This is a genomic window from Prosthecobacter sp. SYSU 5D2 (assembly GCF_039655865.1).
Lineage (GTDB): Bacteria > Verrucomicrobiota > Verrucomicrobiia > Verrucomicrobiales > Verrucomicrobiaceae > Prosthecobacter.
Genome location: NZ_JBBYXL010000005.1, coordinates 115,343 through 230,685, shown reverse-complemented (window position 1 = coordinate 230,685; position 115,343 = coordinate 115,343). Strand labels below are relative to the sequence as shown.

The following is a 115,343-nucleotide window of genomic DNA, read 5'->3' as shown; positions in this document are numbered from 1 at the left end:
GGTAGCTGTTGGCATTGTTGCCGGAGATTTCAGGCGTGGGTCTTTTGGGTTCAAACGCGCCACCATACCAGGGGAAATCGCGGAAGCGCTCCGCACCAAAGTGCTTTTGAAAAAGGGAGGAATCTCCGCTGCCCTTCATGTCATGATTACCCACCACAATGCTGTAAGGCACCTCGCCATGAAGCTGGTCCATGCACTGCCGGGCCACCGTCCATTGATCCTCGTTGTTCTTGTCCACAATGTCTCCGACATGGGAGACAAAGACCACCTTTTGGCTTTTCAGATTCTCCTTGATCCAGCGGACGTGATTTTGGAAAACGGGGTTGGTCATGGGGGCAGTGCTCTCGGGTGAGTGCTTGGCCCCTTTTCCCAAATACTGCTGCGTATCTGGAATGACGACGATGGTGAAACTGCCCTCTGGAGCCGCATCCAACCCGGCGGCCTGGGCCATCGGCACCCCCGCCAGTAGCAGCAGCGTCACATAAAATAGATGAAGGATAGCGGTGGGAGATAATCGGGTCATTGGCAGAATCACTAAACGGACCTGAGCCGATGATCTTTTGGTTTCCGCATCTCATTTCATCTGCAACCATACTCACTATGAACACCCGCATCGAAAAAGACAGCCTGGGTGAGATGCCCGTGCCTGCGGACGCCCTGTATGGAGCCTCCACCCAGCGTGCCGTGTTAAACTTTCCCGTCAGCGGCAGACCGGTGCCCTACCCCATCATCCATGCTTATGGTCTGATCAAATGGGCCTCAGCGCAGGTGCATCATGACCTCGGGCTTCTCTCCCAAGAACGCATCACCCTCATCCAACAGGCCGCGCTGGAAGTGGCCGAGGGCAAGCTGGACGCTCACTTCATCCTGGACGTCTATCAGACGGGCTCCGGCACCAGCACCAACATGAATGTTAACGAGGTCATCGCCAACCGTGCTTGCCAGCTCGCGGGTCGGCCCATCGGTGCCAGGGATCCGGTGCATCCGAATGACCATGTCAACATGGGCCAGTCCTCCAACGACACCTTCCCCACTGCCATCCACCTGGCCGTGGCGCAGGAGCTGCAAAACAGCCTGCTGCCTGTTTTGCAGAACCTCCAGTTAGGCCTGGCCCGGAAAGGCGAGGAATTTTGGGACGTTCTCAAAATCGGCCGCACGCATCTCATGGATGCCACACCCGTGCGGCTGGGCCAGGAGTTCAAAGGTTATGCCCGCCAGATGGAGCATGGCGTGGACCGCGTGCATAAGGCGATAAAAACCCTGGCCGAGCTTCCCCTGGGCGGCACCGCTGTGGGCACCGGGCTGAACTGCCACCCGGAATTTCCCGCGCGCGCCATCGCCCTGTTGGCGGAAAAAACCGGCCTGCCTTTCCGCGAGGCGGAGGACCACTTCGAAGCCCAGGCGGCCAAGGATGCCCTGGTGGAAGTAAGCGGCCAGTTGAAGGTCATCGCGACCAGTCTTTTCAAAATTGCCAACGACATCCGCTGGCTCGGCTCCGGGCCCCAGTGCGCCATTGGTGAGATCAGCCTGCCCGCCACACAGCCCGGTAGCAGCATCATGCCAGGCAAGGTGAACCCCGTCATGTGCGAAAGCCTGATGCAGGTCTGCGCCCGCGTCTTTGGCAATGACGCCACCGTCACCTGGTGCGCGGCCAATGGCAATTTTGAGCTCAATGTCATGATGCCCGCACTGACCACCGCGCTGCTGGAAAGCATCGGGCTGATGACCAATGCCACCCGTCTCTTCGATGAGCGCTGCATCCAGGGCATCGAGGCGCGAAAGGACCGCTGCAATGAACTTATCGAGCAAAGTCTGGCTTTGATCACCGGCTTGAATTCTAAAATTGGTTATGACAAGGCCAGTGTCATTGCCAAGGAAAGCGCGAAGACCGGCATTCCCGTCCGGCAGCTCTGTCTGCAGCGCCTTGATGAACTCGGCATCACTGAAGCGGAGCTGAATGAGGCTCTTGACCCGGCCCGCATGTGCGGCCCAGATGCAGCCATGGTGGGCGGTGCTGGCGGTTAATTTCCAGGTCAGCGCCGCTCCCAAACCGTGCGCCCGCCGAGGACAGTGCGAACGGCCTGGATCTCGCGGATCTCCTCCTCCGGGCAGGTCAGGTAGTCGCGGTCAATGACCACATAATCCGCCAGCTTGCCAGGCTCCAGGCTGCCCAGCTTGTCTTCATCAAAGCTTAGCCAAGCCCCCCATTGCGTCACCGCACGCAGCGCATCCAGGCGGCTGAGTTTTTGATGAGCACCATGGATCTCGCCCAGATCATTCTTCCGGCTGACCGCAATGTACAACATCAGGAAAGGATTGAAGCTGTTCATCGCCTGGTCAGGATCAAACCCGATCATGTGATCGCTGTTCGTGGCCACCGGAACCCCGCCTTCGGCCCAGGCAGCGAGACCCAGAAAACGGTCCACCCAGGACTGCCCGTAGATCTTGGCGATGAAATCGGAATCGCGGTAATAAAGATACCCCTGGGTATCCACGCCAGCGTTGAGCTTCTTGGCCAGGGCCACCATCGCCTTATCCGGAAAATAACAATGAATGAGATTAAAGCGGCGCTGCAGCATGTCCGGCTGCTCATTGGCCACAGCCTCCACCGCCCGCAGCACCTCCATGGCCCCGCCATCGCCGGTGACGTGCGCACTCATCGGCCAGCCGAGCCGGTTCACCGTGCCAAAGATCTCCCGCATCTGCTCCGGCGTGTAGTTGCGCTGGCCTCCATAAGCAGGGTCCGTGTTGCGATAAAACGCCGTACGTTTTTCACCATGCGGCTCGCTCAGCCAGGTGGTGCCCCAGTGGATGCCCCCATCCACGGTGATCTTCAGGCAGGTGGCCCGCACCATGTCATCGCCTTCGCCCGGTTTCAGCCCCAGCTTTTTCAGATAGCTCTCCACATCAGCCGCCTTCTGCGCTGAAAAACGGAACGTGCCACGCATGCGCGTGGTCAGCTCGCCTTTAGCCGCAAGCTCGCAAAACAAGTCATGCCCAGCGCGGTCCGTGGCGCGTTCGAAAATCGTGGTGATGCCCACCGAATTATAAACCTGATGCAGCTCCTTCAATTTAGCCCTTACAGCCTCCGGTGACGGAGCCGTCTTCATCGGCTGCAAAGCGCGAAGTGCCGCCTGACCGCCGCGCATGAGCACCGGCCGGCCGTTTTCAAAGACCACCTCGCCACCGCTGACCTGGCTGTCCGGTCCGGTCACGCCCAGCGCCTTCCATCCTGCCGAATTGAGCACCGTTTTCGTCACCGATACGAAAATGACCGGATGTTCCGTGGTGGCCGCATCCAGCTCCTCCGGCGTGGGAAAACGGCGCTCTTTGAACCGGGTGATCTCATTGCGCGGCACCTCGATCCAGGTTCCAGCGGGATGCTGCGCCGCCTGTTCACGTATCCATGTCTGCACTTCCGCGATGCTGGACAGCTCCTGGTAATCGCCTTCCAGCGCCGCCTTGGAGGCACCCATGCTGTGGCAGTGGGTCTCGATGAAACCCGGCAGCACCATCTTGCCCCCGAGGTCCACCACCTGGGTCTCCGCGCCCGCCAGCTTGCGCACCTCCTCATCCGTGCCCGTGGCGGTGATGCGGCCATCCGTCACCGCCATAGCCTGCACCACCCGGTCACCTTCCAGGGTCACAATGCGCCCGTTGACCAGAATCTCCTGCGGTGCGGCCAGCAGACTGTTCGCTGCCAGACCCATGCACCCTGCCAATGCCCAAATCGCGTGTTTCATGACCGGAGTGTACGCGGCCAGCCGGACAAATTCACCGCTTCATGAATGCTTTTCTTCCTCATCGCATCTTGAAGGACGGCCCAAAGACGGCACGTTGAAACCAATCATGAAGTTTGTTCTCGCCCTCTTGCTTTCATTCATCGTCGCCCTCAGCGCGGCGGCCCAGGCCCCGCAGGCGGAGATCGTCTCCGTGCAGAAGATCTGGGACAAGGCCCCGCATCAGGCCTTCACGGACCTCATCCGGTTCAAGAACCTGTTTTTCTGCTGCTTCCGCGAAGGTGACGGCCATGTTGGCGGAGATGGTGTCATCCGCATCCTCATCTCCTCCACCGGGGACAACTGGGTGGACTATGCCACCGTGGCGGAAAAGGGCACCGACCTCCGCGACCCCAAGCTGGAAATCACCCCCGATGGCAAACGCCTGTACCTGCTCTGCGGCGGCTCCGTGTATGAAGGCACCACGCTGAAAGGCCGCCGCCCGCGCTACTCCACCTCCATTGACGGCAAGATCTGGACCCCGCCGCAAAAGCTCCTGGCCGAGGGGGACTGGCTCTGGCGCACCGTCGTGAATCCTGCCGACAGCAAGTTTTACGGCGTCTCCTACAACTGCTACCCGACCACCGGCGGACCCAAGTTTGAGGACGAGTGGTCCTTGAAATCCTACACCAGTGCCGATGGCAGCGTCTGGCAGCTTTCCTCCATCATGCAGGTGCCAGGCCAGCCGAATGAAACCACGATGCGCTTCCTCAAAGACGGCAGCGCAGTGGCCCTTGTGCGCCGGGAAGGCGGAGATCGTAAAGGCGCCCTCGGCGTCGCGAAGGCCCCGTATCGTGAATGGACCTGGACGCAGTTGCCCGTGCCGCTGGGCGGACCCAATTTCATCGAGCTGCCAGATGGCACCATCATCGCCGGTTCACGCGGCTTTGGCTCGACTCCCGGCCCCCACATGGTGCTCTATACCATGACCCCCACCAGCCTCGCCCCCCTGCTGGAGCTGCCCAGCGGCGGCGACTGCAGCTACCCTGGGCTATGCTGGCACGAAGGTCATTTGTATGTCAGCTACTACTCCAGCCACGAAGGCAAGACGAGCATCTACGTGGCCAAGGTGAAACTGCCCGGAGTGAAAGCCCCCTGATGCCTGCTCCCCGCCTCATCGCCATCGTAGCCATGGCCAGTAACCGCGTCATCGGCCGCGCCGGCACCCTGCCCTGGCATTACCCGGAGGACCTGAAGTTTTTCAAACGCACCACCCTGGGCCATCCCATCCTCATGGGCCGCAGCACCTATGAATCCATCGGCCGCCCACTTCCCGGTCGCCAGAACATCGTCCTCAGCCGCACCATGGCCCCGCGCGAAGGCCTCACCATCATCCGCGACGTCTCCGAAATCGCCACCGCCTGCCCCGATGCCGAGACCCTCTTCGTCATCGGCGGAGCCCAGGTCTATGCCGAGCTCCTCCCCCGCTGCCACGGCCTCTACCTGACCCTGGTCAAAGAACCCCACGAAGGCGATACCTTCCTGCCACCCTTTGAGCACCTGTTTGAACTGAAGGAAGTGCTGGAAGAGACGCCTGCTCTGGAATTCCGGTACTACGAGCACCAGTAACCCCAAGGTCCAGTCACCGGCGGTAGGGGAGCTTAGACTTGCGGACCGGCTCTGGCTGGATAAGCATCGCAGAGTGCTGAAGACCCTATGAAAACTGCTTTTGCGACCTTGCTCGTCACAGTGGCCTTTGCAACTGCGGATGAGGCATTGAAAGACCTGCTAAAAGAGTTTCATGTAAAGGTCCCAAGAGCGTTGGAACGGCCATTCGTTGGCGATCTGCATCCATTTTTCCCGGTGCCAGTGGACGGCAAAGGTGAGCCGCAGCCGTTGGAATTGAATGTGTTGTATCCTCCAGTTCAGGGTGGGCCTCTGGCCGTTTATACACCGCATCTCGCGACGGAGTCTGGCGAGGGCTTCATGAATTTGTTTGCTCTTCGGCCCACACTACCACCTGAGAAGGAGATCGCCGAGGTGGAGACGTATGCGAACCTTGTGAAATTGCTGGGCGAACCGACGCAACCGGCGCTCAGCGGCCAGGTTGGGGACGGATGGGCCTTCGATGGGGTGCTATGGAGGCTGTTCAAACCGCTAACAGATCATTCGATCAAAGTGCTACAAATCATAGTGAACCGGAAGTACCAATATCAAAGGAACGCCAAAGTGGAGCAGATCTTCATAGAGTCGCTGACGATCCGTAGTGGCATCTTGACGGAGAAGGGGCGGCGGGTCCTGGTCTGTGATTCGGAATCGAGTCTTCGGCGGTATGAATGGATGCGAAACGCCATTCTCGAGTGTCCATCGATCGAAAACGCATCGGTGGAGGAGGCGTTTGTGCAACTGTACAGTGCGGCAAAGACGCAGAATCGGCCCTTCTTCGGAATGACCTTTCAAGGTGACATCGATACAGAAGGAAAAGGAAACATCACGTTGAGAACCGGGGAATGGAAAGTGCTGGAACTGCTGGAGAAGTTCGCCAGCCAAGGGAATTTCTTTGTTTACCTGCGAGAGGACGGCTCCGTGCAAGCCCGGCGCGACCTTGATACCCGCGCAGCTGAGTTGGAAGTGCCAGATCCATTTGGCAAGCCGTAGCGTGGAGAAACCACTGTCGTTCGCCGCGCTGGCAGGGCGGTAAGAACGCCCGAATAAAAACAAAAACACCCCAGCAGTTCATGCTGAGGTGTTTTGCATATGAAAAAACGACAAACCCTCGAAAGGGGGAAACGCGGATTACGCGTCAGCGTTGTAGGCCTGCTCCTTGACGGTCATGGCCTGCTTGCCTTTACGGCCGCGCAGGTAGTGAAGACGGGCACGGCGGACTTTGCCGGATTTGACGACTTCGATCTTGGCGACCTTTGGGCTGTGGACGGGGAACACACGCTCCACGCCTTCACCATAGGAAATTTTGCGGACGGTGAACGCTTCGTTCAGACCGGCTCCTTTGTGGGAGATGATGATGCCCGCGAAGATCTGGATACGCTCTTTGTCGCCTTCGATAACCCGGGTGTGGATTTTCACGGTGTCACCCACATGAAAGGAAGCGACTTCCTTCTTGAGTTGTTCAGAATCAATTTTGGCGATGATGTTGCTCATAATGTGCGGGGCGAATATTTCCTTCGCAGACAGTTCCCATGAGAGGCGAACGGGGCGAGGGGCAGGGATTGTGGATGCTTTCTTTTCTTTCGCAACCAGTTTTTCCATCTTGCTTGCCCAGAATGGCGTTCCCGTCCATAACCAGCCCAATGACCGCCGATTTTCTTCTCATTGATGTGGGCAATGGCCGCACCAAGCTGGGCCTGGCCTCCCGCGAGGCGATCCTGGACCGCCGGGAGCTGCCCACACGGGGGGTGACGCCCGCGCTGGTGCAGGAAGCCGTGGCCGGATGGACCTTTGAATCTGCCGTACTTTGCAGCGTGGTGCCAGCAGCCGTGCGGGCTTTTCAGGACGCTATTCCTCGCCTGACGGTGCTCAATCATGAAACGCCGATGGGCATCGGCATCCGGTATCCAAACCCGGCCAGCATCGGCGCGGACCGCCTGGCCAATGCCGTGGCCCTGGCCCACCTCCACGGCGCACCGGGCATCGTGATTGATTTTGGTACCGCCGTGACCTTTGACATCCTTTCTGCCGACCGGCACTACATCGGCGGCATCATCGCCCCCGGTCTGCGGCTGATGACGGATTACCTGCACGAACGCACCGCCCTGCTGCCCCAGGTGGAGCTGAAAGAACCGGAGACCGCCATCGGCCAGAGCACCATCGGGGCCATCCAGGCAGGTGCGGCCATTGGTTACCGGGGCATGATCAAAGGCATCCTGGAGGCCCTGCGCAAGGAACTGCCCCCCGGCCCTGTCCACATCGTGGCCACTGGTGGAGATGCCGGGTGGATCATCGCCGGCATGCAGGAAGACATCCCGGTGGACCCTGATTTGACGCTGCACGGTCTGCGACTGGTCGCCCAGGGCGCGTTCAAATAACCGTTGGCGCCACTTGAGCCAGCGGATCGTGAGTTTTGGCAAAAAGATGGATCACACCGTTATCCGCCGGTTACGCGCGGTAATAGGCCAGATCTGAGTGGCGCTGCCGCCCTCGATGATGACCGCCTCCCCATGCATGGAGACGGTGGGGCAGACGTGCCGGGGGATGCCATGCAGGGCCTGACCGATCTCGAACTCATGCGCCCGGTCCGTTTGCAGCACCAGGTGTTCTTCGCTCTGCATCACGACTTCTGCTTCCGGCAGTTCTTCAAAGCGCACACGCGGATGCGGATTTTCCGGGGCCACGGATTTATGACCCAGGTCCAGCGTCAGGCGGTCCGTCGCTGGTTTGCTAATGACCCGCGCCAGCAGCACCGCCGCAGGCAGGAAAGGCAGGTCCGGGTGCTTCTCTCCGTAACCAAAATCCCACAGCACCGTGGTGCCCGGGGAAAGTGTCCGGTCTGGCAGGGAGGCATGTACTCCAAAGGTCGGTGAGCCGCCCGCGACTAGCTCCTGGACGATGACGCCTTCTCCCTTGAGCCGCTGGCGGAATTCCAGTACAGGCGCATAGGCTGTCTCACACCTGGCCCGGCGCGTTTCCAGATCCGCATCATGGATGTGCCCGTCATAGGCATGCAGACCCCGGAACATCAGCCTCGGCGTATCCTTGATCACATGCACCAGGTAAGCAGCCGCTTCGCCAGGCAGGATCCCTGTGCGGCCCATGCCGCAATCCATTTCCAAAAAGACGCCCAGATTCACCCCATGCTGCTGCGCAGCGGAGGCCAGGGTACGGATGGTGGCTTCATCATCTGCAATGGCAGAAAACTGGGTCTGCGGAAAATTCAGGGCCAGTTGCGCCAGACGGTGGCCGCCAGGTCCCACACAGGGCATGGCCAGAAGCACGTCCGCAGCCCCCCCGGCGGCGCACATTTCCGCCTCCGCAATGGTGGAGGCCTTGAACTTCGTGATGCCCAACTCCACCTGCCGCACGATCAGATGCTGCAATTTGTGCGTTTTCACATGCGGCCGCAGGCGCTCCGGCCCCCCGGCGATCTTCAGCATGAGCTGAAGGTTGTGCTCAATGCGCTCGCGGTAAAGCAGCAGGGCAGGGGAGGCCAGCTCGGCCTCATTTTCAATGTGGAACCAGGCGTGTGGGGTCATGGATGGACCAAGGATTACCGGGCACCCGGCCAGGTTGCAAGACAACACGCGTGGACTTTGTCGCTAAAATGCCTTTTCCTTGGCGACACCCCGCATCACCGCTACAGTAAACGTCCCCCCGCTTATGGTCCGACTCATCACCCAGCAAGGACAACTCTTCGATTGGCAGGACGAGAAGGTGCGCCCCTTCCCGGACAATCTCGTGTACCTGGACCTCCTCAATCCCTCCCGTGCAGAGGAACTGGAGGCCGAAAGCTGGCTCGAGCACCAGCTCCCCACGCGGGAGGAAATGCAGGAGATTGAGGAATCCAGCCGCTTGTATTCCGAGCACGGCGCCCTCTACATGACCGCCTGGATCCCTGTGGGCCTGGACACCCCGGACCCGGATACCACGGCCATCACATTCGTCCTCGCGCCCGACTGCCTCACAACCGTACGCTATGCCGATCCCCTGGCCTTCCGCATCCTGGCCGACCAGGTCAAAAGACAATGCGCCTGCCCCATGAGCAGCGATGCCGTCTTCCTCACCCTCTGCGAACTCATCGTCGCCCGCATCGCCGATGCCCTCCAGATGGTGGAATCCGATCTCAAAAAAGTCGGCCGCGACGTTTTCAGCCTGACCCCCCACAAAGCCAGCGCTGCCGTGGAAAAAGACCTCGGCGACGTCGTCCGCACCCTTGGCCGCCGCAGCGCCCTGGTGGCGAATCTCCGTGAGAGCCTGGTCAGCGTGAACCGCATGCTGCAATACTTCCTCAACAACGCCGCCACCTGGATGCGCAGCGACCTGGCCGCACAGTTCCGCAGTGTCATGCGCGACGTGAAGTCCCTGGATGATTACACCAACCAGCAGCAGCAGGAGATGACCTTCCTCCTGGAGTCCACCCTGGGTCTCATCAACATCCAGCAGAACCAGATCATCAAGATCTTCACCATCGCCAGCGTGCTGTTCATGCCGCCCACGCTCATCGCCAGCGTTTACGGCATGAACTTTGAGCACATGCCGGAGCTGCGTCAGCCCTGGGCCTACCCGGCGGTGATCTGCCTGCTCATCATCTCCGCCCTCATTCCCATCTGGTTCTTCAAGCGCAAGAAGCTGCTCTGATCACTTCTTCTTGTGTTTGTTCACGTTCTTTTTTTTCTTCGCCACGCCGCCACCCGGCAGCCGGCCATTGGGCTTGCCGGGATCAAAATTCGGATTCTTGATGGGCATCAAAGCACCCACATCCTTTTGCCATGACGTCAGCTTGGCCGAAAGCGCCGCCACCTTGTCCGCATTCCCAGCGGCCAGATCCTTCTGCTCGCCGATGTCTTCCCGCAGATTGAAGAGCTCGCGTTTGTCATCTTCATACCATTGGATGAGCTTCCAGTCGCCTTCCCGGATGGCTGCCCCAGGCGCACCGCCCTGATTGCCATAGTGCGGGTAGTGCCAGTAAAGCGCACGCTCTGGCAGAGATTCCCCGCGCAGCAGGGGCAGCAGGCTCACGCCATCTACTTTGGCCGTGGTTTTCCCCTGTGCCACATCCATTGCCGTGACGAAATAATCTGGACTCGAGACTGGTGTTTCGATGACCGATCCCGCCTTCACCACCGCCGGCCAGCGGATGATGAGTGGCTCGCGGATGCCGCCTTCATACATCCAGCCCTTGCCACCGCGCAGAGGCAGGTTGGAGGTTGGCGAGCCTTCGCTGGTGGACAGGCCGCCATTGTCAGAGGTGAAAATGACCAGTGTATTCTGCGCCAGTCCCAGCTCCTCCAGCTTGGCCATCACCTTGCCCACGGCCAGGTCCATCGCCTCCACCATGCCACCGTAAACCGGGAGTTCCTGCACCAGCCGGACATCCCGCGTGTCTTCCTTGCCCCACTTGGCCTCCAGGCCCAGCCTTGTGCGTTTCTCCTCATACTTCTTTTCTAAATCCGGCCGGGACTGCAAAGGGGTGTGCACCGAGTAAAAGGAGAAAAACGCAAAGAACGGCTTGTCCTTGTTCGCCTCCATAAACTTGCCCGTCTCTGTCGCCAGCCGGTCAGGCAGGTGCTCTCCTTCTGGCCCGTCTGGCAGGCGCGGATTGTCATACGGCACAAAGTATTTTCCCCGGCCATAGGGGCCGCCCCGGTCCACCCCACCATGATTATGATCATAACCCTGGTTCTCCGGCCACCAGCCCTCCGGCCCCAGGTGCCATTTGCCGGCAAAGAAGGTCGCATAACCCGCCTCCTTCAGCATCTCTGCCATTGTAATTTCATCATGCGCCAGCCGGTCACTGTATGGCGCTGGCAGCATCTTCGTATTGCGGTTCCACAGCTCCGGCTTCATCGCTGCACCGATGTAGTCCGTCACGCCTGTGCGCTGCGGCCAGCGCCCAGTCTGCACCGCTGCCCGCGTGGGCGAGCACACCGGGCAGGCCGCATACGCATCCGTAAACAACGCCCCCTCTTTGGCCAGCCGGTCCACATTGGGCGTCTCATAAAACGTGCTGCCATAAACACCGATGTCCCGCTGGCCCAGGTCATCTACCAGAAAGAACACGATGTTAGGCCGGGATTCCGCCGCCGCAGCGATGCCCGTCACCGCCAAGGCCAGAGAAGCAAAAAGAGGTTTCCAAAACATGAACCTTCCAAACGCCGGCTCCAGCCGCTTCTAGCACAAACATCGGCCCCAAACGCCAGTCAGGTTTACCTGAGCCGCTGCTCTGAATTGCCGCTTTGCTTGAAGTAGGCATCCCTGGCCTTGCGCAGCTCTTCCAGCCGTGAGGCCACATCGCTCCTCTGTGTCGCCTGCTGCTGGGTCTGGGCTTTGACGAAGTGGTTGTTATTGCCAAGCGTCCGCCATGGACCGGGCGGCACCTCATGCACATCCACAAAGCGCCAGTCACACTTGCCATTGCTGGCCATGCCCAGGTAGTCCCGCACTGCCGGGCTGACATCAATCCCCGCGCCACGGTTGCTCGTGTTTTTCGGCCTCCCATTGCCAAACACATACTCATAGTCATCCGTCACAAACGGCCCGCAGTCCTCCCACTGGGCGTAGCACACGCGGTTGCCATACCGGATGGCAATCCACGTACCCCGCAGCACCGTCCTGCCAGCCTTGGTGAACCGCTCCTTGAACCAGGGAATCACCCGCGCCGCCTCCGGCTTGTGGGCCGTATAATCCTTGAGGTCGTTATATGGCAGGGCGATATAAAACGGGTTCAGCCCAGGTGTAAAACCCAGCGGGCAGTAGTTGTTGCCCCGCTTCAGCGGATCCGGATCATCATACCCGCCAAAATTCTTCTCCCACTCCGTGTCCCAGGAGCTTTTGTTGTTCGGCGTCGGGTTGTTCTCCGTCGGCTGTTCTCCCACCCAGAAGACTGTCGCCATGATGTCCGTTTTCCATGGGTACTTCGAATACCCGAGTCGCGGCAGCGTCGGCGAGTTGACCCTCGGCACCATCGTCGCCGGCGGGGAGGCAACCGCACTTCCAGTGGCACTGACCTTCGGCATGGACTGGGCCATGACAGTCACTGCCGCTGAAAAGTACAACAGCAGAAAGGAGAGGGCGCGTCGTGGGGGGGCGGCGATCATGCTTTCGTTAAATGACGGGGTCTGAAGGTAACCGATTTTACCCCTTTAAGGCAACGCAAAAGACAGTGTTCATCCGAAAAGTTGCCTTCTCTTTCGATTAAAACAGGCCGGAAAAGGCTTTTGCGCGCCCTCCCCACATCCCTCAGCCGTTTCAAAAGAGACCGCTTGCGCGATGGTAACAATGTCCAGACTGTTCAAGACCCCTACCCCCTGCACATGAAGCGCTTTTTTTCTTTTGGCAAACGGACCCCGCCTCCCCAGGCGGCTCCGTCGGCATCGGATGGCGTCGCGGGCTGGGCACCTCTCCAGACTTATCCCTCACCCGCCGAGCTTACCGCCATGATGCCGGCGGGGGAATATGTGTTTGATGCCCCCATTGGCCAGGGCGGCATGGGGGCCGTCTATCGTGGCCATCAGTTGAAACTGGACCGCGCCGTCGCCATCAAGATCCTTCATCGCCAGCATGGCACTGACTATTCTTATCCTGAAAGATTCCGCCGGGAGGCCCAGGTTCTCGCGCAATTGAACCACCCCAACATCGTCAGCGTTTACGATTTCGGCGTGGTCGGGGATTACCTCTACTATGTCATGGAGTTCATCGAGGGTACCGACCTGCACCAGCTCCTGGGCCGGCGGCAGATCACCCAGGACCGTGCTTTGGAAATCATGCCCGCCCTTTGTGATGCCCTGCACTACGCCCATGAAAAAGGCCTGGTCCACCGGGATATCAAGCCTGCCAACGTCCTCATTGCCGCTGACGGCCGCATCAAGCTGGCGGATTTTGGCCTCGCCAAGCGCCTGGACAAGCCCAGCACTCTCCTGACCCTCAGCAATATGGCCATGGGCACGCCGGACTATGCCGCGCCGGAGCAGTATGACACCCGCGCCGTGATTGACCATCGGGCGGACATCTACGCTCTCGGCGTCGTCTTCTACCAGATGCTCACCGGCACCGTTCCACGGGGCGCCTGGCAGCCGCCCTCCGCCATGACTGGCAGCGATCCCCGTCTGGATACGGTGATTGTCCGTGCCCTCCTCCCGGACCGCGACCAGCGCTACCCCACCGCCGCTGAATTTAAACATGCCCTGCTTTCCAGCATTACCGTCCCCCTGGGATCAAATCACACGCAGTCCCCCACCGCCCCTGAACCTTCCACCAAGCCCCTCCAAGGCCGTGTGCTTGTGCTGGAAGATGACTTGCTCCTGCGCCAGCTCATCGTACGCAACCTCAAAAATGAAGGTTTCGAAATCGTCGAGACAGGTGACGGCGTGGAGACCGTCCAACGATACAGCGAGTCGCTCCTGGCAGCCACTCCGTTCGATGTGGTCCTCATTGACCTCACCATCCCTATGGGCATGGGCGGTGCCCAGGCCATGGAGCAGCTCCGGCAGATAGACCCTCATGTGGATGCCATCGTCTCCAGCGGTAACCGTTATGATCCCACCATGCGGGATCCTGGGGAATACGGCTTCGCCGGGGTCCTGCCCAAGCCTTATGACAGTGCCGAGCTTATCCGGGTGGTCCGCCAGGTCCTGAACCGGCGGCGGCAGCGGCAGCACCACTGAGCGCCCGGCCTGAAAATGAAGCGCCGCCCGCCGGAGAGACCAGCGTGCGGCGCGACGTCAGTGGATGGACCACCTGTTGACAGCGTTAATGCTTGTGACCTTTTTGGGCAGAGTCACAGCAGGCCTTTTTGTCCTTGGAGCAGCAGTCCGCAGTGGCTTTTTTATCAGCAGCGGAGTCGCAGCAGGAAGAGCAATCGGCTTTCTTGGTGGCGCAGGAAGCGAGCATCAAGGAGGCAGAAACAAGGCCGACGGAGAGAAGACGGATCATAGAGAGTGTGTCGGTTGGAAACAGGTTGTCTATGAGACGACCTCCAAACCGGTTAAATTACTTGCTGTACTGGACAGGTGCTGGAGGCGGCGGAGGAGGGGACTTGGATGCGCAGGAGACGAGGCCGCCAGCGATGACCGAAGCCGCAAGTGCGAGGAGGGCGTATTTCATAGTATGATGTTTGTAGCGTGTTTGTTTGAATGCTGCAGCATCCACTGAGTGAGACTGAGCATGTCGAGGCTAACGACAATTCCAGTATTTGCAACGTGCCAAATTGCATTGTCCGCCACTCTTCATTCTCAGGACTGAGAAGGCAGGTCCCTGCGCTTTTCCAAACCGAGCCTTAGCGCCTGTCGGGCGGCAGTGTCATGACGGTAAAAACGGCCCGCCGGATTTCCTCACGCGGCAGGCTGTTATGGATCTCAGTCATGCTGTCCTCATCCATCTGCCCGGCCCTTGCCACAGGCATTTCGGCACGCCTCACTTCCTCAATAGGTTCCTGCTGCACAGAGTAGGCCATTTCTGCCCGGCGGATTTCCATCAACGGAGCCGTGGCGGGGATCTCCGCCCGCCGTACCTCTTCCATCACCAGTTCCTTTACCTTCCCCGGTTTATAGGAATGCACCGCTGCCATGACCGTGCTCGAGCGCGCTGGGGCCACCTTCATGGCCGTCTCGATGATCTGCTGCACCATGTGCGGCTTTGCACGCACCGCATCAATCGCCGCCGTGACGATGTCACCCGCGCACGGTTCATTGATCACCAGTGCATCTTCCAGCCGCATGACCATCAGGTCAGGCCGCTCTTCGATGGCTTTCTTCAAGTTCGCACACAGAATTTCACAGGGGGAAAACCATGGTTGAGCCCGCAGGGCCACCTCCTCCGCACAGTTCACATGCCCGCAGACGAGCATCATTAACCATGGAAGAAAACGGCGCATAGAGATTGTGAAACAGGAGTTCAGGCAAAACTGCCCAATAGAAAGAACGGCCAGGATAACGGATTTGACGCGCGCCATCCATGCCAAATATCGGGAATATCTCCCGTCACCGCCAGTTTGCACCGTTTTTTCATGCAGTCTGCAAAGCATAGCTACCGAACACTTGCCAGGCACGGAGGATGATGTTCCAATTCCGCCATGAGCCAGCTTTTCAGCCCGTCCCAGCCATCGGACCCAGGAGATTCCCTCCTGGTCCAGGCTTCCACGGCGCTGCCTCCGGCCATCGCAGAGGACATGGCACGGCTGAAAAGCCTGCTCCGGGACAGTTTGCAGCCCAACATGCAGGGAGGCAATGAAATGCGCATTCTCAACCTTGCCTGTGGCCGCTGTGATGAAGCGGAAACCCTGGTCAAGGTGGGGCAGGAACTCACCACCGGCGGCCAGGTGGAAATGATCGGTGCCGACATCCGCATCCGCGAAATCCGCCAGGCACGTGAGCAGCATGCCCATCTGCCTGCCAGGTTCCTCATTGAGGATGCGACCAAAATGGACCAGCACAAGGAGCTGGGGGATGATTTTAACCTCGTCTTCCTCCGCCATCAGAACTTCTGGCATGGCCAGGAACTATGGAAAAAGATCTTTGACCAGGGCATCGCCAAGCTCCGCCCGGACGGCATGCTCGTCATCACCAGCTATTTCGACGTGGAGCATAAGCTCGCTATCAAAGCCCTCGAAGCCCTGGGCATGGAAGTCGTCAGCAACAAGCGCAACAAAGCCTCCCGTGAACTTTCCGATGCTCCCGGCAAATCCGTGGACCGCTGGGTGGCCGTGCTCAGGCGCAAGCAAGCCTGACCGCACCCTCACCGCTTCTTTGTTTCCACAGCTATCTGCTGTCCGGCGAGGTAGCCGAATTTAAGAAACGACCGCTCCGCAAAACAAAAGCTGCCATCCGCAGACAGGTAGAGCAAATCGTCGTCCCCATCCTGGTTCCAGTCTATCGCTGAAACGCTCAGAAGATAGCTTTGCGGAGACGGCACCTGAATTTCTTCCGGTGGCAGAAACTCGCATTGGCCCGGCCGTCCCCGGTTCACAAAGACCCGGATCCCGCCTTTGATCACGGCCAGGTCGGGGACACCATCCCCATTCCAGTCCAGCGTGCCCAGGAACAGGCGGCTTCCTCGGTCCTCAATGAGCACCGGCTCGGCAAAAAGAGGCTCCGTCCGGCTGCCCAGGTTTTCATAATACCGGACCTTCCCATACGCATCGCCCACAATCAGATCTGGCAGTCCGTCCTGGTCGAAGTCTGCCGCCACCGGCTTTGGCCGGGCACCCTGGAGAACGGTAAAGTCCACCTTCTCTGCCTTTGCCCCTTCCGGCAGCCCCACCTTCAGCGCCGCGCCAGTGACAAGTCTGAGCTGCACGCCCGTTGGCTCGAGATCCGGCCTGTCATTCGTCCCGCGATTTACATGAAACCACAGATGCCCGCTGTGCGCGCCATAGATGCCATCCAGCATCCCGTCGCCATTGAAATCATGCAGGATGATGCCAGGATTTTCATCGCCATGGGGCACCGGATGCTTGATGACTTTCCCCGCTGTGAAAGACAGGCGTTTGGGAAAGAAGCGTGGCGACGGCTCACCACTGTTAAGCATCACATTAAATCCGTTCAGGACATCCGGGTGGCCGTCACCATTCACATCCTGGAAGCTGTTGACGTAAATGCCCTCCGCCTGCCAGGCCCCCTTCAATGGACGCTCTTTAAAATCAAACAGCGGCTGTGTGCTCGTCCCCAGGTTTCGGAAAGCCGTCACCTGCTGGCGGATGTCCACCACCACCAGATCCGTCAGACCATCACCATCCCAGTCCGCCAGGCTCGGCACCACCATGCCGCCAAAGGGCGGGGCTGCATTCGCAGGAAAGGGTGTCCGGACCAGCACCGCTGCCTCACGTGTGCCGTTGTTGGCATAATAAAGAATGGCCCGGCTGGAATCGCGCATGTCCCCACTGCCCTCATTCACCGGCTTTCCTCCCAGGACCAGATCCAGATCACCGTCACCATCCAGGTCCGCCGCCGCAGGCGCGGCCATCCAGCCAGTGTCAATGACCTGCCCTTCAGCATCCGTCAGCGGCCCGCGTGATTTCAGCACCGGAAGACTGCCTTCCTGGCCGACATTCTCATAATAAAAGGTTAGGCCGGTCACATATCCGCCAAGGAGAAGGTCCAGATCGCCGTCTCCATCCCAGTCCACCGCCTGCGGCACCGGGAAATAATCTTCCTTAAACGCCTCCTCCCCGTGCCCTTCGGCGATCGGTTTCGCCGGGGTCACAATCATGCGCCCCTCCTCTTCCAGAAATCCCGCAAACCGGAAGCTGGGCTCATCCTCGCTGCCCACATTCTCATACCAAACCACGCAGCCCTTTTCCGCTCCCACAAGGAGGTCGTTTTTTCCGTCTCCATTCCAGTCCGCCACCCACGGGCAGGAGCTGAAGCCCACATCAATCGGCACCCCTTCATGATCCAGCAGCAGCTTTTTGGACCGGAAACGCGGCTGCCCCGGCTCTCCGCTGTTGAGGTAGAGGCTCAGATGACCGGTGGCCGAGCCGAAAAAGAGATCCGGCAGCCCGTCATGGTTCCAGTCCACCACCCGGCCGTTGATGTTGCCCGTGGGTCCAAAACGGTTGCTTTCCCGCAGCATGCGTGGCGAGCCGTCTCCCACAAAACCGGCCGGTGGCGAATCCGGCTCTTTCCCTGTCGGCAGCAGGTCAAAATAAATCGCATACCATGACGGATCCTGGCCCTCTTGTGTATGCGGCCACACGATACGGCCCTTTCGTCCATCGCCGATGGCATTGAAGTGGCGCGCACCAAAGGGAACGGCCTTCGGTCGTTGAAACGGGTTCGCTTTTTGATGCGACAGATAGCGCTCATAGTTGGGGAAATCCTCCGGATACGTCGCATCATAAAACTGGAACGGCCGGTCATATTCCGAAGTCCGGTAAGCATGGTCGGCATACTTTTCCGCCCGCCCCGTTTCAGGCGAGTAACGCATCACCTGCACCGAATCAAAATCCAGCGCCCGGTCTTTGGGCATGTCCTTGCCGGCAGTGTTCACATCCAGATCATAGCTCGCCACCAGTTCGTCCGTGGCCCGCCCGCCCAGATTGACAGGGGCCACTTCCAGCAGCACCCGGTATTGGCCTCGTCCCTCCCAGGCCACCTCCGCAGCTTGCAGCTTGAGGCCGAAGCCGCTTGCTGCCATCCCGGTCAGCATCAGCAGTCGTAGCTTTAAATTCATGCATCTCCAGGCAGCCATCATGACGGGAGAATACGCCCGGTCCTTCTGTGGACTTGCCGGGTTTACTCAGCATCCCATCCGCGCACTTTCACATGCACTTGCGCACAGGTGCCCATGTAATGGTCCATTGAATAGTCTTTGGCCGCTTTGATCATGTGATCCTTGGCCTTCGCCTCCTCCCCCAGCGCCTCAAAATACAGCCCCAGATACAGATGCGCGTAGCAGCGGTGGTTGCGAAGGTCCTCTCCTTCTCCGCTTTCCGCAGCCTTTAGCACCGCCTCCGGGCTGCCTTTGCCGGCGAAAAGTTCATGCACTTCCTTCATCGGAATGCGCGAGTCTCCTTCGATCGGGATCAGTACCTTCCGCGCCGCTTCTACATTCTCCGCGCGGGCCACGCAGATAAAATGCCAGGCGGCATTTTCCACATCCGCCGTGTTCACCGTCTGGTGAACCTCAAACTGCTCACGCCCGCCTTTATAATCGTCCGTGTAATAGAGCGACAGCCCCCGTTGCCAGAGCTGCGGTTTGGATTCCGGCACGAGCTCAATGAGCTTGTCAAAAGCCGCCACCGATTCCTTCGGCCTGGCATCATAAAAAGCCGCCACACCTTCTCTGAACAGTTCGTTAGGCGTTTTCTCCTTCTCCTGCGCGCCGAGAAGGGTGGCCAGGATCAGGGAGGTTAGAATGAGAAAAGGTTTCATGGTTGTTCAGGATCAGGTGCGTAGAAGCGACCCATGTGCTCCAGGATTTTGGCGCGCAGCTCATCTCCGTCCACGATGCCATTATGACGGAAAATAACCTCGCCCCCAGGCGCCACCACCAGCGTGTGCGGGATGGGGCCGGGCCATTCCGGATCCAGCGCCTGGATCAGGGTGTCGCTGCTGGCATCGTTAAACACATACGCATTGCCCGCGCGCCCTTCTTTCTTGTGGCTGGCTTTCAGTTTGGCTGGCACGATGGCGTTATGCTTCTCCAAAAAGGCCTTCACATCCGGCAGCGTTTTCGGGTCGTCCATGCTGATGCTGATGAACTCAAAATCCCGCAGGCCAAATTTCCGTGAGGTGGCCACCAGTTCCGGGAATTCCTGCACACACGGCCCGCACCAAGTGGCCCAGACGTTAAACATCCGCACCTTGCCCGTGTCGTTCTTGCGCAGTTCCGCCAGACCTTTCGCATCAATCAGTTCCACATGCACCTCCCCCTTTTCCCACTTCTCCTGGTCCGTGGTCACCTGGGACCTTTTGCTGATCCATTTCGTGGAGCAGCCATGTGGCAGCGTCACCGGCACCTCCACTTCCTTTCCGGCAAGAAGGGCATCCAGCGCCTCCTGGGCATCTGCGCGCGTCACCGTCGCCGCATCCGCAAAGCGCGAATCATCAAAGCGGCCCTGGTAGCGAAGCTTGCGCTCCTTGTCGAAGAGGAACACATGCGGCGTGGCCAGGCAGCCGTAGGCCAGCGCCGTCTTCTGGGTCTCGCCATCATACAGGTAGGGGAAGTTAAAATCCTGCTCCCTGGCATGGCGTTTCATTTCCGGAAAGCTGTCGTTATACTTGGAATAGCCCAGCTCATCCGGACGCAGCGCCGCCGGGTCATTCGGGTTGATGGCCACCACCCGCAGCCCCTGGCCTTTGTATTCCTTCACCAGCTTTTTCAGCCGTGCCTCGATCGCCTGCGAGGAGGGACAATGGTTGCTGATGAAGGCCACCATCAGGTAATCCGCCTGCGCATAGTCCTTTAGCGTGTGCATTTCCTCGTCAATGCCCACCAGTTCAAAATCCGGCGCCGCATCACCCGTTTTCAGTTCCTGAAAACCTTCTGGCTGCCCGCCTGTCTTTTTCCCCTGGCCATTTGAAGCAAGGGGCATCAGCACCGTGGACAGCACCGCGAGGAAGGGGAGGCATCGTTTCATGCAATGAATGACAGGATGGAAATTATGCTACGCGCTCAGCCCCGCAGTTCCAGCAAAGATCAAACGCGCCGGGATTGGTTTCCTGGCAGCTTCCGCAACGCCATTCCGGGCCTTCCGCCGCCTCATTATGAAAGTGGGTCGTGACCAGTTCCATGGCCTTCTCCCACTGTGCGTCATCCAGGATGCACAGGGCCGGGTCTAGAAGATGCGTGTAGCTGTACCCCGCGATGCTGGGACCCAGCGTACGCGTATTTTCATTCTGGATGAAGCAGGCGATGCCCTCCGCCTCCAGCAAGTTTCTGGCAAAGCTCACGCGCGTGAGGTCGGAATCCACAAAGACCTGTTTCATAGCTTTATACCAAACCTTGTTGCCTTCGGACCACAACCCCTTTGCGCAAAAGCCGGCCCTTATGCCAAGTTCAGCTCGATTCTGTGTTTACCGTTCATCTGACGGTCCTCTTTCACCTCATGGGCCACTGCGTTTTTGGGAATCCTGTTTTGCCCTGCTTTAAACTTCACTTGATATAACCAATTCGGATACAGAAGTGAAAAAAGGGCTGGAGCGCCCAGCCGGGAGAAACGGTTGAAATGGGGCCGGGAGGATTTAGGCGGTGATCTTCACGTAAGGATGGCCTTCGTTCTGGTCAATGCGCTCAGGACGGCCTTTATGATGATAGATGAGCTGGGTATGGTCCACGCCAAGCAGATGAAGGATGGTGGAATGCAGGTCATGCACATGCAGCCTGTCCTGGACGGCGTAGAGGCCAAGCTCATCGGTGGCACCGATGGTCTGCCCGCCTTTGACACCGCCGCCGGCCATCCACATGGTGAAGCCGCCGGGGTTATGGTCGCGGCCACCGCCCTGCTCACTCATGGGTGTGCGGCCGAATTCGCCGCCCCAGATGACGAGGGTTTCATCCAGAAGGCCGCGCTGTTTCAGGTCGGAAAGGAGACCGGCGATGGGTTTGTCCACGGCGCGGCAGAGGCGGCCATGGTTTTCCTCCAGCCGGCTGTGGGAATCCCACTTGCTGCCCGCACCGCTGTAAAGCTGGACGAAACGCACGCCGTTTTCCACCAAACGGCGGGCCAGGAGGCAGTTGCGGCCATAGACGGCGGTCTCGGGCTGGTCCATGCCGTAGAGGGCCTTGATGGCGGTGCTTTCCTTGCTGAGGTCCACGGCTTCGGGGGCCTCGGCCTGCATTTTATAAGCAAGCTCATAGGACCGGATGCGGGCCTCAAGCTCGGTGTTGTCGGTACGGCTTTCGTTGTAGTCGCGATTGAAAGCGGCGAGGAGATCCAGCTTTTCCCGCTGCTGCTGGCGGCTGTAGCCTTTGGGGTTGTCCAGGTACTTGATGGGCACGCCATCGGAGCTGAACTCGACACCCTGATAGACGGCGGGCATGAAACCGCTGCCCCAGTTGCGCACGCCGTTCACCACGGTGCCCTCGCTGTCCTTGATGACGACGAAGGCGGGGAGGTTGCCGTTCTCGCTGCCCAGGCCGTAATTGACCCAGGCTCCGAGGGAGGGACGGCCGCCAAAGATGCTGCCGGTATTCATCTGGCAAACACCGCCGGCGTGGTTGATGCCATCGGAGACGCAGGAGTTGATGACGGCGAGGTCATCGGCATGGCGGGCGACGTTTTCAAACCAGTCGGAGATGAGGAGGCCGCTCTGGCCATGGCGCTTCCACTTGCGGATGGAACCCAGCAAGGGCGCGCCGCTTTCCCCCATGGCGAGGACAGGTTCTTTGAAGCTGGGCGGCAGTTTCTGGCCATCGAGCTTGGTCAGCAGGGGCTTGTGGTCAAAGGTGTCCAAGTGGCTGGGGCCCCCTTCCATGAAACAAAAGATGACGTTTTTCGCCTGGCCGAGGCGCTGGGGAAGCTGCTTGAGGACGGGATTGGCGGGGCTGGGCGCGCCCAGCAGCGGCTCACGCATCATGGCGGCGAGCGCCACGGAGCCGAATCCGCAACCGGCGCGGCGGAGGAAGGCACGGCGGGAGTTGGGAATGTCGTAGTTATGGCAAGGCATGGCAGGCGGCGGTGAAGAATGCGGTTAATGAAGATAAAAGAACTCGTTGGCGTTCAGCAGCACGTGGCAGAGGTCTGCCAGGGCGCGCTGGCGAGGGTCGGCGGCGATGTCCGGCCCCTCGGCGCTGGCCCAGGCAAGCTCAGGCGGCAGCGCCTGGCGCACGTCCCAAGTGACCAGAGACTTGCCGCCCCACTGGGCCGGGTCTGGAGAGACGTCTTCATCGGTAAGCAGTCCCCGGGCGAGGCGGGCGGCCTGGATGATGCCATCCCAATGATGTGAAACGGCGCGTCGATGGACGCCGCCGATGACGACATCCGAGGTGCCTGCACTGAGGCCGGTGCGGATGGTGTGCGGCACGACGGAGGTCATGACGGGAGCGTTTGGCTTGTCCGCCTGATGCACCAGGAAAGAGACGGTGTGGGCGCTGCAGGAAACTTTCACCACCAGGTGATAGGTGATGCCAAGCTCAATACGCAGGTCCGATGCGACGGGTTCATAAGCGATGTTGCGATTCTCATCCTCACCAACCAATTGCAAAATCAGGTTGCGAGGTTTGAAGCGGGATTTTTCTCCGGTGACACCGAGGCTCCAGCCGAAGGCTTCCACACTGTCTTTGCCGTTGTTCCAACGTGAAGCAATGGTGCGCACGGAGGCATTGGCGTCAATGCTGTCGAGCTTGACGATGGCCTCGACGGTGAACTCGTCGCCTTCTTTTTCAGAGAGGCTGGAGACGAGGCGCTCATGCGGGGTGTCCTGCTTAAACAGGCTGGCGCGGACGATCTCGTCACTGCTCATGGCGGCAGGCGGCTCTTCGGCTGGCTGCATCTGCGTGCGCTGGGCGATGAAGCTTTCGGCGAGCTTTCTTTCTTTGTCGGTGGGCTCACGCCCGAGGGTGTACTGCCAGATATCCTCAATCTTGGAGACACGGGCGGCGAGCTTCTGGGCGCGGGCGAGGGTCCAGTCGCCATTCATGAGGAGCAGCGCCTGGGTGGGAGTGGTGGTGCTCTGGCGCTCTGAGGTGCTGGCGAAACCTGCAGGCGCGTCCAGGCTGCGCAGCAGTTCATTTTGATTGTTGCGTTTTTTCAGCGTGTAGATGGAGCGGCGGGTGCCGTTGCCATCGGTGGACGGGCCGCCGGGGCTGAGATCCAGCTCACCGCTGGCGGCCAGCATGGCATCACGCACCTGCTCCGCATCCAGACGGCGCGGATTGAAACGCCACAAAAATTTGTTAGACGGATCAATCTTGGAGGCGACCTCCGGCACATCGCGGTGGGCTGTCTGTCGGTAGGTGGCGGAGAGAAGGATCTCACGATGCAGCTTCTTCAGACTCCAGCCGCCTGCCAGGAAGCGCTGAGTGAGGTAGTCCAGGAGTTCCGGGTGGGTGGGTGTCTCACCGAGTTTGCCGAAGTCATTCGGGGTCTCTACGATGCCTTTGCCGAACAAATAATGCCAAACGCGATTGGTGATGACACGGGTGGAGAGCCGGTTATCCGGACGGGTGATCCAGTCGGCGAGGACGCTGCGGCGGCCGGTGGAGTTTTCCAAGGGGGTGATCTTGGGCTCCTCCGGCTCGATGAGGGTGAGGAAGGCCGGCTGCACGTCAATTTCACCTTTGCGGGTGGTCAGCGGATTGCGCGGGGCTTTGGCCGTGGCATCGGTGGCGATGAAGGCTTTGAGGAGGGGCTCGGGCTTCAGATGGTCGAATTTTTTCAGCTCAGCGACCAGTTCCAAATAGCGGGCTTTGGCCTTCGGATCCTTGATGGATTTAAGCGGGTCAAATCGCTCGCGCTCATACTCCATCTGGCGTTCGCAAAAGTAGGAGGCCTGCCAGTCCTCCGGGAGGCGGTCTTCAGGTTTCTTGTCCACCATGGCGCGGATGTCCGCCTGGAAACGCTCGTAGGCTTTCTGCACGTTGCGCTCGATCATGGGACCGATGATGGAATCAATCTCGGCCTGGATGTGGGCCGTGGCCTGTTTGTAAGGGGCCTCCTTTTTGGCAAATTCCGCCTGCTGCTCATCCGTGGCGAGCAGCCTGTCATCCCGCCAGCGCAGCGGGGTGAAGAAGGCGCGCAGGGCATAATAATCCTTTTGCAGGATGGGATCGAACTTGTGGTCATGGCACTTGGCGCAGCCGAAGCTGAGGCCCAGGAAAAGCTCGCCGGCATTGTCCGTGATGTCTGTCAGGACCACTTCATACTGACCGCGCGCATCGCGCTGGTTGTATTCATAGATGGCGTTGCGCAGGTAGGAGGTGGCCACAAGCACGTTGGGATCTTTGGGAGCGATTTCATCCCCGGCGAGTTGCTCGCGGACAAACTGGTCATAGGGCTTGTCCTCGTTCAGGCTCTTGATGACGTAATCACGATAAGGCCAGGCGGCCGGACGCGGGGCGTCCTGGTTATAACCGTCACTCTCTGCATAGCGTGTGAGGTCCAGCCAGTGCTGAGCCCAGCGCTCACCGTAGCGGGGGCTGGCCAGCAGCTCATCCACCAGCTTTTCATAAGCCTTCGGGTCGGTGCTGGTCACGTAGGCTTCCATCTGCTCCGTAGTGGGGGGCAGGCCGTGGAGATTAAAGTAGAGGCGGCGCACCAGCTCCCGTTTATCGGCTTCGGGAGCCGGGGTCAGGCCCAGCTCGGCGTGCTTTTGGGCGACAAAACGGTCCACGTCATTGCGCACCCAGCCGCTTTTGACTTCCGGTGGAACGGGATTGGTCAGTGGCTGAAAGGCCCAATATTGACGGTCTTCCTTGGTGAAACCAAACTCATCCATGGCGACCCGGCTGGCTTCGGCTTCCGGCCAGGGGGCGCCGAGCTTTACCCACTGCTCCAGGGCGGCGATCTCCTTGGCGGGGAGCTTTTCCTTGGGCGGCATTTCAAAGTCCGGATCGTGATAACGGACGGCTTCGATGATGAGCGACTTATCCGGGTCTCCCTCCACCAGCGCAGGGCCGGAATCGCCGCCTTTTTTGATGAAGGCAATGTTATCCAGACGCAGGCTGCCCTTCTGCTTTTTGTCCGCATGGCACTCGTAGCAACGGTTCACCAGGACCGGCCGCACTTCCTTTTCGAAAAACTGCATGGCCGCACGAGCCGCATCATCCGCAGCTAGGGCGGAAGAAGCCGTTAAGCCGGCGATGAAAATCGTCACTTTCTTTATCATGGGGCAAAGGGGAAGAATCGTTATGGGCAGAGTCCGGCGACTGGCCTACTTCAACAGTCATAAAGCGCCGGGTTTTGGACAAATATTCACAAAAATCCTGGATGAGCCCCAAATAGCACCCATCACTCTCCGGTGCATGCGGCAGAGCACCCTCTTTATTCGCAACAACTTCATCCTCAAAGCTTTTGACTAACGCCTGTGCGCCGCAGGCAAACCCGGCAAGGTGGCCATGACAGCGATGGCCAGAAAGCTTCTGGTTTTGCTTAACGCCGCCCTCAAAAACGACAAAAAGTCCTTTTCTTAACCCCACAGTTGCCGGGTTGCGAAGCCGCGAAGTAAAGGCTGGATGAGAGGGCTGGCCCCCTCTTCGCACAGTCCATTTGCACCTTTACAGACCGTCGGCTTTCCCCGGTATGCGCGGATCATGCGCCGGCACCAGCAGCTTGCGCTCCACATCCCACATCACCGCCTGGCAGGCGCCGAAGCCGGAGGATTCATCCAGTTTATGGCCAAGGCTTTCCACCCGCTTGCGGGTCGCCACGCTGAAGGTCTTCTCGATCTTCAGTTCATCCGGACTCCACTGATGATGAAACCGGGGTTTGGCCAGAGCGGCATTTGGTCCCAGACCGTCGTCAATCATCCCGCTGATCATCAGCAGCGTCTGGGTGATAATCGTTGGCCCGCCTGCGGCTCCCACACTCAAAAGGGGCTGGCCGTCTTTAAATACCAGCGTCGGGCTCATGCTGGAAAGCGGACGCTTCCCAGGAGCCACGGCATTGGCCTCTGCCCCCACCAGCCGGAAGGCATTCGGCACCCCAGGCTGCACCGCAAAGTCATCCATCTCATTGTTCAGCAGCACGCCCGTTCCGGGGATAACCACCTTGCTGCCAAAGGCCGTGTTGATCGTCTGGTTCAGCGCCACCCAGTTCCCCTCCGCATCCGCCGTGGACAGGTGCGTGGTGTGTTTGCCAAAGACATCCCCCTCCCAGCGCGGTGGTGTGTTATGGGCAGGCACCTTCGTCACCTGGTCCAGGTCAATCTTTGCAGCCAGTTCCTTCGCGTACTCTTTGTCCACCAGCCCCTTCGGCACCGGCGCAAAGTCCGGGTCCCCCAGCCAGTGCGCCCGGTCGGCAAAGGCCAGTTTCATCGCCTCCGTCACCACATGCACCCGGCTGCTGTCCCGGAAATGCCGGATCGGAAAATGCTCCAGAATGTTCAGGATCTGCGCCACATGCACTCCGCCGCTGCTCGGCGGCGGCATGCACACCAGGTCATAGCCCCGGTAGCTAGAGCGCACCGGCTCCCGCTCCACCGCTTTGTAGTTTTCAAAATCAGCCACGGTGGCGATGCCGCCGTTTTCCTTCATCCAGGCTTCCGCCTTTGCGGCATACTCACCCCCATAAAACCACCCCGTCCCATGCTCGGCGATGGCCCGGTAGGTGTTTGCCAAATCCTTCTGCACCAGCAGGTCCCCCTTCTTCAGCGCGCTCCCGTCCGCCTTCAAAAAGATGGCCGCCGATGCCGGGAACTGCCGCAGCTTCTCCGCCGTGGCGGCCAGTTTCCGGGCATAGACTTCGTCAATTTCAAATCCCTTCTCCGCCAGATCCGCCGCCGGGCGCAGCAGATCCGCCAGGGTCAGCTTGCCATGCTTTTTCAAAGCCAGCTCATAGGCCCGCAATGCGCCTGGAATCCCTGAGGCCAGTGCGCCCGTCTTGCTCGCCTCATTATCCAGCTTTCCATCCATGACATACATGTCCCGGTGCGCCTTCGCCGGGGCCATCTCACGACCGTCTATTGCTGACATCGTGCCGTCCGCCGCCCGGATCACCAGGAAGCAGCCGCCGCCGATGCCGGAATTATGCCCGTCCACCACACCCAACGTCAGCCCGGCAGCCACCGCCGCATCCACCGCATTCCCCCCTTTGGCATAGGCCGCTTTCGCTGCCTCAGTCGCCAGCGGGTGCACGGTCGCCGCCGCAAATTTGGCAAAACCGGCCTCCTGTGCAACGGATGCCCCCACGACCCAACTGGCAAAAATAAAACAAAACAGCGATTTCATTCCTCTAAAGATGACCTTTTTCTGTTAAAACGTCCACTCTCATGAAATGACCCTCCGTTTTTGTTTCATTTTTCTGCTCCTTGTGTGCCTCAGTTCCTGCAGTTCGCTCAATCGCCTGGCCAAAGCGGGGCCGGCGAAACCGTCGCCTTTCCTCGCCCATGCGGACGAGCTTCAAAAGACCCAGGCGGACCATGACCCTTTTCTGCGTGTCTGGAAAAATCCCTCCGAGGAGACGTGGAGAAAGGCCGGGACGAAAAAGAAACTCTACATCGCCCCGGTCAGCACGGAGCACCTCCGGCGTATGAACAGGCCTCTTTCCATCGTAGAAGTCCGGGAAAAATCCCGCCAAAAAGCGGCGGTGGAACTGGGCGAATACGCCCGCGCCCAGTTCACAGAAGCCTTCCGCAAATCAAAAAAGCCGCTGTATGAAATTGTCGCCGCCCCGGAGAAGGAGGCGCTGCACCTGGAACTGGCCATTGTGGAGCTGAACCCCAATGCCATCAGCGCCGGCATCACCCGGCGGGCCATCAACCTCCTGGCCGTTCCTGGGGCGGAGGCCGTGGTAGGCCGGCCGCTGAAAGGCAACATCGCCATTGAAGGGCGGATCTGGGACCCGGAGCAAAAGGAGAGCCTGTATGAATTTGCCGATGCCGAGCATAACCGGTCTGCGCTGATCCTCTCTGTCCATGACTACAATCCCTACAGCGCTGCCCGCAAGATCATCCGGGAATGGGCGGCCCAGTTTGAGCAGGTGACACGTACCCCGCCTGGCGGGCGGGTGAAAGACAGCCCCGCCTTTACCCTGTGGCTATGGTGATCAGTCTTTGCGCTTCCAGTTCATCCAGGCCTGCCGGTAGGTGAAGGCGATGGCCATGATGCCGATCCCCAAAAGGAATGCCCGCGAGGGCTCAGGCACTGGCAGGATGTCTGGCTGAGAAGGCACCGCCCATAAAGGCTCCATTTCAGCACCGAGTTCCGACGCCCCTGCAGCAAGAACGGCAATCGCCGTCGTTGTCAGCCAGAAGAACAGGGTGCGCATAGGAAGAAATTAAGCGGTTTCCATGACAAAACCAAAAATATCTCGTGAATACAAGGTAAAACTTTTTCACCCAAGCTTTTCACCTATGCGTTTTCTTCTTATTCCCTGACAAAGCGGCGTTGTCCGCCGTTCTTCGTTCCTCATCGCCGCCACTGATACATCCAGCGTTCGGAGATCACCTTGTCGCCGTCCTTCATTTCACACATCATCTCCAGAAGGTGGGTCTTCGGCGGCACATCCAGTTTGAAGAAGGCCCGCCAGCCACCGGTTTCCCGGTTGTACATGACCCGCTGGTCCAGGATCCTGGCTTCTCCGCTGCTGATTACCACATCCAGCTCTGGCACCCAGTCATCCGGCTTGTCGAGCTGAAGTCCGCCCTTGGTGAAATCCACGACATACTCGTGGTCGTCCTTTTTCATGACAAAACCGCGCCGGGTGGAGATGACTTTGCACAGGAGTCCTGGAAGCTGCTCGTCCAGCCAGGCCAGCCGGTATTCGAAGTGCAGCGGATCAGCCGGGGTCTTGGGAAGGTTATCAGGCCTCCACATGGCCACGATGTTATCCCAGGTCTCTTCCCCCGTGGACAGTTCCACCAGCACCACGGATCCTTTGCCGAAGCCCTTAATAGGCTCCACCCACACGGCCGGACGGCGATGGTACATGGCCTCCAGGTCCTGGAAGTTGTTAAAGTCACGGTCACGCTCGCCCAGGCCAAATCCTTTGAGCCTGTCTGTTTCGAAGACGCTTAGCCGCAGATCCTTGCTGACATCCAGAGGGCGCCAGATGGAAGGGCCGCCGGTAATCTCAATCTGAAGCCCGTCACTGTCATGCACTTCAGGGCGGAAGTCATACGGTTTGGGGTGGCTGTTCTCACCAAACCAGAACATGCTGGAAAACGGGGCGATGCCCAGCATCTCCACCGGCTGCCGGAGAAACAGCGTGGCCTTCACTAGCATGTCCGTGGTCTTGCCGGGAGAGGTGTCAAACTGGTAGGCCCCGGTAATGCTGGGTCCGTTCAGAAGGGCCAGGACACGGAAATATTTTTCCCCCGGCTTGGGCTGCTCAAACCAGAAGTGGGTGAAGTCAGGAAATTCCTCCGGCTTGCCGCCGATGGTATTGACGGCGACGCCACGGGCGCTGATGCCATATCCCAGCTCGGTCGTGACGGCACGGAAGTAACTGGCACCCATAAACACCATGAACTCAAACCGCTTGTCCATGAGGGACTGTGGTGCCAGCACCCGGAAGCCGGAGTAGCCCTCCGGCTTTTTGAAGTTTTCCGGCAAGTCCAGATCGGCGTAATCAAACAGGCTCTGGTCAAAGGGGACGGGCTTGTTGACCCCGCCGTCCACTGTGAAGAACTCCACCGGCTTTTTAAACATCCAGCCGGGATGGAAAAACTGTACCCGGAAGGCTTCCTCATTTTCATGGTAAAGCGCCTTTTCCTCCAGAAACTGGATCTTGCGATGACCGTCGTACTTGAGGTTTTCAAAGAAGGGGTCGAGCTGCTGGCTGGGGGCCACATAAGGCTTCTGGGCAAGCTGCGCCGCCAGCTTTTGCAGCGACTCAAAGTCCGTCACCTCCGTCAGGGCCAGATCAGCGGCAGAGGAAACAATGCAGGCAACTGAGCAAAAGGCCAGAATCAAAGATCCTGAGGAACGGGGGGCAATCATAGAGTGCGCTGGTGAGCGGTGCTAGAATGCGCTCTGGCTGCGGGCAGTCAACAGGCGGATGGAGGCATCTTAGTCTTCGACCCCGAGGCTGGCCTTCAGGCGGGCGAGCTGGGTTTTGAGAAGCTGGATCTCAATTTCCATGCGTTCTTTCCACTCCTGGTCCGCCGCTGTCGGGGCCACTGCGGCCGGGGGCACAATGTATTCCTCCTGGGGGGCGATACCTGTGGGCTCCCCGGTCAGAAGCTGGGCATAGAGTGCCACACGGCGGCCAGGACCTGCAGGCAGGCAGGCCACCACCGGGCCTTCGGGATAGCTGATGAGGCCGTTCAGTTCAGCCTCCACCCTTTCCAAATCCGGGAAGGTCTGCAGGCGGTCGGTGCGCTGGCGCAGCTCGCCGACAGTCTGAGCGCCGCGCAGCAGGAGCACGGCCAGGAGGGAGATGGCGGGCTTTTCCAGGCGGGGCAGCTTGCCTTTGATATTATGGCGGAACTTCTGCACCCGGGCACCGGAGATGGTGACCTGGAAGACCCAGCCGCGCGTTTTCATGTTCTCCAGAGCGCGTTGCACGCTGCCCTCATCCAGGCTCATGACGGGATCCCGGTTGGTGGACTGGTTGCAGGCAGAGACCAGGGAATTCAGGGTCAGCGGGTAGTAGTCCGGCAGGGTGATCTCCTTCTCAATGAGGCAGCCGAGGATACGGGCTTCAACGGCGGAAAGCTGGGGCGCGGGCGCTGTGTCAGTGTCTTCCATGGGGGAGACAATATGGCGTATAAACCGGTGACCTGCAAGAAAGGGCGGATGACGGAAGGGTATAATTTCCCTTTGCATGGCAGCGGCGTATCCCGCATACATCCCACCCTCAATTATCTGACCATCAAACCCCGGTTCGATTCCCAAGGAGACAAACGCCATGCCCACCTACGAATACGAATGCCAGACCTGCGGACATCCCTTTGAAGTCCGCCAGTCCATGAAAGACCCGCATCTGACCGACTGCCCCCAGCCTGAATGCCCCGGGCCGGTGAAGCGCAAGATCGGCCTTGGCTCAGGCCTGATTTTCAAAGGCAGCGGCTTCTACATCACGGACTACCGCAGTGACAAATATAAGGCGGCGGCCAAGCAGGATGCGGCTTCTTCCTCAAGTTCCACAAGCACTCCGGCACCCTCCACGCCCGCGCCGAGCACCCCGGCACCGGCCAAGCCGGCAGGATCTTAGTCCAGGCCCTCGGGCCATTCGATCTCACTGCTGAGCATCGTGTCATCATCGAAAAGAAACCTGCCAATGAAGCTCTTCTTTTCGATGAGGAGTTCCGCCAGCCAGAAGCGGTCATCGGCCCACATCTCTTCAAACGGCAGGGCGCTGAGTGAGGTCCAAAGCGGGATGGCCTCGGGCGTCTCGATGGCCATCCCTTCCCACTCGGTGGCGCGGTAAACATCCACATGCAGAGCCAGGCCGTCCACAAACTGGAAGCACAGCTCGCCATGTTTGACGGGATTCAGGGCCGTGACGCCGAGTTCTTCCTGGGTCTCGCGTATGGCGCATTCCACGGAGGTTTCTCCAGGATCCATCTTGCCGCCGGGGCCGTTGATCTTGCCTGCGCCAAGGCCGCGCTTTTTTCGGATGAGCAGGACTTGCTCCTGGGCTTCATCCACGATGAACATGAGGGTGGCGCGGATGCCGGGCTGCCAGCCGGTCCAGTCAGGTACGGTATTCATCACTCTCCGAGTGATGGGGTTTGGGATGGTTTGGACGGGGGCAAGAGGTGTTATTGGAAAGGAGCGTCGTGAGGGGGCTTCGCATCACTCGGAGAGTGATGACTACTGTACACTGATGATCGTGCGGAGGGTGTGGGCGGAGCCGGAGGGGAGGGTGACCGTCGCAGCGCCGGCGTTAGCGGCTTCGATGCAGAGAAAGTGGTGGTAGGCTTCGTCAGGAAGGTCGGCGAGGCGCTTGGATTTTTCGATCCAGGGATTCCAGACGACGGTGGTGCCGCTTTCGCCTTTCTCGATGGTGAGGGTGCGGTTGAGGGCGGGATCGGTGACGGTGACGGTACCACTGCTGTGGTACTGACGGTCCACCTCGCGGTCAAAGGTGATGTCGCCGGACTGCTGGCGCTCGGTGCGCTCGCCGACGGTGTCCAGGTAGCCGCTGCCATCAAGGCCTTTGACGGTGACCTGGCTGATGTCGCCGACGGTGAGATAGGTGTGGAGGGCCTCGGCCAGGAGCATGTCACTGCCGCTTTTGTTGATGGTCATGAGGGAGACATCCAGGGTGGCTCCCAGGTGCACGGTGAGGTGGGCTTCGAACTCGTGCGGCCAAAGCTCGTGGGTGGCGGCATCGCTGCAGAGAACGAAGGACATTTTGACGCCTTCGTCGGATTCGCTGGCCTCCATGAGCGTCCAGGGACGGGTGCGGGCGAAGCCGTGCATGGGCATGGTTTCATCCGAGGGATGGGGGCCGAACCAGGGCCAGCAGACAGGGATGCCGCCACGAATGGGCTTGCCCGGCTCCAGCACGGCCTGGGGGCTGTGGTACAGAACCGGGGACTGGCCCGCCGGGATCCACTCCATGACGTGGGCACCATTGAGGGCGATGCGGGCGGTGCAGGCAGGATGCTGGATGATGAAAACGGGATAGCCGGGGATGGCTTCGCAAAGCTGGACGGAGGCAGGCAGTGACATGGCAGTAGGGGAGCTAAATGAAACGTTCGAGGATGGGCTTGAGGCTTTGGACGATTTTAGCAGGCCAGAGTTTGCGGTCGGTCATGAGGGCGCCATCGAGGGCGCGGTGCTCCGGCCAGTTGGGCTGAAGAGGTATGCGGGGGATGACTTTGGCAATGACGGCTTTGGCCATGGCGGCATTGGCGGAGACGTGGGCCATGACGGCATCGGCGGTGACATGGGCCTCATCCGTTTTCCAGCAGTCGTAGTCGGTGATCATGGCCAGGGTGGCCAGGGAGATTTCGGCCTCGCGGGCCAGCTTGGCCTCGGGCAGGTTGGTCATGCCGATGACGTCAAAGCCGAGCTGGCGGTTGGCATTGGATTCCGCCCGGGTGGAGAAGGCGGGGCCGTCCATGTTCACATAGGTACCGCCATTGTGGACGGTGGCTCCGGCTGCGGTGGCTTCCTCGGCCAGGAGGTTTCGTAGGTTGGCGCTGATGGGATCGGCAAAGGCGATGTGGGCAACGAGGCCCCGGCCAAAGAAGGTGTGGTGCTCACGACGGCTGGTCCGGTCGTAAAACTGGTCGGGCAGGACGATGTCACGCGGACGGTATTCCTCCTTGAGGCTGCCGACGGCGGTGACGGCGATGATCCAGCGGACATTCAGGGAGCGCAGGGCCCACAGGTTGGCGCGATGATTGAGCTCGGTGGGGAGGATGCGGTGGCCTTTGGCATGACGGGGCAGGAAGTAAACACGGCGGCCAGCATAGGTGCCGCTGACGATTTTGTCCGACGGCGTCCCATAAGGGGTGATGACTTCAAGTTCCTGACGGCCTTCGAATCCATCGAAGTCATACAGGCCGGAGCCGCCGATGATGCCGATTGCGGGTGTGGAGGTGTCTGTCATGGGCGGCATCATAGGGGCAGGACGGACAGGTTCAAGGAGAGGGCGGGGGAAAAGACGGGTGTGAGGCGGGATCTGATGATGATTTTCAGACAGGATTGCAGGATGGGCAGGATTTACAGGAGGGGGTATGGGCTGTACAGAGAGAAAAGTATGACGATGCCTGATCTCCCCATTGCCACGCCGTCCCTGCTTTTCCCGGCGATCTCACTGCTGATGCTGGCCTACACGAACCGGTTCCTGGCGCTGGCGACCATCATCCGGAATCTGCACGCGACGTGGCGGGAAAACCGGGACCCGCTGCTGGAGGCACAGATCAGCAATTTGCGGGGGCGGATTGTGCTGATCCGCAACATGCAGGCGGCCGGGGTGCTGAGCCTGATCGCCTGCACGATGAGTATGGTCTTCCTGTTCTTTAACTACCAGCCAGGCGGGCAGGTGTTCTTTGTCATCAGCCTGGTGTGCATGATCGTGTCGTTAAGCCTGACTTTTCGTGAGGTGATGATCTCGGGCCGGGCGCTGGATGTGCAGCTTGGGGATATGGAGAAAAAAGCGGGATAAAGCAGGTTTGGGCCGGAATTGGCGGTTTATTTGAATAGGAGGGCCAAAGGGGGCGTCAGAATGGATGTTATGAAACTTAACCTTTTTCCTTTTAGCCGTGGTTTTGGTGCGATGGCGCTGCTGGCGGTCTGCGTGGTGGCCCTGCCCTTGGCGGCCCAAGCCCAGCGGGGTGAGGACAGGCGCGGTGGTTCGTCTGCAAGCCGACCTTCGATGTCCAGGCCTTCGATGTCGCGGCCTTCTCCCTCAAGTTCAAGGCCATCCGTGTCACGGCCATCACCTTCGAGTTCGAGACCCTCTGTGTCACGGCCTTCGATGCCATCGCGCAGCCCGTCCACGATGACACGGCCTTCGATGCCATCGCGCAGCCCGTCCACGATGACACGGCCTTCGATGCCATCGCGTAGCCCGTCCACGATGACGCGGCCTTCGGTGCCATCACGGAGCCCGTCCACAATTACGCGTCCTTCGATGCCCTCGCGCAGCCCATCTACGATTACGCGTCCTTCGCTGCCTTCCAGAAGCCCATCTTCGATTACAAGGCCCTCGACGCCATCGCGGAGCCCGTCCACGATTACCAGGCCTTCGGTGCCCTCGCGTAGTCCGTCTTCGATTACCAGGCCTTCGGTGCCCTCGCGGAGCCCTGGCAGCCTGGACATCCGCCGGCCGGATTCACGGAGCGGGTCTTCGTACTCACGCTCCAGGCCTTCGTATTCCCTGCCTTCGTTTGTAAGGACCTCCAGCCGGAGCAACTGGCGTTATACAGATTCTTCACGGTTTGCGAACATTGACCGTCACTATGCCTACCGGTCCTATCCCCGGAACCATTATCGTCTGTGCCATGGAAACGGCTGGCGCGGTCTGGGCTGGTATTTTGGCCCGCCTAACATGTCCTATTATTATGAGACGCCTGGTGTGTACTACTACAGCTCGATGTCCTCCATCCCGTCCACGTATGTGAGCATGACGTATTCCCCCACCTATTCCCTGGATTACTCCGTGCAGGAAGCGCTGGCAGAGCTGGGCTATTATGCCGGTCCGCTGGACGGTGTGATCGGGCCCATGTCCCGTCTGGCAATCGCAAACTTCCAGGCTGACTACGGCCTGGAGCCAACTGGAATCATTGATGAATACCTGGTGGAGTATCTGGGCATTCAGTGATGACAGCCGGGAAAGCTCTTTGAATAGAATGTAAAAAAAACCCGGTGGCTTTTGGCTGCCGGGTTTTTTGTTAGGCGGGTCAGATTTTTTTCGCGAACGCATCGCGGATGAAATCCCCGCGGGTTGCGGCTTTGGACAGGCCCTCAGCCGGGATGCCCAGTTTTTTCAGGAGAGGAAGCCAGCGGCTGCGGGTTTCATCATCCATGGCCTTGTCGAGGTCCGCTGCATGACCGGGATTGGCTTCAAAATACTGCCCGTGCAGATTTTTCCCTCGCTGGCCGGGTTTGGCAGGCATGGGATGCAGGCCATGCAGGCCGCCGGCGGTGCCCCACCATTGGACGGCTTCAAAAAGAGCATGGCCCGGCAGTACATCAGCTACATAAATGGTGGCGGACTGGTCCTGGTGCAGTCTGGCCTGAAGATCAGCCACAGGTACTTCCTGGACGGGCAGACCGTCTTTCACAGCCATGGCGGCGGCATGACCGGCAGCCTGCCCCAGGGACATCCAGATGGGCTCCAGGCGCAGCGCACAAAACCCGATGTGGGAGGAGGAAACGGCCACCGGCACCAGCAGGTTGCGGCAGTGCCGGGCCTGCGGCACCAGGCTGCCATAGGGGATCTGGTAGGGCGGCACCGGATTGTACAGTTCCCCGCCATGCTTGCCGCCAATGAGCGGTCCTTCGTGGGAAGTGCCGTGGCAGTTGTTACCGTAATCCCCCATGGCGATGGCATCGGTAAACAGCCTGGCCCGGGCATCCCCGGGGGCGTGCTCGCTGTCCTGCTGGACATACACATGCTGGCCAATCATGCGCCGGGCTTCGCGGACATAAAGCTGCGGGGGCAGATGGTTGGTCTCGGTGAATTCATCTTTGCACCAGCCCCATTCGCGGGCGGGCTGCTGGATCCGTTCGGGCACCGCTTCATCATTGATGAGGAAATACAACAGCCCCACATTGTAGCGCAGATGCTCTTCATAGATCTCCTGGCGCGTCTCTGCATCCCCTTCCGGCCAGCCCAGGTTGTAGCCGGGCATGGACAGGCGGACGAGTCCCCGTGAGACATCGTTGATGTCATACTTGTTGTTCGGCAGTGCGGGTGTCTGCGCTTTGACAATGCAGCGGGAGGGATAGCCAAAAACGCGGTCAATCTTGCCCGGCACCAGGAAGTCCAGAACAGGCAGGAAGTCCTCCCGTTTATAGCCTTTGGGAGCCGTGATGGGCACACGGTTCAGGGGCGAGTCAGTGGCGCAAAAGCGGAAATTGTAGGCCTGGAGTTCGCTGTCTCCTTTTTCAGGAGCCAGGGACTCCCCATACTGCTCCTTTCCTTCGCGGCCCACATGGTATTTCACGCCCGCATTGGCCATGAGATCTCCTTCATAGCTGCCGTCAATGAAGGCTTTGGCATGGATGTTGAGCACCTCTTCCCCGGTCGTGAAGGAGGCGGTCTTGATGGCATTGTCTTCGATGTCCACGGTGCTCAGGATCCGGTTGTGGTGGACGGTGATCTTGGGCTGCTCGCGGAGCATTTCCTCCAGGACCAGCAGATTCACTTTAGGCTCGCCAAACGTGCCTTCAAAGCTGGCTTTAACCTGGTCCGAGTCAGCCCCGTAAGTCTTCACATAATGGGCTTTCACCCGCTGGCTGAAATCCAGAAAGGTGCCGGTCAGGGATTCCAGGGAATGGAAGTCGGTGTGGGACAGGCCGCTGGTGACCAGGCCGCCGATCCTGGCCGTCGGCTCTACCAGCACCACTTCGCTGCCTGATTTCGCGGCGGCCAGCGCGGCGGCAATGCCGCCCGGTGTGGCACCATAAATGCAGACATCGGTTTGCAGATCAGCCGCCTGGAGGCCGGCGGCAAGGAGCAGGGAAAAGGTCAGTATTCTCATGGCTGGGCGGCCATGGTAGGGTCATTTGACCCGCCACTCCAGCAGTCCTTGCGGATTCTTCTCATAGACCACCTCTTGCGCCTTGTCCGGCTGGCCCAGCCCCGCAGGAAGAAACCTGCCGTCGGGGGAAAACCAGGCCGTGCGTCCTCCTTGATGGCGGATCCAGCCCAGGTGCTTTCCCTCCCTGTCATAGCGGTGCACATCCCGCCAGGCTTTCGGTGTGGTCAGGCGGGGATCCACCCACGCCGGGGCAGTGGAGCGCTCCAGCATCTCCGGAAAAAGCACCTGGCTCATCAGCGTCAGATTCAGCCCGCTGATGCCATAGCGGTCCGCTGCGGTGATCTGATCTGGCGGCGCAGCCAGGGCGACCAGGCCGCCGGCCTCATAGGTAAAAATGTTCAGGTCCTTCAACCTCTGGACCTCCCTGTCCACATCGGCTGCTGCTGTGGCTTTGACTGAGGCGGAGGCGAGCCTGCGCAGCTCCTGCTGGAACGAAGGATACAGGTCCGTAAAGCCGGCGATGGAAACCAGGGCTCTTTCTATGACCATGCGCAGAGTCAGGGCCTGGTCGCTGGAAAGCGGGGTCTCCAGCGCCTTGGCCAGGTCATCGGAGAAATGATTTCGCAGAGGCGCTGCACTTTCTTTTTTAGCCGGGTCCGCCTCCAGCTTTTCAATGGTCTGCCACTGCTTGTTCAGCGGTATCCAGACTTTTTGAATGGCCTGCCTTTCAGCCTCCGTCAGCAGTTTTTCCATCAGACGGCTGCGCAGCCCGTCCCCGGCCAGGGAGGCGGCCAGCATGGCCTTCAGCCAGCGCGGATCCTGCGTGCTGGCTGGCAGACCCAGGTCAGGATTGTGCGTCTGGTAAAAAATTTCCGCTGTCCGGCCCTCTGCATCATGGAAATGCATTTCGTTAGGCAGCATGTAAAAGCTGATGATGGCCGGCGCGCCCGTGCTGATGCCGTTGCTGGCAAACACGCCAATGTCCACCCGGTGGCTGCGGATGCCGGCGCTGTTCCTAAATGATGGCTGCCAGCGCACCCGCAGACGGGCCTGCGGCCGGTCTTCCACGCTTTCCAGACGGACGGCACGGGGGTCTCCCTGGAGCAGCTGCCAGCGCAACTGGACCGGGCGGCCCATCAGGTCCGCACTCTTGCGGGCGCTGACGGTCATGGTGTATTCCGCAGCATTGCCACGCAGGATGCGCGCAATGGAAACCGGCGTGTCCGCCAGCTTGGCTGGCGGCAGCGGCTCCTGCTCAAAGAAATCCTTCCCGGCTGCCAGCCCGGTTTCCTCCAGCACCTCTATTTGCACCACCGGCGGGATCATGGGCGGGCGCATTTCATGAGCCAGCCTGACCATCTTTTCCTCATCCAGGTTCCCCGCATCAAACACCACAGGATGGGCGGCTCCTGTGAAATAGGACTCCTCTGTTTTCACCTGTTTGCCAGACTGGCGGAGCAGCGCCTGCACCGTCGGCATCAGCACTCTTTTATCAATGAGCAGCTGCTGCGTCTCCGGCGGGAAGGCGGCAATGGTGGTGAGCACGGCATTGAGGAAAGGCTGGTCGCTGCCGGAGGAGCCTTGCGAAATGATCGTGCAAGGGTTGTTGGATGGAAACAGGTCGCCATAGCCTCCTACTCCATTGGCTCCGATGTCGTGATCCTGGTGCTCCGGATAGATCATCAGGTTGTTGGCCAGATACTGCATCATCAGGAATTTCTGCCCCTTCGGATCCACCTGGTACATGCGCGGCAGGCTGCCGCCTTTGTCCGCTGGGGCAGACATGGAGCAGTTGCCCACCGTCGGCTTCATCCGCAGTGCCACGGACGGCCCTGTAGGCGGCCCGCTTGCGGCATCCGGCTGGAAGATCTGCAACTGGGGATACTGCGCGGCATTCAGCGGTGAATGCTGCCCGTCACGGTTTTCATACGTGATCTCCGCAAGCCCGGCGGCGGTGCCTTCCTTGTGCCATTCATTCAGCAACTTGCCCACGCCGTCACTCCGCAAAGTAATCTGCGCCTCTGCGCTCAAGGCGAGGATTGCAGCCAGGCCAGCCAGCGCTTTGGGAATGCCAGATAAAATCATCCTCACGGGCATCAGCATCCCGCGAGCCGATCCCCTGTCAATAGATTGCGGGGATGAGAAAAGTATTACACCAGGTCAGCGCGTGTGTACGCGGCAACGACAGGGTATCCTTTGCCCTCAATATTCTGCCTGCCGCCTTCCTGCCGGTCCACCAGGATGAGTGCAAAGGCCACTTTGCCGCCCTCTTCTTCGATGGCCTGGATGGCCTTCAAAGTGGAGTCCCCGGTCGTGATGACATCATCCACCACCACTACGGGCAGGGCCGGATTAAAATTGCCCTCGATGCGCTTGCCCCGGCCATGCCCCTTCGGCTCTTTGCGCACATTGAATGCCTGTACCACCTTGGCATCACCCGCCAGGCTGGAGGTCATGGCCACCGCCAGCGTGATGGGGTCGGCCCCCATGGTCAGGCCGCCCAGGGAGCCAATGTCCAGCCCCTTGGCTGCCTCTTCTTTTCTCAGCAGGTCATGCAGCACCCGTCCCACCAGTACGGCCCCGCGTGCATCCAGGGTCGTCACCCGGCAGTCCACGTAGAGATCACTTTCCTTGCCGGAGGCGAGGGTGAATTTGCCCGTCTTCACGGATTTGCTGCGGAGGATTTCGGCGAGTTCGGCGCGGTCGGATTCAAGTGACATGCAAGGGGGTTTAGCGGGGCCGGTTCAAGAAGCAAGGTCATGATGAAAAGCCGGATGAAAATTCCTCGACAGGGGGCAGCCTGGGCGGGAGGATGAAGGGTAATCATCCTTACGTCTTTTTTATGAAAACAGCCCTATGGAAGCCCTGGAAACATCTAGCTCGGTGCTGTGCGCTGGGGACCTTTCTCGTTCATGCAGGCGTTTCTGGCCAGCAGCTCTCCACGGCACGCCTTGTTTTTTCCGACGAGACACATCTTGTCCAGGCATCCGTGACTCTGCCGCCCGGCCATTATCTGGGTTCTGGCAGCGTTACAGTAGCTCCGGGGGAAGGGAATGTCTGTCATTTTGAAGTGAGCCCCTCCACGCTCATCGAGGGCACCCGCTTCGTGCTTCAAACCGGTGCCCGGCTGCGGGTCAGGGGAGCGCGGTTGCAGAACTGCCAGATCCAGGCGGAAGCGGGCTCCGAGGTGTTGATTGAATCCTCCGTTCTGGAAAACTGCGACCTCGGCGGCAGCGGCAGCCCGCAGCCTTCCTTCCGGATCAGCAACTGCATTCTTCAAGGCGGCGGATGGACGGCTGCGGGCAACGAGTTTGGCCTCGAAATGATGGATTGCCTGGTCAGAGAGCAGACTTCCCCGGACCGTCTGCTCAGAATGGCCGTGGATGCAGAAAACAGCCCGGTCAGCCTGGCACGCCGTCCGTCCATCCGCTACACCGAGTTCAACAGATGCCTCATCCACCCGACTCTTCTGGTGGCAGTTTCGCAGGTGACCATTGAAAACTGCACAGCTGTTTTTGAGCCTGACCTTCCTCTCTTCAATACACCGGCCGAAACCGGCCCGGAGGTCATGCTGCCGGTGCGCTGGGTCAACAACAACCTGCTGTCCCTGCCCAATGTCGGCGGCGGGGTGGCCATCCAGAGGGTGCGCGAGCCTGTGGCGGGCGGCTGCACGCTGACTGAGGAGATGCAAAGTGCCGCAGCCGGGCCTGCCGGAGCTCCCAGCCCGCCGCCGCGCTCCTTGGCGGCCGCTCTTCCTTCCTCCGGCCCTGCCCTGGCCGGGGATGTTTACCCACTCGCAGGCACTCCCCTGGCCTACCCGATGGCGGATGGCTCAGCCATGCTCAAGCTGCAGCAATCCCATGTGAACGGCCTGCTCGTCATCCACCTGCCGACGGGCAAGACGGCCGGCCAGATGTCCCGCTTGAGCATCATGTCCATGAAAGGGCCGATGGGTGTCCGTTTTAACCAGTCTGTGGGTTCGGATATGCTCTTCGCCCTGCGGGAGGTGCGCAAGTTCATGGAAAGGCGGCATGCCTACCCTCCGAGATTATGCCTGGAAATCAGCTTCGAAGAAAAGTATGCCGAAAAAGGCGGGCCTTCCGCCGCCGTGGCCTGCGGATTGCTCATGGAATCACTCTTCACCGGCAAGACCTGGGACCCCGCTTTTGCCGTGACCGGCGATATGAATGCCGACGGCTCCGTCCAGCCCATTGGCGGGGTGGCCGCCAAGATGCGCGGGGCCACCAGGAAAGACTGCACCCTCCTGGCCATCCCGGCGAAAAATGAAAACGCCGTGGCAGACATTCTGGTGCTGGACGGTCCGGCACCTCTGGCTGCCATCCATATTTTTGGCCTGGAGCAGTTTGATCAGGCCGTCAGTCTGGCCAGCCTGGAGCGCCCTGCCGCTTTGCAGCAGGCCCTGGATGAGTTTGAAGTGTTCCGGGAGGCCATCCTCAGGGATCCGCGCCAGACCGCCAATCTGCACAATCCCCATGCCATCAGCCGCCTGCAGTCTGTAGTGGAGAAGGCTCCTCATAGCCTCTCCGCCCGGTATTTGCTGGCTTATGCCCAGAGGCGTGCCCCCCAGCTCCTCTCCCTGGCGGGTTCAGTGGAGTTTGCCGACAGCCATGCCCTGGGCCTTTTAAGCTCCATGGACAACGCCATGAACGGCAGGCTGGACACCCTCAAGCCTGACGATCTGGGTGCCGATTTAAACCGCCTCCGCCGCCTCCGCTCCGTTTTGGATGCGCGGGTGCGGCCTTTTATTGATGCCTTGATTGATTACGGCGAGACCGTCCGCACCATGGTGCTCAATCCGGTCCGGACCTCAGCCAAATTTTATGGGATGCTCGACCAGGTGCAGTCCGCCGGCAGAAACGTTCTCGCCGTCAAAAAGAAGCTCGCGTCGGATCCCCAGGTGATCGAGGAACTCCGCAATTAAGCAGCAAGGTGCAGCCTTCTGGGGCAGCCGAGTTCTAAGCGCTTGGCAAGTGGCTGATTTCACGGACAGTGACGGCTGCCTATGCCGCTTCGGGACACCTTGCTCAACCTCGCCATCACTGCTGTGCTGGTGCTGATCGTCGTGCTAGGCGGCATCTTGCTAAAGGAAAGCCGCCCTGCGCCCCCTGCAGCCGTGCCTGTGAAGCTGGCGGGCGTGCCGGGAGAAACCCTGCCGGATGAAGGTGGCCGTCCCCGCCCGGTGGAAGAAAAGTTTCTCAGCTTCCCGCGTGCCACCCTGGTGGAAAGCCGCGCCAATGAGGCGGATACGCTGCGCATCCGCCTCGGCAATGAAGAGCACATCTTTGTCCTCTACTTTGTGGATGCGCTGGAGGCCAGCATGAACCACCCCCAGCGGGTGGCGGACCAGGCGCGTTACTTTGGCCGCACCAATGAGCGGGTCATCACCTCCACCGGGGTGGAGGCCGCCGCATTCGTCGCCGAGCTCCTGAAGACCCGGCCCTTTGAGGTGCTCACCCGCTGGGAGCGCGTGCCGAATACCCTGCGTTATTATGCCCTCATCCGTTTTGTCAGGGAGGACGGGCAGCGCGTTTATCTCATGGACCTGCTGTTGCGCAAAGGCTACGCCCGGCTGGACGGGGTGGAAACCTCCCTCCCAGGGGATAACAGGGATCTGCCCACTTACCTGGCGGAGCTGATGTCCCTGAGCCGCAAAGCCCGCGAGGAAAAGCAAGGCGTGTGGGCCAAGGTGGCTCCTTGAGGCCACAGTTGATCGCTTCAGGAGCGGTTAACGTTAGGGAGGTGTGTCCACGCCTTCAGTCATCTTGCCCTGCTTCAGCCGCGTGCGCAGTTTGGACCAGAAGTCCTCATCATCGGCAGACGGACCACTTTCCGGCAGATTGGGTCTTGTCGTCGGCAGGGTGGGCACACGGACAGTAATGTCCCCGCCGCTTCCAGCATCGGCGGCGGACCGCCCATACGGAGAAAACAGTCCCAGCGGAATCGGATACTTTTGAAAGCTGGTGGCCAGCACCCGGTGTTTGTTGATGAAATCCGTGGGGCTGTAGTAATTGCTGTTGTCCCGGGCAAACTGGCTGCGGTTCATGCCGATGCGCAGGTTTTTGCGCATTTCAAAGTGCAGATGCACCAGATACATGCCGTTGTTCCCGCCCATGGTACCCACAAGCTGACCCTTCTCCACCGTCTGGCCCACCTTCGCCATCCGCTGGTGAAGATGCGCATACAGGCTGTCCACCATGGCGATCTTCCCCGTCGCATCCCGATAGGCGTGGCGGATGAGGATGCAGTTGCCCCAGCCCACGCCGACATTTTCGGAAATCACCACCACACCCCTTGCGGTTGAATAAATGGGGTCTCCCAGGTCGCTGTCCCCTCCGCCTTTGCCATTCCAGTCCTCGCCCAGATGGCCGTTAGGCCAGTAGCCGCGGGATTTGTAGTAGCTGTCCGCGTTTGGTTTCCCCACGGGGAAATCAAACCCGTCAGCAAGCTGGCATCGGACATAGCCTGCCGCTTGCAGCTGCCCGCACAGAACCACCATGGCCAGTGCCGCCAGCCATCCGGCAAACCATGAACCACGGTTTGTGGAAATAGCGGCGAAGATTAAGCCGCCACTGTTCATGGGGCGATCAAACACGGTTGGTAGCTCGGGGATAACGAGCCAGGTTAGGGTTGAGGGGCGGCAGGAGTTGCCGGGGCCGGGGCAGCAGGGGCTGGCTCGGCAGGTGTTGGGGAAGGGGCAGGGGAAACAGGTGCTGGGGCAGGGGAAACAGGTGCTGGGGCAGGGGTCTCGGCGGACGGTTCCTTCATCGCTGGTGCGGGAGCCGGTGCGGGAGCGGCCGGTGCGGCATCCGCAGGTTTCTCTTCCTTGGCGGCTTCAAGCAGCGGTTTGGCCGGAGCGCTCGGCTCCACTGCCTTGGCTTCAGCGGGATCTTTCTTCGCTGCCTCTGCAGGCGTCACTTCCTTGGCAGCCTCGTCAGCAGGTTTTGCATCTGGCACCACGGCGGCAGGTTCAGAAGTCACGGCTGGGGCAGCTTCAGCAGGCGCAGCAGCCGGGGGCGGCGCATCAAACAGGCGCGTTCCGCTTTTCTGGGACTGCTTGCGGGAGACCAGCATGGCCAGGCTCAGCGTCAGGATGAAAAGGGCCACGGCCAGATACACCGTGAACTTCTGCAGCACATTCGTCGTCTGCGCTCCGGCGATTTGGGACATCATCCCGTCACCAAACGAGGCTCCAAGGCCCTCCTGCCGCGGGCGCTGCATGAGAACGATGAGAATGAGGAGGAGGCACACAAGAACCTCGACCACTGTCAGAATGCCAATCAAAATGTCCATAAGGGGCGGCGAATATGGGGGATGACGCTTATTTGGCAAGCGGCTTCTCTCACTCCCCGTTCGGCGGACGCTTCTGCGCCTTCTTTTTTTACGGACCGAAGTGACGAAAAAGTCATTTTTAGCTCTTCGCGTCCGAGTTATTCACAATCCGTTGGTTTTGAAGGAAATCTATCACAGTTGAGAATTTTCACGCATTTGCGTGCCAATTCCGCCATTTTAACGCAGAAAAAATTATATTCCTGTGGAACGCTTGCCGCTGCGTTGTGAAACATTTGGAACGCGTCTCGATGGCAAAAAATTCTCGCCCTACACAAGATGTAGTGCATACTCGACCCCGGCCCGCGCTATATCTAGTATAACGTCTCCCGCCCCTTTTTCGGTCGTATCCCTCTCCCTTCAACCCTTCCGCACTTCTCAACCCTATTCTGCTTAAACATGGATAAAATCTATAAAATCGGTTCCCGCGAGTTCAAACTGGACCAGGACAAGGCCGAAGAGGCCTTCGCCGCCAAAAAAGTCATCAATGGCCGCCAGACCATGACTTTTAACCTTCTGCCCCTTAAATATCAGTGGGCATACGATCTTTATCGCATCATGAAGGCCAACCATTGGGAGCCTGAGGACATCCAGATGCAGAAAGACGTGGAGCAGTGGCGTTCCCATGATGTCTCCCAGAATGAGCGCTGGATCATCATGATGGGCATCGGTTACTTCAGCGCAGCGGAAGGCATCGTCGGTGACAATGTCCAGCACGTCGTCCGCGAGCTCGTCACCGCCCCGGAGCTGAAGCTCGTCCTGGGCCGTCATGCCCACGAGGAAAACATCCACGCGGATTCCCTCCTCTATATGATCTCCAGCCTGGGCATCAATCCCCATGAGTGCGAGGCCATGTTCGAGCAGATCCCCACGATCGTGAAGAAAAACGAGTTCGTGACGAAGCATTCCAACAATCTCCGCCGCGACCTGGACCTCACCAAGCTGGAGAACAAGCAGCTCCTGGCCAAAAACATCTTCGTCTTCGGCCAGTGCATGGAGGGCACCCAGTTCTACGGCCTCTTCGGCATGATCCTCAGCCTCTACCGGCAGAACAAGTTCCCCGGCATCGGCCAGATGTTCCGCTATACCCTGCGGGATGAATCCAACCACATCGAAGTCTTCCGCAACCTGTTCATGGACCTCATTGAGGAAAACCCGGACATCTGGACCGCTGAGTTCCGCCAGGACCTCGTCGAGACCATGCGCGAGGCCGTCTCCCTGGAAAAAGAATTCATCCGCGACTGCCTCCCCGTGAACGCCGTCGGCCTCAGCGCCGCCGAGTTTGAGCTTTACACGGACTTCATCGCCGACCGCCGCCTCGCCGGCTGCGGCCTCCCGGCTCTGAACCCCGGCGTCACCAATCCTCTCCCCTGGCTGGCGGAGATGATGGACGTCCGCAAGGAGCAGAACTTCTTCGAAGGCAAGGTCACGGATTACCAGAAGTCCTCCGCCCTCGCCGCCTGCTCCGACGACGATCTGTAAGCCTCTCCCGTTTTCCACACCCGCTGAACGGAAAGCCTCCGCTGGAATCCTCCAGTGCAGGGTTTCCATCCGCTCCATTGCCTCGCTTCCGTTAATTAATTCCACTCCCGCTCCCGCCATGATCAAGAACCTGCTCCACGAAGACAAGGAACTCAAAAGGGTTGCCCACACCCCCAAAGACCAAAAGCCGCGCTTCGAATGGAGTGCGTGGACCGCCGGTATCGCCGATTCCACCGCCGCCTCCGCCATCAAGGTCCACGTCGGCGGCGACGAGCGCGATTTCGACATGGGTGAGATCGCCGATACCGTTGGCTCCGCCTTGGCGGATCTCTTCATGGCCCGCCAAAAGGAGAGCGACATCTACAACGAGAAGAACCAGCAGCTCGTCCAGACCATCTCCCGCGCCGTGGCCGATGAGCTTCAGCAGCGCACCTCCCAGATCTCCGGCAGCGGCGATGCCACCGGCATCCTCAGCGGCAAGGACATCTACCATTGCATCGAGCGCGCCCTCGTCCGCCACAATGCCCACGACGTCGCCCGCAGTCTTGCCGAGCGCCGCAAACGTACGGAATACGATAGCCTTGCCGATAACAACCTGCCGCAGCCCCTCATCGTGAGCACCAAAGTCATCCGCCGCAGCGGCCAGCTCGTCCCTTGGAACCATAACAAGATCGAGATCGCCGTGCGCAAAGCCTTCCTCTCCATGGAGATGGATTCATCCCCTGCCGTCCAGGTGGCCGAATCCGTCAGCCGCTTTGTGGCCGAGGAAAACAAGCAGTTCATGCACATCGAGGACGTGCAGAACATCGTCGAGGAAGAGCTCATGAAACAGGGCTTCTTCAAAGTCGCCCGCGCCTACATCCAGTACCGTGCCCTCCGCTCCAAAATGCGCGAGCTGGATGATGAAGTCGCCGAGACCCTCAGCCAGGCCGACCACGACCAGCAGGCCCTCATCGTCGTCCGCTCCAGCCCTACCGAGACCTTCTTCTGGGACGGTCAGGACCTCAAAAAGCGCATCGATTTCGCCATGCTCGGTCTGGACCTCTGCCTCACCCGCAACGAGATCGAGATGGAGCTCCGCCGCTCGCTGAATTCCGACATCACGCTGGAGCACCTGAAGCAGACCGTCATCCTCAATGCCAAGACCCTGATGCAAAAGGACGCGGACTTTGCCAAGTTCGCCGCCCGCATCCGCCTCAGCTACATTTATGAGGAAGTCCTCGGCTGGGACATCGTCAAAGACGGCATTGAGGCCCTTCGCGACTTCCATCGCCGCGCCTTCCGCCGCAACCTCGCCCGTGGCGTGGAGATTGATCGCATCAGCCCCCGCCTGCTTGAGTACGACCTCGACAAACTCGCCGAGGCCCTGGAGCCCACCGCCGATCTCGACTTCGACTTCCTCGGCATCCAGACCCTCTACGACCGTTATTTGATCGTGGACAAGAAGATCAAGCCCAGCAAGCGGCTGGAGGCACCTCAGCTCTTCTGGATGCGCGTCGCCATGGGCCTCTGCATTCAGGAAAAGGAAAACCCCGAGGATAAAATCATCGCCCTGTACAAGTTGTACAAAGGCCGCCGTTTCTGCTCCAGCACGCCTACCCTCTTTAATAGCGGCACCCTGCACAGCCAGCTCAGCTCCTGCTACCTCTACAAAGTGGATGACAGCATCGAGTCCATCATGATCCGAGGCATCGCGGAAAACGCCTTCCTGTCCAAATGGGCCGGCGGCCTCGGCGGCTCCTGGACCAGCGTGCGCGGCACCGGCGGTTACATCAAAGGCACCAATGGTGAAAGCCAGGGCGTCATTCCCTTCCTCAAGCTCCACAATGACCAGCTCATCGCCGTCAACCAGGGCGGCAAACGTCGCGGCTCCGGCTGCGCCTACCTGGAAGTGTGGCATAACGACATTGAGGACTTCCTCCAGCTCCGCGTGAACACCGGCGACGAACGCCGCCGCACCCACGACCTCAACACCGCCAACTGGATTCCCGATCTCTTCATGAAGCGCATGGAGTCCCGCGGCACCTGGACCCTCTTCCGCGCCAACGAAGTCTCAGACCTCCACGAGCTCTACGGCTCCGCCTTCGAAAAACGCTACACCGAATACGAAGCCCTCGCCAAGGCCGGCAAAATCTTCGGCCGCGAGGTCGAGGCGCTGGACCTCTGGAAAAAGATGCTCAAGTCCATCTTCGAGACCGGCCACCCCTGGATCACCTTCAAGGATCCTTGCAACGTCCGCAGCCCGCAGGACCACGTCGGCGTCATCCACAGCAGCAACCTCTGCACCGAGATCACGCTGAACACCAGCGCCGATGAAACCGCCGTCTGCAACCTCGGCTCCGTCCTCATTGACAACCACCTGGACGATGCCGGCAACATTGACCACACCAAGCTGCGCGAGACCATCCGCACCGCCGTGCGCATGCTGGATAACGTCATTGACATCAACTTCTACCCCACCGAGGCCGCCCGCCTGTCCAACACCCGCCACCGCCCCATCGGCCTCGGCGTCATGGGCCTGCAGTACGCCCTCTACCGGAAAGGCATCGCCTTCGCCTCCAAAGAAGCCGTCGAGTTCAATGACGAATTCATGGAAGCCGTCGCCTATTACGCCTATGAGGCCAGCAGTGATGTCGCCGCCGAAAAAGGCACCTACTCCACCTACAAAGGCAGCAAGTGGGACCGCGGCCTCCTCCCCCAGGACACCGTGGACCTCCTCGCCCAGGAGCGCGGTTTGGAAATTGATGTGCCCCGTGGCGGCAAGATGGACTGGAGCGCCCTGCGCGCCAAGATCGCCAAGCACGGCATGCGTAACAGCAACGTCCTCGCCATCGCCCCCACGGCCACGATTTCCAACATCATGGGCTCCAGCCCCTGCATCGAGCCCCTCATGAGCAACATGCTCGTGAAGTCCAACCTCTCCGGCGACTTCATGCTCCTGAACCCCTACCTCATCCGCGACCTCAAAAAACGCGGCCTCTGGACCCCCGACATCCAGAACAAGCTGAAGTACATGGACGGCGAGATCGAAGGCATTGAAGAGATCCCCGTGGACCTCAAGCGCCGCTACGCCACCGCCTTCAGCATTGACTGGAGCTGGCTCATTGATTCCGCTGCCCGCCGCCAGAAGTGGATCGACCAGTCCCAATCTGTGAACCTCTTCTGTGGCGAAAGCGACATGCGCACCCTCTCCCACATGTATCGCGGTGCCTGGCGCAAAGGCCTCAAAACCACCTACTACCTCCGCACCCGCTCCGCCTCCAACATCGAAAAAGCCGATGTCGAAGTGAAAAAGGAAATGCGCGGCATCGTCGGCCAGGATTCAACGGCTAAAGCCGCCTCCTACACCGAAGAGCAGATCCAGGCTTGTTCCCTCGAAGCCATGCGCAACGGCGGGACTTGTGAGGCTTGTCAGTAACCTTATTCTCTGCTTTGGGATGCACTCTGAGCCACCAGTATTTGATAAAAACACGTCTCTGTCTTTTTTGAACAGTGCCGAATGTTTTTATAACTGTGCTTTGCTGTTCAAGGCCACCGACGACCATCGAGAGCTACTAAAGTATATTCCAGATTACAAAGGGGTTTGTCGCCCTGCTGTCTACGCGAATGCCTGTCGGGCAATTGAATTATCGTTGAAGGGTTACTTGCGAGCCGCAGGCAAGACTATTGAAGATATCCGAAAGAAGCACGGAGGAAGATACGGCCATGATCTTGCTCGCCTGCACGAAGCTTGTATAACAGAAGGTTTGCCATCATTGACATCAGACAAAAACCTGGAGCAGTTTAATGTGCTGAGCGAACATTATAGCGGAAAAGATTTTGATTACCCTGATGTTCAACTCAATCAAGGTGCACCTTCTATTGGTATCGCCTTAGACTTCGCAAAACGAGCCATCGAAGCCGTCCGGACTTTCTGCCGTAAAAATGATGACAAACATTTCAACACAAAAACGGCTAGCGGTGGATTTAAAAGAAAAAGCAAGTGAAGGAAATGGGCTAACTTCCACGTTCAACCCAGGATTTAAATAATTTCTTTCGCAGAAGGAAACTACATTAGCGACTCTATGATATATGGGCAATGAGCGCCTTCTGTGGGTGCGGGTCAATGTATGAATACTCTATCTTATAGCGCCTACGAAAAAGATGCCAAAAGAGGAATTGCGGCAGCGCAATTCAATTTAGGGTTATGTTTCGCAACAGGCGATGGAGTAGTACAAAACGAAACAGAAGCAGTAAAGTGGTATCATCGTGCAGCAGACCAAAACCTCGCTGAAGCGCAATATTTTTTAGGAGAATGCTATCATGAAGGCATGGGGGTCTCATTGGATGTAGCGGAGGCATTTTGGTGGTATCGAAAGGCGGCCGAGCAGGGGCATCCTGCTGCTCAGAACAACCTAGCAACCTATTATCGCGACGGCTTAATTGGACCTAAAAATTCAATTCAAGCGATCAACTGGTATCGAAAAGCCGCTGAATCGGGCGAGGCGATTGCACAATTTAATTTGGGAAGTTGTTACGCAAATGGAGAGGGCGTTGAGCAGAATGACTTTGAGGCGTTTAAATGGTATCAAAAAGCAGCAGAACAGGGGGATCCTACTGCACAATTTAACGTTGGCATTTCTTATCAAAATGGAGAGGGCGTTGAAAAAAATATTCTGCACGCTATCGCCTGGTTTCGCAAAGCTGCGGAGAATGGAGACATTACTGCCCAACACAAACTTGGCTATTGCTACAACAAGGGGGAGGGTGTTCCTCGGGACCCTATAGAATCTCTTCGCTGGTATCGGGAGGCGGCTAAACAGAATGATCAAATTGCCCAATTTATTGTGGGCCTAAATTGTTATATCGGAACATTGGGTGAACCTGATTATATTGAAGCGGTTTTTTGGTATCGCAAAGCCGCTGAACAGGGTAATGCTTCTGCCCAATATTATCTTGGCGGGTGCTATGGGAAGGGTGAAGGAGTTGCCAAAGATCTAAATTTAGCAGCTAACTGGGTTAAGTTAGCTGCGGATCAGGGTCATCCCGAAGCGATTAGGTCGTATGAAAACTACTGTCAGGGAAAATGGAAATAAACTGGGAAAACGGGGTCAGGCGACATGAAGCCTGATAAATCAAGGGTTCCAGCGGTATTTCCTGGGTAAAAGGGCGTTTGTTATATTGGCGGTGTCATGAGCACTCCAATCCACACATCGCCACCCGCCATCAGCACCGATGTCGCCACCTTCATCGGCATTGACTACCACAAAAAATACAGCGTCTGGCACGCCGTTGATGCGGCTGGAACCGACCTCGGCAAAGGCCGCATCGAACATCATTCACCCCACGACTTCGCCACGCTGGTGAAGCGCTGGCCCAACCCTCGCGTCGTCTTTGAAGCCTCCATGAATTATCCTTCGTTCCTCAGGCTCTGCGGCATGGCTGCGCCTGCATAATGCCGCTCTCGCGGCAGGGCAGTGGCACTGGCTCTACGAGGTCCTGGAGCAGTCCATGTCATCGCAACAACTCATTCTGGCCAATCCATTTCAAGACCCGCATCACCTCCGAAGCCTAGCTTGAGGAAGTTCAACGGCGTATTGCTGATGATAGTGCGGGTCGAACCGCTCGCATGCACGCCCCGGAAGCCTGAACCACGTGCGCAGGGCTGTTCTTGGAAGCGCGTGTCCTGAAAAATAGACCAAATTACTCTTTTGGTTTGATTAATGTGTAACCTGATGGCGCGGCTGGCAATTCCATAGTTGTAACGGCAGGCGCTACAGCTATCGCTTCTTTGATGGCGTCTAAAAATGTTAAGCCCTGAGGGCCTGCCTTTAGGTATAATTCCCGATAATAATGGTTTAACCATGGAGAGTTTGTTTTATTGACTCGATACGTGACAATTCCGTTCGAGCACTTCCAAGTTCCTTCTTCGGTAAATTCTAAGTATGTTTGATTCTCTGGCCATAAAACTCTCATTTTAAGGGAGTAAGTAAAGTCAGCTGATAAGTGTGCCACATTCTCCAATTGATGTGTTTTATAGGTCACTGAGTATTTGGTCGTGCCCACCAAATCTGTCGAGGAAGGGTGCGGGCCTTTAGGTATCTTGATGTACCTTAGCTCCCGCTTATCATCGCCTTGATCTAATATTAATAAGTTGTCCGTCAAACGCATCTTGAAAATCTTAGCCTCATTCACAAATGAGCGTTGCTCAATCATCAATCGTTCTTCCGAATACAGTTTGAATGAGCCTGCCACTCCGGTGTCCTTGTTGTGCAGAATACAATTGCCGTCGGGTAAGAATTCAATGGCATCGTATGCGTCGTCATGAAACGGCTTCACTGATAAAACAAACTTACCCTCTAATTCTGCTGCATCTAGAGTATGCAAGTTTAATAACAAAGACAAAATGAAAATGGCACGCATGTAGTTAAATAATAATCAGATTTTTTTGTTCATGGTGAGATCTAAATATTTTATAGACTCACCATTTTTCGTTACAAGAAATAAATTGTCAGCCAGGAAAACGGAGTCAGGCGACATGAAGCCTGATAAATCAAGGGTTCCAGCGGTATTTCCTGGGTAAAAGGGCGTTTGTTATAGTGGCGGTGTCATGAGCACTCCAATCCGCACATCGTCACCCGCCATCAGCACCGAGAAAAAGAAAAAAGATGCCAAGAAAAAAGTAGAAAAAAGATGCCAGGCAAAATGTAAAAAGATCCGGCTAAATTACTGACAACCAACGGCTTCCAGAGACGCCTCACACAACTTTCTTGTGCGCGAATCCTCGTCAGTCCTCCCAGCCCCAAAGGGGCGAGACAACCAAGCCCAGGGCATCGCCCTGGGGTACCCAGGCAACCCAACCCACACTCAAAGAGCCCTGTCAGGGCGAGACACCCCGGCCCGCGTGAACCCCAGACTTGCCACCTCCTTCCAGAGTCGTTACAATTCCCAGCATGTCCGCCGCCGCCCTCCGCCAAGCTTTTTTCCAGTTGCCTGAGTCCGAGCAGGCCACCCTCCTGGATGACCTGATTGTCAGCTCCTGCGATGCCACCTGGGAGGCACGTCTGGCGCCGGAGATGGGAGGCCGCATTGATGCAGTCGAGCGCGGCGAAATGAACCTCCACGAGGCCAAAGACGTACTGGGGATCATGCGTGGCCGTCTGCATCCAGAATAAGACTAGCCGTTGCAAAATCACCCTCCTGGAGCATCTTATTTGGACAAGCCCAGCCACCTACAACCGCTGCCTTTTATCATGCCCTCCGCACTCACCATGGATTCCCTGCTGACCGAAGCCATGACCTGGCCTCTGGAAGACCGCCTGGAAGCGGCGGAGCGTCTAGTGGCCAGTGTGCCTGGTGACGCCGCGATTGAAGAGGCGCAGCTTGTGGAGGTTCACCGGCGCATCGCCAGGGATCGCTCCGGCGAAACGGTCCGCGTGTCCGGTCCAGAAGCTCTGAAGCAAGTGCGCAGGGCCGTCCTCGGCGGCTCATGAATTGGGACTTCAATGAGGCCGCCCTGCTGGAGTACCAGGAAGCGGCAGAATGGTATCGAGACCGCAGCCTTCAGGCCGCTGAGCGCTTCATCACCGAAGTGGAGTCAGCCATCCAGGCCATTTGCAACGACCCCAAACGCTATCAGCCTGTGGGAGACGGAGTCCGGGTATTCCGGCTGAAACGTTTCCCCTTCCGCATCTACTACCTGCCGGGACAGGATATCCTCACCATCTATGCGGTCATGCACGAGCGCCGCAGGCCGGACTACTGGCTCGGCAGGCTGAAATGAAAGCGGGATTGCATCCTCGCTCACTGGCCCTGGAACAGCAGTCATCTCCAAGGCCATAGTGGGTCCTTCTGCTCCTCATACCACGCCACGGCTTCATTCACTTCAGCTTGCACCCGGACGTGGAAACTCAGCCTCATAGGAGTCGCTTGGGACGTTGAATGCCGGCCATAAACTCCTCATAGGACAACTCCAGACTGGGATCCGCCTCCATCTCAGCAGAACGGCGTTCAGCCTCGGCCAGCCACGCCTCATCGGTTGAGCGCTGCCAGTCTTCAGGCACACTGGCATACAGCCGGTCAGCCAGGGCAATCCGCTCAGCCACAGGCAGCGAGAATAGCGTCTCAGGGAAGGCCATCGTGCTCATCCAGAAACAAACTCCCGGTACACCCAAAATCCAGCATTCTTTTTCATCGTGAGACGGCGGTCCTGGCTTTGAAACCTGGATAAGTCAGCCTTGCAAACTCAGCCTGCCGGGGCTTCTTGAAAAGATAATCTGCCAGGAATTATGCAGACTCTTGTATCTACAATGTGCTGATAATCAATGGCATTCGTAGCAGACTAGCCCTGTTGGTCAACGGTGCCCCAAGCCTCTTCCAAATTCCAAATCTCAGGGAGGGGAGCCTCGCAAAGAGGACACGTGAAGTCCTCGTCCTTAATCAGGCAGATGTTCCGGCAGGGGATGCAGAAGCGGAATTCAAAAGGGTCTTCATAGGCCGCTGGATGAGGGATGTCTGTGTGCTTGAGCGCGCAAGCGACAGCTTCCCATGAGGCGGGCTCAGGACAGTAGCCTGTGGACTGGTTCGTCACGCGGAGGATGCATACTTGCTTCTTGCTGATCTCAAAGAACATCTCCCCGGCCGCAAGCACCGCCGCCGCCCTCGCGCAGGCAACATGCTCAGAGCGCCGGTCCGCAATCCAGAGATGCCCGTCCGAATCAACGATGAAAGTCGCTGCATAGCTGCCATCCATTTCTTTTTCCGGCGCAGTCACCGTCTGCCAATTTTGAACATCTGCGGCTTGAGTCACCCGAAACCGCACTGGCATGTCATCCGCTTTCGGGATGAATTGCAAGGGGCCTACATAATGGTAATGGCGTGGCATGTTCTGGCGGTTTCAATACCCTTCCAGGTGGGGATAGTCAGCTTCATTTTGATACGTGATTGCCCCCTGGGTAGGGACGAGCTGCGCCTCGTCCGACTTGTTTTCTTGGAGGCACCGCACCAGTCGAGGTCCCCTTGACCCCGCAACGCAGCGCGGCCCTACCATGAGTCCCTCCCCACTTCAATCTTGCCAAAACCTTCCCTTTCGTGGCATATCGAATGCTGTCTCTGCACGGGTGTGCAGAATTCAGAATAACCAAATGTGATGCAACGGAGGCCCGCCGCGGCGGGAGACCACAATGGCAGACGCGACTCCCACCACGCCCGCGCCCGACTTGAGCCACCTCACCTGGAAATCCGAGTGGGAGTACCAGGTGGCCACGGACAGCCGGTGCTTGTACATCCGGGAGAGCAGCGGATCCATGCTCACCGCCTCGGTTGTCACGCTCGGGATTGTGGGGACGGCGGGTTATCTGAGCTGGTCCATCTTCTTTCCCGAAACACCCAACACGCTCGGAGAAAAGGCGTTCGGCGTGCTGATGCTGTTCGTGGCGGGCTTTTTTGCCTGGATCCCCTGGCTGACCATGAAGCGCGGACGCTGGATGGTCGTGTTTGATCGCGGCGACCCCGCCAACGGCATCCCAGGCGAGATCCGCTATCAAGGAAAGCGCCTGCCTGCTGAACAGGTGCGCGGTTTTTCCACCCGGAGTTGTGGCGGTACACCGCCCCGGAGCATGGTCGTCGCCGAACTGCATGATGGCACGCATGTGAGCATAGGCCCCATCGGCATTTCCACCTGGCCCGCCCATTACGCCCACCAAGCCGCCACCTGGATGGGCCTTCCCTTCCGGTACTCGAGAGACTGACATTGAGGTGAAAACGGTCCCCGTTTTACATCTGCTACCTGCCGGGGATGGATGTCCTCACCCTTGACGAAGGTACGCACGAGCGCCGCAGGCTGGACTGCTGGCTCGGCAGGCTGAAATGAAAGCGGGATTTCATCCTCACCCCCCCTCACCGTCTCCGCCGGATGTCACCCAGCAGCCAGAGGCCGCCGCTGATGAAACCCACGGGCAAAATCAGCCACAAAAAGTCCCATCGGAGACCGGGATCCAGGGTGGAATACCAGGGCTTGTCTGGCAGGATCCAGATGCCCATCTCCAACCCGGCAGGATACCTGGCCAGCATGGCGCGGGTGGTTTCTTTGGAGCCCACATCCAGCCGGCGGGCATCGAAGTACCAGCGGTCCGAGTGCCAGCGGCGGCCGCCGTGCTCATAGGAATACACCAGATGCGCCTTCTGATACCTGCGGTTGTAGTGCCGCCCGCTGCCGCGCTCCTCCACGATGCCCGTGCCCTCCACCCGCGCAGGCACCCGGATGAGCTGTGACCGCACCACCTGCGCATACACCTTGTCCACCAGGTTGAACTGCCACAATTGATAGACCCCCAGGCCAATCAGGAACAGGGCCATGCCCCCCAGCACACGCCTGCCCACACGGCCTTGCATGCCGTCCCTGTCATACGGGCGGATACGACGGGGAATATAAGTGAGAATGAGGAAGACCATGGCTGCCAGCGCCAGGGCGGCCCCGCCACCGATCAATGAAAACGGAAACCACAGACGCGCCGCACGAAACGATGCCTCCGCAGGCTTGTCAGGGTTGACATAACAATAAGCAGGGCCACGTCGTGCCGCATGCCCCTCCGCCTCGAAGTCCCGGAGATCCACCAGCCAGTCCGTGGCCTCATCATAGTTGGATGAGCGATATGTCTTGCCTCCATAGGCATATTCAAAACTCATGACCGGCTGCACCTTGAGCCCAAAAGAGCTCTGGCTGACATTCACGCCCCAGGACAGGATCCGGCAGGGTGTCTTCACCCAGGAGGCCACTTTTTCATGATCCTCCATCTGATGAAAATAACCCGCCCAGGCCAGAAGGATGCCCACCGCCAGGGCTGGCAGGCCAAGAACCGTTCGTATCAGTTTGATTCTCCAAGGGGGAAGCGGCGTGTTCATGGCGACAGCAGATGGGATCACTTCTTGAACAACGGAATCCTATCGCAGAGGCCGCGATCTGTCGAGCTTCTAAGAAGCCCCCCGACCTAAGGTTTGCTGGCCCCAGGGATCTGGCACACCCTCGGTACAGAGTCCAGAAAGGCGTGGTTTTGCGCCGACAGGCGTGCTGTTTTGGTTCTGGGTCCGGGTGTATTTTCCTGCACAGGCCCTGGAAACCTCGTCGGGGTGTATCTTTTCCATTTGACGAACGGCTCTCAGCCCATAGACTCGCCACCCCTTTTCAAAACCATTTCTCTGAACACGTATGCCCGAAGTCCAAATCCGCAAAGGTGAGCCTGTTGACCGCGCTCTCAAGCGTCTTAAAACCAAGCTCGAGATGGAAGGCATCCTCGAAGAAATGCGCCGCCTGCGCGCTCATGAGAATCCCAAAGAGCGCACCAAGCGCAAGGCCCGTGCAGCCGCCAAACGTGGCAAAATCCGCTTCCGCTTCACGCTGCCTAAGGCCGCCGAAGGCGCGCCCCCCCCGACGATCTAAGTTTTCCAGGCTCGTTGTCCGGATTTCCAACCCTCTCAAAGGCTGTCTGTTACACAGGCAGCCTTTTTGCGTGGGGACATCAGGCTTGAGCTGAACTGGGCAGGATAGGGGCTGGAAATGTCTGATTGCTTCCTGCCTGATATTCGGGATCTGCGGGGTGGGTGAGGTCCAAAGGGGTGGCTTGTTGCGAACCCTGTCCGTCATGAACACGTTCGCCATCAGCCGTCACCGGGCCATATGAGGCCCGGACTTGTTCCCGATGACCGTGATGCATCGCGGAACTCGGGGGCAAACTGGCCTCCGGTGGTTTGACGTGTGTCTTCCCAAAGAAACCCTGCATCCTACAACATCATGGACAAATACACTGAAACCGAATCCGAACCTGTGCTCAGGAGCGGTCGCAACCGTGGCGGATGCCTGGTGCTGGCCATCGCGCTGGTCATCATGCTGGGACTCCTCATGTGGTTTATTTTATGGGGCCGTGCGGCTCCTGAAACCGTGCCCTCAAACGTGCCTGCGACTGAAAAAGTGACGGGTTGAGCCTAATCTTGCTCAGGCCAGTGAGCGGATGGGAGGCAGCTTCTGTTTAAGCGTCAGCACGGGGGCGAAAAGGTCCCCATGCTTTTTCAGGCGCTTGAAGACCTCCTTGGGCTCAAACGAGAGAGGCTTCTTTCTTTTGAGTGCCGAAGCGACCTCCTCCCACGTCACCGGTGTGGAGACGGTGGGCGTTTCCTTGGCGCGGAGGGAATAGACATTGACGGTGGTTTTGTGGTCGTCGTTCTGGCTCCAGTCCACAAACACTTTGCCATCGCGGAGTTTCTTCAGCATTTTGGAAACCACCAGATCGGGGCATTGGGCTTCAAGAGCCTGGGCGACGGCCTGGGCAAAGGCCTTGGTGCGGTCATAGGTGACCGGCGTGTTCAGCGGCACATAAACCTGCATGCCCTTGGAGCCGGAGGTTTTGGGGAAGCTCTGCAGGCCGAGGGCATCGAAGAGGTCTTTGAGCATCAGGCCGACTTTGCAGCAGGTGAGGATATCGGCGGGCGGGCCGGGATCGAGGTCGAAGGCGAGGACGGTGGGGCGCTTGGGAGCTTTGGCGCGATGCAGGAAACTATGGAACTCCAGGTTGGCGAGCTGGGCCAGCCAGACGAGGGTGGGGAGGGCATCTGCGACGCAGTAATCGATGCTGCCATCGGTCTTGGGCACGCGGGTGGTCTTGACCCAGTCCGGGGCGTGGTCGGGGCATTGCTTTTCATAAAAGAAGAAACCGTCCACGCCGTCAGGATACCGTTTCAGGCTGAGGGCCCGGTCCTTTAAATGGGGCAGCATGTGCCCGGCGATCTGGATATAATAATGAATGACATCGCCTTTGGTGAAGCCGGTTTTAGGATACATGACCTTGTCCAGGCTGCTGACCGGAACCTCAACGCCATCCACTTCGAGCAGGGTTTTTTTCTTCATGGGTCAGCAGGTGTTTCGCGCACGACGTGGCGGGCTTTTTTGTCTTCGCGGAGGCCCAGGAAGACCGGCTGGCGCAGGCGGAGGTCGCGGGTCCATTCGGCGAACTTGACCTGGCAGACGAGCGTGGGCTTGAGCCAGGTGCAGTTTTTCATTTCGGCACGGGTGATGCCCTGGCCCCAGCGGCCGCTGCTGTCCGCAGGCAAGTTGGCAAAGGGGCACTGGGTCTGCACCAGGGGCTGAAAGCGGTCGTGGAGTTCGCGCAAAAGCTTGGCATTAAAACCGGTGCCCACCTTGCCCACGGACTGGAGTTTGCCATCCGCATAGACGCCGACGATGAGGGCGCCGAAGTGCTTGCGGCTGCCGCCTGGGGCGGTATAACCGCCGATCACCACTTCTTGTTCGGCGACGAGCTTGAGCTTGATCCAGTGGCCGCTGCGGCGGCCGGATTCATAGGCGGAGTCCGCTCGCTTGCCGATGAGGCCTTCGAGGCGGAGTTTGGCCACCTGTTTGAGCAGGGTTTCGCCATCGCCTTCCAGGGAGGCGGAATAACGGATGACATCGGAAGGTGGCAGCAGCTCTTGCAGACGCTCCTTCCTTTCCAAAAGGGGGAGTTTCATTTGGTCACGGCCCTTCAGCGTGAGCAGATCAAAGGCGTAGAAGCACAGAGGGGGCTGCTCCTGGCCGAGCTCATAGGCCTGAAGCATCTGAAAGGAGGAGCGGCCTTTGTCATCCAGGGCGACGATTTCGCCATCGAGGATGCAGGAAGGGAGATCGAGTTTTTGCAGAGCTTCGGTGACCTCCGGGAACTTGGCGGTCATGTCCTTTTCCGTGCGGGAGATGAGGCGTACGCCGCTGCCATGGATGATGGCCAGGGATCGGAAGCCGTCGAACTTGATCTCATAGATCCAGCCGTCATCCGTGGGCGGAGAGGAAACGAGTTTGGCCTTCATGGGTTCGACGAAGACGGGGGTTTTGCCGGCGGTTTTTTTGGCCTTTTTGGCTCTGGGTGTTTTCGCAGTCTTCGCCGTTTTTTTGGCAGCAGGCAGGGTGGCGGAGGCGGGGCGGTTGCTGTTCCAAGGCGGTGCCGTGGCGAGCTGCTTCATGTTCCGGCCGGAAAGGGCGGAGGTATCGTCCAGCTTTTTGGTGACGGGTTTCATGTCATCGCCACCGCGTATCAGGAGCCACTGTTTTTCATCGCGCAGGCGGACGAGGTACCATTCCCCTTGCAGCTTGCTGCCGCTGAGATGGACATGGATTTTTCCGCCGGCCAGCTCCTTCAGTGGGGCTTTGGACGGGGTTTCATAGGTGCCTGCATCCCAGACCATGACGGTGCCGCCGCCATACTGGCCTTTGGGAATGGGGCCTTCAAAATCAATGTATGAAACGGGGTGGTCTTCCACCTCCACGGCGAGACGTTTTTCGCCTTTGGCAAAGGGGATGCCTTTGGGCACGGCCCAGGATTTTAGCGTGCCGCCCAGCTCCAGGCGGAAGTCATAGTGCAGGCGGGAGGCAGCGTGCTTCTGGATGACAAAGCGGCGGGTGCCGGGACTGCGTACGGTCTTCTTGCGGCCATCGGGTTCAGCGGTGACCTTTAAGTTGCGCTTCTTGTGGTAGTCCTTCAGCGACATGGCCTGGGCTTATGCCGCTTTCTTCCGGCTTTTGGTCTTTTTGGCGGCACTGGTTTTTTTCGCGGAGGAGGCCTTTTTGGCCGGGGCGGTTTTTTTGGCGGCCTTGGTGGAAGATTTGGTTTTGGCGGAGGCGGAGGAGGTTTTGGCACCGGATTTTTTCAGGCTTTCCTGCAGCACGGCCACCAGGTCAATGACGTTGGAAGGGCGTTTGGTCCGCACGGCTTTCACCGGTTTGCTTTCGCCATGAGCCACCTTGTCCTCGATCATGTCTTCCAGTGCTTCGCGATATTCGTCTTTATAGGCCTCTGGATCCCAAGGGGTGGTCATGCTGTCAATGAGCTTGCCGGCCATGTTGATTTCAGCCTTGGCGGGGGCGGCACCTTCGGGGGCTTTGAGCTCGGACATGTCGCGCAGTTCGTCGGGGAAGTGCATCAGCTCCAGCATGAGGTTTTTGGCCTGGGGCTTGATGGCGGCGAGGTGCTGGCGGGTCTTGATGACCACGCGTGCGATGGCGATCTTGCCGCTCTTTTCCAGGGCATCGCGTAACAAAATGTAGGCTTTGCCGCCGCCCTTGGCGACTTCGAGATGATAAGGCTTGTAGAACAGCAGGGGATTGACCTCCTGCAGGGAGACGAAGTTGATGATGTCCACGGTCTGGGTGGCCTCGACATCCACGCGGGCGAAATCCTCATCCTTGAGCACGACGAACTTGCCCTTTTCGTATTCATAACCTTTGACGATCTTGTCCCAGGGAACTTCCTTGCCGTCCTTTTCAGCCACGCGTTTGTAATTTACCGGGCTGAGGTCCGAGCCGCGCAAGAGGCGAAAGCTGAGGTCTTCGCGGCGGATGGCGGGGTATAACGAGACGGGGATGGACACAAGCCCAAAGCTGATGGTTCCTTTCCAGATGGCTCTCATAAGAACGACGGGTGCATGAAGGATCGCAATGCGCGTCGGTTTTGCGTCTGGCACCTGGACAAAAAAGAGCGTGCACAGCCCGGAGACTGTGCACGCGAATCGACCATCAACAGCCGGACCGGCAGAGAAGAGGCTGCCGGCCTGGATCAGAATTAGAACTTGAAGCGCAGACCGGCCTGGACGCCCCAGGCGGTGTTGAAGTCCGAGTTATGACGGAAACCGCGGTTCACGCTGGCGTAAACGTCCAGGGAAGGCGTGATTTCATACAGCAGGCGGGCGAAGGCGGTGTAGCGGGACATGGCCAGCTCATTGCTGTCATAGGTGCCGCCGATGTGGGTCTCAAACGCGCCAAATTTCATGCGCAGATGCGGCATGGCATAGATGCCCCAGTCATCCGTGCCCACATCAAAGTTGCCCAGGTTGACGTTGTAGTAGCTGGCGCCGCCTTCGAGGACGAAGTGGATGTTTTCAGACAGGGGGATGTAACCGCCGATGCCTGCCTTGCCATGCCAGTAATCCAGATCCAGACCCAGGATGTCCAGGGATGTCCAGGAACCGCCAAGGGTGAGGTAGAGGTGGTCCACTGGAGAGACTTCCAGGTTCAGCGCCGCACCGTGGCCGTCCACATCCGAGCCGAGGAAATCAGCGGAGCGGTAGAGGTAGCCGAGGGAGACGTTGTCATAGGAGATCAAAACAGGGGAGATTGGGTCCACAGTGGGCTGTGTTGCCTTGCCTGAATAGACGGGGGTGGTGCCTGCATAAGCTGCAACGGCGAGCAGTGAGCAGGTGAGAGTGCAGAGTGTTTTCTTGATCATGGTCTTGGGTTGTATGTAGTTGTTCTGCGCCAGGCGGGGGCCGGGCATAGAATCGTGCTTTTTGAAAAACCCCGGGAATCGCGAATTTTGTTTGAACGAAATGCGCGAACACCTTGAGTTCGATGTGTCATCGGGAGTGTGCGGACGCTTGGATGTGCTAAATTAAATTTAATTTCACATTCCGTGTTCTCACCCACGGGGAGACGTTAATTACTTGAAAACCAAGCATATTGCATGGCCGACTGAGGTCCATAGTTCTAGTAAAAGAAGCTTAAGGCCGCAGTGCGGAATCCAGCTGATGTTAAACCTCAGCACCCGGCTTCAGCCAGTAGAGGACGCTCATGCGGACGGCGATGCCGTTTTCCACCTGCTGGTTGATGAGGCTCTTTTCGTAGTTCATGCCGAGGTCGGTGATCTCGACGCCGCGATTGACGGGGCCGGGGTGCATGAGCCAGAGGCCGCGGTCGCGCAGGATTTTGACGCGATCATCGGTTAGGCCGTAATTTTTGTGATACTCGGCGGCGCTGGGGAAGAAGGGCTCGTCCATGCGCTCGCTCTGCACACGGAGGAGGTAGATGACGTCCGGTTTCCAATCGAGCGCATCGGTCCAGTTGCCAAAGAGTTTTACCTCCGGCGGGGTCTCGCGCGGCATCATGGAACCTGGGGCGAGGTAGGCGACGTCCATGCCGAGGCGGCGGAAGATGAGGCTGGTGCTGCGGGCCACGCGGCTGTGCTGGAGATCCCCGACGATGAGGGCGCGGGCGCCACGAAGGTCCTTGATCTGCTCTTTAAGTGTGAAGGCATCCAGCAGGGCCTGGGTGGGGTGAGCATGCCAGCCATCGCCGGCATTGATGACGCTGGCGCGTGTGTTTTTGGCGATGAGGTTGGGGATGCCGGCCTGCTTGTGTCGCACCACGATGTAGTCCACGCGCATGGATTCCAGCGTTTCCACGGTGTCCAGGATGGACTCGCCTTTGACCACGCTGGAGGACTCGATGTCAAAGTGGGTGACGTCGGCGGAGAGGCGGTTGGCTGCGACTTCGAAGGAGGAGCGGGTGCGGGTGCTGGGCTCGTAAAAAAGGGTGAGCACGGTCTGGCCCTTCAGTGTGGGGACCTTTTTGACGCTCCGTTTGAAGAGGTCCTTGAAGGGCACGGCATTGGCCAGGACGAACTCGATTTCCTCAGTCGTGAGGGAGGCGATGTCGAGGAGGTCTTTGCGTGGGGTGATGCTCATGCGGTTTTCTGTGGCCAGGGTCTAACAAATACTTCGTCACGGCCGTCTCCGTCAGTGAACCGCACGCTGACGCGCTCATCAGGTGGAAGGTCCACGCGGATCCCGGCGTAATCCGGCTGGAGGGGAAGCTCGCGTCCGGCGCGGTCCACCAGCACGGCAAACTGGACGCAGCGCGGCCGGCCGAAGTCCAGCAGCTCCTCCAGGGCGGCGCGGGAGGTGCGGGCGGTGTAGATGACTTCATCGCAAAGGATGACGACGGCGTCCTCGATGTCAAAATTCAGTTCCGATCCTTCCAGCTTGGGCAGTACGGTCATCGTCTGGAGGTCATCGCGGTATTGGGTGATGTCAATCTTGCCAAAATCCACCTCGCGGCCCCGGGCACGGAGACGGTCAGCGAGAGCACGGGCAAAGGGCACCCCCCGGCGATAAACACCGACGAGGGCAATGCGGGCCTCGTTTTTCCAACGGGCGTCAATGGCGGCGGCCATGTCATCCAGGCAGCGCTCCACCCCGGCGGCATCCAGGAGCTGGCGGAGTTTGTCGGGCGGTTGAGTCACGTGTTGAGATGAATGCAGACTGGGGGGAGCGTCAATGGAAATTGGGGAGGGCGAATGGCGAATGGCGAATGGCGAATGGCGAATGGCGAATGACGAATGACGAATTATGCCGGGTGCGGAAACGCACGGCACTTTAAGCGTGAAGCAAAATGGCGGCATTATGGCCGCCCATGCCTGAGGCAATTTTGAGGATGCTTTTCGGCTGAGGTGGGATTTGCAACGAGAGGCCGGCGGGGCAGGTGAGGGAGGGGAAATTGGCGGGGAGGGGGCCTTTTCGGAGAGCGCCGGAGAGGAGGGCGATGTCGAGGAGGCCGCTGGCACCGAGGGTGTGGCCGGTGAGGGGCTTCAGCAGAAGCAGCGGCGGGATCGGGTCATAAGTGGCGCGCAGAGCATTGACCTCGGCCAGCGCGTGATTGGGCGTGCCAGTGGCGTGGGGGCAGATGAGGTCGGGTTTTTCAAACTGGGCGAGCAGGGCGGCCAGGGGCGCGCCATCCTCCGGGATGACGAGGGAATCGTAGGCGTCGCTATTGGCGGCGTATTGGGCAACGGTGGGGCCGTTGCCGTCGGTTTCCAGGGTGAGGGCGACGCAGGCCTCCCCGGGATGAAAGCCGCTGGTGGCGGGGGAGAGGGGATCATTGAGGTTTGTTTTGGAGAGCAGGCGGGTATCGCGGAAATCGCGCAGCAGCTCGGGGTAAAGCGGCAGGTCCACAGCGACGACGAGGACACGCGGGGTGAGGCCGGCCTTCAGAGCCATCCAGGCGAAACCGAGGGCATCGAGACCGGCGGAGCAGCCGTTGGAGATCATCTGCCAGGGGCCGCGAATGCCGAGCTCGATGCTGATGGCGGCGGCGATCTCACTATGCAGGGTGTTGCTGGCGCTGAAGCGGCGGGAGGGGCGGCGCCAGGGGTGGCTGCCGAGCAGCTCGCCCGCATTGCCCCGGCTGCTGGCGGCGAAGAGCCAGCAGTCGCGCGTTTGCTCAGGTGTCCATCCGGCCTGGGCGATGGCACGGCGGGCGACGTGGACGGAGAGGTTGCTGGCGGCGGCATAACGGCGGCCTTTGAGCACGCTGCGGTCGGCGATGCGGCCGGCCAGCAGGCCATCCTCCAGCGTCAGGCCGCTGCGGCCCGCCTGCCAGGTGGCGAGGCTGGCTTCCAAGGTATCCCCCAGGGCGCAAGCGGTCTCGGCGGCGGTGATGACGATGCGGCTCACAGATCGAAGATCTTCCCTGGATTCAGCAGGCACTGGGGGTCGAGCGCACGCTTGATGCTACGCATCAGCTCGTAGCTGCCATCGCCAAGCTGGCGGCGGACGAAGGCTTTTTTGGCCAGGCCGACGCCGTGTTCACCGGTGACGGTGCCGCCCAGGCGGAGCGTTTCATTCACGATCTCCTCCAGGGCGATTTCAACGCGGTGCATTTCTTCGTGGTCACGCTCGTTGGTGAGAAAGGTGGGGTGCAGGTTGCCGTCGCCAAGGTGGCCGAAGGTGCCGACTTTCAGCTGATGACGGAGGCCGCATTCCCGGATGAAGGTGACCATGTGAGCCAGCTCGGTCCGGGGCACGGTGACGTCCTCCAGGATGGTGGTGGGCATGACGCGGGCCAGGGCGGAGAAGGCATTGCGGCGGGCGGAGGCGAGCTTCGCTCCTTCGGCTTCATCGGCTGCGGCGCGCACTTCGCGGGCACCATGCTGGCGGGCCAGTTGCATCATTTGTTCGGCTTCTTCATTGACGACAACAGGATGGCCGTCGGTCTCCATGAGCACCAGGGCTTCCACGTCGGTAGGCAGGCCGATTTTGGCATAATCTTCCACGCACTGCACCGTGGTGCGGTCCAGGAACTCCAGCGTACAAGGGATAATCTTGGCCGCAATGATGGCGCTGATGGTCTCCGCAGCAGACTCCATGCGGTCATAGAGCGCCAGCATGGTCTTGCGCGCCTGGGGGCGTGGGAGGAGCTTGATCAAAACTTCCGTAATGATGCCCAGCGTGCCTTCACTGCCGATGAAGAGGTCCTTCATGGAATACCCGGCCACGTCTTTGACGCATTTGTTGCCCAGCCAGGTCAGGGTGCCGTCTGGCAGCACCACCTGCAGGCCCATGACGTAATCACGGGTCACGCCATACTTCAGCCCGCGCAGGCCGCCGCTGTTCTCGGCGACATTGCCGCCGATGGTGCTGATTTTCATGCTGCCAGGGTCCGGCGGGTAAAATAGGCCGACCTTGGCGGCGGTATCGTCAATCTCTTTGGTGATGACACCGCACTGGGCACGCATTGTCAGGTTTTTTTCATCCACCTCCAGGATTTTGTCCATCTGAGCCAGGCAGATGACCAGGCAGTCGGGTGAGGGGACGCTGCCGCCGCTGAGACCGGTGCCGGAGCCACGGGTGACGACGGCGATGCCGGCATCCCTGGCCAGGCGGACACAGGCGGCCACTTCCTCCGAGGTGAGCGGGAAGACGACGGCTCCTGGGCGTACTTTCAGTGCAGCGGTTCCATCAAAGCTGTACGGCAGGATATCTTCAGCCTCGGTCAGGACGCGGTCAGGGGAAAGCAGGGTGCGGAGGGTATCCGTATGGGCTGGAGTCACAGGGTTCACACCCTCAATCTGGCGAATCCTCTCCACATGGCAACCTGTCAGCCACAGGTATCCAACATGGATTTTGAGAGCCGGCTTCGGACTGTCTGACACGGGTCCGTCGAGCCACAGCCGCACTTGGCCTCGCCAGGGTGGGAATGAGATTTCAATCATCCTTCCAGCCGCGTCCTTTGCGCGGCCTTCGAATATTGATAACCAATGCCACAATGACGGCAAAGGCAACGAAACTGAGTACAAGTATTCCCATGATGTTTGACTGTCCTACAATGTAGCCATTATCATGCAAAAAGTCTAATTTTGTGGGTTACTGTTTTGTTGAAAAGCAAATTTCTTATCCAAAACCAGATTACAATTTACTCTCGAATAAGTGATGATCGGCACAGTTTTGCATAAAGCCCGTTTTGGATTAGCAGTTCTTCATGCGTTCCTCGCTCCCGAATCTGGCCCTGATCGAGGACGTAAATGCGATCTGCATGACGGACAGTGCTAAGGCGGTGTGCGATGACGAAACTCGTTCTTTGTTCCATCAGGCGGTCCAGAGCGGTCTGAATTTGTTGTTCTGTGCCAGTATCAACGCTGGCTGTTGCTTCATCTAGCAATAAAATAGGAGGATTTCTGAGGAGGGCGCGTGCTATTGAAATGCGCTGCTTTTCGCCGACGCTGAGCTTGACTCCACGTTCGCCTACACGCGTATCCAGTCTGTTCTCTAGGCGGCTAACGAAGCTCTCTGCATTGGCACTTTTCAGGACCTGCCAAAGTTCCTCGTCAGTGGCATTGCGGCGGCCAATGACCAAATTCTCCCGGACAGTGCCATTAAAGAGAAAGCTCTCCTGGGTGACGTAGCCGATGCTGCTGCGGAGCCAGCTTTTGTTCAATTCATGAACGGGTACGCCATCAATGGTGATGACGCCTTCATCGTATTCATAAAAACGGGTCAGCAGGTTGATGAGGGTGGACTTGCCCGCGCCGGTGGGGCCGACGAGGGCGATGGTCTGGCCCGGCTTGGCCTCCAGGCGGATGCCGTGGACAGTGGGGATCTTGCCGCCATAGCTGAAGCCGACGTTGTCATAAACGACGTGGCCTTTGATCTCCGGCAGCGTGATGCCTTCGGTGGTATCGCTCTCCGGCTCGGCATCCAGGATTTCAAAGACACGCTCTCCGGCCGCCCGGCCACCCTGGATGATCTGGTTGAGCTGGTGGAGCTGCTCAATGGGGTCGTAGAAGAATTTGAGCAGCAGAAGAAAGGCGGCCAGGTCACCTTTTTCAATGCGGCCTTCCATCAGCCCGCGTGCCCCCATCCAGAGGACCAGGACCATGCCGACGCTGGTCAGGAAGTGCATGCCAGGGCGGTAGATGGCCCAGATGCGCATGACATGCAGGGAGGCGGCTTTGAGGGTGCCGCTGGCGGTGTTGAAACGGGAGTGCTCCTCCTTTTCCATGGCATAGGCTTTGATCTGGCGCATGCCGGCGACGTTGTCGTGGAGAAGGCTGTTCATGCCGCTGCTGGCCCGGCGGACGGCACGGTGTCGGTCCTTGGAGCTGCGGGTGTACGCCATGGCCCCGGCCGCGAGGAATGGAATAGGCACCAGCGCCCACAGGGTAAGCGTGACATCCGCCTGGAACATGAAGGCCCCGACGACGGCGATCTGGATGACGGCGACGAGGCCCTGCTCGATGCCGTCAATGAGCACCCGCTCCACATTGGGAATGTCCTCTCCCACCGTGGTCATGATGTCGCCGGTCGGGCGGTTGTCGAACCAGCGCAGGGGCAGGGTTTGTAGGCGCTGGTAAAGGTCGCTGCGGAGGTCATAGATGACCTTTTGCTCAAAGGTGTTGTTGAGCATGATGCGCAGGCTGTTGAACAGATGCTGGGCAAAGTAAGCGCCGAGGGCCAGGAGGATGAGCGGGGTGAGGCGCTCCCACTGCGCATTAGGCACCACCACATCCAGCACTTCACGCGTGACGCCGGGGAAGACCACCACCATGAGCGTGCCGGTGATGGCGCAGAAAAGCTGGGCGGCGGCCAGCAGCGGATACCGGCGGAGGTAGGAGAAGACGCGGAGGGTGGTTTTCAAAGGCGGGAATCAGGGGGAGAGAAGGATACGCATGAGGAAGGCGAAGGGAAGGGGTGAATATGGGGAGATGGTCCAAGTGGCATTCATCTTCATCCAGACCTTCTTCATGACCTTCATGTTTCTGTTCCCGATCTGTCACCAACCTTATGAAGGTCTTGAACAGGACAAGGATGCAGAGTCAGATCAATCCCCAAGATAAGCTTCCCGCACCTGCGGATTCAGGCGCAGCGCTTTCGCCGTGTCCTCCAGCAGCACCTTGCCCGTCTCCAGCACATAACCGTAGTGGGAGATGCCGAGGGCCAGGTTGGCGTTCTGCTCCACCAGGAGGATGGTGATGCCGCGCTCCTGGTTAATGGTGACAATCTGTTTGAAAATGGCGCGGACGAGGATGGGGGCGATGCCGAGAGAGGGCTCGTCCAGCATGAGGCAGCGTGGCCGGCTCATGAGGGCGCGGGCGATGGCGAGCATCTGCTGCTCACCGCCGGAAAGGGTGCCGGAGAGCTGGCTGATGCGCTCTTTTAAACGAGGGAACGAATGGAAGGCGTATTCGATGTCCTCGGCGATGCCTGCTTTGTCCTTGCGTAGGAAGGCGCCCATTTTGAGGTTTTCGAGAACGGTCAGGTTGGCGAAGACCATGCGGCCCTCCGGCACATGGCAGAGGTGGCGGCTGACGATCTCGTGCGGCGGTTTGTTGGTGATGTCCTGGCCGTCGTAGATAACCTGTCCGGCGCGGGCTTTGACCAGACCGGAGATGGTGCGCAGGGTGGTGCTTTTTCCCGCGCCATTGCCGCCGATGAGGGTGACGATGGATTTCTCCGGCACGTTTAGGGAGATACCGTGGATGGCCTTGATGGAGCCGTAGGCCACTTCGAGGTTGCGGATCTCAAGCATTGTCGGTGACCTCCTCGTCTTCGGTTCCCAGGTAGGCGGCAATCACTTTGGGGTCTTTTTGAATTTCCGCCGGGGTGCCTTCGGCAATCTTTTTGCCGTATTCCAGCACGGCGATCTTCTGGCAGATGCCCATGACGACTTTCATGTCATGCTCGACGAGCAAGATGGCGATTTGAAACTTGTCCTTGATGAACTGGATGAGCTTCATCAGCTCCTCCTTTTCCGTCGGATTCATGCCGGCGGCGGGCTCATCCAGCAGCAGCAGCTTGGGCCGGGTGGCCAGGGCACGGACGATCTCCAGCCGGCGCTGGTTTCCATACGGGAGGGACTTGGCCTCTTCATCGCGTAGGCGCGCCAGATTAAAGATGTCCAGCAGCTCCAGCACTTCCTTTTCGACTTCCTTCTCACTCTCATTGAAGCCCTTGCCACGCCACAGGGCATTGAGGATGCCATGGCTGCGATGGAGCTGGGTGGCGGCGCGGACGTTGTCGAAAACGCTCAGGGATGGGAACAGGCGGATGTTCTGAAAGGTGCGGGCGATGCCCAGCTTGGTGAGCTGATGGGGCTTCTTTCCGCAGATGCAGACGCCATTGAAGGTGATGTCGCCGGAGGTGGGTTTGTAAACGCCGCTGATGAGGTTAAAAGCGGTGGTCTTGCCTGCGCCGTTGGGGCCGATGAGGCCGACGAGCTCGTTGGGGCCAATCTTGAGATTCAGCTCGGAGACGGCCGTCAGCCCGCCGAAGCGGATGGTGGCGTGATCCATGTTTAAAAGGACCTCGCTCATGCGGCGGCTCCTTTCCGTTTTCCAAAAGTGAAGAGCCCCTGTGGACGGGCGATCATCAGGCCGATGATGAGCAGGGAATAGATGATCATCCGGTACTCGGCAAAGCTGCGGAGAAACTCGGGCAGAATCGTCAGCAGGATGGCGGCGAGGATGACGCCTGCCGTGCGGCCCATGCCGCCGAGGATGACCATGACGACGATGTCAATGGACTTGAAAAAGTCGAACCCCGTTGGGGACAGGAAGGTCTTGTGATGGGCATAGAGGCCCCCGGCGATGCCGGCAAAGAAGGCTCCGATGACAAAGGCGGTGACCTTGTAGCGCACAGGATTGATTCCCATGGAACTCGCGGCGACTTCATCATCACTGACGGCGATGAACCCACGCCCGTAGGTGGAATTGACCAGGGAGGCGACAACGTAAATGGTGATGGCGGCAAGGGCGAAGGTCCAGCCCAGAGTGGTATCTTTGGGGATGCCTTTGAGCCCGCTGGCAGCGCCCACGGACTCCATGTTCTGGACGATGACGCGAATGATTTCTCCAAAACCCAGGGTGACGATGGCCAGGTAATCCCCGCGCAGGCGCAGGGATGGCACGCCGACGATGAGCCCGGCGATGGCGGCCAGCAGCCCGCCCAGGATGAGGGCGGCCAGGAAGAGTAGCGGCTGGAGCGGCTCCGGCACCATGCTGGTGCAGACCAGGGTGAACTTGGCGGCTGAGTAGCCGCCGACGGCCATGAAACCGGCGTGCCCAAGGCTGAACTGGCCGGTGTGGCCATTGATGAGGTTCAGGCTGACAGCCAGGATGATGTTGATGCCGATATCAATGGCGATGCCAAGGTCATACTTGTTAAACGAGCCGCTGAACTGGGAGACGACCACTGCGAGGATGATGCCAGCGATGAGCCAGCGTTTGGCGCCGTTCATGGGGATCATACTTTTTCAACCGTGGCTTTGCCGAGCAGGCCGGCGGGTTTGAACAGGAGGATGAGGATGAGGATGGCGAACGCGATGCCGTCCCGGTAATTGGACAGGCCCTGGGTGCCACCGGCATAGGTCTCCAAAAGGCCGAGCAGGAGACCGCCGAGGGCTGCGCCGGGGAGATTTCCAATGCCGCCGAGCACCGCTGCCACGAAGGCGCGGAGGCCGGGCTGCACGCCCATAAGGGGATCAATGCCAGGGGCCTTCATGGCATAAAGGATGCCTGCCACGGCGGCGAGCGCGGAACCCAGGCCGAAGGTGAAAGCGATGATGCGGTTGATGTTGATGCCCATCAGGGCGGCGGCCTGCTGATTAAAAGAGACGGCGCGCATGGCGGTGCCGGTCTTCGTGTGCTGGACGATGAACCAGAGGCCGAAGAGCAGCAGGATGGTGGTGCCGACGATGACGAGATCATTGCTGCCGATGACGAGGCCGCCAATGTGGAGGTCGTTTTCAGCCAGCAGGCGGGGGAAGGGTTTGGTATCCGCACCGAGGACCTGGGGATGCTGGCAGGTGAACTCGATGAAAAGCGAGACACCGATGGCCGTGATGAGGACGGTCAGTTTGGGCCGGTTGCGCAGCGGGCGGTAGGCCAGGAACTCGATGAGCATGCCGATGCAGGCACAGATCATGGCGGAGAGCAGCACGATGATCAGCGCCCCGGTCACGGAGGGCAGGGGAACCACCTTTTCCACCGCCGGGGCCAGGAAGTAGGCGGAGAAGGCACCGAGCATCAGCACATCGCTATGGGCGAAGTTGATGAAGCGGAGCACGCCATACACCATGGTGTATCCCAGCGCGATGAGCGCATAGATGGAACCGAGGGCGAGGCCGTTGATGAGTTGCTGAAGAAACCAGTCCAGAGCGGGGAGCGAGTTGAGGGTTAAGCGACGGTCAGAAAGACGGAATTAATGACGCGTTTCACTCAGTTAATTCAATCCAAATGGTGGGGTCCAGGACTCTCAAAAACTCAATGTTGTCCCAATGCTCAGGGATTGACGGTTTCCACAAACTTGAACTTGCCGTCTTTGACCTGCAAAATGACGGCGGATTTCACGGCATCCCGGTTTTCATCGATGGTGACCTTGCCGGTGACGGCTTCGAATTCCTTCGTCGCGGCCAGGGCATCGCGGAGCTTCGCTGGCTCGGTGGTTTCGGCGCGCTTAATCGCATCCACCAGGAAATAGACGGAGTCATAACCGAGGGCGGCCATGCAGTCTGGCACCTTGCCATTGAATTCCTTTTTATAGGCTTCGACAAAGGCGGTCACCTTGGGGGAAGCGGCATCGGCGGCGTAGTGGGTGGAGAAGTAATGGCCTTCGACGGCGTCACCACCCAGCTCGACGAGTTTTTCGCTTTCCCAGCCGTCGCCACCGATGAGGGGGACATTCAGGCCGAGCTGTTTGGCCTGGATGCAGATGAGGGCGACATCGGTGTAGTAACCGGGGATGAAGACGGCATCCGGGGCGGAGGACTTGATGGCGGTGAGCTGACCTTTGAAGTCTTTGTCGCCGCCGTTAAAGTCGAGTTCCGAGACGATCTGGCCGCCGGTTTTGACGAAGCCTTCTTTGAAGAATTTGGCCAGGCCTTTGCTGTAATCGCTTTTCACATCCGTGAAGACGGCGACTTTTTTGGCCTTCAGCGTATTGGCCGCGAAGTTGGCCATGACGGTGCCCTGAAAGGGGTCAATGAAACAGACGCGGAAGATGTAGTCGCCCGTTTCCGTGACCTTCGGATTTGTGGAGGCCGGGGTGATCATCGGAATACCGTTTTCCTGGCAGATGGGCGCGGCTTCGAGGGAGCGGCTGGAGGCGACCTCGCCCAGGATGGCGACGACACCGTCCTTGGAGATGAGCTTGTTCACCACGTTGGCAGGCTCGCCCGCTTTGGACTGGTCGTCCTCGGTCCTCAGCTCAAGCTGTTTGCCCAGCACACCGCCTGCGGTGTTGATTTCCTTGATGGCGAGCAGGGTGCCTTCGTGGGAAGAGGTGCCGAAGGTGGCTTCCTTGCCGGTCAGGGAGGCGAATTCACCGATCAGGATGGTGTCCCCGCCGCTTTTGTTACATCCGGTGACGCCTGCAAGAAGCATCCCGAGCGATCCTAGAATAAAAAACTGGCGTGTTAGCATCTGCATTTTGCCTTTCTAGCAGCCTGCATACCATGGGCAAGAGGAAAAAAAGACAGGAAGATCAGGATTCGCGAATGGGAATGAAGGGGGAGAGGAATGAATGGCTGCGTTTTTGCTCCAAACCCTTCTCTTTTTCTGACCCGGAGGTTTCTGTCAGTATTGCAAAAAAGCAGGCTCCAAGGCGAAGTTTTGGACTTGGCTTGACTCTTAATGAGACGAAATATCAAAAGATGCCTTCTGAGATTTGGTATTTACCATGTATTTGAATTGACGGTACATCCGCTGGTACGCTATTCTGAACATAATCTTGAAAATATCGTCTTAATCTCAGCCGGAACTTCAAAACCATGAACATCTCCCTCTCCAATTTACGTCGGCATTCCTCCCGCTGCGGCTTTTCTCTTGTGGAAGTGGTGCTTGCAACGGGCATCATGGCGCTGGGGGTGGTGACCATCCTGGGTCTGCTGCCGCATGGTCTGGAGCTGACACGCAAGACGGCCAATGAACAGGCTGAAACCCGGATTGTGGACCAGATTGTAGGGGAGTTGCAGACAATGAACTGGGCCAGCATGACGGTGGGGCAGCCGCAGATCCGATATTTTGACGACCAGGGCCTGGAACTGATGCAGCCCAATGGCGACAGTTTCAAGATGCTGTTGAACTATGTTGTGCAGGTCAACATTCCTGAACTGGACGTCAAGTTGCCCACCAACGATGGTGACGGCCGCAGGCAGACTAATCAAAACCTAAGGAGGGTGATGATTAAAATGATCTCGGCACCGCTGCCTGAATTCGACTTCGATGATCCGAACACGACGGTCCCCATCAAGAGCTTTACCCAACTGATCGCCAATGCCGGGCTTGTGACCGACCAGCCTTGACGTTTTTCCAGCCATTCCCCCCATCTCCTGCGCCTGAAAACGGGAAGCAGGTCAGACCTTCCATCTTTAGCTTTTTCCAATTATGAATACCAACCCCCCCAACCCCGGAGTGAGCGCTGTGCATGCGGCGGTCAGACTGGCGACGTGCGTCAGCGTTGTCCTGCTAGGACAGCCTTTCGCCGCGATGGGCCAGGTGCCCACCAGCATTGACGCCTCATCCAGGTCCAATGCGGATGTTTCCTGGGAGACGGGCATGGTGAACTACAGCCAGACGACGATTGCGCAGGCGACCGCGACTGCCGCCCGTACGGGAACGGTGGTGACGTCTCTGACGCTGACGAACGCCGGGGCGAATTATACCCCTGGCTCACAGCCGACCGTGCGGTTCACCGGCGGAGGAGCCGGCAGCGGCGCTACAGCGACAGCGACGGTGGGGGCGGACGGGAAGATTGCGACCCTGACTCTGACCAATGGCGGTTCAGGCTACACATCGAATCCGACGGTTGAAATCGCAGCGGCGCCAGGGGGCATCGGCTCATCCATCCGTTTTAACAATGACATCACCGGCAACCGCACGCTGACTCTGGATGGCAACCGCACCGTCGGCCGGATGATCTTGGGGGATTTGAACACTTCCAACCGCTACACCATCGCCCAGGGTTCAGGCGGCAGTCTGATTTTTAACAATGCCGGCAACGGCGGCGGTGCCTTCCTGAGCAAGTTCACGGGGAACCTGGACACGATCAGTGCGCCGATCACCCTGAATGACCGGCTTAACGTCCGGATCACGACCAACCGGATTGTCATGAGCAACACGATCACCGGGAACGGCAACAAGCTGACCAGCTATGGTAACGGCATCCTGGAACTGACAGGGGACAATACGAATTCCAACTTCCACCTGCACTTGTGGAACAAGGGAGTTAACAATGCGAATCCGCAGGTGCTGTTGAATGCAGAAACTGGTAATGCGGCCGGCGGCAACATCACCATCGGCAATGCCTCCCGCGGCACTTCCGGCCATGCCGTCCTGCAGCTAAATGCGGGCCGGGATAACCTGGACCAGATCAGCGACACGGCGACGGTGATGTTTGACAGCTTTGCCGGCAGCGGAAGAAACAACTATTTCAAGCTGATGGGCGGGGACGAAACTGTAGGCCGGATTGTGGATCTGGGAAGCCTGGCGGTCATCGAAAACCGTGAAGGTGAGTCCGTCGGTACCGGGGCCCGGCTGACCATTGCCGGGGCAGGGAATTCTTATGTGTCCGGCTTCATCCGTGACAATACCGGCGGGGCGACCGCCCAGGCGGATGCGGATGGCATTAACCCTGGTAACAATGCGCTGGGCCTGACCATGAACGGTGCAGGCACACTCTTCCTGAGCGGCGGCAACATCAGTTTTACCGGCGGGATGACGATCGGATCGAACAGCACGGTGAACATGCGGCAGACGACCAACTTCCGCAGTGACATCATTAATAACGGCACGCTGATCATGGACACAGGAACCCTGGGCGTGAACAGCATATGGAATTTCCGGAAGACGTTTGCGGCAGCAACTGAAGCGAATCCGAAAAACTTGAACATTTCCGGTGGCGGGAGCCTGATCAAAACAGGGCAGGCAAACCTGAACCTGACGAACACCAATCTTGGCGGATCCTTGTCCGTTCAGAATGGTACGCTCAACCTTTATGGAACTGACGCCACCACCTATTTTGGTGCTGGTGTCACCGTGGGCGGCGATGCTGGCTTGGCCAGAAATCTTAATTTTTACGGCCTTGCCACCATCGGCGGGGGCGGGCTCAATGCCGTCGGAAGGTTCAATTTCACCAACAGCGCCATCAGGGTGCAGAGCGCGGTGTATTCCGCAGGAGACCAGGAGCCGTCCTTTGCACAGGACGGGGTGCTGACGATGAACGGTGACATGCATCTCACCTACATGGATCTGCGCCTGGGCGGGACCATCACCATCACCAAAACCTCAGGGGCGGCGGTGAGCAACAATACCCGTGTGACCGTAACGGAGAGCAGCAATATCCTGGCAGGCATGCGCGTGGAGTCCACCGCCATTCCCCAGTCCCTTCAACCGGTGATAGTCATGGCGGTTGATCCAGAAACGCGGGTGGTGACACTGGATAAAAATGTGAATATTCCGGCAGGTACCGCCCTTAGATTTCTTTATGACAGCCATTCCAGCGGGGTGCTGGCCAGTGGCGGGGCGGGGGGAGTGCAGAACATAACGCTCGTCAGCCGGCCGGGGGCGATCGGTGCGGCGACCACCAGCGGTGCTCTTTACCTGGATAACAACGAGTTCTCCAACAATACGGACCGGGTGCCGGATACCACGTCCATCACTCTGAATGGCGGGCAGATTGAGCTGATCAATGATGCATCAAGGTTTGTCTTCGCAGAGCGGCTGGGGGCGGTGACCTTGAACCAGGGGAACTCCCGGCTGACGGTGTATCGTTCAGCGGATTCGGCTCAAGGCCAGCCGGCCAGCTCCACGCTGACGCTGGCCTCCCTGACGCGTTCCTACGGCACGACGGTGGATTTTGCCGCCCGGCAGTTGCTTAATGACGTGAACACCGTGGTGACGAGCGAGTCCCTGGGCTTGAATGCCCGCAGCCGCATTTTGGTGGATGGCGGGCTGGCCATGAAAAACGGCATCGTTGGCGGCTGGGCCTATGCCGACTATGAGTTTGTCAAATACAACACCCTCAACGGTGTGACCCCGCTTTTAGCCAGTGATTATGAGACCGCCACACCTGCGGGACTCTCCTCAACGGCTCCTTCCACGAACTGGACCTACACCCGCAATGTAAAGGCGGGGGCGGTCAGCACCGCCACCACATCGGTGACCGGCAAGGTCGCCGTGAACTCTTTTAACATCCGGGCTGGTACGGATGTTCCGGGCAACCGCACGGTGACACTGTCGGCCAACGCCGTTCTTTCCATTGAATCCGGCGGGCTTCTGTCCAGCAACGGCAACAACACCATCAACGGGAACGGCACATCCGGTTATGTGACGGTGGGGACCCCCAAAAATACACCGGCAGAACTGTTTGTGACGGTCGGTACACCGAAGACGAACAACAATGCGAGTGTGCTGACGATGAACTCGGCCATCCGGGACTTTATCCATACCCAGACGGCGGCAGGTGTGACGATGCCGAGCGGCTCCAACACCATGACGGTGCCTGCCAACCTGTATGTCATGCTGATGGTCGGGATGGAGGTTAGGCACACCAATCTTCCGTCGGGAACCGTGATTACGGCCATCAACCGGTCGGCGTCCGGCGGCACGACCATCACGCTGTCCAATGCCCCCACGGTGGCGGTGAGCTCCGGAGCGGGTGCCAACAGGGTGGAGTTTCTAGGCGGCAGCGTGGGACTGACCAAGTCGGGTCCGGGAACGCTCCTGCTTTCCACCACGCATATCAATGATTACACAGGGCCGACCATCATCAACAACGGCATTCTCAGCCTGCGCACGGATAACAACCTGGGCGCGGCTCCGGACGCCTTTGTGTCCAACCATCTGCAACTGAACGGCGGCACGCTGCAATTCCGCCGCGAGGCGGTTCCCGGTGTGCTGGGGGACCTGAATCTCCGTGAATCTGACTTCAAATTCAGTTTCACGGATGGCAACCGAGGAATCTCTGTGGGCGAGTCAGGCGGCCGGCTGGAGGTGGGGCATGTTAACCCCAACCCCTATTATACCTTGAATGCGGCGGGAACGGCGACAACGGCCAACGTTGTGCTGGATGTGAACATCACCAACGCCATTGACGCCCAGGGGCTGCTGGAACTGGCGGTACGCGGCAGCCCGAACCTGCCAAACGGGGAATTTAACAAGCTGGTTCTGGGAACGGTGAGCTCCACCAACAGCTACCGGGGCGGGATCAAGACTGAAGGAACATTCGAAGGGATGATTACCATCAATGGCAACAACTTCATCAACGGGCTGCTGATGGAAGGCGCCCGGATGACGATCGCGCACGACAATGACTTTAGCGGCCCGATCCGGCTGCAAGCCGGCCAGCTGACATTGAACGGTAGCAATACCTACAACGGACAGCCCAACTTCACTGAGACCATTCTGGTGGGTTCGGCAGCATCCACCGGCATTCTGACGCTCGGCACAAACTCGGCTCTGGGCACGCAGGGTTTCAAAATCAACCTGGGGAACACTTCACAATTGCGGCTGATGGGTACGAACCAGACCTTGCTGAGCATTGCAGGTGAGGGCAACTCCATCATCAGCAACTTCTACAGCCGCCCTGCCGGGACTCCGGCAACCATGGACCGTCCTTCGGTCCTGACGGTGGATCTGGCAGTGAATGAAATTTACAACGGTGTGTTGAACAACGGGGGAACCAGCCGGCTGGAGCTGGTGAAAACCGGTGAGGGGAGACTGTCACTGACCAATGCGGGCAGCGGTTTCAGCGGCAAGGTGAGCATCCTGCAGGGCATGGTGAATGTGAACTCGATCGCCCGTACCGGCACTTCCTCATCGCTGGGCCGCGGGGTGACGGGGGCAGCCAGTGAGATCTTGATTGATGGTGGAGGGCTGTCCTTCACCCCTACGGGGCTGCAGACGACGGACCGTTCATTCACCATGGGCGCCGGGACGGAGGCCGCCATCCTGGTGGCCCTGGGGACAACCCAGGCTTCACGGGTGATCATCGGTGAAGATATCACGACGAACCGCGGTGCGGTGAATGAGACCCGCAGGGTGAGCAGTCCGGTCGGCTTTTCTGGGGACGGTGCGCGCACGCTGACCCTGAGCGGCGTCAACCTCGGCGACAATGAGTTCCGCCTGCAGCTTTCTGACAAATCAGTGTCTGAGCCGACTTCCCTGATGAAAATGGGTCCAGGGGTCTGGGCTCTGGGCGCGGCCTCCGACTACAGCGGGCAGACAACGCTCCAGGAGGGTGTCCTGGCCATTCTGAGCAATAACACCCTGGGCACAACGGCCATCCCCACTACGGTGAACACCACCACGAGCACGCTGACGGGAAACCTTCCGAACGGAGTGGCCGTCTCCTTTCCGAGATTTGTGGGGACCCGTCTGCCAGGCGGCATTATTGAAGACCGGGAATATTTTGTGGTGGAATCAGACTCTGAATCCCTGACTTTCAGGGTGGCCGAAACCCGCGGTGGTGACCCGATCAGCCTGTTTGACCTGCCCTCCGGCCCGCCGGTGAATGTGAGGATGGTTCCGAATATCCAGACGGAAGCCTCCACGGTGGCCAATGCGGCTACAGACACTTTCACAGGCAACCTGGCCAATGGTACCGCGGTGGTGTTTGGCTATCAGGTGCCGCTGAGGAACAAAAATTCAAACACGGTCATTACCACTGTCCTGCCTGGGGGGATTTCCGCCACTGAGATCTATTATGTCGTCGAGGCCACTGGCACCGAGTTCAAGGTATCCACCAGCCTGGAGGATCCCACCCCCGTAAATCTGACAACCAACTCAATCGGGCCGATTTATTATCAGACTGCGCCGGTGGGCAATACCTCACACGGGATCAATCTGGTGGGGGGACGCCTGGACCTGCGGGATGTGGACTACATGACCCCGGAAACAATTACCTTCCAGGGCGGCGCACTGTCGCTTCCAGAGGCCACAAATGCACGCTGGGCGGGCAACTGGAACGTCCAGGCCAACAGTGTGCTGACCATAGCTGCGGGCTCTGAGCTGGTGATGGACGGCAACCTTCTCGGCACCCGGGCGCTCACACAGCTCGGCGAGGGGACCATCAGACTGCGCGGTGAATCCATCATGCCGACCCAGCCAAATACGACCGGTAATGAGGGGGATAACAACCGCCGCAACTACACCCTGCAGGCGGGCACATTGATTCTGGACTACACGCTAAACAACAATTCGAAACTGGTGGACAGCTCAGCCCTGGTCCTGGGTGGCGGACGCCGCGGGGGTGATCTCATCCTCCAGGGCGGCAGCCATGAAGAGGTGGTGAGCAGCACGACCGTGGCCACGGGGGCCAGCAGGATATTCCGTTTGAATGACGGCGGAACCAGCAACATCCGGCTTAACAGCGTCTCGCGGCAGATCGGCGCCAGCCTCTATTTTGACCTGGCCCGCATCGCCACCGTCAACAACCTGAACACCCCAGGCGGTATTTTGGGCGGCTGGGCCATCATCCGTGAGGCGGTGACTCCGGCCACCTATGTCATTCCAGGGACAGTGAGCCGCAATTTTGTTGTGGATGTGGAATCCGACGTCTTGGCCGTCCCGACGCCAGTTCCATTCAATCCCGTCCAGGCAGTGCATTATCTGGTGGATGGCACGCCAGTGCGGCTGACCACGACCGGCACCCTGCCTGCGCCTTTGGTGACGGGCCAGACCTATTACGTGGTGGCTGCGGGAAATACGACCTTCAAGCTTTCTGCCACGCTGAATGGTGCGCCTTTGGATCTTCTAGATGCCGGCAGCCCAGGGCCGGACAACCAGCATACGGTGTCCACCTACCAGCCTAAGCGCACTTCGCCAGCCTCGATTCTGTTCACAGCCAATCAGAACACCTTCCCTGGGGCCATGGGCAATGGCAGGTTCATCATTCAGATCACAAGACTGAATACTTCGGGGAATATCTCCAGTGTGCGAACTACGGACCCGATAACAGAGGTGCTTACCTATAACATTCAAACCACCAATACGGTGAACAGCGCCAGTGCGATTGTGGCTCATGTGAATTTAGATATTAATGTGGCCAATTTGTTCAGCGCCCGGATTTCATCCCCTGATAACACACCAGATACAGGCAATGTGGCTCCGGGGGCTCTGAATGGAGGCAGCAATGACAATGGCAACCAGGGGCTGACCTGGGCAATGAACGGGAGCAACACACCAGACGGCTGGGTGCAGACGTTTTCGGATTATTCTTCCAATACCTGGACTCGTGACCGGAACACCGATGTGAGACCGGTGCTGCTTGACGGCACGTTTGCGCCCATTGATCCAACGGGCAATGAAGCCTATTCTCTGCGCTTTGCCAGCAATGCGCCGGGGGTGGTGAACCTGAGCCGTGACGAGGCCTACACCCTGCAGAGCGGTGCGATCCTGGTGTCGCCGACGGTGGGACAAAATGATTCCAGCATCCTGGGACAGGGGACTCTGACGACAGAGAATTCCGGGAACATTGGAGGCTTCCTTGTCCACCAGTACAACGAGTTGGGGGATCTGGTCATCGGGGTGAACCTCGCGAACCGTGCTGAAATCATCCGCTCCGGCCGGTTGACGAGCGGCGATGCGCGGATTTTGAGTGCGATGGATTTTGCCTCCAGCTCACCCGCCCTTCCCGAGGGCGATCCTCAAGAACTCATTGGAGCGACGGTCACCGTAGTCTCCGGGACCAATCATCTTCCGGCCGGCACCGTCGTGGAATCTATTCTTCCAGAAGGAGACGGTGTCCGGCTGAGCAATGCAACGACTGGCGGTGACGTGCGTACGCAACTGCGGTTTACCAAAGGTGCAGATGTTTACCTGATCTTCGCTACCCAGCAGAGTGCAACCACGCAGAACCGGATCAACGGGATTGTCAATGCAGACGGGGTGATGACCACGGCAGACATTTATCTGGGCATGCCAGTGGTGGGGCCTGGGATTCCTGCCGGGGCGGTGGTGGATTTCATCCCGGACACGGGCACGGACATCCGCATCAATACCAACCACTTCAACAACGGGATTTACAGCACCTTCAAGCTGATCCCGACTTTGGGTCTGGACAAGCTCGGCGGCGGTACGCTGGTGCTGAGCGGGGAGAACACCTACACGGGCATCACCTTCCTGGCGGACGGTGTGATCCGTGCGCTGAAGCTGACGGATGGCGGGGTGGCGGGGAGCCTGGGGGCGTCCTCGGTGGCCAATGCCAACCTCAATTTTAACGGCGGCACGCTGCAATACACGGGTGAGAACACCTCGACGAACCGCGGCATGACGATCAGTGACTTTGCCCGCATCAACATCGGCCATGAGAAGACGACGGCGGTGTTCAGCGGGGGCATTTCCCTTTCGGGAACCATCGGGGCGGCTGACCGTCTTGAAAAGACCGGATCAGGCACCCTGGAGATGCGCGGATCTGCCAGTCTGAATGAACTTGCGGTCCTGGAAGGCAAGCTGCGGGTGCAGGTGGTGGACCTGAATGCGCTGCCCCAGACCACCTCGGCCTCCGGCCTAGCGGTGAACGGGCTGGCAAGCGTCCGCATGGGAGGCGGGACCCTGGAAATGCGCGGGCTGCCGGAAGCAGACGCAACCCAGAACTTTGGCGGCACCATGTTTCTGGACGAGGGCAGCTCCACGATACGGGCTGTCAGTGTCGAAGGTTTCAATTCCAACAATCTCAGCCTCGGGGCACTGCCCCGCGCCACCAGCCTGATCCTGATGGGCGGTGAAGAAACGGCGACGGTCCAGCGTGCATCCGGCGGGACGGTGCTTTTTGTGGAGTCCCCCGAGGCGAATGCCGGTACTGCGGGCATCTTCCTGAACACGGCGACGACGCAGCGGGCCAGGATTCTGCCCTGGGCTGTGTATGAGGATACGTCCAATGCGCTCCGTCCTGGTGTGAATGACTTTGCAGTGGTTTCCCTCACCACAGGTGGGATCCAGGCTTCAGACCTTCTGCAACTGCACCAGATCAATGACCTGGTGATGAATGCCAACAACTGGGGCGTGAATGAGCCCGGCAGGTTCCTGAACGCCTCTGAGGGCGGCATCTTTGCGGTGAGCCTGTTTTCAGGCGTGACCGCTACTGCGGGAAGCCCGCAGCTGGTGGTCAACCCGCAGGAGATCGTGTCTTTCAACGAACTGCGGCTGGGCATGCGGGTCTCCGGCCTGGGCATCCCTGCGGATACGGTGATTGCGGCTCTGGACACGAGCAACCTGATCATCACCTTGAACAATCCGGTCGAGGAGAGCTCCACGAACGGATCGTATTTCTTCCAGCAGGAGCGCACATTCTTTGGAACCATCGGCTCCAGCAATCCGGGGGACGCCAGTTATGGAGAGAACCGTGAGATCAACACCCTGCGTTATGCGAGTGCGGTGGACAGCACGATTGAAGTCTCTGAAGGCAGCACCCTGACATTTGTGAGCGGGGCGATCCTGGTGGGCAGCAGCACGCGGGGGGGAGCCAAGAGCATCCTGGGCGGCGGCAACATCACCAGCCAGTCTGCCGCAGGTCTGGGGACGGACTTTGTGGTGCATAATTACAATCCGGTGGCCCCCTTCACCATCGGGGCCAACATTGTGGACAATGTGCTGCAGTCCTTCTATTCGGCCAACGGAACGCCGCCCACGGCTGTCGGAACCGTGGTGGCCGGGCAGGCGCTGATCGTCATGCCAGAAGCAGCGTTTACCCTGACCGACCTCATCCATGAAGGCATGGAGGTGACGGGTTTTGGACTGCCTGAGGGCACGTTTGTGACCGGCAAGTTCCAAAACCAGATCATGCTTTCCAAGGCCGCTGAGAGCAGCGGGACCGGGCAGCTCTATACGTTCTACTCTACCACCAGCTTTGTGCAGACCGGTACGGGAACGACGATTCTCTCGGGCAGCAATTTGTATTCGGGTAAGACGTTTGTCCACGGGGGGGTCCTGCGTCTGGATTCTGCCATGGCCGTTCCTGGTGGCATCAAGGCGGATGCTGAGGAAGAGGACTCCAGCCACATGGTGGTGAAGGGCGGGGTGGTCGGACTGGGTTTTGAAGACTTCACCCGTTTCCTGGGCACGGGCGAGAGCCAGATCGAATTCAAGGGCAGCGGCGGTTTTGCGGCCTATGGGGCAGACCGGCTGGTGGATTTTGGAGCTGAGGGGGTGGCACGGCGGATCCGTTTTGGCAATGACGGCTTTGTGACGGACGGCTCCAGCCTTGTGCTGGGCGCGGTGGACGCGACCCACAAGGTGACGATGGTCAATTCCATTGACCTGGGCAGCTTCAGCCAGGCGATCCGGGTGGACAATGGTCCGGCCGACATTGAAGGGGAGCTTTCAGGTGTTCTTTACGGGGTGGGCAAGCTGATCAAATTTGGCATGGGCAGCCTGCGCCTGAGCGGGCAGAACCAGCATACCGGCGGCATTGACATTGCCGATGGCCGTCTGGTCGTGGCAGATGTGCCGGATGCCCTGGGCCTGGGCGACGGGCGGGTGACACTGGGCACCAGCTATACCAACACCTCGGCGACTTCCGCAATCGAACTGACGTTTGAAGGCGGATCCATCAACAAGGACATCGTCATCGGCAATGTCAATGCGCGCACTACGGACTGGGTGGTGCGCAAAGAGGTGGGCGGTCCGGGAGGCAATGACGGGACGCATTCTTCCATGATCCTGGTGAACGGGAATCCTGCGATCGCCTATTATGATCCGGTGGATCAAAACTTGAAGTTTGTCCGGGCCAACGATCCGCGCGGTGTCACCTGGCTGCCGCCGGTGACCCTGGCAGACCGTGGCAATGTGGGCCAGTATCCGTCACTGGCCATCATCAACAACAATCCTGCGGTGACTTACTATGATGCGACCAATGGCACGCTCTGCTATGTCCGTGCCAATGACATCAGCGGTGTGGTCTGGGGGGTGCCGGTGATTGCGGATGCGGATCCCGTGAGTGCCGTGGCCCTGCAGCCGGCGGATGGCAAGATCATCATCGGGGGTACCTTCGTCGAGTTTGACGGGGTGACCCGGACCCGCCTGGCGCGGCTTCTGCCCAACGGCACGGTGGACCCGTCCTTCAGCCCGTCTGTGGACGGGGAGGTGCGTGACATTGTGGTCTTGAGCGATAACACTATCGTCATCGGCGGCAACTTTGAGAGGGTCAACAACACTGTGAGAAACAACATCGCCCGTCTGACCAGCGACGGTACCCTGACTTCCTACAACCCAAATGCGAACGGTGTCGTCAATACCCTGGTGGTGGTGCCCGCCGGCATGGAGCATGCAGGGAAGATCCTGGTCGGCGGTGCCTTTACGAACATCGGTGGATCAGGACGCGGTCGGCTGGCCAGGCTGAACAATGACGGCACTGCGGATACGACCTTGACCAACCCAAGTGCGAACGGTGAGGTTTTTGCCATCGCCCTGGAATCTGACGGGGACATCCTTATGGGCGGGTCTTTCACATCGGTGCGCGGTTCTGAGCGCAACCGTCTCGCCCGGATCTCTGCGACGGGTGCCCTGGATACGTTCAATCCGAATGCCAACGGAACCGTCCGGGCGATCGTGGTGACGGAAGACAGCATCTATGTGGGCGGGGCTTTTGCCACCCTCACCGGTACGGGCAGCACCGCCACGGTGACCCGTAACCGGCTGGCACGTCTGGACCTGGCCGGTGTTGTGGACAAAGACTACGCCATTGAAGTGAATGCTGAGGTGCGCGGGATGAGGCGCCTGGAAGTGAATGGAAAGATCGCGCTGTATGGCGTGTTCACGCAGGTCGGCCAGACCCCCATCAACTCTCTGGCACGTTTGAACGCGGACGGTGAGCTGGATGTGACCTTCGTGCCAAATCCGGACTATGAAGTGAAGGATGTGGTGGAGCAGCCGGACGGCATGCTGGTCGTAGGCGGTCTGTTCAGCCGTTTGAGCGGCGCGACCCAGCATTTCGCAGGGCGTGTGGACCTGGGCGGAAGTGCGGATCTCTCTTTCGCCCGCAAGGTGAATGACCGCGGGCAGTATTCATCGCTGACGGCTGTGGCGGCTTTCCCTGCGGTGTCCTATCATGATTCGGTCAGAGGCAATGTGCGTTACAGCCGTGCCGCCAATATCAGCGGAACGGTGTGGGGAGACTCCATGGCAGTGCTGACCCCCGGTAACAATGGACGCAACAGCGTGATGCGCGTGGCCAACATCGGGGGTGACCTGGTGGTCAAGAACCCGGACAATGACACGATCACCGTGTCCAACCCCCGTGCGATCAACGGCACCCCGGCCATTGCGTACTTTGACCCCACCTCCGACAGCCTGAAATATGTGCTGTCCAGCAATGCTCTTGGCACGGACTGGAGCCGGCCGGTGGTGGTGGATGCTAATGGCAATGTGGGCAGCCATCTTTCGATGGAACTGGTCAACGGCTTCCCGGCCATTGCCTATTATAACAGCAGCGAGGGTGACCTTCAGTATATCCGGGCAACCAATACTGCAGGCATGACCAACAACCTGCGCACTCCGGACGGAAGTCCGCGTGTCATCGGGACGGCGGCCGTGCAATATGATCCTGCGTGGGGCGTTCCGCAGAAGGTGGATACCAATGGGACGGTGGGGCAGTATCCAAGCCTGACCTTGATCAAAGACAAGTCTCCCCTGGCGGTCATTACGCCGGCGATTGCCTATTATGACCTCGGCGGAGGCAACCTCAAGTATGTGCGGGCCACCAATGCCAACGGGGAGGGCACCGCAATTCCTTTAGTTCCGGGCTGGGGCACGCCGGTGACGGTGCAATCTGCCGGCAACGTGGGGCAATATGCCCAGCTGGTGATCACCGAAGGCGTGCCTGGCATGAGCTACTACGACCAGACGGAAGACACGCTGAAGTTTGTGCATTTTTCAGAGGCGGCGGGCTACTCCAAAATGGCTGCGGCGGGCGACACAGTCCTGGAAGGGAACATTGACCTGATGGGATCGCTGCTGTTTGCACCGGAGGCTGGCACGTTGCTGACCCTGAACGGGGCACTGACCGGCAGCGGAGGCTTCCGTCTTATTTCGGAAGGGTCCCTGCTCATCAACAGCTCTGACAACCAGTTTGGCTCCGCTTACAGCGGTGACGAGTCTCCGGTGACCATCCGGACCGGCAGTTTGCTGCTTGGCAGTGCGACGGCCCTGGGCGGGAACCGGGTGGACCTGGGTGACAGGAGCGGCAATCTGCGGCCTGCAAATCCAGATGCAATCACCGTGCCCATCGCCACCAACGGGACGCGCATGACGCTCGGTGGCGGCCGTTTTGACACGGACCATAACGGACTTGTGGACAATGCCAACGGCACTGGCGCCTTTGTGAATGTCTCCTCCACGGTTGACGGGGTGGCTCATACCCAGGCGGATGCGGGCAAGCTGATTTTGGTGAAGGATGAGGCTGCCAACCCTGGGCGGAACGGTGTTTATCGCATCGTGTATGCGGCCTCCCAGCCTGAGGGCACCATGAACCTGGTGCGTATTGACGAGCTGAATGAACTGGCTGAGTTTGTCTATGGTTTCCAGGTGAATGTGAGCGGGGGCAGTTCTGCAGGCAGGGCGTTCTTCCTGAGCAGTCTGGTGAAGACCGTCAACACCTCTCCGGTGCAATGGTCGGAAGTCCTGACCGTGGACCGTGCGACGACAGGTGTCAGCCTGGTCGCAACAGCAGGGGCTTATGACACTTCCCATAACGGCATTGTGGCCAATGCTGGCGGACCGGGCGCCTTTGTGGCCGTGGACACCGAGATTGACGGCCGCACCTACAGTGTGGAGGATGAGGGAACACTGATCCTGGTGAAGGATGAGCTGAGGCCAGAGTTTAACGGTGTTTACCGCATCCAATATGGGGCAGGGGTGCAGCCGGACGGCACGATGAACTTGGTGCGTGCTGCTGACATGGATGAACTGGCCGAATTCCGCTATGGAATGCAGGTGCGGGTGGCCAATGGCACCTACGCGGGTGAGGCTTTCTTCCTGGCCAGCAAGATTTCGGAGATGAACATTTCCCCGGTGCTGTGGCTCAGCGATGTGCCTGACGGTGATCTGGCCCTGCGCGCCAATGAGAGCGGGATGACCATCACCAGCGTCATTGACCTGAACAGCCGGCTCGGTGCAGGAAACATGGTCCTGGGTGCGGCGGAGTCTCTGCTCAGCGGAACGGTTAATTTTACCGGACCGATCACACTCCAGGACAACCAGGTGGGATTCAGTGAACGGCAGGCTCTGGCTCTGGATTCCAACCTCATGTCGGATTATGGGGTGAACATTACGGGGCTTATCTCCGAGGAGCGCGGCACGGGATCCTCCATCACTCCGGCTGACGTGCTGTCCCTGGTCAAAACCGGGGATGGCGTGGTGACGCTGCGTGGGGCCAATACCTTCCATGGCGGGGTGACGGTGAATGACGGGACGCTGCTGGTCATGAACCAGACGGGCTCCGGCACCGGCACAGGCGCGGTGACGGTGAATGCAGGCGCGGTGCTGGGCGGGATGGGAACCATTACCGGCCCTGTTCTGCTCAATGGCACGGGCAGTGCTCTGGAAACCCGGGCGACGCTGCGGGTTGGAGATCCGAATGTGACCACGGGCACTGAAATCATGACCCTCAGCGGCGGACTGACCGTGGGGCCAAACTCGGTGGTCGAGTTCACCCTTGGCGTGAACAACGTGACCAGGCTGGCTGCAAATTCAGTCTCCGTGACACCCACCGGGCGGCTTCTGGTGGCGTTTGGCGAAGGTTTCACCCCGCTGCTGCAGCAGGCGTTTGATATTTTCGACGGGACCATCAACTTTACTGCGGGCACAGACATCCTGCTCAGTGAATACCTGAAACTGCCGGGTGCCTATGTTTGGGATACTTCGTCTTTTGTTTCTTCAGGTGTGGTACGCGTGACGGGCAATACGGTTCCGGTGTTCATCGTCACGGAGCCTGTGGCTCCGGCGGCAGCACTGAATCCGGGCGAGGCCTACACCCTCCGTGTGGTGGTGGGTGGCAGTCCGCAGTTCCGCTACCAGTGGCAGAAGCGGGTGTCTGGCGGCAGCTTTGTGGATGTCGGCCCGCCGGCGATGGATACGGATCTGACGGAAAGCTCGCTGGTGTTCGCTGCGATCACCGAGGAGGACCAGGGGGAATACCGCGTGCTGGTGACCAACCGGGACGGGTTTGGCTCTACGGAAAGCGACATTGTGTTCATTGATGTCAATGATCCGCCGCTCATCACGACGGCACCAGCCAATCTGACCTTGAATCCAGGCTCAACAGCCACCTTCACAGTCGTGGCTGAAACACCTCCTGGCCTGACAATGACCTACCAATGGCGGCGCGGTACGACACTGCTGAATGACCTGCCGCGTTACAGCGGGGCAAACACGGACACGCTGACCATCACGGATATCGTGGAGGCGGACCAGTCCAGCTTCTACAATGTGGTCATCACGAATGCGGCCGGAGCCACCACCAGCGGCTTTGTCACGCTGGATGTGAACAATCCGATCACGATTACGTCCCAGCCGAAAGATACGGTGGTGAACGATGGTGAGTCCGCCACGGTGGCGGTTTCTGTCGCGGTGGCGACGACGATTCCTGTCACCTACCAGTGGCAGTGGAACCGGGGTGTGGAAGGCGGCGGTTTTGTGGACATCAACGATCCTGGCATTGTCTCCAACACCCGGACGCTGGTCATTCCCGACCTGATGCTGGCCGATTCCGGTTTCAGTGTGCGTGTCAGAGTCTTTAACGTCGTGGGAGATGTGACCAGTGAGCCGGCCACCGTGACGGTGGTGGAAGGCGGTGGGCTGCCGAGGTTCCTGGACCAGCCGGCCTCACAGACGGTGCTGGTGGGCTCCACCCTGCAACTGGTGGTGCGTGTTGGCGGCGATCCGGAAGGACGTGTCATCCAGTGGAAGCGCGGCCGGGCCAATGTGCGCCTGGGGGACATCAAGTCCGCCGGAATGGTCTCCAATGTGTCGGTGAGCGAGGAGGTGGTCAATGGAATCACCACCCGCTCGACCCTGACGATCACCAATATCTCTCCAGCGCTGATGGGTGAATACTCTGCGGTGGCCATCAATGAGGACATCGAGAAAATCAAAGACGGGATCACCAGCGACATCGCCCAGGTGGCTGTGGTGAGCAATGATCCTGAAGCGGTCGTGACCGTGCAGGGGAACGGCAAGGAAAAAGCGGTGATGAGTGTGGTGGTCAAGGCGCCGAAAGGCGTGGAGATCCTTTATGAATGGCTGAAAGACGGCATTCCTATCCAGCTTGATTCTGTGGAAGAAGGCCGGATCACAGGGCTTGGAACCAGCAAGCTGACCATCAGCCAGGTGGTTCCAGAGGACCGCGGTATCTATTCTGTGCGGGTCACCGGCCCCGGGGATGATGACCGCCGCACGGTGGAAGGCGGCACACATGAATTGCGGGTTTACACCGAAGCGCCTCTGCTGCTGCCGGTCGCGTTCCCGCCTGCGATGGTTGGTGCCTTTTTCGAATACCAGATCCCTGCGGACTTTGGTGTGGACGGCTCCCGGAGCCCGGTCACCTATCGTGCCACGGGGCTGCCGCCCGGGCTGAAGCTTGACAGGAAGACGGGCTGGATCCGCGGGGTGCCCACTGTGGCCGTGACGAAGTCGGTGACCATCTCGCTCATCAACAAGATCAAGCCTGTGGCGACGACGGCTCCGAACAATCCGCTGCTGGTGGTGCAGCCTATCCCTGCGGGGGCTGTGGGCATGTTTGCAGGCTGGATTCCACGTCATGAACTCAACGGCGATGTGGGCGGCCGGTTTGACCTGAAAACGACGGCCAAAGGCACCTACACCGGCAAGGTGACCATCGGGCTGAAGGCCTATCCGTTCAAAGGCGTCCTGGATTTGGAGCCTGCGAACCAGGGCGTCCCCGGGGCACCGCCTTCGACGACAGTGACGGTTCTGCGCAAGGGCAAGCCGGTGCAGACGCCAATGACGCTGACGTTTGTGATGAACCCCATCCTGGACCGTCTGGCTTCAGCCAGCCTGACGGCGGACGGCAAGACGGTGAGCTTCACCGCCTGGAGGAATCTCTGGTCGAAGCTGGTGCCTGCCACTCCTTATGTGGGCTACCACACCTTTGCCCTGATGCCGCCGGATGGTCCCGCCAACCTGTGGCCGATGGGTGACAGCTTTGGTTATTTCACCGTAAGGCCGGACGGCAAACTGACCATGGCAGTGAAGATGGCCGATGGCCAGGCCTTCACTGGCGGGCAGTTTGTGGGTCCCCTGGGCGAGATCATGATCTACAAGGTGCTTTACAAGACGGAGACCCGCGGATCTGTGGTCGGGCAGATGAGGCTGAACAAAAACAATGATGCCTCCTTTGCTGACAACTCGCTCAACAGTGTGCCCGCAACAGCCCCGACCTGGCTCCGCCCGGCAGACCCTGCGGCCAAGGCTCCGGTGTATGCGGACGGCTTTGGCCCCATCACACTGACGGTCACAGGCGGCGCCTATGAAGACCCGACCCGGAAATGGCCGGATCCTGAAATTGATCCGAAGTACCCTCTCATCCTGGGCCTGCCCAACGATGTGAACAACAAGGACAATGCGATGATAGCGTTCACCACGGATTCGATCGGCCATATCGGCGGTTCATCGAACCTGCCGACCCGCTACACCGACAGTGAGCCTTACATTTTCAGCACGGATGCCATTGACATCGTCGTGGGCAACAAGGTCATCGTGCCCAAGCCCGGCAGCCTTGACAACCCGTATGAGACGACCCTGAGCGTGACGGCCAAGACCGGCCTGTTCCGGGGCAATCTCAAACTGGAAGGGTATGAGAACGATGAGCTGACGGCCCGCCGGACCAAATACCAGGGAATCATTGTGCTGACGAGTGAAGGGCTGAGAGGGGTTGGCTATTATCTGGCCCCGGACCGCCTGCCCGAGCCCGGTGTGAACAGCAACACTTTCCCAAAAATCTCCAACCAGGTTTATCTGGCGCCTTATACCGCACCTGTGCCAGAGCCTGAAACGACCCCATAAAAGTTGAAGCTCCGGAGAGGTGGCCCTTTCCGGAGCTTTTTATTGCTGAAAAACGGCTGTAATAACGAAGTACATACTGAATGACTTGAAAAGTGTGCAGCTTTCCGATTTAATCGCAAAAAAGAAATAATTTGAACCTCCCACTGCCATGAAACACATCCGCCTCTTTCTTGCCGACGCCCGCCGTCACCAGGGGTTAGCTTTGATCATCGTGCTTTCGATGCTCGCTCTGGCCACGATCGTCATTCTGGCCTTCCTCAGTGTCGCTGACACGGAGCACAAGGCCACGAATGTTTATGCAGCCTCCCAGTCTTCGCGCCGGTTCGCTGACACGGCGGTGAACATGGTGATCGCCCAGATCCGGGCGGGTTCCGCCCGCGAGGTGGCCGGCACGCCGGTGATCCACGCCACCCAGCCTGGGGCGATTCGTAAATATGCGGCCAGCGGTGACTTTCTGGCTGGCTACAAGCTGTTTTCCGACAGTGACATGATCTTCCGGGCCACGGGCTCTTCGCCCAATAACCAGGAGCGTGATTTTGTGAGGAATTCCGAGCCGCCGGCCGACTGGAACCAGGGGCCGAATCTTGCACGCTATGTGGACCTGAACGAGCCTGTGATCAAAGGGGTGGCCTCTGGTGCCGAAACCAATCTGGACCAGGCGCAAATTTTCTTTCCCATCATTGATCCGCGTGCGGGACAGGACATTGATCCGACAGCCCAGGAAACACCGGTGGAAGGCTTTTCCTATGAGCCGACAACGGCTTTGAACGGCAATGCCATCGGTGGTGTGGCGGCAAACCAGGAGATCTCTCCGATTGTCAAGCCGAGCCAGACGACGGCGGGTGCCAACATTGACCAGCTGCGCCTGGCCATGCCGGTGCAATGGCTGTATGTCCTGAAGGATGGAGCGGTTGGCTACCTGAACCAGGAGTTGGAATTCATGGTGCTTAACAACCAGACTGGAGGCCTGGGAGACGGTCCGTCCTCCACGGCAGGCGCCAGCTATGGCGTGCCATCGGAGGATAACCCGATTGTGGGACGGGTGGCTTTCTGGACGGATGATGAAACCTGCAAGGTGAACATCAACACGGCCTCCGAGCCCACCTTTGCGGGCACGCCGATTTATTATCATGAGCGTGACCACCGCTGGGCTGACTATCCGCCGGCCCGCAGTGAATACCAGCGTTTCCCAGGACATCCGGCCACGGTGGCGATCAGCAGTGTTCTGTATCCAAACCCTCTTCAGAATGATACCCGGAGCCTGGAGACCTACGGCCCCAACGGTCCGATTTCGGGTGCCAATCTGCGACGCGCGCTGGATACCAAAGAGCGCATTTATGACCTGATGCCGCGCATTCACACCGGCGGCAGCGTCAGTGGCACGCGGTCATTCGGGTCGGATGACTATGCAGAAGCTTCCGGGGATTCAGCCCTGGCAGAGGCGGTCGCCATCCGTGAAGCCATGTCTGAGCGGCTTTATGCCAGTGTGGACGAGCTGCTGTTTTCCCAAGGGAATGACAGCACGCGCAGAGTATTGAACAACGCGCAGGTGAGCGCCCAGGTGATCCTGTATAACAAGACCACCCTGGAAAGAGCCTCGGCCTTTTTGACGGCCAACAGCCGTGCCAGTGAAATCAATCTTTTCGGCCTTCCCAGAATCGCCATGTGGCCTCTGCCGAGGGACAACAACCGGCGCACCGGATACGACAAGCTCATTGAGTTTTGTTCGCGGGTGGGCACGCAGAACTATATTTTTCAGCGGGAGCATTCCCGCAGTCTTCCACCAAGCGTCAACGGTGCCACGCATGACATTTCTCTTCCCCGCAACCTGGCACTCCTGAACATGCTGGAAAAGATCCTGGAAAACCCCTTCCCAACAGCGACGGACCGTACAGGAACCGCAAACTCCTTTAAACAAAAGCTGGGCAGCCCGATTGGTGGCGGTGCCAGCAACAGCCAGCTGGGGACGGACAATACACGTCAGCTTCTGGTCTCCATGTTTGACTATATCCGCAGCACCAACCTTTATGACAGCTTTTTGGTCCCTCAAAACCGCAATAGCTGGCCGACTCAACAAATTCCCAATAATTCGCAAAGCTGGGAAAACATTTACCAGCAGCGGGAAAACCTGACGGCCGGCTTTAAAACCTATACCCCTGGTTTTGTGAGAGACCAGGCGGGTGCAGCCAACCCATTTGCAGACCGCGCCCTGCCGGGACACGGTCAGGTGACCCCTTCGCAGCATCCAAGCTGGAGAATCGGAGGCCAGAACGGCCCGTCGGTGAGGGGTTTTGGCAGGTTCATCTCCCTCAGCGAAATCGGTCTGCATTTCATTTGTACGGCGGACGGCCAGCCGGATATGTACAGCTGGCGTATTCCGCAGCCGAAAAAGGCAGTCGAAGGTGAGGACCCTCCCGGGGAGAATGATTATGAGATCCCTGCCTGGCCGGGTTCGATTGCTGCGGCAGCTCTCCCGGAAGTTTTTAGCGGCGGGCGGACAGCGCTCATGGTGGATGAAACCGTGATTCAGCAGTTTTCTATCAAACACGATGTGCCTGAAGGATTCGGGGAAAGAATTATCACCAATGCAGCTGCTGAAAACTGGAGATCCACCGGTGGCGAAGGCACCATCAAACAAAGATATTATTCGAACTATCCTCCTTTGGACAGTCTTGACCCAGGAAGGTATGGCACCGTTGGCACGGACTCGCCTGAAAACGCCGGGAAATTTTATTTAAGGCATCCGGGGTATAAACAGGCGAACTGGAACTGGTCGCTGCCTTTCGGCCGTCCTTTGGATCCAGATGAGAAGAACATCCAGGCCATGTTGCATCTGGAGTTCTTCTGTCCGTCGGTGGGTTACACCGAAATCCATCCTGAATTTACTGTCGTCATCACTGGGCAGGACATGAGTAACATCCTGGTCAATGGCGAGGCTATTTTCTCGACCAACACGCCCATCGCCATTCGCAGCAACCAGCCGCTTTACACCACGGATGCGCATCCGGAAATTGGCGGATTTGCCAGCTTCAGGAATGTGGCGCTGGGGCGCCGGGTGGCAGGCCGTGTGAACATGCCTGAGGATGCGGGATACTCTGATTCCGGCGGCTCAGGAAACGTTCATGGGGGTTTGTTCAACCTGGATCTGGTTTCCACATTCTTCAGGGTGAGAAATCATGCAGGGCTGAACTTCAGCTCGCGGGCACCTATCAAGCTGAGAATTTATGACCGCCATGTCCTGGCCACAACCACTGAAACTCCCGTCCAGGAGATTGAAATCCGCTTGCCGCAAGGTACTGCGCCTTCGCCGGATCTCGTCGTGGCACCTTCTTACAAAGTATTTTATGTAAATTCCAGCGGGGCCAACTATAACCACCCGGCGGTGCAGGCCCCGCGGTGGTGGAGCTTCAGCCGTGACGGGGTGCTGAACCGCGGTCTGGGCAATCTGGATGATCCCCAACTTCGGGAAGGCTTTGCTTCTGTCCGCGGACGTTTTTATAACTGGGACGGTTTTTCGATTAACAGTAACACGCAAGCCATTAACTCAATTGCTACGGGTAACGACAAGCAGCGCCTGCCAGGTTCCCGCGCTCTCATCTACACGAAAGATGCCAATACATACAGAGATGTGCAGTTGCAGGATGTGACCGCCATGCGCACTGATCCGGACCTGCGAACCGGCTATGGTCCGCCCAATGGCAGCTCCCCGACATTGGACCACGGAGCAAGCTGGGACCGTCCGTGGCATTATGGCTCTGACGTGGTGCGCACCCTTCAGCCCGCCTATGGGGACGCCAGGCTGATCGCCGCCAAGAGCGTGGTAACCAGTGAGAGCTGGATCCCCCACCGCAACTGGAACAAAGATAATGAATACATGGCGCATAACTTCTCTTCTTATACTTCCGCGACTGAGCCAGGATTTGACCGGGGAGTGCCGACTGTTCAGGTGCCGACGGCTTCAGACAACCGGATGAGGGGCCTGCCTTCCAGGGTCACTGCCGGTGCGGCCCGCAGCCCGGATGCGCCGCATGGTCCAAACGAAGGGGCGGGTGCCACATCCAAACCCGCGTATGCCATCATCCAGCGGTATTATGATTTTGACGACTCCGATACGGGCGGAAGGGTGGGGCCGTTCATCAACAAGGTGGATGAAGGAAACTATTCCGTCGGTGATTTCAGACCCTCTGGCTGGACTGCTGCCAAGACATGGCGTTCAACTTATTTCCGGTCCGGCGGCCAGGGAGCCCGTTATGCCAATGCCATGGGGAATTACTTTACCCCAAACCGCATGGTGCCGTCCCCTGTTATCATGGGGTCTCTGCCGTCGCGAATTTGGGATGCCAATGGAGAGGGTGCCTGGACCAACCTGCTGTTCCGTCCTTATGTGCAGTATCCGACCGGGGCAACGGGTGCGGGATCGGATGCGGCACCACGCCATCCGGGCCAGGAAACTCCGCCGGATCATTATCTGCTGGATCTGTTCTGGATGCCAACGGTGGAGCCGTATGCCATCAGCGAGCCGCTCTCCACAGCTGGCAAGATCAATTTGAACTATCAGATGATGCCGTTCACGCACATCCGCCGGGCCACGGCCCTGCACGCCGCCATGAAGGGGGAATGGATGCAGGCGATGCCCAATGCAGATTATGAGAATTCTAAAAGCGTGAAGGCTAACTGGGGCCCTCAGGGTGCCACACCGCCTGTCTTCAGGGACGAATCCCGGGACAACAACTTCTGGCACCGGTCCATCGCGGTGGACCGTTTCCGCCCGGAGTCGGAACTGTGGTGGCAGCAGAATGCGAACGAGCGCGTGCAGGCCACGTTGCGCCAGTTTGAGGAGCGTTTTAACTTTGGTCTGACCGGAGGCAATCTTCCCGATGGCTATCGCGGCGGTCTTTTCCGCACGGCCTCGCAGATCTGCGAGGTGCACCTGATCCCGAACCGCACGGGAGCCAGCGCTTCCGGGCTCAATGTGACAGCCTCGGACGTGGCCAATTATGTGACCAGGAACACTGCCATGGCGCAATTCTGGGGTGAGCATTGCTCGACCGGGGACAACACCCGTGAAAGGCCGTATGCGAACCTTTATGCGAAGCTGACGACCCGTTCCAATACCTTCAAAGTGCATGTCCGGGCCCAGAGCATCCGCAAGGCGCTGCGCTCCGTGGCAGCCAACACCTTTAATCCTGAAGTGGATGAAATGAGTGCGGAGTTCCGCGGGTCGTTTCTGCTGGAGCGCTACATTGACCAGTCTGACCTGGCCGGTCTGGACTACGCAACTTCGAATCCTTTCAGTCTGAAGGCTTTGGAGAGCTACTACCGCTTCCGGGTCATTGAATCCAAACGCTTCGCTCCTTGACGCATCATTCAATCCTTGATCATGAGCCCTCGACATTCCATTTTTAGAAAGCCTGGTGCACGCAGCCGGGCGGCTTTCACCCTGGTGGAAGTTCTCGTCTCGATGACGGTGCTGCTTATCCTGCTGCTTATCAGTGCGCAGGTGATCGGCACGGTGCAGAGCACATGGACGGCCTCCAACGCCCGTGTGAGCCAGTTTCGTGAAGCCCGCACGGCTTTTGACATCATCACGCGCAACCTGAGCCAGGCGACGCTGAACACTTACATTGACTATGACCAGAGCTATTTGCAGGACTCTGACTCGACGGATGCGACGGCCACCAGTGCTCCGAGCAAGTACATCCGCAAGTCCGATCTGCGTTTTGTCAGCGGTCCGGCGGTCGGCGGGGGAACTCCGCTGCTGACCCAGGGCGGCAGTGCGGCGGAATCCCCGGGACATGCGGTATTTTTTCAGGCACCCCTGGGCGTTTCCCATGACCCCGCGTTTGTCGGCCTGGACCGTTTGCTGTGCGGACGCGGCTATTTTGTGCAATACACTTCTGACGAATTCTTCCGGCCGGAAGTGCTGCCGGCGGGGTTGCCGCGCTTCCGTTACCGCCTGATGGAGTTTTCACCTCCGGCAGAGCAGAACCTGGTGTATGACAGCGCGAGCAACGACAAATGGTTTTCCCAGGCGGGGGTGCCTGTGCAAGGGACGGAAACGCCCGTCAATCACGGGCTGACCCGGCCCATCGCCGATAACATCATTGCGCTGATCATCGCTCCTATGCTGGAGACGGATGCGGCAGTGGCAGGCAATGGGACGACGAACTCCAGCGATGCGTATCGCGCCGTTTTCAACTATGATTCAGCCATCAATGACGGCACGCCGACTGCGGGCGGGCAGGGGAACCAGCACCGGCTGCCACCCTTGGTGAAGGTGGTGCTGGTGGCCATTGATGAACGGACTGCCGACCGTCTGGGCCAGATCAGTGATCCGAGCACGCCACCTTTTGGCACCGAAATCTCCTCCGCTCTCAGCAATGACACGGCTGCTCAGAACCTCAATCAAACGATGGAGGACATCGCCAAGACGCTCAATGAGCGCAATGTTAACTTCCGCATATTCTCATCTACCGTGGCCATCCGGGGCGCCAAGTGGAGCAACTAGTTCATTTTCTTTCATCGAGACCTCATGAGAACTTCGTTTTCCAATCGCAGGCCGGCAGCCTTTACCCTGGTGGAAATGCTCACTGTCGTGGGCATCATTTCATTGCTGATCGCCCTGGTGGCTCCGACCCTGGTGGATGTGGTGCGTTCCACCCGGCTGAATTCAGCAGGTGAAGGACTGGTGAACCGGCTCAGCCTGGCCCAACAGAGTGCTGTCTCTCTCAGCGCGGAGGTTGAGGTGCGCTTTTACAGGTATGTGGACTCCACCTCTGACCGGCCCAGTGACAGTTTATATTATGCCTACCAGGTGGTGCAGACGATGCCGGATGGAACTGAGAAGGCGATTTCAGATCCTTATTACCTGGAGTCCGGAATCGTTATCTCGGCCCAGGAAGACCTCTCACCTCTGTTAAAGACAACGGTTCAACAGTCTGAATCTTCGAACGGAAACTTTCTTTTTACTCCTCCAGGCACAGCTACGGGAGATGATGTGTCATATGCCTCGCTGCGTTTTTATCCAGATGGCGGCATGAGGCTGCTTTCGTCATCGGTGAATGCGGGGGATGAGGCTGCCGAGGTGGCGCAGGCTTACACGATCCCGGAATTCAACAAGAGCTTCCTGATCCTGGTGGAATCCAAGGAATCAATGAATGCACAGGTGCCGCCGAACTATTATTGCATCCAAATTGACTCCTACACGGGCAGGACGCGCGTTTACAGGCCATGATTTGCATCAGGGTGTCACTTTCTGCGTGACACTTGTCTGAGTTCCGCTTAGATGGCACATGGGCGATATTCCTTCCCTTGCACTGAGTTTTGATGACGTATTGGTCCTGCCAGGACTGAGCCAAGTTCTGCCTGGAGAGGTGAACTTGGGAACGCTTTTTGGCAACAGCCTGCAACTGAACATTCCGGTGCTGTCTTCAGCCATGGATACGGTGACGGAGGCGGAGCTGGCGATCGCCCTGGCACGCGAAGGCGGCCTGGGAGTCATCCACCGGAACATCCCGATTGATTACCAGTCGGAGCAGGTGGCCAAGGTGAAGCGTTCCGAAAACACGGTGATTCAGAACCCGCATTGCGTGCGGCTGGAAACGACTCTCGGAGAGCTGCAGCGCCTGATGCATGAAAAGGGCGTGAGCGGGTTCCCGGTGGTGGACCCGGACGGCAGGCTGGTGGGCATGGTGACCAGCCGTGACATGTGGTACACGGAGGATGAGGAGACGCCGGTCTCGGCCATCATGACCCCGAGGGAGCGTCTGGCAGTGGGGACACCGCAGACGAGCTTTGACGAAGCGCTGAAAATTCTTTACACGCACCGGATCGAAAAACTGCCCCTGGTGGATGCGAACGGGAAGCTGGCGGGGTTGATCACGAAGCAGGATGTGGTGAAGCGGCAGATGTTCACGAGCGCGGCCAAGGATGCCAACGGCCAGCTTCTGGTGGGTGCGGCGGTGGGTGTGGGGGATGACTGTGCGGACCGTGGAGCGGCCCTGGTGGCGGCGGGAGCGGACGCCCTTTTCATTGATGCGGCCACGGGCCATACCACGAGGGTGGCGGATGTGATCTCCCGTTTGCGTGCCCGCCTGGGCGGGAGCATCCCGATTGTGGCCGGGAATGTGGTGACGCAGGAAGGCGCTCTGCACCTGGTGGAGGCCGGGGCCTCTGCGGTGAAGGTGGGTGTGGGGCCAGGCTCCATCTGCACCACGCGTATCATTTCAGGGGTGGGCATGGCCCAGTTCACGGCGGTGCAGGAGGTGGCGGAAGTCTGCCGCCCACGCGGTGTGACCGTCATTGCCGACGGCGGCATCCGTTATTCAGGTGACATTGTCAAAGCCCTCGCTGGCGGAGCCGACTGCGTGATGCTGGGCTCCCTTTTGGCCGGAACGGCGGAAAGCCCGGGTAATATGGTGAAGTGGCAGGGCCGCACCTTCAAAGAATACCGGGGGATGGGCAGCCTGAAGGCGATGCGCAAAGGCGCAGGGGACCGTTACGGCCAGAACAGCTCCGGCAAACTGGTGCCTGAAGGCGTTGAGGCACGGGTGCCGTTTAAAGGACCGCTGGCGGACGTGGTCTTCCAGCTCATGGGCGGCTTGCGCTCCGGCATGGGCTATGTGGGGGCTGACAATCTGGACGAGCTGCGGGCCAAGGCGCGCTTTGTCCGCATCACCGCCGGTGGCCTGAAGGAAAGCCATCCGCACGATGTCGTCATCACGGAGGAGCCGGTGAATTACGAGCCCTCCTGACCTGCCTTTTTTGATGAGAGGAGTGCGGTTTGCGCCTCTCCGTTTTGACTTTCATTTCATCGCTGTTTTCACATTTCCATGACCGATCACGAAGTTGCCGTACTTGATTACGGTTCCCAGTACAGCCAGCTCATTGTCCGCCGGGTGCGGGAGCTGGGTTTTGTTTCCCACCTCTATCCGCCTGCTGAGCTGGCCAACCTGCAGAACCCTGGGGCCATCATTCTTTCCGGCGGACCGCGCAGCACGTCGGAGGCGGATGCGCCGGATGTGGATTTTGAAAAGCTGCTGTCATTTGGGGTGCCGGTGCTGGGCGTGTGCTACGGCATGCAGCTGCTGAACATCAAGCATGGCGGCACGGTGAAGCCGGGTGTCACGCGTGAGTATGGACCTGCGAAGCTGGTAGTGACGGAGCATGCGGATCTTTTCAAAGGCATCTCCCATGAGTCCCAGGTGTGGATGAGCCACAGTGATACCTGCGCGAACCTAGCCAGCACGACGCAGGTGATCGCGACGAATGAGGATGCGGTGCCGGTGGCTCTAAAATGGAGCGAACGCTGCTGGGGCATCCAGTTCCACCCGGAGGTGACGCATTCCCATGAGGGTACGGCGATCCTGAAAAACTTCCTCACGGAAAGCGGCGCGAATTTGGCCAAGTTTGACATCCTGGAGTTCAAGGACCAGATGATCGAGCAGATCAAGACCGAGGTGGGCGACCGCGAGGTGATCTGCGGGGTATCCGGCGGGGTGGACAGCACGGTGCTGGCGGTGCTGCTGGCACGCGCCGGAGTGAAGGTGCGCTGTATCTTCATTGATACCGGCCTGATGCGGCTGAATGAAGCGGCGGAAGTGAAGGTGCTGTTTGAGGAGGTGGGCGTGCCCATTGAGCAGATTGATGCGAGCGAGACTTTCTTGGGCGCGTTGAAGGGCATCACAGATCCGGAGCAGAAGCGCCGCATAATCGGGACGCTGTTTGTGGAGGAATTTTGGAAGCTGGCGGATGATGTGGAGCTGCTGGCGCAGGGCACGCTCTATCCGGATGTGATCGAGAGCGCGACGAGCGGCTCCATCGCGAGCGTGATCAAAACGCATCATAACCGGGTGAACCGGATCATGGAGCTGAAGGCGCAGGGCAAGGTGCTGGAGCCGCTGGCGGAGCTTTTCAAGGATGAGGTGCGTGCATTGGGCGCGAGCCTGGGCATCCCGCACCGGGCGCTTTGGCGGCACCCGTTTCCAGGGCCTGGCCTGGCGGTGCGCATCCCGGGTGAGATCACGCCGGAGCGCATTCTGTCCACCCAGCAGGCGGATGCCATCTTCATCGCCGAGCTGCACCGCAGCGGCTGGTACCAGCATGTGTGGCAGGCCTACGCGGCTCTGCTGCCGGTGAAGACGGTGGGGGTCAAGGGGGATGAGCGCAGCTATGAGCAGGCCATTTCTCTTCGCGCTGTCATCAGTGAGGATGCCATGACGGCAGACTGGGTGGAGCTGCCGTATGAGGTGCTGCGCAACACGTCTAACAAGATTTTAAACAGCGTCAAAGGGGTGAACCGGGTGCTGTATGATATCAGTACCAAACCGCCGGCGAGCATCGAGTGGGAGTGAAGCAGGCTTGAAGCGAGGCTGCCTGCGTTAAGGCAGGAAGAGAAATTCACTGGTGTTCAGGAGCGCCCAGGCAATGTCCTGGGTGCCTGACTCCGGGTGCGCGGCCAGGTGGGCGAGGGCAACGGTTTGCTCCCGCTCTTCAGGGAAGCGGCCGAGGGTGGTGAGGAAGAGATGCTCGACCTGTTGCACAGGTTTGGCACCGGACAGGACCAGCTTTTCCGAGGCAGATACACGGGTGATCAGCGGGCTGGCCATCATGAACCGGGCCAGGCCGTGGGAGATGACGGGCGCGGTTTCATCCGCCCACTCGCGGGTGCCCTGGCCTAACAAACGAAGCGGATGCGCAGGAGGCGGCACTTGAGGGAGAGCGGTGCTGGTTTGGGCATCTGCATCGGCTGCTGGCAGCCAGGTGGCCCAGGCATCCCAAGTGATGTGTGGCGGTATGCGGCGCAGGCGCGGGGAGGCAGGAACCACAAAATGAAACATGTGGGCGCGGCTGACGGACTCGCGCTGATAGGCCTCCGTGCGGGCCAGGATGCGCAGAAACTCACGCTGGCGGGAGCCGCTGTGGATAAATTCTTCACCCAGGGTCTGCAGGATGCGGGCATCGCGGTTTTTGGACAGATCAAAGAATCCGGAGTGGGTGAGGGTATTCCAAGATGGCGGGGTATCGCATCCCCGGCGGCTGATGACATCGTGCCAGGTTTCCTTTTCGGCAGCGCCTTCGGTCTGACGTGCGGTGCCTGGCATGAAGCCGGAAAGCCTCTGCCAGAGACGCAAGGCGGACATCTCTGAAAAACGCTTGTTGTTAGGCCCGTTGAACCACAGTGCGAGCTGGTTCCGCCTGTTGCTGCCGGGGTGGGGGCCGGCCTGGAAGGCGCTGCGAGGATCGTCCGCTTTAATTTGATCCAGGGGAAGGAACTTCGGGTCAACTGCCTGGCCGGGCTTGCCATCCCGGTAATAGTAGGGGCGCGGGAGGGTCACCGGGGGAGCGCCTTCAGGCACAAAACAGGCGGCGAATTCGTAGCTCTGCTTTTGGGTGAAATCTGCAAAGGGATGGTTATGGCATTGAGCACAGTGGAGGTCGGCACCGAGGAGGGCGCGGGCCAGCTCGGAGCTCGTGTGCAGCATGTCCCCTTCATCACGCTGGAGCATGCCGGCGGCGGGATCTGTGGCCAGATCCCCGCTCCCGTCGGACCGGAGCATGGTGGCGATGAGCTGGTCATAGGGTGTGTCCTTGGCGATCTCCTGCCGCAGCCAGCGGATAAACGGTGCCTGGGATTGCTGACCGATGTCGTCTTTGATTCGCAGAGCCTCAGCGAGTGAACGGAAGCGGACTTCGTTGGCACCAGGCTCGGCGAGCAGCTGGTCCACCAGATGCGCCCGTTTGTTTTCCGATGGGTCTGCGATGAACTGCCGGATCTCCTCCGGCGCAGGCAGCCTGCCGGCGAGATCCATGCAGGCCCGGCGGAGGAAAACGAGGTCGCTGGCTCTGGGCGGCATCTCCGCCATCAGTCCGCGGGATTCGGCGAGCTTTTTTTCCTCCTCACGCCGCTCCATGAAGGCGGCGTCAATCCGGGCGGCTGCGGCTTGGAGCACCGGCTCGGATATTGGCTCTGCATGGAGGATGCTCCCCAGGGTAGCCAGCAGCGGAAGCAGGGTGCGTTTCATACCGCTGCAACGGGCTGGATGGGCATGCTATTAGATTTTGAGTGGGACGGTTGCGCTGAGTGCCTTGGCAGGCAGACCCGGCAGATGAAAATGAAGTCTTTGTCCTCTCTATCCTTTGCCTTTGATCGGCCCCTTGCAGACTGAGGTAAACGGAGGTAGAATGGAAAATGATCCGGCGGGCAGTAGCATCCATCATGCTTATCTTCATGGCGATTTCATGCGCGATGCATGGAGCTGTGATTGTGCGCTGCCAATGCACGGGATCTTTATTTCAGGGGGCGGGTCCAGAGACTTGCTGCGATGACTGCGAAGAAACAAGCATCACCGTCTCGGAGGCCATTGGGAATGAGATCAGCCCCTTTCCCAGTTATGATTGCCGGGACGGATGTTTTGTCATTGTTTCCAAAGGCGGCGTCAATCTCTCCGCTGCCAGCGGCAAGGTTGAAATCAAAGCGCCTCCTCTTCTGTCTGCTGTGCTAACGCTCATGGTGCCTCCTGAGGCCCCGTGGAATCTCGGTACCCACCGGGATGCAAGGCCCGAGAGCCTATCCCTGACTGGGATTTCACGAAGATATCTCTTCGGTTCGCTTCAAGTTTGAAGCTTTGAGCAGCTATTAAGGCGATCCTCCTTTCGGGAGGTTCGTGCCTGTTTGTCTTGCTCAATTGAACCTGTAAACTTGTGTCCCTATCCACCCTTTATTCGGGTTCCCCACCTCTCGGGGAACCTCCTTTATTGCCTCGACGTGCCTTCTACCAAAGGCTGTTACAACTGCCCGCCTGGACATTCCCCGCTTTCCTCATTCTCGCGCTTGGATCGCTCTTCGCCGTTGTCCTTCGGGACAGGCTTTTGCCTGCCACGCCGGTGAACGTTGCGGTAGCCATTCTTTTGCCAGATGTTGAAACGGCAGCAGCACCTGCCGCTACCGCAGGTCTTCCTGCCAGCGGGGAGAGTGGCAAGTTGCTTTTTCAGGCGGGGGGGTGGATTGAACCTGATCCCCGGCCGATCTACGCATCCGCCCTGACGGATGGCACCCTCCTGGCGGTGCATGTTCAAGAAGGCCAGGAGGTGAAGAAGGGCCAGCTATTGGCCGAACTGGTTCCTGATGACGCGGAAATAGCTCTGGCTGCCGCTGAAAGAAAATACGAGCGGGCCGTCGCTGAATATGACCTGCAAAAGGTGATGGTCTCAGTCGCAGAGGCAGACGCGTCTGCCATGGAAGACCTCATCGCAGCAGCCGAAGCGAAGCTGGCTCAGGAACAGGACAAGCTAAGCCGCGTTGATCGCACTCAAGATGGTTCCATTTCAGCCCAGGAACGTGCACAGGCACGTTTTGGGGTGGAGGGGCAGCTTGCCGCAGTCGCAGCACAGAAATCCCAGCATGCAGCAGCACTGGCCAAGGTCAGCGCCTCACGTGCGCAATTGGTGGTCTTAGAGGCGGACAGCGGAACCGCCAAGGTCGAGGTGGAAAAGATGGAACTGGCCTTGTCCCGCACTCGCATTCTGTCTCCGGTGGATGGCGTCATCCTGGAATTGCACGCCGCACCCGGGCAGAAAAAGATGTTTGGCGGGGACAACCACCTTTCGGCCACCATCGCGGCACTATTCGAAAAAGATAAACTTCAAGCCCGAGTGGATGTGCCCTTGGCCGATGCAAGAGGGATCACTTTGGGACAGGAGACGGTCATCACATCCGACTTCCTTCCAAACATTGAGTTTCGAGGAGTCGTGACGAAAATCGTGGGATCGGCAAACCTTCAAAGGAATACGCTGCAAGCCAAGGTGCGGGTCGTTGATCCAGATCCCCGGCTACGGCCGGAAATGCTTTGCCGCGTCAAATTCCTTGAAGCCTCTGGCACGCCAGCATCCGACTCCGAAACTGCTGCTGCTTCTGCCTCAAGCGCAGACAGCACCCGTGCCGTTATGGTGCCAATAGCCGCGATTACCTCCGAAGAGGATGCCAAGGCCATCCTTTGGGTCGTCGGGATGGATGGAGTCACCGCATCAAAGCGTGCTGTGTCTCTGGGGTCGGTCATCAGAGAAGACTACCGCGCCATTGTCTCTGGAGTTTTGCCGGGGGAACTCGTCATTTTCCCGCCATATGAAGGACTCAAAGAGGGTGGCCGTGTCAAACCTTCCTACCTCCAAGACTAGCCATGCCTGATTCACTACCATTCATCCGCTGCCGGGGGCTTAGCAAGGTGTACCATAAAGGGACAACGGTGGTTACACCGTTAAAAGACCTCAATCTGGATGTGGGCCAAGGGAGCTTTTTAGCACTCATGGGGCCTTCCGGGAGCGGTAAGACAACCCTTCTAAATCTCATTGCAGGCATTGACAGTCCGACTTCAGGAAGTCTCGACATTGGCGGCAGCAACATTGCTGGCATGTCACGGGGAAAACTCACCCGCTGGCGGGCGGAGAATGTTGGCTACATCTTCCAGCTGTATCATTTGGTGCCGATTCTCTCGGCCTTCGAGAATGTGGAACTGCCGTTGCTTCTGTCATCGCTCTCCCGCCAAGAGCGGCGGGCGCGAGTGCTGACCGCGCTGGAACTGGTGGGCCTCACTGATCGTGCCCAGCATACTCCTGCCGAACTGTCAGGCGGCCAGGAACAGAGGGTAGCCATTGCCAGGGCGATTGTGGCCAACCCGTCTTTGATCGTGGCAGATGAACCGACTGGGGACCTGGACCGGGAATCGGCCACTCAGATTCTCGGGCTCCTCCGGGAACTGGTGAACGAGCACGGCAAAACAGTCATCATGGTGACGCACGACCCCAGGGCTGCTGCCGCTGCCGACAGGTTACTGCAACTGGACAAAGGCAGACTGATCGAATCTCAACCAGAGGGATTTCACACGCCATGACAGGCAAACTCATCAGTTTAGCCACGCTTGCCTTTAAGCAGGTGGTCCGTCACAAGGTCCGGTCATCGCTGACAATCCTTGGCGTCGCTGCTGGAATGTTTCTCTTTTCTACAGTGGAGACCATGCAGCGAAGTTTGCGGCTTGCGACGCAATCCGAAGCCGATGACACGACGTTGGTGGTCTATCGGGAAAACCGGTTTTGTCCGGCCACGAGCCGGCTGCCTGAGCATTATGAAATGGGCATCCGGAAGATCTCAGGAGTTAAAGAGGTCATTCCGATTCAAATCGTGGTCAACAACTGCGGTGCGAGCTTGGACATCATCGCATTTCGTGGAGTGCCTGCTGAAAACCTTTTGCGATATGCACCGCAAATTGAGTTTCTCGAGGGTTCTTTTGAGGATTGGAAAAAGCGCAACGACGCAGTGCTTTTGGGCCGTCATTTCGCTGCCAGGCGCGGCTTAAAAGTGGGCGACCGCTTTGACGCAGCCGGTGTGGTGGTGCATGTCGCAGGCATCATTCAAAGCGATGAGCCACAAGATAACAATGTGGGATATGTACACCTTTCGTTTCTCCAGCAAGCCTCCAACGCAGGGCTCGGTATCGTGACCCAATTCAATGTTCGTGTGCAGCCGGGGGCCGGGCTTGATCGGGTGGCCAAGGACATTGACGAGTATTTTCGCAGTGAGCAAGCGCCCACGCGAACCCGTCCTGAAAAAGCTTTCTTTGCGGATACTGCCGCAGCCTTGGTGGAGCTCGTTGGGTTTACCCGATGGCTTGGGCTGGGGGCGGTGGCTGCGGTGCTAGGACTGGTGGCCAATTCGATCCTGCTTGTGGTGAGGTCACGGGTGAAAGAGAATGCGGTGCTGCAAACCCTAGGCTTTTCACAGAGCGCCATTGCTCTGGTCGTGGCCATCGAGGGGATTTTGCTCGGCGCTATGGGCGGTGCCGTTGGGGTCGCCACTGCCTTTGTGTTCCTGCGCTGGCAAAGTTACACGATTGGCAACGAGGGCGTCACCATGGCGATTGCTCCCGATGCTGCCGTTGTCATTAAGGGCCTGGCCACGGCACTCGCTCTGGGCCTGCTGGCGAGCCTGTTTCCCGCGTGGAAAGCTTCCCACCGGCCGATTGTTGAATCTCTTAGATCCACCTAAATGCTGCCGCTTTCATACGCCGTCCGAAACCTCTTTCGCGCTCCAGCAAGGCTCACGCAGCTTGTCCTTGGGGCTGCGATTGTTATTCTGCTGCTCATGCTCACCAGTGCGCTTTCTAAAGGCATGGATGGGGTGATCAAAGCCTCAGGATCCGAAGAAAATGTCATTGTGCTTGGTTCAGGAAGTGAAGAAAGCGTGGAGCGCAGTGAGGTGGCGGCCTCCTTGCCATCGCTGCTTGCCGCATCGGTTCCTGGTATAAAGACCACACTCGGAAAGCCAGCAGTCTCAGCAGAGATCCACTACAACGGACTGCTGACGCCGAAGAGCGGAATGCCCCGGCAAGCGCTGATTCGTGGAGTGACCCCTGCCGCACTTTTGGTCCATCCAGATATCCGGCTCACGGCAGGTCGTTTTCCCCACGCGGGAGAGGTCATGGTGGGAAAGCTCGCGGCAAACAAGCTTGGCCTACCCCATGATGAACTGGCGATTGGGGGCAGAGTAAGGATTGGAGAATCCGACTTTGACGTTGTGGGGCACTTCCAAGCACCCGGTACTGTCATGGAGGGGGAGGTATGGGCGGATGTGAACGACCTGCGGGCGGTTGGTCAGAGGGACACTCTGTCCTGCGTGGTGGTTAGGCTTGGGGAGGCGACCTTTGACGATGTGGAAATATTCACGCTTCAGCGCCTGGACTTGGAACTGGTGGCGATGCGAGAAAGTGACTATTACCAAAAGCTTTCCGTCTTTTACCGGCCCATTCGCGCCATGACCTGGCTGACCACCGCATTGATTGCTGTTGGGGCAGTCTTTGGAGGCTTTAACACGTTGTATGCAGCCTTTGCATCGCGCATTCGAGAAATGGCAACGCTTCAAGCCATCGGCTACACACGAACTGCATTGCTGGTGAGTTTGGTGCAGGAATGCCTGCTTGCCTCGTTGTTGGCGGTGTTTGTGGCCGGGGTGATGGCCATGGGGCTGGCGGATGGCTACACCGTTTCGTTTTCCATCGGAACTTTCGCCCTGGAAATCACTTCCGAAATATTGGGCATTGGTGCCCTGGGTGGCGCTGCTCTCGCTATCCTGGGAGCTTTGCCGCCTGCCTGGACTTGTCTCAACCCCCAACTCCATTCTGCCTTGCGCTCCGCTTGAACACTTTCATTCACAATCCACTCAAACCAAACCAAACCTAACCTACTATGAAAAAAACACTCGCTTCCATCCTTCTGATTCTCCTGGCCGCTCCGATGAGCCGCGCTGCTGACCAGCTTCCTGATTCTCTTTTGACGGTCAAGTCTCCTTCCGGTGCGCTGAGCGTGGTGAAAGCACGGCAAACGGCTAAAGCGGGCGAAGCCATTGTCGTGAGGGGAAGGATCGGAGGCCGAGCCATGTCCTTGATGGACAAAGCCGCCATTGCGGTCCTGGCAGACGAAAAGTCCATTGTGCCATGCGACGCAAATCCTGCCGATTCCTGTAAAACTCCCTGGGACTACTGTTGTGAAAGTCCGGAAAAACTGAAAGCCGGAACGGCTACCATTCAGGTGAAAGGCGAGAATGGGAAATTGCTCAGGACAAGCCTGCGCGGGTTCAGTGGACTGAAGGAACTGAGCACCGTTGTTGTCGCCGGCACGGTAGATGCATCTTCAACCCAAGATGCGCTTATTATTAACGTAGCGAGCATCCACGTCGAAAAACAGTGACCATTTCCCAACGGTGATTTCTGTAACCACGTGAGACAGGCGTTGAGACTTTTCAGATTTTCAAACGTACTCGTTGAAAATGAAAGTGGAGGCGAGGGCGGGAATTGAACCCGCGCATACCGGTTTTGCAGACCAGTGCATTACCACTTTGCTACCTCGCCATTGCTCAGAGAGCAGAGGTGTCTATAAGACTTGTCCGGGGTCGTGTCAACCTTGGTGAATGACAAGTCTTTTTGGCCCAGGCTCTGCCTGACGAGGCGGGAGCCTGGGAGAAGAGGGGGAATCAGTTGATGAAGCTGATCTTGCCAACCTGGCCGGCGGCCATGGCGGCGTGCTGGGCGTCGGTGCAGGCGGAGTCAATGGGTGCGTCGGGCGGGGTATCGTCCGGCTGGAGGAGGTTGTTGGAGATCATCCAGCGCTCGACTTCTTCGCCGCTGATGTCGGCGAGCATGGTGTCGTTGATCTCGACGCAGGGGCTGAGGGGCTGGCCGCTTTTCTGTTCCATCTCCCAGCGGAAGGCGGGGTTTTTGATGATGTCCTTTTCCTCGTAGGGAAGGTCATACTTGCGGAAGATGGCGCGGACGCCTTCGCTCCAGCCACAGTAGGTTTTGAGGTAGGCGGTGATTTTGGGCGGATTCATAAAGAGGGGAAATCTGGGTTCAATGAAGGGTTACGCTTTGGAGCGGGGGCTTATTTGAAGAACTTTTTGGCCTTTTCGAAGAAACTTTCTTCCATGGTGGAGGAGTGGGTCTCACCAAAAGATTCGGCGAAGGCCTGGAGGTGGGCCTTCTGCTCGGCGTTGAGCTTGGTGGGAACGGCGATCTGGACGTGGACGTAGAGGTCGCCGTGGCGTTCTTCGCCGAGGGTTTTGATGCCTTTTCCGCGGAGGCGGAAGGTGGTGCCGTTCTGGGTGCCGGAGGGCACTTTGAGGGTGGCCTTGCCTTCCAGGGTGGGGACGGTGGTCTCGCCACCGAGGGCGGCGGTGGAGAAGCTGAGGGGCATCTGGCAGTGGAGGTCGTCACCTTCCCGCTCGAAGATTTCGTGCTGGCGGATCTGAACGACGATGTAGAGGTCGCCAGCAGGGCCGCCTTTGCTGCCGTAATCGCCATTGCCACCGGAGCGGAGGCGGGAGCCGTCCTCGATGCCGGCGGGGATTTTGACGCGGATTTTGGTGCGCTCTTTGGAGCGGCCGGTGCCGGAGCAGACTTTGCAGGGGTCGCTGATGACCTCACCGGAACCGCTGCAGTCCGGGCAGGTCTGCTGGATCTGAAAGAAGCCGCGGGAGGAGATGACCTGGCCGACGCCGCCACAGGTGCGGCAGGTTTTTTTGCCACCACCGCTGGCGGAACCGCTGCCGGAGCAGGTTTTGCAACTGTTGAGGCGCTCGTATTCGATCTCGCGCTCGCAGCCTTTGGCGGCTTCTTCGAGGCTGATTTCCAGGCCGTAGCGGAGGTCGCTACCACGCTGGGGGCCGTCCCGGCGCTGCTGGCGGCCACCGCCGCCGCCACCGAAGAAGCTTTCGAAGACACCGCTGCCACCACCACCGCCGCCGCCGAAGACCTCGCGGAAGATGTCAAAGGGGTCGTGGAAGCCGCCTCCACCGCCAGCCCCTGGACCGCCCATGCCACCGGCGAAGGCGGCGTGTCCATAGCGGTCGTAGGCGGCGCGTTTTTGGTCGTCGCTGAGGATGTCGTAGGCCTCGCCGATTTCTTTGAATTTGTCTTCGGCGGTTTTGTCCCCGGGGTTTTTGTCGGGGTGGAATTTGACGGCCAGTTTGCGGTAGGCTTTTTTCAGGTCATCGGCAGAGACGTCACGGGAGACGCCCAATACCTCATAATAATCGCGTTTTTCTGCCATGATGGGAGTGAAGGAGACGGGAGGGGTGGTTTAGGCGGCTTGTGTGGGGGTGCCGGAGACGATGACACTGGCGGCGCGAAGGAGGCGGTCTTTGAGCTTGTAACCTCGGCGGGTGACGCGGATGACGGTGCCTTCTGGGACGTCCGGGCTGACTTCCTGGGAGACGGCGTCGTGGAGGTTAGGATCGAAGGGCTTGTCCTGGGCTTCGATTTCCTGGACGCCCTGCTCGCGGAGGAAGTCAGTGATCTGGCGGTGGACCATGCTCATGCCCATAAAGATCATGGATTTTTCAGACTCTGCGCGGGCGGCTTCCAGACCCATTTCGAAATTGTCGAGGATGGGGAAGAGGGAGCGGAGGAGGTCGGCATTGGCAAAGGCGCGGGTTTCCTGGGCCTCGCGGGTGGCGCGCTTGCGGAAGTTGTCCAGCTCGGCGGCGTTGCGGTAGGCAAGATCCTTCCACTGGGTGACCTCGGCCAGGGCGGCCTCCAGGGGATCTGCCGGGGGGGCGGGTTCGGTCACGGCTTCGGCCTCCGGGTTGGTTTCCACGGTGACGGGGGACTCTGGGATTTCAGGCTGGGTCTCTGGGGTGGGACTCGGCTCGGACATGTCAGGGTTGGTTTTCAGGGGTTAAGGCTTGGATAAAGAGAGGGACCAGCATCGGCAGATGCGCAGCGCGGCAGACATCTGCTGAGCGTGGGGGCGGGTATTATGCCTCCTTCTGGAGGGCAATCAAGGTGATGTCATCGTGAGACCGCTTGCCGCCGAGAAACTTGTCCACATCGGCGACGATGCCATCCACAATCCCTGCGGCTCCGTGGGGGGCAAAGGTGGCGAGGGTGGTGTGGATGCGCTCTTCACCAAACTCGAGGCCTTTGGCATCCAGGGCTTCATTGATGCCGTCGGTATAAAGCAGGAGGCAGTCCCCGGGGTGCATCTGAAAGGTAAGGTCTTTGGTGACGCGCTCGAAGACGTCGCCTTTGTCAATGCCGACAGCGAGGCCGCCGCTGTGGAGGCTGTCCACCTTGCCGGAGGCCTGGCGCCAGATGAGGGGGAGGGTATGGCCGGCGCGGGCCAGGGTGATGGTGTCAGTGGCAGGCTCGAAAACCATGTAGATCATGCTGATAAACATGTCCTCCCGGATGTCCGGTGAGAGCTGGCGGTTGACGGCGGCCAGGACGGCGGCGGGAGAGTGGCTGCTGGCGGCATTGCTGCGCAGGATGCTGCGGCACATGGCGGTGATAATGGCAGCAGCGGTGCCTTTGCCTGAGACGTCGGCGATGACGACGCCGAGGCGGTCATCGGCAAGGGGGATGTAGTCGTAATAATCGCCGCTGAGAACCTTGGCGGGGATGTTGCGTCCGGCGATGGTGTAGCCATTCAGGACGGGATTGTGGTCTGGCAAAAGGATGCGCTGGATGTCGCTGGCGGCGCGGAGCTCGGCCTCGATCTGTTTTTTTTCTGAAGCGGCCTGATGGGCCATGGCATTGGCGAGGGCGAAGGCGGACTGCTCGACGATGGATTTGAAGACCTCGAAGTCGTTGGCCTTGTAGATGCGGGCTCCTTTGGGTGAGGTAACGGCCAGGACGCCGAGTTTTTTGGGCCCAAAGCTAAGGGGGCCGATGAGGACGGTGACGTTGTTTTGAAAGCTGCTGCCGTTTTTGAGGCGGCTGTCCTTGCGGAGGTCCTCAATGATTTCCGGGCGCTGGGTGGAGAAGACGCCGCCGACGACGCTTTCATCCCTCCGCAGGGAATGAAGCCGGAGAAAGCTGAGGAGGGCGGAGGGGTTGGTCTTGCCCATGGCGGCGATGCGCTCCGGCAGGTCAATGAGGGGGGCGCAATGGTCGGAATGAAAACGGGGGACGAGGGATTTACCGGTCGGGTCAAGGAGGTAGAGGGCGCCGCCATTGCTCTTGAGGACGCGCATGGCTCCTTCGACAATGAGACGATACATGGCGGAATGGCTGTCCTCGCGGGTGATGGCCTCGCCAAGATCATGTAGAAAGCCGAACATGCGGCGCTCTTCCTCCACGATTTCCTGCTCCTCCTGCAGGAGTGCCAAAATGGCCTGGTCTTTCTTTTTGGAGATCAGCACCAGGGCGATGCCAGCCCCGGCCAGCAGGAGGCTCAGCACGATAATGATGATGATGCTGATCATGGGAGCGGGGAGAAGGCAGATGATGGCAGCGGACGGCCATCAAGCATGATTGCCTGCACTGCTAGGAGGTGGCCAGTTCTGGCTGTTCCTCAAGCTCCTTCTCTAAAAAATGAATGACATCGCGGAAGCGGCCTTCGTTCATGTTGCTCATGTCAGCCAGAGTTTGATGGGCCATGAGCACATGCTGGGTGTGCTCGATCTTGTTGCTGGCACCTTTTTCACTGCAAGTGGCGAGCTGGGCGCAGGCCATTTCCCGTTCTTCCGGCCAGGCATTGCCTGCGCTGTCCACTTCCATGATGTGGTCCAGCCCGAGGTCGGTGAGAAGTTGCAGGTTGCGGGCGTTGGCGTTCAGGACGCTGAGGGATCCACCATTTTTTTCGCGGAGCTGGAGGGCGGCTCCTGTGAGGGTGCCCAGGAAGGTGGAATCCATCATGGGACAGCGCTCCAGATCAACAACGAGATCATGGGTGCCGTTGGCAACGACTGCCTGGAGAGCTTTTTTGACCTGGACAGAGTTTTGGAAGGTGCCGCGACCTTCAACCCGAAGCCAAAAAAGCTTGCCTATTCGGCCTACAAGAATGGTGGATGGGGGGGTCACGGCAAGCAGAGAAAAGTTGGTTAGAAATCAGTTCGCTTGAAAACGGTGAGCAGATGCAATGCCGACACTACAATGTCGGCCGGCACGTTGCCAGACGGGGGATTCGAGCGGAAGATTCATTGGGGGGGATTTGAAGCTGGGGGCTCAGTTCCAGAGATAGGACTGCTGGCTGGCCAGTTCCTCCTGCCCGCGCAGGAGAGTAACCTTCCAAGCTGTGACGCGTCCTGCGGCATTATATTCACTGCCACTCACCTGAAATTTGGTGCTGTTGGTGCGCTGGAGGTCTGTGACCTCCTGTTCTACGGCTCTGGCCTCAAGCCCGGTATTGGCCTGGCGGTATTCAAAACGTACGGTGACGGGCTGGCTGCGGTCATTCGCTTTCCAGAAGATGGTGTAATAATGGCCAAAGCGGTCGGTGACCTCTGCCTTGGTCACTGCGCCGAAGAGCAGGTAATCACGCTCAAACTGAACGGCAGGATCCACTGTGCTGACGGGATTACC

General features: G+C 59.0%; 89 protein-coding genes, 1 tRNA gene and 1 pseudogene (2 of these 91 running past the window's edge). 38 read left to right on the top strand and 53 right to left on the bottom strand.

Going from position 1 to position 115,343, the window contains the following annotated elements; all coding sequences use genetic code 11:
• Positions 1 to 523, bottom strand: partial view of a metallophosphoesterase gene (locus WJU23_RS10250; RefSeq protein WP_346332465.1) — the 5' end (the start) only. Its footprint begins 545 nt before the window's first position; only the first 523 of its 1,068 coding nucleotides appear in the window; the start codon lies at positions 521 to 523; the stop codon falls past the left edge of the window.
• Positions 524 to 600: 77 nt separating this feature from the next.
• Here WJU23_RS10250 and WJU23_RS10245 point away from each other — a divergent pair, with 77 nt between their 5' ends.
• Positions 601 to 2,025, top strand: coding sequence for a class II fumarate hydratase (locus WJU23_RS10245; RefSeq protein ID WP_346332464.1), 1,425 nt, complete (start codon positions 601 to 603; stop codon positions 2,023 to 2,025).
• 8 nt (positions 2,026 to 2,033) lie between these two features.
• On the opposite strand, the gene WJU23_RS10240 is transcribed toward WJU23_RS10245, so the two are convergent.
• Complete coding sequence (locus WJU23_RS10240) at positions 2,034 to 3,743, bottom strand: amidohydrolase (protein ID WP_346332463.1); 1,710 nt, start codon at positions 3,741 to 3,743, stop codon at positions 2,034 to 2,036.
• Between the two features lie 106 nt (positions 3,744 to 3,849).
• Between WJU23_RS10240 and WJU23_RS10235 the strand changes: the two genes are divergently transcribed.
• The 3 genes from WJU23_RS10235 to WJU23_RS10225 all read left to right on the top strand — a co-directional run bounded on the left by WJU23_RS10235 (position 3,850) and on the right by WJU23_RS10225 (position 6,377).
• Complete coding sequence (locus tag WJU23_RS10235; RefSeq protein WP_346332462.1) at positions 3,850 to 4,878, top strand: exo-alpha-sialidase; 1,029 nt, start codon at positions 3,850 to 3,852, stop codon at positions 4,876 to 4,878.
• The gene (locus WJU23_RS10230) at positions 4,878 to 5,348 is read left to right on the top strand and encodes a dihydrofolate reductase (RefSeq protein WP_346332461.1); all 471 of its coding nucleotides are present in this window, start codon (positions 4,878 to 4,880) and stop codon (positions 5,346 to 5,348) included. The genes WJU23_RS10235 and WJU23_RS10230 overlap by 1 nt, the downstream gene beginning before the upstream one ends.
• 87 nt (positions 5,349 to 5,435) lie before the next feature.
• Positions 5,436 to 6,377, top strand: a complete 942-nt coding sequence (locus tag WJU23_RS10225; protein WP_346332460.1) for a hypothetical protein — start codon at positions 5,436 to 5,438, stop codon at positions 6,375 to 6,377.
• A gap of 138 nt (positions 6,378 to 6,515) precedes the next feature.
• Here the strand turns inward: WJU23_RS10225 and rplS are convergent, their stop codons facing one another.
• Positions 6,516 to 6,878 carry a 50S ribosomal protein L19 gene (gene rplS / locus WJU23_RS10220; RefSeq protein WP_346332459.1) on the bottom strand — a complete coding sequence of 121 codons (363 nt, stop codon included), beginning with the start codon at positions 6,876 to 6,878 and terminating at the stop codon, positions 6,516 to 6,518.
• Between the two features lie 149 nt (positions 6,879 to 7,027).
• On the opposite strand from rplS, the gene WJU23_RS10215 reads away from it, so the two are divergent.
• The gene (locus tag WJU23_RS10215) at positions 7,028 to 7,762 is read left to right on the top strand and encodes a type III pantothenate kinase (RefSeq protein WP_346332458.1); all 735 of its coding nucleotides are present in this window, start codon (positions 7,028 to 7,030) and stop codon (positions 7,760 to 7,762) included.
• 51 nt (positions 7,763 to 7,813) lie between these two features.
• On the opposite strand, the gene WJU23_RS10210 is transcribed toward WJU23_RS10215, so the two are convergent.
• Positions 7,814 to 8,926: a D-TA family PLP-dependent enzyme gene (locus WJU23_RS10210; RefSeq protein ID WP_346332457.1), complete on the bottom strand. Its 1,113-nt coding sequence runs from the start codon at positions 8,924 to 8,926 to the stop codon at positions 7,814 to 7,816.
• A gap of 124 nt (positions 8,927 to 9,050) precedes the next feature.
• On the opposite strand from WJU23_RS10210, the gene WJU23_RS10205 reads away from it, so the two are divergent.
• Positions 9,051 to 10,028 (top strand): magnesium transporter CorA family protein, encoded by a 978-nt coding sequence (locus tag WJU23_RS10205; RefSeq protein WP_346332456.1) that lies wholly within the window; start codon positions 9,051 to 9,053, stop codon positions 10,026 to 10,028.
• Here WJU23_RS10205 and WJU23_RS10200 read toward each other — a convergent pair whose 3' ends face one another.
• Both WJU23_RS10200 and WJU23_RS10195 read right to left on the bottom strand, forming a co-directional pair.
• Entirely contained in the window at positions 10,029 to 11,531 is a 1,503-nt protein-coding gene (locus WJU23_RS10200) for a sulfatase (RefSeq protein ID WP_346332455.1), read from the bottom strand.
• 65 nt (positions 11,532 to 11,596) lie between these two features.
• A complete protein-coding gene (locus tag WJU23_RS10195; protein WP_346332454.1) occupies positions 11,597 to 12,487 on the bottom strand; it encodes a hypothetical protein in 891 nt (296 codons plus the stop codon).
• Between the two features lie 216 nt (positions 12,488 to 12,703).
• On the opposite strand from WJU23_RS10195, the gene WJU23_RS10190 reads away from it, so the two are divergent.
• On the top strand, positions 12,704 to 14,053 hold the full coding sequence (locus WJU23_RS10190) for a protein kinase (protein WP_346332453.1): 1,350 nt from the start codon (positions 12,704 to 12,706) through the stop codon (positions 14,051 to 14,053).
• A gap of 85 nt (positions 14,054 to 14,138) precedes the next feature.
• On the opposite strand, the gene WJU23_RS10185 is transcribed toward WJU23_RS10190, so the two are convergent.
• On the bottom strand, positions 14,139 to 14,321 hold the full coding sequence (locus tag WJU23_RS10185) for a hypothetical protein (protein WP_346332452.1): 183 nt from the start codon (positions 14,319 to 14,321) through the stop codon (positions 14,139 to 14,141).
• Positions 14,322 to 14,664: 343 nt separating this feature from the next.
• A complete protein-coding gene (locus tag WJU23_RS10180; protein ID WP_346332451.1) occupies positions 14,665 to 15,261 on the bottom strand; it encodes a hypothetical protein in 597 nt (198 codons plus the stop codon).
• Between the two features lie 198 nt (positions 15,262 to 15,459).
• On the opposite strand from WJU23_RS10180, the gene WJU23_RS10175 reads away from it, so the two are divergent.
• Complete coding sequence (locus WJU23_RS10175) at positions 15,460 to 16,113, top strand: class I SAM-dependent methyltransferase (protein WP_346332450.1); 654 nt, start codon at positions 15,460 to 15,462, stop codon at positions 16,111 to 16,113.
• An 8-nt stretch (positions 16,114 to 16,121) separates the two neighbouring features.
• On the opposite strand, the gene WJU23_RS10170 is transcribed toward WJU23_RS10175, so the two are convergent.
• The 6 genes from WJU23_RS10170 to WJU23_RS10145 all read right to left on the bottom strand — a co-directional run bounded on the left by WJU23_RS10170 (position 16,122) and on the right by WJU23_RS10145 (position 25,573).
• Complete coding sequence (locus WJU23_RS10170) at positions 16,122 to 18,557, bottom strand: VCBS repeat-containing protein (RefSeq protein WP_346332449.1); 2,436 nt, start codon at positions 18,555 to 18,557, stop codon at positions 16,122 to 16,124.
• Positions 18,558 to 18,619: 62 nt separating this feature from the next.
• Positions 18,620 to 19,258, bottom strand: coding sequence for a hypothetical protein (locus tag WJU23_RS10165; RefSeq protein ID WP_346332448.1), 639 nt, complete (start codon positions 19,256 to 19,258; stop codon positions 18,620 to 18,622).
• Positions 19,255 to 20,466, bottom strand: coding sequence for a redoxin domain-containing protein (locus WJU23_RS10160; RefSeq protein ID WP_346332447.1), 1,212 nt, complete (start codon positions 20,464 to 20,466; stop codon positions 19,255 to 19,257). The genes WJU23_RS10165 and WJU23_RS10160 overlap by 4 nt, the downstream gene beginning before the upstream one ends.
• Positions 20,467 to 20,488: 22 nt before the next feature.
• Positions 20,489 to 20,815 carry a DUF2007 domain-containing protein gene (locus WJU23_RS10155; RefSeq protein ID WP_346332446.1) on the bottom strand — a complete coding sequence of 109 codons (327 nt, stop codon included), beginning with the start codon at positions 20,813 to 20,815 and terminating at the stop codon, positions 20,489 to 20,491.
• Positions 20,816 to 21,070: 255 nt separating this feature from the next.
• Positions 21,071 to 22,495, bottom strand: coding sequence for a DUF1501 domain-containing protein (locus WJU23_RS10150; protein WP_346332445.1), 1,425 nt, complete (start codon positions 22,493 to 22,495; stop codon positions 21,071 to 21,073).
• 24 nt (positions 22,496 to 22,519) lie between these two features.
• The gene (locus WJU23_RS10145) at positions 22,520 to 25,573 is read right to left on the bottom strand and encodes a PSD1 and planctomycete cytochrome C domain-containing protein (protein ID WP_346332444.1); all 3,054 of its coding nucleotides are present in this window, start codon (positions 25,571 to 25,573) and stop codon (positions 22,520 to 22,522) included.
• Positions 25,574 to 25,811: 238 nt separating this feature from the next.
• On the opposite strand from WJU23_RS10145, the pseudogene WJU23_RS10140 reads away from it, so the two are divergent.
• Positions 25,812 to 25,958, top strand: a pseudogene (locus tag WJU23_RS10140) (IS110 family transposase); the annotation flags it as partial.
• Between the two features lie 84 nt (positions 25,959 to 26,042).
• Here the strand turns inward: WJU23_RS10140 and ggt are convergent.
• Positions 26,043 to 27,713 (bottom strand): gamma-glutamyltransferase, encoded by a 1,671-nt coding sequence (gene ggt / locus WJU23_RS10135; protein ID WP_346332443.1) that lies wholly within the window; start codon positions 27,711 to 27,713, stop codon positions 26,043 to 26,045.
• A gap of 46 nt (positions 27,714 to 27,759) precedes the next feature.
• Between ggt and WJU23_RS10130 the strand changes: the two genes are divergently transcribed.
• Positions 27,760 to 28,530 (top strand): DUF3313 family protein, encoded by a 771-nt coding sequence (locus tag WJU23_RS10130; RefSeq protein ID WP_346332442.1) that lies wholly within the window; start codon positions 27,760 to 27,762, stop codon positions 28,528 to 28,530.
• Here WJU23_RS10130 and WJU23_RS10125 read toward each other — a convergent pair whose 3' ends face one another.
• The 3 genes from WJU23_RS10125 to WJU23_RS10115 form a co-directional block, all read right to left on the bottom strand.
• Positions 28,531 to 28,752: a PEP-CTERM sorting domain-containing protein gene (locus WJU23_RS10125; RefSeq protein ID WP_346332441.1), complete on the bottom strand. Its 222-nt coding sequence runs from the start codon at positions 28,750 to 28,752 to the stop codon at positions 28,531 to 28,533.
• A gap of 140 nt (positions 28,753 to 28,892) precedes the next feature.
• Positions 28,893 to 30,425: a glucan biosynthesis protein gene (locus tag WJU23_RS10120; protein ID WP_346332440.1), complete on the bottom strand. Its 1,533-nt coding sequence runs from the start codon at positions 30,423 to 30,425 to the stop codon at positions 28,893 to 28,895.
• A 69-nt stretch (positions 30,426 to 30,494) separates the two neighbouring features.
• Positions 30,495 to 31,175, bottom strand: coding sequence for a YceH family protein (locus WJU23_RS10115; protein WP_346332439.1), 681 nt, complete (start codon positions 31,173 to 31,175; stop codon positions 30,495 to 30,497).
• A gap of 160 nt (positions 31,176 to 31,335) precedes the next feature.
• Here WJU23_RS10115 and WJU23_RS10110 point away from each other — a divergent pair, with 160 nt between their 5' ends.
• Positions 31,336 to 31,641 (top strand): FmdB family zinc ribbon protein, encoded by a 306-nt coding sequence (locus tag WJU23_RS10110; RefSeq protein ID WP_346332438.1) that lies wholly within the window; start codon positions 31,336 to 31,338, stop codon positions 31,639 to 31,641.
• On the opposite strand, the gene WJU23_RS10105 is transcribed toward WJU23_RS10110, so the two are convergent.
• The 3 genes from WJU23_RS10105 to mtnP all read right to left on the bottom strand — a co-directional run bounded on the left by WJU23_RS10105 (position 31,638) and on the right by mtnP (position 33,993).
• Positions 31,638 to 32,141 (bottom strand): 8-oxo-dGTP diphosphatase, encoded by a 504-nt coding sequence (locus WJU23_RS10105; protein ID WP_346332437.1) that lies wholly within the window; start codon positions 32,139 to 32,141, stop codon positions 31,638 to 31,640. The genes WJU23_RS10110 and WJU23_RS10105 overlap by 4 nt on opposite strands.
• Before the next feature lie 102 nt (positions 32,142 to 32,243).
• The gene (locus WJU23_RS10100; RefSeq protein ID WP_346332436.1) at positions 32,244 to 33,107 is read right to left on the bottom strand and encodes a D-hexose-6-phosphate mutarotase; all 864 of its coding nucleotides are present in this window, start codon (positions 33,105 to 33,107) and stop codon (positions 32,244 to 32,246) included.
• 13 nt (positions 33,108 to 33,120) lie between these two features.
• Positions 33,121 to 33,993: an S-methyl-5'-thioadenosine phosphorylase gene (gene mtnP, locus WJU23_RS10095; protein ID WP_346332435.1), complete on the bottom strand. Its 873-nt coding sequence runs from the start codon at positions 33,991 to 33,993 to the stop codon at positions 33,121 to 33,123.
• A gap of 156 nt (positions 33,994 to 34,149) precedes the next feature.
• On the opposite strand from mtnP, the gene WJU23_RS10090 reads away from it, so the two are divergent.
• Complete coding sequence (locus WJU23_RS10090; RefSeq protein ID WP_346332434.1) at positions 34,150 to 34,551, top strand: DUF2721 domain-containing protein; 402 nt, start codon at positions 34,150 to 34,152, stop codon at positions 34,549 to 34,551.
• A gap of 26 nt (positions 34,552 to 34,577) precedes the next feature.
• On the opposite strand, the gene WJU23_RS10085 is transcribed toward WJU23_RS10090, so the two are convergent.
• Entirely contained in the window at positions 34,578 to 35,300 is a 723-nt protein-coding gene (locus WJU23_RS10085; protein WP_346332433.1) for a hypothetical protein, read from the bottom strand.
• A 136-nt stretch (positions 35,301 to 35,436) separates the two neighbouring features.
• Between WJU23_RS10085 and WJU23_RS10080 the strand changes: the two genes are divergently transcribed.
• Entirely contained in the window at positions 35,437 to 35,709 is a 273-nt protein-coding gene (locus WJU23_RS10080) for a peptidoglycan-binding domain-containing protein (RefSeq protein WP_346332432.1), read from the top strand.
• Between the two features lie 79 nt (positions 35,710 to 35,788).
• Here WJU23_RS10080 and WJU23_RS10075 read toward each other — a convergent pair whose 3' ends face one another.
• The 3 genes from WJU23_RS10075 to pyrE all read right to left on the bottom strand — a co-directional run bounded on the left by WJU23_RS10075 (position 35,789) and on the right by pyrE (position 40,314).
• On the bottom strand, positions 35,789 to 37,594 hold the full coding sequence (locus tag WJU23_RS10075) for an FAD-dependent oxidoreductase (protein ID WP_346332431.1): 1,806 nt from the start codon (positions 37,592 to 37,594) through the stop codon (positions 35,789 to 35,791).
• A 21-nt stretch (positions 37,595 to 37,615) separates the two neighbouring features.
• A complete protein-coding gene (locus WJU23_RS10070) occupies positions 37,616 to 39,679 on the bottom strand; it encodes a hypothetical protein (protein WP_346332430.1) in 2,064 nt (687 codons plus the stop codon).
• A 65-nt stretch (positions 39,680 to 39,744) separates the two neighbouring features.
• Positions 39,745 to 40,314 (bottom strand): orotate phosphoribosyltransferase, encoded by a 570-nt coding sequence (gene pyrE, locus WJU23_RS10065; RefSeq protein ID WP_346332429.1) that lies wholly within the window; start codon positions 40,312 to 40,314, stop codon positions 39,745 to 39,747.
• A 122-nt stretch (positions 40,315 to 40,436) separates the two neighbouring features.
• On the opposite strand from pyrE, the gene WJU23_RS10060 reads away from it, so the two are divergent.
• Positions 40,437 to 42,536 (top strand): S16 family serine protease, encoded by a 2,100-nt coding sequence (locus tag WJU23_RS10060; protein ID WP_346332428.1) that lies wholly within the window; start codon positions 40,437 to 40,439, stop codon positions 42,534 to 42,536.
• 81 nt (positions 42,537 to 42,617) lie between these two features.
• Complete coding sequence (locus tag WJU23_RS10055) at positions 42,618 to 43,313, top strand: hypothetical protein (protein ID WP_346332427.1); 696 nt, start codon at positions 42,618 to 42,620, stop codon at positions 43,311 to 43,313.
• Between the two features lie 33 nt (positions 43,314 to 43,346).
• On the opposite strand, the gene WJU23_RS10050 is transcribed toward WJU23_RS10055, so the two are convergent.
• A complete protein-coding gene (locus tag WJU23_RS10050; RefSeq protein ID WP_346332426.1) occupies positions 43,347 to 44,207 on the bottom strand; it encodes a M23 family metallopeptidase in 861 nt (286 codons plus the stop codon).
• Positions 44,208 to 44,236: 29 nt separating this feature from the next.
• Positions 44,237 to 44,905, bottom strand: a complete 669-nt coding sequence (gene secG, locus WJU23_RS10045; RefSeq protein WP_346332425.1) for a preprotein translocase subunit SecG — start codon at positions 44,903 to 44,905, stop codon at positions 44,237 to 44,239.
• 435 nt (positions 44,906 to 45,340) lie between these two features.
• On the opposite strand from secG, the gene WJU23_RS10040 reads away from it, so the two are divergent.
• The 5 genes from WJU23_RS10040 (at position 45,341) to WJU23_RS10020 (ending at position 51,858) form a co-directional block, all read left to right on the top strand.
• Positions 45,341 to 46,423 (top strand): ribonucleotide-diphosphate reductase subunit beta, encoded by a 1,083-nt coding sequence (locus WJU23_RS10040; RefSeq protein WP_346332424.1) that lies wholly within the window; start codon positions 45,341 to 45,343, stop codon positions 46,421 to 46,423.
• 118 nt (positions 46,424 to 46,541) lie between these two features.
• Positions 46,542 to 49,841, top strand: coding sequence for a ribonucleoside-diphosphate reductase subunit alpha (locus tag WJU23_RS10035; RefSeq protein WP_346332423.1), 3,300 nt, complete (start codon positions 46,542 to 46,544; stop codon positions 49,839 to 49,841).
• 19 nt (positions 49,842 to 49,860) lie between these two features.
• A complete protein-coding gene (locus tag WJU23_RS10030; RefSeq protein WP_346332422.1) occupies positions 49,861 to 50,409 on the top strand; it encodes a hypothetical protein in 549 nt (182 codons plus the stop codon).
• 123 nt (positions 50,410 to 50,532) lie between these two features.
• Positions 50,533 to 51,498 carry a hypothetical protein gene (locus tag WJU23_RS10025; protein WP_346332421.1) on the top strand — a complete coding sequence of 322 codons (966 nt, stop codon included), beginning with the start codon at positions 50,533 to 50,535 and terminating at the stop codon, positions 51,496 to 51,498.
• Between the two features lie 96 nt (positions 51,499 to 51,594).
• Positions 51,595 to 51,858, top strand: a complete 264-nt coding sequence (locus WJU23_RS10020; RefSeq protein ID WP_346332420.1) for a hypothetical protein — start codon at positions 51,595 to 51,597, stop codon at positions 51,856 to 51,858.
• Between the two features lie 247 nt (positions 51,859 to 52,105).
• On the opposite strand, the gene WJU23_RS10015 is transcribed toward WJU23_RS10020, so the two are convergent.
• Complete coding sequence (locus WJU23_RS10015; protein ID WP_346332419.1) at positions 52,106 to 52,825, bottom strand: hypothetical protein; 720 nt, start codon at positions 52,823 to 52,825, stop codon at positions 52,106 to 52,108.
• A 530-nt stretch (positions 52,826 to 53,355) separates the two neighbouring features.
• Here WJU23_RS10015 and WJU23_RS10010 point away from each other — a divergent pair.
• The 3 genes from WJU23_RS10010 (at position 53,356) to WJU23_RS10000 (ending at position 54,185) form a co-directional block, all read left to right on the top strand.
• Entirely contained in the window at positions 53,356 to 53,577 is a 222-nt protein-coding gene (locus WJU23_RS10010) for a hypothetical protein (RefSeq protein WP_346332418.1), read from the top strand.
• Positions 53,578 to 53,655: 78 nt separating this feature from the next.
• Entirely contained in the window at positions 53,656 to 53,895 is a 240-nt protein-coding gene (locus WJU23_RS10005; RefSeq protein ID WP_346332417.1) for an addiction module protein, read from the top strand.
• Positions 53,892 to 54,185, top strand: coding sequence for a type II toxin-antitoxin system RelE/ParE family toxin (locus WJU23_RS10000; RefSeq protein ID WP_346332416.1), 294 nt, complete (start codon positions 53,892 to 53,894; stop codon positions 54,183 to 54,185). Before WJU23_RS10005 ends, WJU23_RS10000 begins: the two co-directional genes overlap by 4 nt.
• A gap of 133 nt (positions 54,186 to 54,318) precedes the next feature.
• On the opposite strand, the gene WJU23_RS09995 is transcribed toward WJU23_RS10000, so the two are convergent.
• Positions 54,319 to 54,549 (bottom strand): addiction module protein, encoded by a 231-nt coding sequence (locus tag WJU23_RS09995; RefSeq protein WP_346332415.1) that lies wholly within the window; start codon positions 54,547 to 54,549, stop codon positions 54,319 to 54,321.
• 194 nt (positions 54,550 to 54,743) lie between these two features.
• The gene (locus tag WJU23_RS09990) at positions 54,744 to 55,286 is read right to left on the bottom strand and encodes a hypothetical protein (RefSeq protein WP_346332414.1); all 543 of its coding nucleotides are present in this window, start codon (positions 55,284 to 55,286) and stop codon (positions 54,744 to 54,746) included.
• 298 nt (positions 55,287 to 55,584) lie between these two features.
• Here WJU23_RS09990 and WJU23_RS09985 point away from each other — a divergent pair, with 298 nt between their 5' ends.
• Positions 55,585 to 56,151, top strand: coding sequence for a hypothetical protein (locus WJU23_RS09985; protein WP_346332413.1), 567 nt, complete (start codon positions 55,585 to 55,587; stop codon positions 56,149 to 56,151).
• 148 nt (positions 56,152 to 56,299) lie between these two features.
• Here WJU23_RS09985 and WJU23_RS09980 read toward each other — a convergent pair whose 3' ends face one another.
• On the bottom strand, positions 56,300 to 57,304 hold the full coding sequence (locus tag WJU23_RS09980; protein WP_346332412.1) for a DUF3592 domain-containing protein: 1,005 nt from the start codon (positions 57,302 to 57,304) through the stop codon (positions 56,300 to 56,302).
• Positions 57,305 to 57,608: 304 nt separating this feature from the next.
• Between WJU23_RS09980 and rpsU the strand changes: the two genes are divergently transcribed.
• Both rpsU and WJU23_RS09970 read left to right on the top strand, forming a co-directional pair.
• Positions 57,609 to 57,839, top strand: coding sequence for a 30S ribosomal protein S21 (gene rpsU / locus WJU23_RS09975; RefSeq protein ID WP_346332411.1), 231 nt, complete (start codon positions 57,609 to 57,611; stop codon positions 57,837 to 57,839).
• A 351-nt stretch (positions 57,840 to 58,190) separates the two neighbouring features.
• Positions 58,191 to 58,379: a hypothetical protein gene (locus WJU23_RS09970; RefSeq protein ID WP_346332410.1), complete on the top strand. Its 189-nt coding sequence runs from the start codon at positions 58,191 to 58,193 to the stop codon at positions 58,377 to 58,379.
• A gap of 12 nt (positions 58,380 to 58,391) precedes the next feature.
• On the opposite strand, the gene ligD (WJU23_RS09965) is transcribed toward WJU23_RS09970, so the two are convergent.
• The 14 genes from ligD (WJU23_RS09965) to WJU23_RS09900 form a co-directional block, all read right to left on the bottom strand.
• A complete protein-coding gene (ligD, locus tag WJU23_RS09965) occupies positions 58,392 to 59,300 on the bottom strand; it encodes a non-homologous end-joining DNA ligase (RefSeq protein WP_346332409.1) in 909 nt (302 codons plus the stop codon).
• The gene (ligD, locus tag WJU23_RS09960; protein WP_346332408.1) at positions 59,297 to 60,928 is read right to left on the bottom strand and encodes a non-homologous end-joining DNA ligase; all 1,632 of its coding nucleotides are present in this window, start codon (positions 60,926 to 60,928) and stop codon (positions 59,297 to 59,299) included. The genes ligD (WJU23_RS09965) and ligD (WJU23_RS09960) overlap by 4 nt, the downstream gene beginning before the upstream one ends.
• 9 nt (positions 60,929 to 60,937) lie before the next feature.
• Positions 60,938 to 61,846, bottom strand: coding sequence for a Ku protein (locus WJU23_RS09955; RefSeq protein ID WP_346332407.1), 909 nt, complete (start codon positions 61,844 to 61,846; stop codon positions 60,938 to 60,940).
• Positions 61,847 to 61,998: 152 nt separating this feature from the next.
• Positions 61,999 to 62,709, bottom strand: coding sequence for a hypothetical protein (locus WJU23_RS09950; RefSeq protein WP_346332406.1), 711 nt, complete (start codon positions 62,707 to 62,709; stop codon positions 61,999 to 62,001).
• Between the two features lie 253 nt (positions 62,710 to 62,962).
• A complete protein-coding gene (locus WJU23_RS09945) occupies positions 62,963 to 63,895 on the bottom strand; it encodes an aspartate carbamoyltransferase catalytic subunit (protein WP_346332405.1) in 933 nt (310 codons plus the stop codon).
• Positions 63,892 to 64,452: a bifunctional pyr operon transcriptional regulator/uracil phosphoribosyltransferase PyrR gene (gene pyrR / locus WJU23_RS09940; RefSeq protein ID WP_346332404.1), complete on the bottom strand. Its 561-nt coding sequence runs from the start codon at positions 64,450 to 64,452 to the stop codon at positions 63,892 to 63,894. Before pyrR ends, WJU23_RS09945 begins: the two co-directional genes overlap by 4 nt.
• A 133-nt stretch (positions 64,453 to 64,585) precedes the next feature.
• On the bottom strand, positions 64,586 to 65,662 hold the full coding sequence (locus WJU23_RS09935; RefSeq protein ID WP_346332403.1) for a beta-ketoacyl synthase N-terminal-like domain-containing protein: 1,077 nt from the start codon (positions 65,660 to 65,662) through the stop codon (positions 64,586 to 64,588).
• Entirely contained in the window at positions 65,659 to 67,038 is a 1,380-nt protein-coding gene (locus WJU23_RS09930) for an FAD-linked oxidase C-terminal domain-containing protein (protein ID WP_346332402.1), read from the bottom strand. The genes WJU23_RS09935 and WJU23_RS09930 overlap by 4 nt, the downstream gene beginning before the upstream one ends.
• Before the next feature lie 362 nt (positions 67,039 to 67,400).
• The gene (locus WJU23_RS09925) at positions 67,401 to 69,122 is read right to left on the bottom strand and encodes an ABC transporter ATP-binding protein (protein ID WP_346332401.1); all 1,722 of its coding nucleotides are present in this window, start codon (positions 69,120 to 69,122) and stop codon (positions 67,401 to 67,403) included.
• A 183-nt stretch (positions 69,123 to 69,305) separates the two neighbouring features.
• The gene (locus WJU23_RS09920) at positions 69,306 to 70,013 is read right to left on the bottom strand and encodes an ABC transporter ATP-binding protein (RefSeq protein WP_346332400.1); all 708 of its coding nucleotides are present in this window, start codon (positions 70,011 to 70,013) and stop codon (positions 69,306 to 69,308) included.
• Complete coding sequence (locus tag WJU23_RS09915) at positions 70,006 to 70,797, bottom strand: ABC transporter ATP-binding protein (RefSeq protein WP_346332399.1); 792 nt, start codon at positions 70,795 to 70,797, stop codon at positions 70,006 to 70,008. Before WJU23_RS09915 ends, WJU23_RS09920 begins: the two co-directional genes overlap by 8 nt.
• Positions 70,794 to 71,720, bottom strand: a complete 927-nt coding sequence (locus WJU23_RS09910) for a branched-chain amino acid ABC transporter permease (protein ID WP_346332398.1) — start codon at positions 71,718 to 71,720, stop codon at positions 70,794 to 70,796. The genes WJU23_RS09915 and WJU23_RS09910 overlap by 4 nt, the downstream gene beginning before the upstream one ends.
• A 5-nt stretch (positions 71,721 to 71,725) precedes the next feature.
• On the bottom strand, positions 71,726 to 72,637 hold the full coding sequence (locus WJU23_RS09905) for a branched-chain amino acid ABC transporter permease (protein ID WP_346332608.1): 912 nt from the start codon (positions 72,635 to 72,637) through the stop codon (positions 71,726 to 71,728).
• 125 nt (positions 72,638 to 72,762) lie between these two features.
• Complete coding sequence (locus tag WJU23_RS09900; RefSeq protein WP_346332397.1) at positions 72,763 to 73,863, bottom strand: ABC transporter substrate-binding protein; 1,101 nt, start codon at positions 73,861 to 73,863, stop codon at positions 72,763 to 72,765.
• 386 nt (positions 73,864 to 74,249) lie between these two features.
• Here WJU23_RS09900 and vccB point away from each other — a divergent pair, with 386 nt between their 5' ends.
• From vccB to guaA, 7 genes are all read left to right on the top strand, one after another.
• Positions 74,250 to 74,783, top strand: coding sequence for a Verru_Chthon cassette protein B (vccB, locus tag WJU23_RS09895; RefSeq protein WP_346332396.1), 534 nt, complete (start codon positions 74,250 to 74,252; stop codon positions 74,781 to 74,783).
• Positions 74,784 to 74,865: 82 nt separating this feature from the next.
• On the top strand, positions 74,866 to 92,496 hold the full coding sequence (locus tag WJU23_RS09890) for an autotransporter-associated beta strand repeat-containing protein (protein ID WP_346332395.1): 17,631 nt from the start codon (positions 74,866 to 74,868) through the stop codon (positions 92,494 to 92,496).
• A gap of 148 nt (positions 92,497 to 92,644) precedes the next feature.
• Positions 92,645 to 97,855, top strand: coding sequence for a Verru_Chthon cassette protein A (gene vccA / locus WJU23_RS09885; RefSeq protein ID WP_346332394.1), 5,211 nt, complete (start codon positions 92,645 to 92,647; stop codon positions 97,853 to 97,855).
• A gap of 21 nt (positions 97,856 to 97,876) precedes the next feature.
• Positions 97,877 to 99,004 (top strand): Verru_Chthon cassette protein C, encoded by a 1,128-nt coding sequence (vccC, locus tag WJU23_RS09880; protein ID WP_346332393.1) that lies wholly within the window; start codon positions 97,877 to 97,879, stop codon positions 99,002 to 99,004.
• A 24-nt stretch (positions 99,005 to 99,028) separates the two neighbouring features.
• A complete protein-coding gene (gene vccD / locus WJU23_RS09875; RefSeq protein WP_346332392.1) occupies positions 99,029 to 99,730 on the top strand; it encodes a Verru_Chthon cassette protein D in 702 nt (233 codons plus the stop codon).
• A gap of 58 nt (positions 99,731 to 99,788) precedes the next feature.
• A complete protein-coding gene (gene guaB, locus WJU23_RS09870) occupies positions 99,789 to 101,249 on the top strand; it encodes an IMP dehydrogenase (RefSeq protein WP_346332391.1) in 1,461 nt (486 codons plus the stop codon).
• 78 nt (positions 101,250 to 101,327) lie between these two features.
• Positions 101,328 to 102,848 (top strand): glutamine-hydrolyzing GMP synthase, encoded by a 1,521-nt coding sequence (gene guaA / locus WJU23_RS09865; protein WP_346332390.1) that lies wholly within the window; start codon positions 101,328 to 101,330, stop codon positions 102,846 to 102,848.
• Between the two features lie 27 nt (positions 102,849 to 102,875).
• On the opposite strand, the gene WJU23_RS09860 is transcribed toward guaA, so the two are convergent.
• Complete coding sequence (locus WJU23_RS09860; RefSeq protein ID WP_346332389.1) at positions 102,876 to 104,519, bottom strand: DUF1549 domain-containing protein; 1,644 nt, start codon at positions 104,517 to 104,519, stop codon at positions 102,876 to 102,878.
• Positions 104,520 to 105,198: 679 nt separating this feature from the next.
• Here WJU23_RS09860 and WJU23_RS09855 point away from each other — a divergent pair.
• The 5 genes from WJU23_RS09855 to WJU23_RS09835 are packed head-to-tail and all read left to right on the top strand — an operon-like array spanning position 105,199 to position 110,232.
• On the top strand, positions 105,199 to 106,671 hold the full coding sequence (locus WJU23_RS09855; protein WP_346332388.1) for an efflux RND transporter periplasmic adaptor subunit: 1,473 nt from the start codon (positions 105,199 to 105,201) through the stop codon (positions 106,669 to 106,671).
• Between the two features lie 2 nt (positions 106,672 to 106,673).
• The gene (locus WJU23_RS09850) at positions 106,674 to 107,384 is read left to right on the top strand and encodes an ABC transporter ATP-binding protein (RefSeq protein ID WP_346332387.1); all 711 of its coding nucleotides are present in this window, start codon (positions 106,674 to 106,676) and stop codon (positions 107,382 to 107,384) included.
• Positions 107,381 to 108,535, top strand: a complete 1,155-nt coding sequence (locus tag WJU23_RS09845) for an ABC transporter permease (protein WP_346332386.1) — start codon at positions 107,381 to 107,383, stop codon at positions 108,533 to 108,535. Before WJU23_RS09850 ends, WJU23_RS09845 begins: the two co-directional genes overlap by 4 nt.
• Positions 108,536 to 109,684: an ABC transporter permease gene (locus WJU23_RS09840; protein ID WP_346332385.1), complete on the top strand. Its 1,149-nt coding sequence runs from the start codon at positions 108,536 to 108,538 to the stop codon at positions 109,682 to 109,684.
• A gap of 47 nt (positions 109,685 to 109,731) precedes the next feature.
• Complete coding sequence (locus WJU23_RS09835) at positions 109,732 to 110,232, top strand: hypothetical protein (RefSeq protein ID WP_346332384.1); 501 nt, start codon at positions 109,732 to 109,734, stop codon at positions 110,230 to 110,232.
• Between the two features lie 86 nt (positions 110,233 to 110,318).
• Here WJU23_RS09835 and WJU23_RS09830 read toward each other — a convergent pair.
• The 7 genes from WJU23_RS09830 to WJU23_RS09800 all read right to left on the bottom strand — a co-directional run.
• A tRNA-Cys gene (locus tag WJU23_RS09830) sits at positions 110,319 to 110,393 on the bottom strand.
• 122 nt (positions 110,394 to 110,515) lie between these two features.
• A complete protein-coding gene (locus WJU23_RS09825; protein ID WP_346332383.1) occupies positions 110,516 to 110,872 on the bottom strand; it encodes a glutaredoxin in 357 nt (118 codons plus the stop codon).
• A 50-nt stretch (positions 110,873 to 110,922) separates the two neighbouring features.
• Positions 110,923 to 112,089: a molecular chaperone DnaJ gene (gene dnaJ, locus WJU23_RS09820; protein ID WP_346332382.1), complete on the bottom strand. Its 1,167-nt coding sequence runs from the start codon at positions 112,087 to 112,089 to the stop codon at positions 110,923 to 110,925.
• 30 nt (positions 112,090 to 112,119) lie between these two features.
• Positions 112,120 to 112,695, bottom strand: a complete 576-nt coding sequence (locus tag WJU23_RS09815; protein ID WP_346332381.1) for a nucleotide exchange factor GrpE — start codon at positions 112,693 to 112,695, stop codon at positions 112,120 to 112,122.
• A gap of 100 nt (positions 112,696 to 112,795) precedes the next feature.
• Positions 112,796 to 114,244, bottom strand: a complete 1,449-nt coding sequence (locus tag WJU23_RS09810) for a GAF domain-containing SpoIIE family protein phosphatase (protein WP_346332380.1) — start codon at positions 114,242 to 114,244, stop codon at positions 112,796 to 112,798.
• Between the two features lie 61 nt (positions 114,245 to 114,305).
• Positions 114,306 to 114,842, bottom strand: coding sequence for an STAS domain-containing protein (locus WJU23_RS09805; RefSeq protein ID WP_346332379.1), 537 nt, complete (start codon positions 114,840 to 114,842; stop codon positions 114,306 to 114,308).
• A 144-nt stretch (positions 114,843 to 114,986) separates the two neighbouring features.
• Positions 114,987 to 115,343 carry the 3' portion of a hypothetical protein gene (locus WJU23_RS09800; RefSeq protein ID WP_346332378.1) on the bottom strand. The gene runs 138 nt beyond the window's last position, so only the last 357 of its 495 coding nucleotides appear in the window; its start codon lies off the right edge, out of view; its stop codon occupies positions 114,987 to 114,989.

Coding starts and splice junctions, on each gene's coding strand:
- ggt (WP_346332443.1), bottom strand. CDS start 27,713: ATGAAATCGCTGTTTTGTTTTATTTTTGCCAGTTGGGTCGTGGGGGCA.
- WJU23_RS10075 (WP_346332431.1), bottom strand. CDS start 37,594: ATGAGAATACTGACCTTTTCCCTGCTCCTTGCCGCCGGCCTCCAGGCG.
- WJU23_RS10110 (WP_346332438.1), top strand. CDS start 31,336: ATGCCCACCTACGAATACGAATGCCAGACCTGCGGACATCCCTTTGAA.
- guaA (WP_346332390.1), top strand. CDS start 101,328: ATGACCGATCACGAAGTTGCCGTACTTGATTACGGTTCCCAGTACAGC.
- WJU23_RS09995 (WP_346332415.1), bottom strand. CDS start 54,549: ATGAGCACGATGGCCTTCCCTGAGACGCTATTCTCGCTGCCTGTGGCT.
- WJU23_RS10010 (WP_346332418.1), top strand. CDS start 53,356: ATGTCCGCCGCCGCCCTCCGCCAAGCTTTTTTCCAGTTGCCTGAGTCC.
- WJU23_RS09845 (WP_346332386.1), top strand. CDS start 107,381: ATGACAGGCAAACTCATCAGTTTAGCCACGCTTGCCTTTAAGCAGGTG.
- vccB (WP_346332396.1), top strand. CDS start 74,250: ATGAACATCTCCCTCTCCAATTTACGTCGGCATTCCTCCCGCTGCGGC.
- WJU23_RS10020 (WP_346332420.1), top strand. CDS start 51,595: ATGAGCACTCCAATCCACACATCGCCACCCGCCATCAGCACCGATGTC.
- WJU23_RS10185 (WP_346332452.1), bottom strand. CDS start 14,321: ATGATCCGTCTTCTCTCCGTCGGCCTTGTTTCTGCCTCCTTGATGCTC.
- WJU23_RS10115 (WP_346332439.1), bottom strand. CDS start 31,175: ATGGAAGACACTGACACAGCGCCCGCGCCCCAGCTTTCCGCCGTTGAA.
- WJU23_RS10150 (WP_346332445.1), bottom strand. CDS start 22,495: ATGCCTTGCCATAACTACGACATTCCCAACTCCCGCCGTGCCTTCCTC.
- WJU23_RS09920 (WP_346332400.1), bottom strand. CDS start 70,013: ATGCTTGAGATCCGCAACCTCGAAGTGGCCTACGGCTCCATCAAGGCC.
- WJU23_RS10105 (WP_346332437.1), bottom strand. CDS start 32,141: ATGAATACCGTACCTGACTGGACCGGCTGGCAGCCCGGCATCCGCGCC.
- ligD (WP_346332409.1), bottom strand. CDS start 59,300: ATGAAGAAAAAAACCCTGCTCGAAGTGGATGGCGTTGAGGTTCCGGTC.
- WJU23_RS10080 (WP_346332432.1), top strand. CDS start 35,437: ATGTCCTATTATTATGAGACGCCTGGTGTGTACTACTACAGCTCGATG.
- WJU23_RS09825 (WP_346332383.1), bottom strand. CDS start 110,872: ATGAATCCGCCCAAAATCACCGCCTACCTCAAAACCTACTGTGGCTGG.
- WJU23_RS10190 (WP_346332453.1), top strand. CDS start 12,704: ATGAAGCGCTTTTTTTCTTTTGGCAAACGGACCCCGCCTCCCCAGGCG.
- WJU23_RS09860 (WP_346332389.1), bottom strand. CDS start 104,519: ATGAAACGCACCCTGCTTCCGCTGCTGGCTACCCTGGGGAGCATCCTC.
- secG (WP_346332425.1), bottom strand. CDS start 44,905: ATGGACATTTTGATTGGCATTCTGACAGTGGTCGAGGTTCTTGTGTGC.
- WJU23_RS10060 (WP_346332428.1), top strand. CDS start 40,437: ATGAAAACAGCCCTATGGAAGCCCTGGAAACATCTAGCTCGGTGCTGT.
- WJU23_RS10235 (WP_346332462.1), top strand. CDS start 3,850: ATGAAGTTTGTTCTCGCCCTCTTGCTTTCATTCATCGTCGCCCTCAGC.
- WJU23_RS10200 (WP_346332455.1), bottom strand. CDS start 11,531: ATGTTTTGGAAACCTCTTTTTGCTTCTCTGGCCTTGGCGGTGACGGGC.
- WJU23_RS10210 (WP_346332457.1), bottom strand. CDS start 8,926: ATGACCCCACACGCCTGGTTCCACATTGAAAATGAGGCCGAGCTGGCC.
- WJU23_RS10040 (WP_346332424.1), top strand. CDS start 45,341: ATGGATAAAATCTATAAAATCGGTTCCCGCGAGTTCAAACTGGACCAG.
- vccA (WP_346332394.1), top strand. CDS start 92,645: ATGAAACACATCCGCCTCTTTCTTGCCGACGCCCGCCGTCACCAGGGG.
- WJU23_RS10225 (WP_346332460.1), top strand. CDS start 5,436: ATGAAAACTGCTTTTGCGACCTTGCTCGTCACAGTGGCCTTTGCAACT.
- guaB (WP_346332391.1), top strand. CDS start 99,789: ATGGGCGATATTCCTTCCCTTGCACTGAGTTTTGATGACGTATTGGTC.
- WJU23_RS10120 (WP_346332440.1), bottom strand. CDS start 30,425: ATGATTGCCCCCCGTTCCTCAGGATCTTTGATTCTGGCCTTTTGCTCA.
- WJU23_RS10000 (WP_346332416.1), top strand. CDS start 53,892: ATGAATTGGGACTTCAATGAGGCCGCCCTGCTGGAGTACCAGGAAGCG.
- WJU23_RS10025 (WP_346332421.1), top strand. CDS start 50,533: ATGAATACTCTATCTTATAGCGCCTACGAAAAAGATGCCAAAAGAGGA.
- WJU23_RS10195 (WP_346332454.1), bottom strand. CDS start 12,487: ATGATCGCCGCCCCCCCACGACGCGCCCTCTCCTTTCTGCTGTTGTAC.
- WJU23_RS10125 (WP_346332441.1), bottom strand. CDS start 28,752: ATGCGCACCCTGTTCTTCTGGCTGACAACGACGGCGATTGCCGTTCTT.
- WJU23_RS10155 (WP_346332446.1), bottom strand. CDS start 20,815: ATGAAACAGGTCTTTGTGGATTCCGACCTCACGCGCGTGAGCTTTGCC.
- pyrE (WP_346332429.1), bottom strand. CDS start 40,314: ATGTCACTTGAATCCGACCGCGCCGAACTCGCCGAAATCCTCCGCAGC.
- WJU23_RS10090 (WP_346332434.1), top strand. CDS start 34,150: ATGCCTGATCTCCCCATTGCCACGCCGTCCCTGCTTTTCCCGGCGATC.
- WJU23_RS10005 (WP_346332417.1), top strand. CDS start 53,656: ATGCCCTCCGCACTCACCATGGATTCCCTGCTGACCGAAGCCATGACC.
- WJU23_RS10175 (WP_346332450.1), top strand. CDS start 15,460: ATGAGCCAGCTTTTCAGCCCGTCCCAGCCATCGGACCCAGGAGATTCC.
- WJU23_RS10100 (WP_346332436.1), bottom strand. CDS start 33,107: ATGTCACTGCCTGCCTCCGTCCAGCTTTGCGAAGCCATCCCCGGCTAT.
- WJU23_RS09985 (WP_346332413.1), top strand. CDS start 55,585: ATGGCAGACGCGACTCCCACCACGCCCGCGCCCGACTTGAGCCACCTC.
- WJU23_RS09980 (WP_346332412.1), bottom strand. CDS start 57,304: ATGAACACGCCGCTTCCCCCTTGGAGAATCAAACTGATACGAACGGTT.
- vccC (WP_346332393.1), top strand. CDS start 97,877: ATGAGCCCTCGACATTCCATTTTTAGAAAGCCTGGTGCACGCAGCCGG.
- rplS (WP_346332459.1), bottom strand. CDS start 6,878: ATGAGCAACATCATCGCCAAAATTGATTCTGAACAACTCAAGAAGGAA.
- WJU23_RS09810 (WP_346332380.1), bottom strand. CDS start 114,244: ATGATCAGCATCATCATCATTATCGTGCTGAGCCTCCTGCTGGCCGGG.
- WJU23_RS10035 (WP_346332423.1), top strand. CDS start 46,542: ATGATCAAGAACCTGCTCCACGAAGACAAGGAACTCAAAAGGGTTGCC.
- rpsU (WP_346332411.1), top strand. CDS start 57,609: ATGCCCGAAGTCCAAATCCGCAAAGGTGAGCCTGTTGACCGCGCTCTC.
- WJU23_RS09915 (WP_346332399.1), bottom strand. CDS start 70,797: ATGAGCGAGGTCCTTTTAAACATGGATCACGCCACCATCCGCTTCGGC.
- WJU23_RS09910 (WP_346332398.1), bottom strand. CDS start 71,720: ATGAACGGCGCCAAACGCTGGCTCATCGCTGGCATCATCCTCGCAGTG.
- WJU23_RS09815 (WP_346332381.1), bottom strand. CDS start 112,695: ATGTCCGAGCCGAGTCCCACCCCAGAGACCCAGCCTGAAATCCCAGAG.
- WJU23_RS09890 (WP_346332395.1), top strand. CDS start 74,866: ATGAATACCAACCCCCCCAACCCCGGAGTGAGCGCTGTGCATGCGGCG.
- WJU23_RS10070 (WP_346332430.1), bottom strand. CDS start 39,679: ATGATTTTATCTGGCATTCCCAAAGCGCTGGCTGGCCTGGCTGCAATC.
- WJU23_RS09945 (WP_346332405.1), bottom strand. CDS start 63,895: ATGAGCATCACCCCACGCAAAGACCTCCTCGACATCGCCTCCCTCACG.
- WJU23_RS10145 (WP_346332444.1), bottom strand. CDS start 25,573: ATGCAGTTTTTCGAAAAGGAAGTGCGGCCGGTCCTGGTGAACCGTTGC.
- WJU23_RS10205 (WP_346332456.1), top strand. CDS start 9,051: ATGGTCCGACTCATCACCCAGCAAGGACAACTCTTCGATTGGCAGGAC.
- ligD (WP_346332408.1), bottom strand. CDS start 60,928: ATGTCGCTGAAGGACTACCACAAGAAGCGCAACTTAAAGGTCACCGCT.
- WJU23_RS10230 (WP_346332461.1), top strand. CDS start 4,878: ATGCCTGCTCCCCGCCTCATCGCCATCGTAGCCATGGCCAGTAACCGC.
- WJU23_RS10055 (WP_346332427.1), top strand. CDS start 42,618: ATGCCGCTTCGGGACACCTTGCTCAACCTCGCCATCACTGCTGTGCTG.
- WJU23_RS10240 (WP_346332463.1), bottom strand. CDS start 3,743: ATGAAACACGCGATTTGGGCATTGGCAGGGTGCATGGGTCTGGCAGCG.
- WJU23_RS10180 (WP_346332451.1), bottom strand. CDS start 15,261: ATGCGCCGTTTTCTTCCATGGTTAATGATGCTCGTCTGCGGGCATGTG.
- mtnP (WP_346332435.1), bottom strand. CDS start 33,993: ATGACAGACACCTCCACACCCGCAATCGGCATCATCGGCGGCTCCGGC.
- WJU23_RS10015 (WP_346332419.1), bottom strand. CDS start 52,825: ATGCGTGCCATTTTCATTTTGTCTTTGTTATTAAACTTGCATACTCTA.
- WJU23_RS09955 (WP_346332407.1), bottom strand. CDS start 61,846: ATGAGAGCCATCTGGAAAGGAACCATCAGCTTTGGGCTTGTGTCCATC.
- dnaJ (WP_346332382.1), bottom strand. CDS start 112,089: ATGGCAGAAAAACGCGATTATTATGAGGTATTGGGCGTCTCCCGTGAC.
- WJU23_RS10030 (WP_346332422.1), top strand. CDS start 49,861: ATGCACTCTGAGCCACCAGTATTTGATAAAAACACGTCTCTGTCTTTT.
- WJU23_RS10170 (WP_346332449.1), bottom strand. CDS start 18,557: ATGAATTTAAAGCTACGACTGCTGATGCTGACCGGGATGGCAGCAAGC.
- WJU23_RS09840 (WP_346332385.1), top strand. CDS start 108,536: ATGCTGCCGCTTTCATACGCCGTCCGAAACCTCTTTCGCGCTCCAGCA.
- WJU23_RS09835 (WP_346332384.1), top strand. CDS start 109,732: ATGAAAAAAACACTCGCTTCCATCCTTCTGATTCTCCTGGCCGCTCCG.
- vccD (WP_346332392.1), top strand. CDS start 99,029: ATGAGAACTTCGTTTTCCAATCGCAGGCCGGCAGCCTTTACCCTGGTG.
- WJU23_RS10245 (WP_346332464.1), top strand. CDS start 601: ATGAACACCCGCATCGAAAAAGACAGCCTGGGTGAGATGCCCGTGCCT.
- WJU23_RS09990 (WP_346332414.1), bottom strand. CDS start 55,286: ATGCCACGCCATTACCATTATGTAGGCCCCTTGCAATTCATCCCGAAA.
- WJU23_RS10130 (WP_346332442.1), top strand. CDS start 27,760: ATGACCCTCCGTTTTTGTTTCATTTTTCTGCTCCTTGTGTGCCTCAGT.
- WJU23_RS09970 (WP_346332410.1), top strand. CDS start 58,191: ATGGACAAATACACTGAAACCGAATCCGAACCTGTGCTCAGGAGCGGT.
- WJU23_RS09900 (WP_346332397.1), bottom strand. CDS start 73,863: ATGCTTCTTGCAGGCGTCACCGGATGTAACAAAAGCGGCGGGGACACC.
- WJU23_RS10160 (WP_346332447.1), bottom strand. CDS start 20,466: ATGAAACGATGCCTCCCCTTCCTCGCGGTGCTGTCCACGGTGCTGATG.
- WJU23_RS09850 (WP_346332387.1), top strand. CDS start 106,674: ATGCCTGATTCACTACCATTCATCCGCTGCCGGGGGCTTAGCAAGGTG.
- WJU23_RS10215 (WP_346332458.1), top strand. CDS start 7,028: ATGACCGCCGATTTTCTTCTCATTGATGTGGGCAATGGCCGCACCAAG.
- WJU23_RS10165 (WP_346332448.1), bottom strand. CDS start 19,258: ATGAAACCTTTTCTCATTCTAACCTCCCTGATCCTGGCCACCCTTCTC.
- WJU23_RS09950 (WP_346332406.1), bottom strand. CDS start 62,709: ATGCCCGGCCCCCGCCTGGCGCAGAACAACTACATACAACCCAAGACC.